The sequence below is a fragment of the Parabacteroides sp. PF5-9 genome (genome assembly GCF_029893105.1).
Lineage (GTDB): Bacteria > Bacteroidota > Bacteroidia > Bacteroidales > Tannerellaceae > JARXWG01.
The window spans coordinates 1-115,343 of sequence record NZ_JARXWG010000007.1; the positions used below are offsets into that span (position 1 = coordinate 1).

Here is a 115,343-nt window from a genome sequence, read left to right on the forward strand (position 1 = left end):
CTCAAAATGACAACCTTGTTAGGGATGAGTTTTGGTTGTGTCAACTTTTATAGTAAACAGTGACGAAATGTGACAACCAATTTTAGGATAAGTCAAATTTGGTGAAGATAAATTCGTTTGACAACTATCGAATGATTGTTTCACAATTGTGTAATGATCGTTTGATAATTATAGAATGATCATTTCACGATTGTCAAACGATTCTGTGTTCAGCATGAAATGACTGGAAATCCCACGTAAATCCACAGACTACACCTTATGTTTAGATGATAGCAAATGTATGAAAACAGTGATCGAATTGTAAAAGTGTAATTTTAATTACATCCTTCATCAGGGCTATTCATTAATTTTGCTTTAAAATTAGACTGAATATCACTATTTATAACAGCAATTCACCGATATCATGAAGAAAATCTTAAGCCACATCCCATTGAATATGATTCTACCCTTCTTTATTGCGGGAGGGATACTGGCCGGATTAGGTATTTACGCCATTTATATGTCGCGGGCGCATTCTTATTTATCCGATGATCCGTCGGCCTGTGTCAACTGCCATATTATGGCTCCGTATTATCAATCGTGGAATCATAGTTCACATGCGCAATGGACCACTTGCAACGACTGCCATGTTCCTCAGGATAATGTGGTTGAAAAATATGCTTTCAAAGCGATCGACGGCTTATACCATGCGGCCGTATTCTCCATCAAAGGCGAACCACAGACGATCCGTCCCAGAGACGCCAGCAATGAAGTGATTATGAACAATTGTATTCGTTGCCATACCCAACTGAATACCGAATTTGTAAAGACCGGCATGATCAGTTATACCCAGGCTAAACATGGTGAAGGTAAAGCCTGTTGGGATTGTCATACCCAGGTACCCCATACCACTATCAGTAATCTGGCCTCATCGCCCCATGCGATTGTGCCGCTACCGGCATCTCCTGTTCCCGCATGGCTCAAAAAAATAATGATTAATGATTAATAATTCACAACTCATAATTAACAATTAAATATATGTTTATCAAATTAGCAGAAGCGATTAAACGTAAACCCATCATCGGTTGGGGTATTTTCGGTATAGTCATGGTTGCCGTATTCGTCTTAGGGATACTGGCTGCTTCGGTCACCGAACGAAGGGCGGAAATAGCCACACTGTTCAACAACAAAAAAGTGGAACTCAAAGAGATCGAGTCCCGAAATGAGTTATGGGGCGAAAACTATCCCCGGGAATACAGTACCTGGAAAAAAACAGCCGATATGGATTTCCGGAGCAAACACCTCGGCAATATGCCCGAAGATGTATTGGAAAGCCGTCCGGAAATGGTGGTTCTGTGGGCCGGTTATGCGTTTGCACAAGATTATTCGGCTCCGCGAGGACATATGTATGCCATAGAAGATGTGCGCAAAACCCTACGCACCGGTACGCCACAAACAGAGACCGACGGGCCTCAGCCGGCCACTTGCTGGTCATGCAAAAGTCCGGATGTCCCCCGTATGATGCATGAGATGGGTATTGAAAATTTCTACAAAGATAAATGGGGAGCGATGGGCAGTGAGATAGTCAATCCGATCGGTTGTGCCGACTGTCATGATCCGCATACGATGAACCTGACCATCACCCGTCCGGCATTAGTCGAAGCATTCGAACGTCAGGGCAAAGAGATCTCCGAGGCTACGCCACAAGAAATGCGTAACTTGGTATGCGCACAATGCCATGTGGAATACTACTTCAAAGGAGACGGCAAATACCTGACATTCCCTTGGGACGGAGGTATGACCGTTGAAGATATGGAAGCGTATTATGATGAAGTGGCATTCTCCGACTGGACTCATGCGATCAGTAAAGCGCCTATGCTAAAAGCCCAACATCCGGATTATGAATTGTTCCTGCTCGGCCCGCATGCCCAACGTGGATTAGGGTGTGCCGATTGCCACATGCCTTATATCTCGGAAGGCGGGATTAAATACTCCAATCATCAGATCGTAAGTCCGTTGAAAAACATCTCAAACACCTGCCAGACCTGCCATCGCGACAGTGAAGAGAACCTGCGTAAATATGTGTATGAGTATCAGGATAAAGCCCTGGAAATTCGTGACCGTATCGAACAGGAGTTATCGAAAGCCCATATCATGGCTAAAACAGCGTGGGACAACGGCGCATCAGACAGCCAGATGACAGCCTCCTTAAAACTACTTCGTCAGGCACAATGGCGTTGGGATTTTGCTGTTGCTTCACATGGCGGTTCATTCCACGCACCGGTAGAGACACAACGTATTCTGGCACACAGCTTGGATAAAACCATGCAAGCCCAACTCGAACTGCAAAAAGTGTTGTTCGCACATGGCATTACCGACATCACAATGCCCGATATTTCAACAAAAGCAAAAGCACAGGAATATATCGGTCTGGATATGCATAAACTTAAAAACAACAAAGAGAACTGGATAGAGACAGAGATTCCTAAATGGGTTGAGAAAGCACAGAAAGAGGGTAAATTAGCCATGCGATAAACGCGTAAATAAATCTTGAAAATGAAAAATGAGAGACGATAAAACGATGAATTGCAAATTATCACTTACTTTTGAGTGCTTTATATTCATTTTTCATTTTTAATTAAACAACGTGAACGATAAACGAAACATGTGGCAATTCCCTTGGCGGTATGCAGAAAGCATTGCTTTTGTATTAGGTATACTGATCGTCGGTTTTGTCTTACAGGCGATGTTGGGGCCTTTCGATTTTGCACGACTCAGATGGCCGGTGAATGGCCTGTTGGGAGGGAGTATCCTCTTCCTATCCATCCTTTTGGCCTTCAAACGAAAAAACCCGGTCGTCCAATGGTTCTCAGGCATTCCATTGTCGGTGACATTGATTTCTGCCCTTTTATTATTGGGTATCCTGATGGGATTAACCCCACAGATGACCCATCTTCATCCGGGAGACAGGAGCCCCGCTGCCATTTTCGGACTCAGACAAATGACCACCTCATGGCCTTTTGTCTTTGTCTACTTCCTACTCCTTTTATCATTGGGTACATTGATTGTGCGTCGCCTTTTTACTTTCCGTCGAGGCGACTACGCTTTTTATCTCAACCATCTTGGGTTATGGCTTTTCCTTTTTGCTTCAGGCTGGGGAGCTGCCGATATGAAACGGTATGTGATGCATGTACGCGAAACGGAAACAGAATGGCGTGTATATAATAACCGGAATGAAGTATTGGACCTGCCCGTCGCTATCCGATTGAATGATTTCCGGATGGAAGAATACCCTCCTCAACTGGTGGTGATCGACAGGCAGACCGGAACGGTTCAACCGGAGAATAATCCCCAATACCTCCAACTGGAAGAACACCCAATCACCGGACAACTGGACGAATGGGAGATCACCGTCAAGGAGTATATCCATGAAGCGGTACGAAACAGCGACAGTACCTACCAAAAAGCACCAATGCCCGGTGCTTCACCCGCCGTAAAGGTACAGGCTCGAAACCGCATAAACGATACGGTCGCAGAAGGGTGGGTCTGTGTCGGCAATAGCGCTCAACTCTATATGGTATTGCCTTTAAACGAACAATACTGTGTGGCAATGACCCAACCCGAACCCAAACGTTTCGTCTCAGATATCAATGTCTTTACCGAAGACGGCAAACAAACACATACATTACTTGAAGTCAACAAACCGCATAAGGTCGGTCATTGGATGATCTACCAATACGGTTATGATCAGGAGGCCGGAAAACTCTCCTCCTACAGTAGTATGGAGTTGGTATACGATCCGTGGATCGTTCCCGTATATATCGGGATTATCCTGATGGCTGCCGGTGGTGTTTGTATGTTATGGATAGGAAACAAAAGAAAGGAGGCGACAGATGACGTGGAATGAATTCGGATGGTTTGCCGTTCCGGCCATGTTGTTATGGATAACAGCAGGCGTATTGGTCTATACACCGATCAACAGAAAAATAATCAACCTGTTGATGGTGGCAGGTATCCTCGTTTTAGCCACATTTATCGGTGGCTTGTGGATTGGTCTTGAAAGACCTCCGTTGCGCACGATGGGTGAAACCCGTCTCTGGTACTCTTTTTTCCTCTCCACGATCGGTTATCTGACTTTCCGCCATTGGAAATATAAATGGCTCCTCTCGTTCAGTGGACTTATGGCCTGTGTGTTTGTATGTATCAACCTATTCAAACCGGAGATCCATTCCAAAAACCTGATGCCGGCCTTACAAAGTATCTGGTTCGTACCACACGTCACCTCTTATATCCTTTCGTATGCCATGCTCGGAGCAGCTACCATCGCCTCTTTTATTCAAATACATAAATTGAATAAAAACATTGCCGATCAACAACTTTATCGGTTTATGGATAATCTGGTGTATGTCGGCTTTGGATTCCTGATGCTCGGACTATTGATGGGATGCGTCTGGGCCAAAGAAGCGTGGGGACATTACTGGTCGTGGGATCCGAAAGAGACCTGGGCGTTTATCACCTCGGCCGCTTATCTGGTCTACATCCATATGCGCTTGCAAAAAGCGTATCCCAAACTGACCGTCTGGGTATTGCCCATCGCATTTATCCTGTTGATGATCACCTGGATCGGTGTCAATTATCTGCCATCGGCACAAGGGAGTATACATACCTATTCGTAAATCACCTCTCGCCTAAGAGAGAGAATTCTAAAGAACATCTTATCTTTGAATAGGTTACAAGTTGTAAGTACATCAAATCATTTTCTGATTTTTGATCCCCCTCAGAATGTTCGTTTAGTATTAAAATAACCATTTTATTAAATCAAATGCCTCTTTTGTTAACCTGTAATTGCTCTACTCCAACTATTTTTACAGCGTCTTTCGGGAGAAAGATTCGGATTTATCGATCACTTTTTGAGTGAAAGATCAAATCATCAAAAGGAAAAAAAGCAAAAAAATAAACCGTTTTTAACAGGATTGAGCGATGTATGACCAAAACCTATGTGGTAGCCGTCAAGCTATACGCTTGCGGGTATCATCCATTTTATCAGCTATATGGCTGATCACTTCATGCGCAAGTGAAGATGTACATGTAATTGTGCCCCCTCCCTCCGCCCCCGGCGAAGAGATCAACACCCGTTTTCATCTGGATGTGCAGCCGATCGCGTCATCAACAACACGTAGTCTGACGTTCCATACGGACGGCACGGTTGAATCGGATACGCTAACGACAACACCATATACCGAAAACGAAGATTCCCGCGACAGTGTATCGATAGCCACCCGTTCCTCCAAATCGCTTTCCGAAAGGGAAGAGCGGAAGATCCAGCAGCTATGGGTCGGCCAATATACGGCACAAGGAGCCAGATTGGCCAGTGTGTACATCCCACAGGTCGCGTTGGAATATGTCGATGTCAAACTCAAAGCCTCCCTTCAGCCATGTACGGTCTATCTGATCGCCAATGGAGGAGATCTGACCACAACAGCAACCACGGAAGAGTTGTTGTTGAAAATCGTTCATCCGTATAATACGTCGGGCGATTTCTCCAGTCAGCTTTACCCTTTCCTGATGCAAGGGAAGTGGCAAGGCGTTCTTGAAGGTACAATAGACGAAATGGCCCCTTTCGAACAAAAAATCGAAATGACCCGGGCAACAGCCAAACTTCGTTTCACCTACACCGTTGCGGGCAGTAACTTTCAGTTTACCCCCTCCTCCTTGAAAGTAGGCAATATCCCCCAGGGCGTCAAACTCATTGAGTCTGAGACCAGACCCTCCGGTCTCTCCTTCACCGAACTGACTGAAGCGACCCACTCCTCCGGTTCACCCGTTTTCTGGTACCTGCCCGAAAACATAGCCGGAGAAGCCACCGGCGCCAATGTTGTCGACTCCGAAAAGAAGAAAACCGGACAGGGCGTCACCAACGCCACCTATATCGAACTCACAGGTGATGCCGTACAGAACGGGCATCTGTATCAAAATGTCGTCATCCGGCTCTATCCCGGGCTCAACCGCAACGACTACAACATCCGGCGGAACCATTTCTATACGATCGAGATCCGTCTGCAAGGGATCGACTTCTCCGACCAGCGGATCACTGTCGGACAATCGCCCGAGCCCACCCAGCCGGGAGAGTTATTGGCCGAAGAAGGATCGGAAACCTCCTTCCTTCTGAAAACACAGCCGGGGAAACCGTGGAGTTTCCAACTACCCGACTGGCTGTCGGCATTGGTCAACGGAACATCGTTCCCGGTAAATAGCTTAGTAAGTGGAAAAGGGCTAACAACTGTAGATCTGAAAGCAGCTACGGCCAACCCCAGCGCCACAGCCCGTCATCTCGTTTTTTCCATCGACGGCAAGGAGGTGACACTCTCGCAACGGGGATCATTACTGAATAAAGGTGGAGACATCCAACTCGGAGCAACAAAGGGGGCGACAGCCACAGCGACATTTTCCGCCACCAAAGGACTGTCCTGGGCGGCAACACTAAGTAATACCCTCTCCTGGCAAGCCGGTGCGGTGACATCCGGAAAAGCAACAGGAGTAGGCACGACACAGAACCTGTTGGTACAGGCTGCAAACAGTAATCCGACAGCACAGAACAGGATCGGAACCATTACGCTGAAAGGTGGAGACGGTATCGGGACGTTGACCCAACAAGTCACCGTCAACCAGGCCGCTTCGACCCTCACAGGATCAACCGTCAATTCCATCCCCGCAGCAGGAGGAAGTGAATCGATCGGTACCTTTACCGCTATCGCCGAACTGCCCTGGATAGCTTCGGTAGCGACAGGCAGTGACTGGCTGGCATTGATCGACCAGTCGGGCACAACCACCGGACAGACACAGAGTGTACGTTTCCGAACAACCACCAGCAACCCCTCCTCCTCGCAGCGACAGGCAACCGTTTCGGTAAGAGCCGGAAATACTACTGCGCCATTGGGGCCGGTGGGGAATATTACCGTCAACCAACTAGGTGCAACACTGACGGTCGGCAATAACGCAACGGTCGGCCCTACGGCTTCCAGTAACAATACCGTTAGTTTTACTTCCACCCAAGGCCTTTCATGGAATGCAAGCAAAAACGTGGACTGGATCACACTGACCGGAACAACAAGCGGTACGGCCAATACAACAGGAGCGGCACAGACAGTAGGATATACAGTGCCTGTCAACCCGAAAGAGGCCGCACGAAGTGGAAATATCACCATCAAATCGGGGAACGGCGTGACAGGAACAGATGCCAACCTGACTAAAAATATACAAGTGACACAAAATGCATCTTCTTTAACCGTATCGGGCAATCCGACCACATTAGGACCAACAATAAATGCTGCAGGGACATTGACACTGAACGGTACTTCCGGGTTAGGATACAGTTCATCGGTGACAGGAGGATTCCTGACACTCAGCGGAGCCACATCGGGTACGACCAATGGGGCGAATCAGAGTTTTACCTACCAGACCGCTTCGATCAACCCGAACTCCACCGCACGAACCGGAGCAATTACGGTGCAGACAACAGGAGGAGATATTTCGAAAACGGTGAATATTACACAAAATGGATCGACACTGACGGTCTCTCCAACTTCAGCCAATGCGGCTCATACGGCTTCATCGGGTAGTTTTACAGTGAATGGAACGAATGGATTGCCGCTTACCTACTCCTCCAACCAAAGCTGGTTGACATTAGGCACCCAACCGACACCAGCCAATGGAGGAAATCAGACAGCGACCTATAATGTGGCTGAAAATACGGGAGATGCACGAAGTGGAGTGATTACCGTCCAAGCAACAGGTGGAAATTTATCCAGGACATTGACTGTTAATCAGGCGGCGATGCCAATTATTACACTTCATGTAAGTCCAACATCTTTAACTTTAAAGAAAAAAGAAGGTCTTCCTTCCACCGAGACAGGTTATGTCACAATTACGACTGATGGTTCCTGGGAAATTCGTGATAACCAAAAATATGTAAGAGTTAGTCCAGATTCTGGTACGGGAAATTCAATACTAACTGTTCGTGTTAGCAGGGTCCAAGCAACTACTTATTCTTTCAAAGTGGCTTTAACCGAATACCCTTACACAGAAGTGGTGGTAAACATAACAGTAATCCAATAAAGGTTCAAAAAATGATAATAATCAAATCGTCACAATCACTATATCTCAAGCCTTACACCCTACTTCTCCCTTTGAAAACAGACCGGAACACAGCCATAAAGTGTTCCGGTCTTTTTTGTTGATATACCTGCACCATTACGATCCAAAGAGAGAGGGTGATACTTCGCAGCAATAAAGCGTTCATTCTCTTTCAAAAAAAGCGACAGGGGCGTTATGGTTTTAATACAAATAGCCATAAGAGATGAGAATTATCAAAATGTCAATTCACCTCCTTTGTCAGTCCCTTATTTGTGGTCAGGGTAAGGCGTGTTCATAAATATCGCCTTCTGACGGAGTTTAAGAAAAACAGAACGTCTTTTTTTATCGAAAAACGACTACCTGATGAACCATTCATTGTAAATCATATAGATGATTTTCGCAGAGTTGTCACATCATAGCCCGTTAGCGTAACAAATGGTTATTCTGTTTTGTATCAGATTTTTGAAGCAATGAGAAGTGAATAAATGTAAAAACAGCAGATTTTTTATCCCTTTTTTTCCACTTCCGAAAATCATCAGCATGATTCGAAAGAGTCTTCTGGGGAATTTATAAAATGATCACAATGATTGATGAACATCATCACAATAAAATGAAAATGTGATGCAGAAAAAAAGAGAAAAAGTAGCTGTTTGGTTCCGAAAAAGGCAGGAATAATCGTGTTTTTGACCTTAGATTTGTGAAAATGAGGATTTGTTTGTTTTCTTAAAGTGTTTAAAGCGTAACAAAGTGTTCTAATATTGTTGGTTTTTATGACTAAATGATATTTTGATTTAGACCCTTAATATTCCAATGGCTATTAAAATAATGTGAGTTCAATATTAAGAAAAATATTCAATCTGAAGAAAAGGAGAAGATGCAAAATATAGTGACCAGTGCTATCTTGGCTCCTCTCCTGGCCCTACTCTTTATACACATCTTTGATCATATCAAGTAGACATTCTCTGCTCCTCGCCTGGTCAGGCGAGGGGGACCGCCGCTTGCGGTGGTGGAGTGGTTGTATAGCGGTAGATAATAAAAATATCCTAATTAACATCTATTGCAAAACAATCTATCTGTCTGATATTCAGACTAATCCACACAAGACGACCACTCCACCGCTGCGGGGCAGCGGTCCCCCTCGCCTGACCAGGCGAGGAGCAGAGAATGTCCACTTGCTTATTTTGAAATATTCAATTCTTACCCCCATTGATTATTCATTATAACTCACATCAACTGGTACATTATTCTCTTTAAAACCGTCCTCTTTTCAGTTTCACCGACCGGGTAAACTCCGACGGATCAATACCGGTAGCAGAGATGGTGAACGAAGAGCCGTCGTATTCCAGTACCGTCGCTTTATCTTTCACGATTTTAAAGACTTTCGAGGTATACGATTTTTTGGCCGTATCGGTGATCTTCACTTTATAATTGCCGACAGGGATCTCGTATCCAAACTGATAACCTGCTTCGAGTTCATCGTCGTCGGTATCCAATAAATTACCGTCTTCATCGTAAAAAACAAACGAGAGGATACTGCGACTATCACTCAGATTCTGAATAACCAATAAACCGACGCTATCGTCGTCGTCTCCCGGATCCTCCTCTTCTGCATTGGAACGTGTAAAGGTGAGATTACTCGCCGCTTCGAGACCCAAGATGCCAATAGAGAGTGAATTGACAAAGGTCAGGGAGAGTTTGTTGTTGATCACTCCGCCCATCGCCAGGATCTCTTCCTGCTCATTGATTAAGATAAGGCGGCCATCGTCGCCCACTTCCCATCTACCGATATCATACATCCCCCCTTTGCCCGGTTGAGTGATTCGCAAATCGTAAGCTGATTTTGTGATTTTCAACGTCAGATCATATTTTCCGGAGGAGGCGATCCATGTTCCGGTAATGTCGTTTTTTCCTTCCACCGGATCCGTCTCTTTATCATTATCCGAACAGCCGGAGAAAAGAAGTCCCATGGTCACACAAAGTAGTGTCATTACTGATGTCAATGTTGTCTTGAATTGCATACGTTATTTTTTTAGGTTAGACATTCAACTGATTCGCTGTGACAAAACTACTTATTGCAAATGGTATCCCATACCCCCAGAAGTGGGTGTTTTTACACACAAACCCAAAAGGCGAAAAATGATTGACACTTTATTTCGAAAAACAGATAAAATGCTATACATTTGCTTTTCATATACCTAATCTATTTTACGAAAGAATGTCTCACGACTGGAGAAAGTTACAGGAGAAGTTTATCGCTTTGATGAAGGGTAAGAGTGCCGGGAATTTAGCCCAGACCATTGCTGAGTTATTACCCTTGGAAAAGGAAGCTATTTACAGACGTCTGCGGGCAGATGTTCCTTTCAGTTTTTCCGAATATGTCACACTCTCCTCTCAACTGGGGATTTCGTTAGACAGCCTGACCGATTTCACCTCTCCTTATCGCTCGCAATCCTTTCAGTTGCATATCCGCGATTACAGTCAATTTACACCGGTAGACTTATACATGAGCGAAAGCTATATCAAAGTCATTCATCGGGCTGCCGACAATCCATACTCCGAATTCGGCATTGCCGCCAATACGCTGCCGTTGCATATCAGCCTTTTGCATCTGCCCCTTTACCGGGTGTATATACTTAAATGGAGGTATCAGTTTGATATGAATAGCGAGCAACCGTTGCATTATTTAAATATCAAAGTCCCACCCGAAGAGGAAGCGACCTATGCCGGTTACCTGGAGGGTATCCAAAGAATTAAATACACTTATTTTATCTGGGATTCCAATTTCCTGATGTCGCTGATTAACGACATCAACTATTTTTATGAGATACAGTTGATCGACAAGGAGAGTATGTATCTATTGAAACAAGAGATGGAACGTTTGTTGAATACCTTGGAATATTATGCCGACCGTGATATATACAATACGGAGAATAAGGTAGAGATGTATATTTCGCTCTTGAACTTCGACACGACATACAATTACCTCAGTAGTGGTGATATACATGTCAGTATGAGCACCGTATACGGATTAGGGGCATATACTTCGTTGGAGAAAGAGGCGTGTGACAGCATGAAAAAATGGATACAAGGGTTGAAAAAAACCTCGACACTGATATCGGGCATCTCGCAGCTCGATCGAATCAGATTCTTCAAACAGCAAAGAGAACTTCTCGAACAACATTTCAAGATCGATTAATCCGAAGAAAAAATCCAACAGATAACCACCTTTTTCTTTATAAGTTCACTCGCTCACACATGGTTTCCTGCAAAAAAACATCTACATTTGCTGAAAATTTGCAACACATGGAGAGAAGTTTAGTTATAAGGTCTGTTCAATTCGCTTATAAAAAAGAACGAACATTTAAATTTCCGGATATTACATGTAAAAAAGGGGAGCATTATCTGATTACCGGCTCTTCGGGGTGCGGAAAAACAACCTTGTTACACCTGATTGCCGGTTTGATAAAACCTGAAACAGGTGAAATAGCCGTAAGCGGCAAAGATATTACCCAGTTAGGAAACAAAGAGTTGGATCAGTACAGAGGAAAAGAAATAGGTATTGTTTTTCAGAAACCTCATTTTATAAAATCCCTGACGGCACAGGAAAATCTTGAAATGGCAGCTTTCCTGAATCATTTGCCCCTGGATCGGCTTCATCTCGAATATCTGTTTGACAGCCTGCATATTGCCGGTTGCAGAAACAGTAAAACGAATCAAATGAGCCAGGGCGAACTTCAACGTCTGTCCATTGCCAGGGCTGTTGTCAACAAACCTTCGCTCATCCTGGCCGATGAGCCGACGTCGAGTCTCGACGATAAAAACTGTGAAGAATCACTGAGATTGCTCCAGCAGCAAGCCGAAGCACTCAAGGCCAGTCTGATTATTGTGACGCATGATAACCGGCTCATTTCTAAATTTTCCAATATCGTTCGTTTGGAATCTTAAAAATTATCTACAATGAATAGTATACGCTTCAATATCCGTCAGATTAAATCCCGTCCATTATCTTCTTTACTCAATATCCTTCTTTTTGCTACCGGAGTGACGATTATCTCTTTAATATTTGTACTGAGAGATAGCTTTGAAAACCAAATGGAGAAAAATGCAGGCAGTATCGATCTCGTTGTGGGAGCAAAAGGTAGTCCGCTGCAATTAATTCTCTCCGGGGTCTATCAGGTGGATTATCCCACAGGGAATATCGATTATCAGGAAGCGATGGCGTTATCCAAAAATCCCCTGATCAAACAAGCCATCCCTTTAGCGCTGGGTGATAACTATGCCGGATTCCGTATCGTCGGAACAAACGAACATTATCTGGATATTTACCCGGCAGAACTCAAAGAGGGTGTATTGTGGCAGAATGATCTTGAAGTGACTATCGGAGCGAAAGTGGCTTCACAAACCGGACTGACTATCGGTAGCCAGTTCAGTGGCGAACATGGTTTTCTGGATGGTACGGGACATACCCATGGGGATAATCCGTATACAGTAAAAGGGATCTTTAAAGCGTCGGGAACAGTGCTCGACCAGTTGATTCTGACCAATATAGGCAGTGTGTGGAAAATCCATGAATCACATGAGGGACATGATGATCATGACGACCACGCAGATCACGATCACGACCACGCGGATCACAACCATGGTGAAGCAGAAACCCATGAACACCATGACCATGATCACCATGACCATGATCACGACCATGCAGATCACGATCACGCGGATCACGATCATGAAGCCGGTCAGCCATGCAACCACGAGGAGCATCTGGAAACAGAGGGTAAGGAGATCACCTCCCTGCTCATTCAATATCAAAACCCAATGGGTGTAATAACACTTCCACGGCTTATTAATCAGTCGACCAATATGCAAGCGGCATCACCGGCTATTGAAATAAATCGTTTATATTCTTTATTAGGCATTGGCATACAAGCACTCACTTTTATAAGCGGGTTGATCATCCTGATCTCGGCTTTGAGTATTTTTATTTCGTTGCTCAACTCTTTGAAAGAACGGAAATATGAATTGGCATTGATCAGGGTGATGGGCGGTAGTCGCTTCCGGTTGTTCTCCATTTTATTACTGGAAGGGATCAGCTTTGCACTGATCGGTTATCTGATCGGATTTATGATCAGCCGGATCGCTATGATAGCTTTATCTGCCTATACAGAGAATAATTTTCATTATACGTTACAGGAATGGGTAGCGCCAACCGATCTGTGGCTGCTCCTGCTCTCGCTTGCCATAGGAGCAGTTGCGTCTATTATTCCTGCGATTAAAGCCATGCATACAGACATATCAAAAACATTGAGTGAATGAAAAAAATAGTATTTATCTTTTGCCTGATTCTGGGAGGCTTACAAACCATAAATGGTCAAAGACCCATCAACTGGGAGGCTTTGGCGAATGTGCAGTGGAAAAACGCGTATGTCAAAGTGTTAGACGGTTATTATGCCGTTCCCTCCTTCAGTTCCGGTATCGAATCAATCAATGATCATGAGATCTCGATCAGAGGGTATTACGTTCCTATTAATATGGAAACAAATATGTTTGCCTTATCCAAAACACCTTCCAATATGTGTTTCTTTTGCGGAACAGGTGGCATGGAAACAGTTATGGAAATCGTCGTCAAAGCAGGACACAATGACCTGAAACGCATGCAAACAGATAAATTTTTAGAACTGAAAGGTACTTTCGTCATCAACCGGGACGATCCCTATCATCTGATGTATCAGTTGGTCGATGCGGAACTGGTAAAAGTCGTCAGGTAGCCATTGCCACCTGACGAAATGGAGAGGGGTATCTTCAAAGGGTTTCTTTTATTTAAAGACTTAAATGTAAATCGGATACTCCTTGCCTGTTGCATCTTTTCCCGAACGGCCGATTACCTTAAATTCAAGCCGTTTCATTAATCGTACAGAAAAACAGTCTGAATCATGTTTTTATATCCATTGGATGATATAGAAAACAACCTGTGAAGTTTTCAGAAAACCCGATAAGAGTATATTGTATGTTATTGAAGAAATAGTTATGCGTATTTAACGCAGATAATTCGTATTTTGGGCACGAAAGTTTTTAGAAAAACAAAAATAGATAATCATTGAAAACAATAACATTAAAAAACGCATTTAAGCACCTGTCTTTTATACTATTATCTCCTTTTATATTACTCTTTCAGTCTTGTAGATTGGGGCCGGTTGTCGATTCGGGAAAATCAAATAACTATTATTATTCAAGAGATAAAAAGTCCGTTATCTGGAGTCCTGATGGAAACTGGTTTGAGTTGGGTTATCATAAATTAGAGGGCGTCGATGCGAAATCGTTCTCGGTCTTATCAGCACATTGGAGTAAAGACAAGAACAATGTATACCATCATTATACGGCTTTTCCCTTAGTGGATATCAATACTTTTCAGGTAATCTCCGAAGATAAGGGATATGATGCAAATCATGTTTATTTAGTCCGTGAGTATCCTTCTCCAAGCACTATTCAAATAATCGAAGGAGCCGACCCTGAGACGTATGAAATAATGTCATCGTTACAGTTTGCTGATATGCTTTGGGGCGATAGCAACAGGGCGTGGGCAAAAGATAAAGACCATGTTTTTCTTCGCGATGTGATTTATACACCGGCCGATGCGGTTACTTTTGAGGTTCTTACCGATGAATTCAGCCGGGATAAAACGAATCTTTATATTTTGTTGGATACCGAAATGCATCATGATGTGGCTGTTATTCCTGTAAATACTTCCGAATTGAGGCTTTTGCCCGAAAATAAAAGCTATATCCGTACCGAAAGCAGTATTTTTATGCGTAAATACTCTTTCTCTGAAAAGAAATACAAAGTTTCGCAAATCTCTATGAATCCTGCTGATACGATTGAATATATAGGAGGATCGTTTCTGCGAATCAACGATGTCATTTACGAATATGGAGAGCCTATCACTTATTTGGAAAAGCCTATCGATGGACTAACGTTCAGACCTTTAGATGGTGACAATGGCAATCTTCTGTTTTTTGCCGATAAGAATCAAGTCTATTTTTACGACAAGCAGCTGGCAGTTTTACCCGGTGCTAATCCGGAAACGATTAAACAGATCGGCTCACAATATTATACAGACGGCAACCGTGTTTACTGGGGCAGCCAAATTGTTGAAGGTGCCGATCCCCAAACATTTTATTTCGACGAAAAACAGTTTAGGGGCGTTGATGGCGATGAACTGTTTGTTAGAGAGAAATCATTGAAAGAGTGGGAATTTGAAGGAGGAGAATGGAAAAGAATTACTAAAAATAATCCATGAGTCGGCGAAGCTACTCATAATTTAATCAATAAAAATGGAAAAAGTATCTTACAATGACGGTAAACCGTCTGCACTTAATGACAACACATACAAAACACTGACTGAGGTTATTGCTCCCGAAGTGGCAGATGAAGAGTACAAAATCAGCAGCGTAGTGCATTATCCTTTTGTGGATATGGCAGAAGAGGATGAAACTCAGGATACGCGTATCGTAAAAGGCAATTTGCATGTATCGGGCATCGAATCGACGAATTTACAAGATTGGAATCTGTACAACCTTATTATCGACGGCGATTTGATTATCGATGGCGATCTCGATTGGGCTGAATCGGGAAACGGTTCGTTTATCCTTGTCACCGGAAATTTGAAAGCGCGTAATGTGATTATTTGGGGAAATGCCGAGTTGGTTGTCATGGGCGATGTGGATGTGGAAAACACCATTTTCTGCTTCGAAGGCGACGATGGCGGTTTCTTGACGGTAAAAGGCAATGTGCGTGCAGGTTTTATCATTTGCACGACTTATTTCAACGTAAATCTCGCAAACCAACCTCAGGGTATTCTTATTGCCGATGATGATGAAGATATTATCGGTTATGAAGCGGACTACGTTTATCTTGAAGATGAAGACGATGAAGATGACCCGCGGCATTATAACAACATATTTATCGAATATTATTTAGAGGACGGTTTGATCAACGAACGGGCATTGCGTGAAGCATTGATTGCCGGTAAACCATTCACAAAAAAGAAGACCGAATAAAAATTTAAAACCTGAAATCAACAGCGATGGAGAAACAACCCAAAGAAAAAAACAAAGCGACCATCCTACAGTCATTATGTTATGTAAACGATGATATGTTTGTATTGGCTACTTGTGGTGGGAAATACCACCTTATTCATTTCAACCACGATAAGGTGATTGCTGTTTATCCCGCTGCATCGGGAATGTGGCTGGCTACGGCATTTCTGAATCCGGAAGGGAAGCCGACTGTTGCGCTTGCTGCACAGAGAGGAAATACCCAGATTATCTCGCCCGGAGTTAAACCAAAGAAAATAGTAATAGAAACTGCAGGTACAGGCCCCGGAAAGCTTGGTTATCTGTCGAATGCTTTTACATACGAAAACGAAGCTTATCTTTCGGGGTCGAACCATCAGTTATATGTTTATCGTGATGGAGTATGGCAAGATGTAAGACCAAACCTGATTAAAGCTATCGAAGAAAACAGCTATGCTGAGATAAGATTCCGCTCCACACATGATATGACCTTACGTAACGGGAAAGTACTGTTGTTAGCCAATGAAAATATTTTCGAGGGAGATGGTAATACTTGGACAAAATTCTTTGGGAATAATCATTTCAACGATCGGAAGTATAAAAGCATCGCATATTTGCCTTCAGAAGAGAGTGTCTATTTATCGGCAGACTACAAATCATTAACCAAAATCAACTCAAAGGGAGAATCTACCGACATTACGATAATAAACCGTGGCACAACAGAAATATGGTATATGCAACCCATCGGCGACAAACTATACCTCGAAATGTCGGCACCGGTGGTAGGCGGAGCGAAAGCTATGCTGCTTGAGAATGACACCCTTGTCGACGGCTCTCCGATTGGTATTGCTCAAAACCGGCGTATTCACAATGTAAACGGTCAGTTTTACTTTATGGGTGGCAAAACCGGATTGTTCCATTATGAAAATAATGAATGGATCTCGATCCCGTTGCCGGAATTGTAAATCTGCCCGACATGAGATTTACTCATGGAAACGAATAGGTTACGTAAACAATAAAAAAACGATACAAATATGGAGAAAATAATATTGAACGAGCAAACGATGGTTGAACACACCACCCTCATCATTCCCCAAGAGGCTGAAGACTCCTATAACCTAACGAAATATATCTCCTACCCTTTTATGGATTTTATTGATGGCTCGGAAAACGAGTATGAGGATGAGACGCAAGAAATTCGCCTACATAGAGGTAATCTGCATGTGGCATCGGTTAGTTCGTCAGAGAGCAGAGATTGGAATCCGTACTGTTTAATTGTTGACGGCAACCTAACCGTTGATGGCGATTTTTGTTGGGGCGAAAGCGGCAACGGTTGCTTTGTTTATATTACAGGAAATCTCACAGCCCGTAATGTTTTGCTAGAGGGTAATCCTGAGATTGTTGTGCTTGGCAACCTCAATGCGGAGAACTGTATAGTTGGTGCCTACGGCGATGATGGTGGTGTGCTTCACGTACAAAAAGATACAACAGCAAAGCTAGTGTTGGCATACTTCTACTTTAATATGTATATCGGCGATCGCCCCAATGCAATTACAATTGGCGATGAAGTTGATATGCCCGAAGCCGATTATGAGTTTAGAAGCACAGCCAAAGAGATTCTTCTGCCCGAATTTTGGGACGAAGAAGAGGGCTATGTAAATGGCAGCGCTGTGAGAAAAGCCGCTCGTGAAGGCAGACAAATACTAATCAATGAAAACCTGAAAGTAAGCGGTATCAGACCGGCAGCAAAACCCAAAGAAGACGATCGTCTGTTCCATGCCGTTTGCAATAACGATATTGAAGCGGTAAAGAACCTGATTGCAGAAGGTGTTGATCTCAACCAAATGAATCATAAATGCTTAAATCGTTCACCCCTTATTCAAGCTTGCTTATCTTGCCACGAAGATATAGCCTTGCTACTTATTGATGCGGGTGCCGACATTTTGTTAAAAGGACATGATAAATACCCAATACAGCTGGCTGCCGAATTCGGCGCTATTGCAATAACGAAACGTTTGTTGGCTATGGGCAGCCCCGTAAATATTCAACACGATGGAACATCTACGATAGAGCGGGTTGCAATGCATGGGCATTTAGAAATAGTGAAGCTGCTTATTGATGCCGGCGCTGACCCTATACTTAACCGGAGAGATCGTGCTTTAGCCTATGCAAAAAAGAATAGAAACGAAGATATGGCAAATCTTTTGGCTGCGTGGAAATAAACCATTTCTCTAATAAATAATCACATTAAACTTATATAGTTATGACAAACATTATTACCGTAAATGAGGTATTGAACGAAGATAACATCAGTCAATACACCGAAATTATTGATGCTACCATAGCAGATGAAAACTATGCAATCTCCGAAAAAGTGGATTTCCCATTTACCGGCTTTGCCAAAAACAAAATACTCGTATTGTGAAGGGTAACTTGCATATAAAGGGCATAAGCATAAGTAAACAGGATTGGTGTCCTTTCAACCTAATTGTTGACGGTGATTTAACAGTTGACGGCGATATTGATTGGAATGAATGGGGAAGAGGTTCTTTCCTTTTCGTAACAGGTAGCCTGACAGTTAAAAATTTGTTTATTGCCGGATGCCCCGAGTTTATTGTGTTGGGCGATCTTATTGCCGAAAACGGCATTGTGGGATCGCAGGGCGATAATGGCGGCCGCTTGATTGTAGAAGGCGATACTAATGCTGTCATTATTTACAGTACAACCTACTTTAATATGGAATTTCCGAGCCGCCCGAAAGGTAAATTGATTGCTGATAGTCGCGATTTTGACTTTGACACCGATTTAGACGAATCTGATTACAACGCAGTGGCAAAAATCATTAATCCCGTTTGTTTTACCGAAGAAGAAGGCTCTATTGATGTTGATGTATTCAAGGACTTGTTGAGAGAAGGAAAAAGCGTTTTTGCATAAAACACCACAGGTTAAGGAGAATCAAACAAACCAGTATAAAACAAAAAATCCCCCTGAACTTAATCAGGAGGATTTTAACCTTGTGCGGCTGAAGGGACTCGAACCCCCACGCCGTGAAGCACCAGATCCTAAGTCTGGCGTGGCTACCAATTACACCACAGCCGCATGGTTTGCGGGGACAAAAGTAAGTATTTTTTGTGAAATGACAAGTTTTTGATTGTTTTTTTATCGGATAAGAGTCGTAAAACTGTCTTATCCCTGGCAAATGTTATTCGTCAAACAGTTTCATCTGACCTGTAATTTCATCAATAATATCCGTATTGCTGCTTGGAGAATCTGCCTCCAACTCATCATCTGCTACGACCTGTGGATCTTCCGACTCTTGTGGAGGCGGCGGAGTACGAGTCGGCTCAAGTTCATTGATTGTTTCCACATCATAGGTCGAGAGACGTTTACCTTTGGCTTTGAAACTTTTCACTCCCACAAATTCATCCGCTTCGAGCACCAACGGTTCACGGAAGTTATCATGTCCTCCAAATACGACCTCGATACGTGGATATACCTCATCCGTAAGTAGATGAAGTCTATTCTTCGGATTTTCCCCGATGAAATTTTGTTTCTTAAGGGTGGCTTCCATTTTAAAGCGTTTCAAATAACGATATTCCTGATCGGCATCATACAGAGCGACAGTCCATATTTTGTCGGGATCATATTTCTCGATCGTCAGAATATTATCTTCATAATGATTGCTTGGATCGAAGTTAGTGGTATAGAAATCACCGTTCCGAAGGACAACCAAGATTTGATCCTGGCTCTGGAATTCACCCAATAGATCACCACGTCCATCATAATTCAACCGGAATACATCCCAGTCAAACCAGACCTGGCGTCCGCCCAACGTTGAGGAACCTTTCTGTTTAAGTATGATTTTATGTATTTCGGCCTTGGTCAGGATATTACCCATCGAGTTCCGTCCTTTTATAGCGATCTCACTAAAGTCTTTTTCAAAGACAAGCAAACGCTGCCTTGGTTTGGGTTTCAGAACCACTTTAATGGTTTCTGCTTCCCCGTTGGGATTCACAGAGAAATATTGAATACGCGAACCGGCAATTCCTTTGGTCATATCGTATTCCTTATCGCGCGTAATTCCCGTCACCGCAAAACGTTTGATATAACTGTTTCCTGCTTTTCCGTCCCGGTATACCACATTGTAAATTGTCCGGGTATCATTGCGTTTAAAGACATTGACATATACCACATCTTTTCCGACAAACATTTTGTCCGGAACTCGAACAATCTTGTATGCTCCCGTGCGATAGATCAGAATAATATCATCCATATCGGAACAGTTACAAACAAACTCGTCCTTCTTCAAACTCATTCCGATAAATCCTTCCGTTCGATTGATATACAGTTTTTCATTTGCCTCAACCACTTTAGCTGCTTCAATCGTATCGAAATTGCGGATCTCTGTCATTCGCGGATAATCCTTTCCATACTTCTCTTTCAACATCTTAAACCAGTCGATCGTATAGTCTACGATATGAGCCAAATGATTATCAATCTGCTTGATATGTTCAAGGATAGCCGCAATATTTTCTTCGTTCTTTTTGGCATTAAAACGCAGGATACGCGCCATCTTTATCTCCATCAGGCGCAAGATATCATCCCGTGTAACTTCCCGGATCAATTTGGGTTTAAATGGAGTCAGACGTTCATCCACATGTGCAATCGCCTTGTCCATGTTTGCGGCATTTTCAAATGCTGCATCCTTATAGATTCTTTCTTCGATAAAGATCTGTTCGAGCGAGGCAAAGAAGAGTGTCTCTTCCTGCTCCTGTTTCTCTATCTCGAGTTCTGTCCGTAATAAATGAAGGGTGTTATCTGCCGAATTACGCAATACATCGCTGACAGTCAGGAAGTGAGGTTTATTCTCCTGAATAACACAGCAGTTCGGTGAGATACTGATCTCACAATCCGTAAAGGCGTATAATGCATCGATTGTTTTATCCGAAGAGACTCCCGGAGCCAGATGTACAAGTATCTCCACATTCAGCGCCGTATTATCATCGACCTTCTTTATTTTAATCTTGTTCTTTTCATTGGCTTTCAGGATAGAGTCGATCACGGAAGTTGTCGTTCTCCCGTAAGGGATTTCGGAAATCACCAACGTTTTATTATCCAGTTTGTTGATTTTTGCCCGTACTTTGACCGAGCCACCTCGTTCTCCGTCGTTGTATTTGCCCACATCCACATATCCTCCTGTCTGGAAATCGGGATATAATGTAAACTCCTCTTCACGCAGATAAGCGATAGAAGCATCCAATAGTTCATTGAAATTATGGGGCAGAATCTTGGATGAAAGTCCGACAGCAATACCTTCGACTCCTTGTGCCAACAACAAAGGGAATTTTACAGGCAGAGTGATCGGCTCTTTATTACGACCGTCGTATGAACTTTGCCAGGTTGTCGTTTTCGGATTAAACACCGTTTCCAAAGCAAATTTAGAAAGTCTGGCCTCGATATAACGTGGCGCAGCCGCCCCGTCACCCGTCAGGATATTTCCCCAGTTCCCTTGACAATCGATCAACAGATCTTTTTGTCCCAGTTGCACCAGGGCATCACCGATAGATGCGTCTCCATGGGGATGAAATTGCATGGTATGTCCTACAATATTGGCAACCTTATTATAACGCCCGTCATCCAAGCGTTTCATAGAATGTAGGATACGTCGCTGAACCGGTTTCAGTCCGTCACCGATATGCGGAACAGCACGTTCCAGAATAACGTATGAAGCATAATCAAGAAACCAGTTTTGATACATCCCCGAAAGGTGATGCGTCACCCTTGAAGGTGATTTTTCCGCTATCTTCTGGTCGGCAGGTATGATTTCTTCCGAAGAAAGTGTTTCTTCCTCCTCTGAATGGTTCTTTCCTGTGTTGTTTTCTTCTTCCTGATTTTTATTCTCCTCTAAATCTTCCGGTCTCATATCTATCCTTTACTTTCTACGATCAATGGATTGTACGGCAAATGCTAATCCGCTGTAAATATAACAAATTCTGATGAAAATCCGGTATGGTCGGCATCGGGCAAAAAAGAGGTGTTGTTCAAAAGAAGTTAATAGTCAGTAATTTATTTGTATCCGACAAGTGAAATTATATCGTCTAAAATTATGTCGGATATAAAAAACTCCTTTATTAATGCACTCCAATTGCAACCACACAAAATACACATTTATAGAATAAATCAAAGTAGACAATATACAGGCAGCAAACAGGCTTAAAATTATAGATTAACATTTACGATATACCAACTAAGTCTTCACTTTTTTACTCTTTTTCGCTATTATCGCTTTGCTTAATAAAAAAAATCGCCCTATATTTGTAACCAATGTATAATGTTATATAATTGGGTTATGAGCGAATATTTATCACTCTCAGAGACAGCGAAATTACTTGGAAAAAATAAAGAGACACTCCGCAGATGGGATCGAGAAGGTAAGTTAACCGCAGTTCGTGAGCCTATAAGCAATTATCGCGTCTATCGCAAATCTGACGTGGAAAATTTATTTGCTAACTTTTTTCAAAAAGATGGTATAGAAGAAGATACGACTAATTTTGTTGAGCCTCAAAAAGACTATCATGTTTTAGAATTATTTGCCGGAGCCGGAGGATTAGCAGTCGGATTAGAGAAAGCAGGCTTAAAATGTGTGGCGTTGAATGAGATAGACAAATTTGCCTGCCAAACACTCCGAAAAAACAGACCCCATTGGACTGTTTTAGAGGGAGATATTAAAGACTTTGACTTCACAACATATCAAAATAAAGTTGACATTGTCACAGGAGGCTTCCCTTGTCAAGCATTTAGCTATGCGGGAAAAAAACTTGGACTTTCAGATGCTAGAGGAACACTTTTCTATGAATTTGCGCGAGTAGTAAAAGAGGTTAATCCTCCTATTTGTATTGGGGAAAATGTAAGAGGTTTACTTAGTCATGATAATGGAAAGACCTTGCAAGGCATGATTTCCATCCTTGATGAAATTGGTTACAACGTCATCCCTGTACAAGTCCTTAGAGCTATTGATTACAAAGTACCTCAAAAACGAGAGCGCTTAATTTTGGTTGGTATTCGAAAAGAGATTACAGCAGTTAAATATGAGTATCCAAAACCATACAAGAGAATATACAACTTAAGTGACGCTCTTAAAAAAGGAGATTTATATGATTGCGATGTTCCCAAGTCTGACGGTGCAAAATATCCCAAACATAAAAAAGAGGTTTTAGATTTAGTACCACCCAAAGGATATTGGCGTGATCTGCCACCGGATATTCAAAAAGCGTTTTTAGGAGGTAGTTACTATCTGGGAGGAGGAAAAACAGGAATGGCACGCCGAATAGGCTGGGATGAGCCTTGCCTCACATTGACTTGTAGCCCAGCACAAAAACAGACCGAACGATGTCATCCGGATGAAACTCGTCCATTTACAGTTCGGGAATACGCCAGAATACAAACGTTTCCTGATGACTGGTTTTTTGCTGGTTCTATGGCTCAACAATATAAACAGATCGGAAATGCTGTTCCCGTTAATTTAGGAAAGGAACTTGGGTATTCGATTATAAAGTTTTTAAATGAATACTACAATTTTTCAAAATCCCAATAATAGCAATAATTCTCAAACGTAATTTGATCAAGTATAGTCCGTTTGGTTTTGTTTGTTTCAGTCGTAATTTCTTCCAAGGCTGAATTTTCTTTTTCAATTTGCTTGGATTTCGTAGATTTCATGTAATCTGCAATGGCATTAGGTAATGCTTTGTACAGTTGAAAAAAAGCATTTTCCTGCCCTGACAATAATGAATAAAATTGATCCCCTGATATTTTATAAACCCGACTATGGCTATATTCTTTCCCGTTAATTTCACCTCGCCAAAGTTCATTAAAACTCCCTTTTGCTAATATTTGAACCCAATAACATTTTGCTTTTTTATAGTCATCGGCATATCTTGCCAATTTTTGAAACAAGGCTTCTGCAGAACTGCTATTCATGGTATTGTGCTTATTTTTTATATCCGCAAAAAGCGTATTATCGACAGCTTTAATGTCAAAACCGCTTAAATTGCCTATCTCAAATCCGCTTATCCCCCCTAAAACTTGTTCGTGAAACGTACCAATAGAGTTATTGATAGACTTATCTATCTGTCGCAAAATTTCTGACTGAATCAACGCCTCTTCTGATATTCCATTAAACATGGCATCGAAAGTGAGTTTAATCGTATCAATTTTATTTTTATAGAACGTCTTTTTTGAAATATTATTTTTAGCTTTCAAATAAGATGTGTGAAGATTTTCGATACAATTTAATAGATGTTCATCTGTGACGAAATTTACATATTTATGATCCATACCACTTCTGTTTTTTAGCACAATACAAACCGTATTTATTTCATTATCAAACAAATATCATCATTTAAAACAAATAGAATTTTACGTTTTTAAGATTGTAATGCTTATTCCCTCCAAAAAGATTTTTCTCCAAAAATAGGAAATATTTGCAAACCAGCCACATTCACAGTTCAATACACCTGTTTTCATCTATTTTATCAGTCTAAATTTCCACATATTCAACACCTTCGGCGTTGAGTCGATAAGATACGTTCTGTATCCCCCTGTGGCTCATTTTTTCTTAAAAACTCACATTATTTTAATAGCCATTGGAATATTAAAGACTCAAGTCAAAATATCATTTAGTCATAAAAATCAACAATAATAGAACATTTTGTCGCACTTTAGTCGCTTTAAGAAAACAAACAAATCCTCATTTTCACAAATCTAAGACTAAAAACACGATTATTCCTGCCTTTTTTGGAACCAAACAGCCACTTTTTCTCTTTTTTTCTGCATCACATTTTCATTTTATTGTGATGATGTTCATCAATCATTGTGATCATTTTATAAATTCCCCAGAAGACTCTTTCGAATCATGCTGATGATTTTCGGAAGTGGAAAAAAAGGGATAGAAAGTCTGCTGTTTTTACATTTATTCACTTCTCATTGCTTCAAAAATCCGGCACAAAACAGAATAACCATTTGTTACGCTAACGGGCTATGATGTGACAACTCTGCGAAAATCATCTATATGATTTACAATGAATGGTTCATCAGGTAATCGTTTTTCGATAAAAAAAGACGTTCTGTTTTTATTAAACGTCGTCAGAAGGCGATATTTGCGAACACGCCCCACCCCAACCACAAATAAGGCTCTGACAAAGGAGTTTAATTGACATTTTGATAGTTTACTCAAAATGTCAATTCACCCCCTGCACCCCTCTATTTAGGCATATAAGTCGCCTTTACATCCGTCAGCATATCCCGGTTATCCATCGCCTCTGCAAATAACTCTGTTGTAACAGGTATGGACTCTTGTTTTTCTGCACCTACTTTTACTGATCCGCTAAAAACAACCCTGTTGGGGCCAAACAATGTCGCTTCCACGAAAAATCTGTAGTTCCCATTCGAAACGACCTCGCCATTATTGTTCGTTCCATCCCAGGTGTAAGTTTGCAATCCACTGACAGGGGTTGCTCCCGTAAAAGCATCCAACTGGCTTTCTGTCAATTGGGCAGGGCTCGCCTTTTTCACCCATGTCGGCACCACCGGACGGGTAGCATGCCCGCCTTTTCCCGTAAAATTAGTCACATACACATTTTTCACCACATTGCCCTGCGCATCTTCAATCCATATAGCATATTGATTGGAGCCTTTTCCGTCATTCCTCGCATAATTGAACGAGATAGATAACGTTCCCGGAGCATTCGCCATATCTGCGCTCCGTTCATTTTCATTCACTTCAGCTGTAACCGATACCATCGGGATACCGGCAAAAAGGAGAAAAATCACACTAAATAACTTGATATTCATAACCTCATTTTTTAATTAGACTCAATTTTCATTTATTTCAGAAACAAATTTGACTTTTAATCGTTTACTTTCGGTCGTTTTTAGCATCAAAGCGAAAAATCCGATCATGATTGTGAAAAACAGCGCCATGAACGCTTTTCCTTTTTTCTAAATAATCAACAGATCTGAAGTATATTTGCCTAAAAGAAAAAAGATGAAACGATTCGATCAACTGGAGTCCAGTAAAAACCTGATCCTGATGAGTATGATATTGGGGTTGTTTATTGTCTACCCGAATATCAACAATACGTATCGCAACCTGACTTCTGAAACTCCGAATGCAGCACCTGTCGCTTTCCTGCTTTTTCAACTATTCAGATACCTGTTCTTCTGTATATTGACTTTTATTTTACTCAAAGTTAATATACAGAAAATTAAAACGACAAAACTGTCCGAACGTTTCCTGTACACATTACTGATCCCCATTATTGCATATGGGGTCTATCTGGGAGTATCTTTTGTCTTACAATCGCAAAGCGACTGTTTTACCGGCATCCTCTTGTTTCAGTTTGTGGTCACATGGTTGATCTGCTGTTTTATCGGGCATACGGTGGCACTATACTCCGAACGAAGAGCATACGAAAAGAAAATCGAGTCGCTAAAAATGGAAAGCTTACAAAGCCGTTGCGATGCACTAACCAACCAGATTAACCCCCACTTCTTTTTTAACTCTTTGAGTGGCTTAACTTCACTTATCCGGAAAGATCTAAAAGAAGACTCGTTGCATTATATCGACAAATTATCTGAGGTTTTCCGCTATATCCTGTTGAGTGATAAAAAGGGGTTGGTCACCTTAGAAGAAGAACTTCAGTTTCTCCAATCATTCGGCTACATGCTGGAAGTTCGCTTTGCCGACAAACTACTATTCAACATAGAAATCGAGCAGTCGACCTTGAGTCTGAAATTACCGGTATTATCTTTACTCCCTATTATAGAAAATGTGGTGGTTCACAACGCGATCGATAGTGATAGCCAAATGGAAATAACGATTACGACTAACGACAAACAGGAGTTGAAGATCTCAAACCCTGTTTATCCCAAACTGGATGAACCTGAGACCAACGGCACAGGACTCGCCAATATCAATAAACGATTCCAACTGATGCTCGAAAAAGAGATTCGAATTGAAAATGATGGTCATTCTTTTACCGTTATTTTGCCGTTAAAATAAAACAGAGTAAGATGAAAATACTGATCGTCGAAGATGAAACAGCTACTTATGATGCGATTGTTGATATTCTGAAAAATATCGATCGTTCGATTAAAGTCGTAGGAAATACCGAAAGTGTAAAACAGACGGTCAACTGGCTGATGAATAACCCTAATCCCGACCTTATTCTGATGGATATTCACCTTTCCGACGGGTCGGCATTCAATATCTTTCACGCCATAACCGTTGATACCCCCATCGTTTTTATAACCGCATACGATCAATATGCCATCGACGCTTTCAAAGTCAACAGTATCGACTATATATTGAAACCGGTTAACCACGCCAAAATGTTGTTTGCCATAGAGAAATTCCAAAAACTGAATCAACCCGACCGAACAACTTATATTTCACAAGTATCACAGCTTGTCCCGTCCGGAAAGTATATAGAGAGAGTTCTTTTGCCTATCAACGACAGACTAATCCCGATATCACTCGCTGATATATCATTTTTCTATACCACCGGAAGAAACACACAATTGTTTCTGAAAGAGGGCAAACAATATCCTTATAGCAAAACATTGGATGCTATTATCCAGACAGTTGATCCTACTAAATTTTTCAGAGCAAACAAACAGTTCGTTATTGCCAAAGAAAGCATTACGAATATTACGATATGGTTCGACAACCGCCTGTTAATCACAATGGATATCGATACTCCCGAGCGAATCTATATCAGCAAAAAGAAAGCGGCCGAATTTAAACAGTGGATGGTCTCCTGAAATCAAGCCATTTTGAGGGTTAAGAGTTCCTTTTATTGTAACACAAATAACAAATCATCACATAACGAGCCACTAAAATTACAATTCAAAACAAACAGTCTGCAAAAAACATCGTTTTATATTTTGTATATTCAAAAAAGGATGTATCTTTGCAACGTCATAAAGATAAAAAGATGAAATTAAATAGCACAAACAGCATTATTATTCTTATTTCTATTATTCTACTCTGGGAACGGGATAGGAAGTGAGAAGACTGTGTGCTTATGAAAGCAAAAAATAAAGTAGAAGCCTCTCTCACTTCCGGTGAGAGAGGCTTTTTTCATTATAGACCTCTCCCCCAGCCCCTCTCCACAAGAGAGGGAGAAAGACAAAAGACAAGGAGAGAGAGATGTAATTAATAATTAATCACTAATAATTAACCATTAAAAAGATGGACAGATTATTTATTTTCGACACCACATTACGCGATGGTGAACAGGTTCCGGGATGCCAGTTGAATACAGTGGAAAAAATTCAGGTAGCCAAAGCGTTAGAAATGTTAGGCGTAGATGTGATCGAAGCTGGTTTTCCGGTATCCAGTCCGGGAGACTTTCATAGTGTAGTTGAAATATCAAAAGCAGTCACATGGCCAACCATTTGTGCCCTCACCCGCGCTGTAGAAAAAGACATTGAAGTGGCGGCCGATGCACTCAAATACGCTAAAAAAGGACGTATACATACCGGAATAGGCACTTCGGATTATCATATTCGTCACAAATTCAATTCCAACCAGGATGAAATTCTGGAACGTGCTATTGCTGCGACGAAATATGCCAAAAAGTATGTGGAAGATGTCGAATTCTATTGCGAGGACGCCGGACGAACCGACAATGCTTACCTGGCACGAGTCGTTGAGTCTGTGATCAAAGCCGGAGCAACCGTGGTGAATATTCCGGATACGACTGGTTACTGCCTTCCCGACGAATACGGTGCAAAAATAAAATACCTGATGGAACATGTCGACGGTATTCACAAAGCAATTATCTCCACACATTGCCATAATGATCTGGGCATGGCAACTGCCAATACTGTACAAGGCGTATTGAACGGAGCGCGCCAGGTAGAAGTCACCATCAACGGGATCGGCGAACGAGCCGGAAATACGTCGTTGGAAGAGATCGCCATGATCTTTAAGAGCCATAAAGAAAGAAGTATCGCGACAAATATCAATACAACAAAAATCTATGGAACCAGTCGTCTGGTATCCAGCCTGATGAATATGCCGATACAACCCAATAAAGCCATTGTCGGTCGCAATGCTTTTGCACACTCTTCAGGTATTCATCAGGACGGTGTATTGAAAAATCGTGAAAGCTATGAAATCATAGACCCTAAAGATGTCGGAATAGACGAAAGTGCAATCCTATTGACCGCACGTAGCGGACGGGCTGCATTGAAACATCGCTTATGTGTTTTGGGCGTCGACCTCGATCAGGATAAATTAGACAAAGTTTATCAGGAATTTCTGAAATTGGCCGACCGTAAAAAAGACATCAACGACGATGATGTATTAATGTTGGTCGGTAAAGATCGGACGGAAACACATCGGATCAAACTCGAACATCTTCAGGTGACAAGTGGAGTCGGTGTTCAGTCGGTAGCTAGTGTTTGCCTGAATCTTTCCGGAGTTAAACGCTTTGAAGCGGCTGCCGGAAACGGTCCGGTTGATGCCGGAATCAAAGCGGTAAAAAAAGCGATCAACAACGACGATATGACTATTCAGGAGTTCTTGATCCAAGCGATAAACAAGGGGAGCGATGATACTGGTAAAGTGCATATGCAAGTTGCGTATCAAGGGAATATGTATTACGGTTTCTCGGCCAACACCGATATCATAGCCGCTTCCGTCGAAGCGTTTATTGATGCGATCAACAAATTCATTATCTAATGATTAATCATCTCAGTTATCACTGATAATTTAAGCAGAGATAATGACGTTTAATAATTTATAATTAACAATCTATAATTCATAATTAAATATGAAGACTTTATTCGAAAAAATATGGGACAATCATGTTGTAGACACGCTATCAGACGGAACAATACAGTTGTATATCGACCGTTTGTATTGCCACGAGGTAACGAGTCCACAGGCTTTTGCAGGACTACGTGAACGTGGTTTAACTCCTTTCCGCCCACAGCAGGTAACCTGTATTCCCGATCATAATATCCCGACCCTCAATCAGGATCAACCTATCGAAGACCCTGTTTCTAAAAATCAGGTAGATACACTGGAAAAAAACGCTAAAGACTTTGGTCTGGCTTATTATGGGTTACAACATCCGAAAAACGGTATTATCCATGTTGTAGGACCCGAAACCGGACTGACTCAACCGGGAATGACCATTGTTTGTGGTGACTCGCACACCTCTACGCACGGTGCAATGGGAGCCATCGCTTTCGGTATCGGAACCAGTGAAGTCGAAATGACGCTGGCAACCCAATGCATTATGCAACGGAAGCCCAAAACCATGCGCATCACCATAGATGGCCAACTAAAAAAAGGGGTTACCGCTAAAGATGTTGCACTATATATCATCAGCCAGATGACAACCGGCGGAGCTACGGGTTATTTCGTTGAATATGCCGGTGAAGTTATTCGTAATGCAACAATGGAGGAGCGTCTGACAATCTGCAACCTCTCCATAGAGATGGGAGCTCGCGGAGGGATGATTGCTCCTGATCAAACCACATTCGATTATCTGAAAGATCGTGAATTTGCACCAAAAGGAGAGCTATGGGAAAAGAAATTAACCGAATGGCGTACACTTTACTCTGATCCAGGTGCCAAATTCGACAAAGAGATCCGATTTAACGCTGAAAATATTGAACCGATGATCACTTACGGAACAAACCCCGGCATGGGCATGGGCATCAACGAAGCTATCCCTGCATTGGAACAAATGGATGAAATTGGGCAAATCTCTTATCAGAAGTCATTAGACTACATGGGATTCACTGCGGGTGAACCGATTAGAGGAAAACAGATCGATTATGTTTTTCTGGGTAGTTGCACGAATGGTCGAATCGAAGACTTCCGCGCCTTTGCCTCACTTGTAAAAGGAAAGAAAAAAGCTGCTCATGTCACAGCTTGGTTAGTTCCCGGAAGCTGGTTGGTAGAAAAACAGATTAAAGCCGAAGGTATCGACAAAATACTCATTGAAGCGGGCTTCGAACTTCGTCAACCTGGTTGTTCTGCCTGCCTGGCGATGAACGAGGACAAAATACCTGCCGGAAAATATGCTGTATCCACTTCGAACCGCAACTTTGAAGGACGTCAGGGACCTGGAGCTCGTACCATACTGGCTGGTCCATTAGTCGCTGCTGCTGCTGCTGTTACCGGAAAAATAACAGACCCAAGGGAGTTTATGTAAACTCGAATTGAAAATAAAAACAATATAAGACGACATATATAATGAAAGAAAAAATAACAGTCATTACCTCCACATTTGTACCTATTCCGTTGGAAAATGTGGATACCGATCAGATCATCCCGGCTCGTTTCCTGAAAGCGACAACAAAAGAAGGTTTCGGAGATAACCTCTTCTACGACTGGCGTTACGACAAAGAAGGAAAACCTATTCCTGATTTTGTTCTTAACCAGGGAATCTTTAAAGGTACTATCCTGGTTGCCGGAAAAAATTTTGGTAGCGGAAGTAGTCGTGAACACGCTGCTTGGGCGATCGGTGGATATGGGTTCAGAGTCGTAGTCAGCAGTTTCTTTGCCGATATCTTTAAAAATAATGCCATGAACAACGGTATACTCCCGGTTGTGGTCAGTCCTGAATTTCTGGAGGGTATAATCGAGTCATGCATAACTCCTCAGGCATCATTAACTGTCGATCTTCCCAATCAAACGATTACCAATAATAGGACAAGACAAAGCGAACATTTCGAGATCAATGCCTATAAAAAAGAGTGTCTGATCAACGGTCTCGATGACATCGACTATCTACTGGCCAACAAAGCCAAAATCGAAGCCTACGAGCAAAATATAAACTCTACTCGAATGGCCAATTGTCCATTTAAACGATAGTTTATGATAGAAATAATGGATACCACCCTACGCGACGGGGAACAAACAACAGGAGTAGCCTTTTCTGCCCATGAAAAGCTAAGTATTGTTCAGATGCTCATTGCCGAGTTAAACGTCAACCGCCTCGAGATCGCATCTGCCCGGGTATCGGATGGTGAGCTGGAAGCTGTCAGAAAAATTGCCGAATGGGCTAAACGTACCGGTAATCTCGACAAACTCGAAGTACTTGGGTTTGTCGATGGCGAACAGTCACTCAACTGGATCGAATCGACAGGTTGCAGAGTGATTAATTTACTCTGCAAAGGCTCATACAAACATGTGACCGAACAATTAAGGCGAACACCCGAACAACATATTGAAGATATTCGCCAAGTGGTTACTATAGCCACTCAAAAAGGGATCGACGTCAACCTCTATCTCGAAGATTGGTCAAACGGAATGAAAAACTCACCCGAATACGTCTTTCAGTTTATCAACGGCCTGAAAGACCTTCCCGTGAAACGCTTCATGCTACCCGATACACTCGGTATACTCAACCCGGAAAGTACCTACGACTATTGCAGCAAAATGGTCAATCATTATCCCGATCTTTGGTTTGATTTCCATGCACATAACGACTATGACCTGGCCGTAGGAAACATTTATGGTGCTGTTCGTGCCGGAGTCAAAGGAATACACACCACCGTGAACGGTTTGGGCGAACGTGCCGGGAATGCACCTCTAAGTAGTGTGCTGGCCGTTATAAAAGACCAACTCGGCAAAGAAACAACATTAAAAGAAGAGAAGATCAATAAAATAAGCCGGTTGGTGGAAACCTATTCTGCGATCCATATCGCTCCCAACAGGCCGATTGTGGGAGAATACGTATTCACTCAATGCGCCGGAGTACATGCCGACGGTGATAATAAAAACTGTCTCTATTATAACGACCTGCTTCCCGAACGCTTCGGACGTATCCGCGAATATGCTTTAGGCAAACTATCCGGAAAAGCAAATATCCGCAAAAACCTCGAAACACTCGGAATCGATATGGACGAAAAATCCATGAAGAAAGTCACCGAGCGCATCATCGAACTGGGTGATAAAAAAGAGATGGTCACACAAGAAGATCTTCCGTATATCATTAGCGACGTACTTAACCAGTCTACAATAGAAGATGAAAAGATCAGAATCCTCAATTATTCCTTATCTTTGGCTCAAGGTTTAAAACCGGTAGCAACGTTAAAGATAGAGATCAATGGCCAGGCATACGAACAATCAGCTTCAGGTGATGGTCAATACGATGCTTTTGTACGTGCCGTGCGAAAAATATATACCGACCTGGGACGCCCGTTCCCTATGTTGACAAACTACTCGGTATCTATTCCTCCGGGCGGACGAACAGATGCCTTTGTACAAACCATCATCAGCTGGAACTATGCAGGCGTCGATTTTAAAACCCGCGGTCTCGATGTTGACCAGACAGAGTCAGCCATCAAAGCAACACTTAAAATGCTTAACAAAATAGAACAATAAGTATGAAACAATTAAAAATTGCGCTTGTAGCGCACGATAAACGTAAAGTTGATATGGTAGAATGGGCCATACATAATGCCGATTTTCTATCATCACAACACCTGGTTTGTACCGGAACGACAGGAGGACTGATTTATGATGCATTTATGGAAAAAGGAATTGATGTCGATATGACACGCATGCATTCAGGGCCGTTAGGTGGTGATGCCGAAATCGCAGCCATGGTCGTCCGCAAGGAGATCGATCTCGCTATATTCCTGATTGACGACCTCAACCCGCAGCCCCACGAAGCCGACATCCAGATGTTGCTCCGCCAGTGCCGGGTGCATAACGTCCCTATTGCCTGCAACCGCTACAGTGCCGATCTGATGATCACCAGTTCATTATGGGACGACTCCTCCTATGTCCCTATGGAACCTAAATACGTCCATTATAATAGAAATAATGATTAATTATTAAACATTCATAAACGTGAAGCTAAATATCGCAGTCCTCGCCGGTGATGGTATCGGTCCTGAAATAGTCGAACAAGGCATGAAAGCCGTCAAAGCTGTATGCCACAAGTTCGGACATGAGTTAAATTACCAGGAAGCCCTCGTTGGAGCCACCGCTATCGACGCCACAGGCAACCCCTATCCGGATGAGACCCACGCCCTCTGCATGCAGAGCGACGCCGTTTACTTCGGAGCGATCGGATCGCCCAAATACGACAACGATCCTTCGGCCAAAGTACGTCCCGAACAAGGCCTCCTCGCCATGCGTAAGAAACTCGGACTATATGCTAATATTCGTCCTGTCACGACCTTCCCTTCATTGATCCATAAATCGCCCCTCCGAGCCGACCTGGTAGAAGGAGCCGATTTTATGTGTATCCGTGAACTAACAGGCGGAATGTATTTCGGACGCCCTCAGGGCAGAAGCGAAGACGGAGACACCGCCTATGACACCTGTATCTACACCCGCGAAGAGATCGAACGAATCGTGCGTCTCTCCTATCAATATGCACAGAAAAGACGCAAGAAACTCACCGTTGTCGATAAAGCAAATGTATTAGCGACATCTCGTTTATGGCGTCAGGTCACACAAGAAATTGAAAAAGAGTACCCGGAGGTAGAAACCGAATACATGTTTGTCGACAACGCCGCCATGCGCATCATACAATGGCCTAAAAGTTTCGACGTAATGGTCACCGAAAATATGTTTGGTGATATCCTTACCGATGAAGCCTCAGTCATCACCGGTTCTTTAGGCATGCTCCCTTCGGCATCTATCGGAATCCATACCTCCGTATTCGAACCCATCCATGGTTCCTATCCGCAAGCTGCAGGGAAAAATATCGCCAACCCGCTGGCGACCATTCTAAGTGCAGCTTTAATGTTCGAATATGCTTTCAATCTTATGGAAGAGGGAGCACTTATTCGCAAAGCCGTAGACGCTTCGATGGAAGCACTTATCGTCACCGAAGACATCGCACAAGGAGGAAAAGCCTATAATACCAGTGACGTAGGCGACTGGATTGCTCAATATATCGAAAGGAATTAATAATACAATTCGAAGTTAATCGTTCTTTCGATCGAATAAAATTCTGCAAATGGAAGAAAATGGGGAGATTCCCCTCCCCGCTTTCTGTCAAAAATAAAACGTTTCTTATCATTATTGAAACGCGACCAAAAACTTACCTCTCTATTTTTGTATGGTTAATTCTCAAGTTGTGCCAATAATTATTAATGCCTCAAAAACATGAAGAAGCTATCCACATTGCTTATTTCGTCAATGGTCTCTATTATCGCCATCATGACCATTTTTACATCTTGTGTTGATTCGCAAAATCAGACAATCAGCAACCTAACAGTTACTGCACTCGGCTCCCCCCTCGCTGTCGATATTCAGAAACCCGACTTCGCCTGGCAAATGCAGTCTCAGATTATCGGTATTAAACAAACAAGTTATCGGCTACTAGTCGCTACCGATGATAAATTCAATAATATTGTATGGGATAGCGGACAGCAAAACACCAGCCAATCCGTAGGTATCGTCTACGGCAATACCGGTAATGCCGCTCCGCTCCAAGCAGAAACCGACTACTACTGGAAAGTCGATATCACCGATAACAAAGGAGGCACCCACTCTGCCGCTTCCACCTTCTCGACAGGACTTATGAACCCCAAACTCGCCGCCTGGAACGGTGCAGAATGGATTGGGAACACCCAATGGAGCCTCGATGCCCCATCTGCCCAACTCTTCCATATCAACACCAAATTCCGTATCCTCGAAGGCAACAAAATATCTCTTATCTTCGGAGCCAACGACTTCCGCCTAAACGATAAATTCCAGAACGTCGGCAACGTCGAAGGCGAGAACTACATCCGTTGGGAACTCGACATCACCAATGTCGGTAAACGCGAAGGAGCCGTCATCAACCTTTACCGTGTCGGATATGCACAGGGAGATGATCCAAACGTACCATACAAAACAATCTCTCTCGCTACCAACCCCGAGACCAACATCAATAAACTGATCACAGCTGTCAATGCCCGTCAGGAGAACACCTTGGATATCATCGTTCAATCCAGTGAAATCAGTACGCGCATCAACGGCGAACAACTTATCCTTGCCAGCGGACGCCAAGGAGGAATTGCTGTCGTTTCCCCCTTAAACCGTAGTGGAAACAATTTTAATACTTTCCCCAACCTCAACGCTATCGGATTCTATACCGGGCAAGGAGAAAAGGTAGAATTTACCGACTACAATCTTTGTAGTGTCGGACAAAGCGATCCCGCGATCCTCTTTGGTCCTACTCAAGGATCTACTTATTCCATCTTTAAAGACATTAAAGGCCTTAAAGTCCTCAACAACAAAATTACTGTTGATAGTGGAGCCTTCGGCTACGCCGACCCCAGCCACTACGAATCACTAGCTATGTTTCGCACCGAATTCGACACCGAAGGCAAAAACATTGCCAAAGCCAAAATATATATCACAGCGATGGGAGCCTATGAAATGTTTATCAATGGTAAACGTCTCGGCGACGATTGGTTTAACCCGGGCATGAGTCAATATCGTGAAACGCTTACATACCATGCCTACGATGTTACTTCTATGCTCAACAAAGGGAAAAATGCGATCGGAACCATACTTGGTCCTGGCTTCTATACCGGATATATGACATTTACTCCCAGCAATTATAACTTCTTTGGCGATCATGAAGCGCTTCTGGCCAAACTTGTTATTACCTATACCGACGGTTCTCAGAAATGTATCGTAACCGATCGTGAAAATTGGAAAACCTGGAATCAAGGGCCTATCGAAGCTGCAAGTATGTTCCAGGGACAACGTTATAATGCGAATAAAGAAGAGGCTATTGCCGGGTGGGATAAACCCGGATACAACGACACAACATGGAATACACCCGACAATGTTAGTCCACGCGAATGGATACACTTCGATATAACAGCACGTCGTGATAAACCGATCCGTGAAATCGAACGTCTTCAAGCCAACCGTGTACTCAAGACACATAGCGAACGTGGCAATACATATACTTACGATATTGGAGTAGCTATGGTTGGCGTTCCGTCTGTAACCATACCTGCCGGTTCACTCAAAGAAGGGGATACGGTTATCCTTCGTTTTGGAGAAGAGATCTACCCGGGTAATGAAGATTCACCCAACCAGGCAACTCCGGCAGGGGTGACCTACGTCTCATTATATGGCCCCAACGGTGCCTACCGCCCCGGAGTAGCCGGACGTGTCCTTCACGACACCTATCGTGCGGCACTGGCAACCGATTTTTACATCGCTTCCAAAGCCGATGAAAGCCGAGATGTACTCATCGAGCCACATTTTACCTACCGAGGATATCGCTACATACAGATTACTGTTCCAAGTCGCACATCACCATTGCCTTTGCAAAACGTTAAAAGCATAGTCCTCTCATCTGAACCCGTCACCGGAACCTATGAAGGAGAAACAACCGATATCACAGGCGCGCTGATCAATCAACTTTATAAAAACATTCAACGGAGCCAGCTCGGCAATTTCTTCTCCATACCAACCGATTGTCCGCAACGCAATGAACGTATGGGATGGACAGGAGATGCACAAGCCTACGCACGCACTTCGACTTACAACGGGGATGTACAAGCCTTCTTCCGTCAGTGGATGGTCGCCCTGCGTAACGATCAGGCCGTAGGAGGACGCGACGGAGCGCCTGCGGGAGGTATCGGAAGCACTGTGCCAACCTACTCGCGTAACCGTGAAGAGACTTTTGCCGACGGGACAACGTGGGCCGCAGCTGTTTGTATGGTGCCCTGGCAACTCTATCAGCAATACGGCGACCTTGAAGTCGTCCGTGAAAACTTCGCGACAATGAAACTATGGCTCGAAGGGATGAACCATTACACCGTTCCGGGATATGAAGGGTTGTCATCCCGAACGACCGGACTCGCCGATTGGCTTAGTGTAGACACTCGCACGACAAGTGACATTTGTAACAATGCGATCTATCTCCATATGATGGAAATCACCGCTATTATGGCCGAAGCGATTGGTGAAACGAATTATGCTAAGACATTGCAGAATCGGCATACTGTAGCTAAAGAATCATTTAATCGAGCATATGTCAATCCCGAGACAGGAATGACACGTTCCATCTCACTGACCGACGGTAAGGTGGTCGACCTGATTGATTCCCAGACATCATATGCTACACCACTAAACTTCAACGCGTTCAGTGAAACAATGACAATCACTGCAGGAGAAAACGCAGGGATGACTTACAAGGCGTATGCTGCCAAACGCCTCGCTGAACTTGCCGCCAATCCATCCAGAAGCGGAAATGAAGGGACAGTCATGTACGTTCGTCGCCCCGGATTCGGCATGATGCCTCCCGGAGGTATTTCTATGGCAACAAACCCTACTGAGAAATCGCTCGACAACACAATCACTACCGGATTCTCCGGCACACCCAATATCCTGCCTGCACTTACACGCACAGGTAATGTCGAAGCAGCCTACAAAATGTTTGCCTGCACCGACTACGCCTCATGGTTATATCCTGTTAAACTCGGATCAACCTCCATGTGGGAACGGTGGAACTCCTATGAATTGGCCTTCCAGATGAACGGCGAAAGTAGTATGAACTCATTCAACCACTTCGCACTTGGATCGGTCGGATCATGGATACATGAATACCACCTCGGAATCACTACCGACGGAACACCCGGCTATCAGAACTTCATCCTGCAGCCATTACCTGGAGGTACATATACCAGTGCATCCGGAAGTTACGCTTCCAACTATGGGGTGATAAAAAGCAGCTGGACAGCCGATAAAGGCAAACTACTTACATACGACTTTACCATCCCGGCCAACACAACTGCAACCCTCTATCTGCCTATCGACGAAAGGACAGCAAATAATTTCACTGCGATAGACGGTATACGATATATCGGTATGGAAACCCGTAACGGTATACAAACAGCCAAATTCACAGCTGAAGCAGGAGGATATCATATGACATTTGGTAATGGTACGACTACTGTTAGCCTCCAAGAAGGGTATAAGGCTAACTAAAAAAATAGGCATTAGTTTTTTCATTAAATATGTTTCCCTTGTGAGTATTCTATTGGAAGATAGATCTCACAAGGGAATTTTCTTATATTAAAGTAACAAGCTCCTCCTTACTTATAAATTCCAATTAGTCCTCCTGAGGTAACCGTTTCTGCATTAATACTAAAATCGCTTTTACTTCGGCTATTGTTATAAAACGTTACCCTTGCAATACCGTTCGTATCCGGAATCACCATAGGGTTCCAATAGAGGGTACGGCGGTAGTCAGATTGCAACGGCAACACCAAATAGTCAGGGGTATAAAATTCCTTCACCGCACTATATCCTTCCAGCTGCGTTTTCCTAATTCCCTTAGCCGGATCAACAGGAATCTCTTCTCCTTCCGGATAAGTCTCAATAAATACAACACAGCTATACGTATTGACTACATTAAACAAACTCATCTCAACAGGTGCGTATTGCATCCTCACAGGTAACTCTTCATTAATATAAACAGATTTAATCGCTTGAAGCCTTATCAGTCTATGAGGTTGAATATCTTTATCGTTATTACTTTGGCGTTCATGGTTAATGACAAAAAGCGGTTCCTTTCCCTTGTACAACAAATATTCTCCTCCGCTCGTGCTATTCGTATCATTATTATCTTCTGCAGGCTCGGTAGCATAAATTGTAAGCGGAGCATTCACACTCTGTGTGATAGTGTTATGCAGATTGATTTCAAACCCTTTATTCATATTGATCAACATTTGATTGATATCATTCCCAATAAATAGCCCTCTGTCATAAATATCATCCAGTTCAGAATGTACATCATAATAAGCTACCGATGTCGAACGATTGCGGAAAATCTGTCGTTCTCTTACTCGTTTGGCAATAATCGTGACTTCGGGTAAATCATGTATTTCTTCTGTGATACCTATTACTTTATCCAATGGGTCAGGAGCAGCTGCAATAGCCGGTTCCGAAAGTTCATAGGAATGGTCGAAACTCTTTTCATTATTCAATATCCCGTTATCCGCTTCGCCAACCGTTACCTGCATATCCGCATACCGATATCTTTGTGGTTCGGGTCTGAAAAGACGATTCAGAAAAATCTGATGATCCTTCGCTTTCCCTTTTTCAGTCACACCCAATATCATATCCCACTTACCAGATGTATTCATTGTAAAAGAAAAACCTCCCAAACTATCTGTTGTAAAAAACTCTGTTACAGTAATATCATCCTTATTATCTTCTCCTTTCTTACGCAATAATAAGGAAATGTCCACGTTTGGTTGAGGTTTCTGTTTAACAAATGAAACCACCTTTCCATTGACTTCTATCCCCTGTTCCGGAAAATATTTTGGCAGAAAAGAATCGATTCCAGCCATTTGTTGCCACGAATAACGTCTCCAGCCCTGGACCATCAGTAGCAGATCAAGTGCAGCACTCCGTATATCATCTTGTCTTTCAAAATACCAGGAAGGATTGCGCACATACCCCTTAATCTCCGACATCAATAAAAGGTCTGTCAAAATAGTATGCCTTCCTTCAACTTCATCCATACCATCTCTAACCGACAAAGAAAAGGTCTGGATCCTCGGATTGTTTTCACTATCTGTTATCGTAAACTCCATATCAACCAATTCGTTAGGAGAGTACATCTCTTTACTTATTTTTGTCCTAATATTCAACTCCTCTTGAGTATTGGCAAATATCAAACGCTCAGCTAAGATCTCTCCGACATTATTAAAAAGTACGATCTGTGAAACACCCGAAGGCAATCGGGTTTTATCCATTTTGAAACACTCCTCCCCACCATCCTCTATAGAAACCAACAAATAATCCTGCAGTTTGCCGCCATTTAAAAGAACGACACCCAAAAGTCCTGTAACAGTACTGCTATTTTTCCGCAATATGATTCCAATACTGTCAGGTGAGGAAAGATTGTCTACTTCCATAACTACCCCCTGTGGTAAATATAAGGGTAGTTCAAACCTGTATTTTCTTCCGGAATAGTCGACCACGACCTCCTGTATCGTGGAATCGGGAATATATGTAAAAATACCTTTCCCTTCATGCTGAGTCACAAATCTGGTCAATACATCTCCTTTTCTGTCGACCACAGCACCGCTGACATCAATCGGATTACCAGCCTCATCCGATACTTCAAAAGCCACTCGTGACAAGATACCCTCAACAAGATTTCCTCCTTCAGGAAAAAAACGCATATTTACCACCTTCCCTCGCTCAGGCTTTGCCCTTTTTACAGGATAGCTGCCCTTACCATAGACCAGCATTTCTTTCTCTTTGTAATTGCCCTCCGCTTTCGGTTTATCGAAAACCGGTAACAACCTCGAAAAGATAATATCTTCACCAAAATTGAGCATATATTTCGTATAAGCCCGAACTTCATAAAAACCCGAATAGAACGGAAGCTGATTAAGCGTAAACTCACCATGACATTCCCCATTCTCAATCTCCAATATCCGGGTATTAACGATTTCTCCGCCAGGATTCAATAGTTCCACATAAAGAGTCTTACTCAGTGAACTCAATTGATGCTGTCCGGAAGTAACATAACATTTAAACCAGATATCATCTCCCTGATAATAACTCGTATTGTCAAAGTGTAAATACACCTTCTCCTGCGGAATATATCTCGAATAATTACTAAGAGCCTGAATAAATGACGCCAGTTCCCTTTTTTCAGCACTCAGACTCTGCCCCTGGACCTGTAATCCACATATCAGGAAAAATAAGACAAACAGATAAGTCGTGGTCTTCATACGGCAAACTGCTTTTTATGTTAATGGCTTAGTACAATGGTAAAAATAAAACTATTTATCTTACGCTTTACATTATTCCGCCAAATAATCAGCATATATTAATCAACCACGCCAAATTTTATTGTTTTTACTAAAAACCCTCAACCCAAAACCGCATTCCGCATATCCCCCGTCTCTAACAACGCCTTATGAAAAGCAAAAGCATTATACAAATTCACTGGGGTCTGTCCTGCTGCCCCGCTTGCCAGATACTGGTATAAAAGAGAACGATAATCCGGATGCGCACAATTCTCAATAATACACTCTGCCCGCTCCCGGGGCGATTTACCTCGCAGGTCAGCAACCCCATACTCCGAGACTATCACCTTCACTGAATGTTCATTATGATCCACGTGCGAAACCATCGGTACAAAAGCACTAATCTGACCACCTTTAGCCGTTGAGGGAGTTAGAAAAATAGAAATAAAAGCATTACGTGTAAAATCTCCCGATCCCCCAATCCCATTCATAATCTTACTGCCTGTTATATGGGTCGAATTAATATTGCCGAAAATATCCGCCTCAATAGCCGTATTCATTGAAATAATACCCAAACGGCGGATCACCTCCGGATGATTAGAAATTTCAGACGTACGCAACACAATCCGTTCTTTAAAAAAAGCCAGATTCTTATAAATCCGTTCAATATATGGATTACTCACCGTTAATGTCCCTCCACTCGCAAACGAGACACGCCCCTTTTCCAATAAATCCACAACACCATCCTGAATAACTTCTGTATAAACCTCAAAATCGGGAATAGACTCATGATCACCCATTGCTGCCAAAACAGCATTAGCAATATTGCCAACCCCCGACTGAATCGGTAGAAACGACTCAGGAATAACCCCTTTTCTCATCTCATCTACAAGAAAATCAGCCGTATGAACCCCAATTCTGGAAGTAATCTCATCCACAGGCGTAAAGCCACCCCCATCATTCGAAACAAACGTCTCTACCACTACAATCCGTTCTGGATCAACCGCTATATAATCCTTTCCAATACGATCTTTCACCGAATAAACAGGAATCTCGCGACGATAAGGAGGATCCTGTAAATCCGTCAGATCATGAATTCCCCGTAACTCCTTTGGATGCCATCCGTTCAACTCTACAATAACCACTTTGGCCAGTTTAGCAATAGTAGGCGTCATACCGACTCCACACGTCGGAACAATTCTGCCATCATCGGTCACGTCTGAAGCTTCAATAATCGCCACATCCAATTCACCATAAAATCCATACCGTAAATCCTGCGATAAAGTCGACAAATGCAAGTCAAAATAACTCGTCCCTCCCTTATTAATGGCATTCCTTAAATCAGTATTCGTCTGATAAGGCGTACGAAACTTAATCGCATCAGCCCTTGAAAGTGCTCCGTCAATTGCATCACCTGTTGATGCTCCGGTAAACACCCCTATCTGAAAAATATTCCCCTTGGCATGTTCATCCGCTGCACGTTGAGCCAAAGCCAAAGGAACAACCTTTGGACAACCCGCATGTGTAAAACCACTAAACCCCACATGATCATTATGCTTGATAAGCAGTGCTGCTTCCTCCGCTGAAATTCTTTTAATACCCATAACTATTCATCAATTAAATGTGGTACAAAGTTAAGGTCATCCAATCATGTCTCAAATGACAACAACACGTCCAAAACAGCCAAGCGAAAATAAAATCATTACCTTTGTAAACAAACTCCCCATTCAACGATGAACAATACAATCAAACACATCGCCTTCCTTGTAATTCCCCAAGCCACCCTTTTAGATATAACAGGCCCCTTCGAAGTCTTCTCGCAAGCCATCGAAAACCTTCAGACACAAAAGAATACCCCAGCTTTTACCTATCAACTCCATACCCTCTCAATCGATAAAAAGAAAAACGTCCCTACAGCATCCGGACTAACCATCCAATGCTCCGAAAACATCCATACAACCGACTATCCCATTGATACCCTCTTTATCCCGGGAGTTCCCAATACACAAGCCGAACAATATAAACTCCCTCTCTCTGTCCTTAAATGGATCAGCCAACAATCCTTCGAAGTGCGTCGCATCTGTTCCGTATGCACAGGCACTTTCTTTCTGGCCGAAGCCGGAGTACTCACTGGAAAAAAAGCAACAACACACTGGGGGAAAAGCGTTCTGTTAAGTCAAAACTACCCAGAAATACAAGTCGATAGTAACTCGATATTCATCAAAGACGGCAACACTTACACCTCCGCAGGAATATCCAGCGGAATGGACCTCGCACTCGCACTTATAGAAGAAGACCTTGGAAAAACATTCGCATTACACGTGGCACAGCAAATGGTACTCTACCTCAAACGTCCCGGAAGCCAATCGCAGTACAGTACCATCCTTGCACACCAACATACCGATTATCAACCCATCCAAACCATTACCAGCTGGATAAGCGAACACCTTCATCAAATCATTACCATCGAAACCCTTGCCGAACAAATCGCCATGAGTCCCCGCAACTTCGCACGTGTCTTCCTTCGTGAAACAGGAATCACCCCTGCCAAATACATCGACAAACTCCGCATCGAAACCGCCTGTCGATACCTCGTCGACACCCGCCTGACACTCAAAGAAATCGCCACCCTAACCGGCTTAACCTCTCCCGATAATATGCGGAAAACATTCCTCAAACATCTTAAAACTACCCCTGCGGAATACCGTAAAATGTTTACTTCGACGCTTTGATTAGCGATTTTCTCCTATTGCTCCACCTGTTTTCCTCCATTGATTGGTTTTCGGAAAGTCTGCATCCATTTTTCTACCTCATCCCATAGAAATAAAAACATCATTTCGACTGTTTTTTTGCAACACGTAGGTCTGTTTTCTGTTAGAGGTACGTCTAAATGAATTTAGAGGTAGGTGTAAATCAGTTTAGAGGTACGTCTAAAACAATTTAGACGTACCTCTAACAAAAAAGTATTATAAAAGGAACAAATAAACTGATGGGAGGTTTCTGTTTTTTGCTTTGATTAACGTGAGTTCGATATAAGTTTCAGATTGAAGAATATGTGAAGATAGTGAAGGCGAACGCCACAGGCGTTAAATGTGCATAACCCCGGGTGAAGAGGAGTGTAGCGGATCGACCCGGGGTGAATAGATACTACTCTCCAATCAACGCCGATAGGTGTTGAACTGCAGATGATTGAACACCTTCGGCGTTCGTTTGTTACACTCATTATATACCCCGGGTCGATCCGCTACGCTCCTCTTCACCCGGGGTTATTGGCTAAGGCCGATCTTCGATTCACATTAAATCCCTGTGGGATTTGGTCTTCGGAAAACCTTCAAATTTTACAAAATCTGAAGATAAATCTTTATATCGAACTCACGTTTGATTATTTCAAGGTAAGTACTGAGATCTTATTATTTACCCGATCAAATCGACTTGTTTCAAAAGCTGTATATTGGTTTTACCTTTAAATCATTTATTCCGCCTTCAAATAATTCACCGGATTTGACATCGCCACCGGTACCGACCGTGCCACCACACAAAACTGCGTCACCATAAAAATCGCCAGTCCACTCAACAAAAACAGTGTAAAATGCAATGGGATCTTCAATACAAAATGCTGCAACCATTCCGACCCTACAGCAAAAGAGATCAGTAAGCCGATCACTATCGCCGGCAATACGATAAACGAAATACCTTTGGCAAACAACTGTAAGACATCAAGTACCACAGCTCCGTTCACTTTCCGTATGGCGATCTCTTTCGTCCGGCGGGTAATCTCATCTTCCACAAAACCAAACAATCCCAGAATAGAAATAATCAACATAATCATCGACGCCACTATCACCGAATCGCGGAACAACCGCGCATCCCGGTAATAATTAGTATACTCCTCTTTAAATGAAAGAAACAGACTCTCCTCATTGTTGGAATAACGTTTGAGTTCGGTAGAGAGCGATGCGATCACTTCCTTTGTCGGTACAGTAGTCAGCCTCACCACAATATCAGGCTCCCAGTCATAGGTATCCAATGGCAATACCACTACAGGAAATATAGCGTTGTAGACCGTACCCGACTGATAATCTTTCATCACCCCACAGATTGTCCAGGTACGATCCAGGTAATCAATTTGTTTCCCCACCGGATCATCCAAACCGGCCATCCGGACCAATGTTTCATTCACAAAAACCTCTCTCACATTTCCACTTGCCGATTCCCGGAAACTCCTCCCCGCAACAAAAGGGATATTAAAAGCCTTCGCAAAATCGGCATCGGCAAGCAGATAATGACCGATAAAAAGACTTTCTTTCGTTAGTGTATTCACCACAGGACTTCTACCAAGACGATTCAACGGCGTTTGAGTGGTAAGCGTTACCGACTCGACATTCGGAAAGCGCAACAGTTCAGCTTTTGCCCGCTCCTTTTGTTCTATACTCATATCTCCTAAAGAACTACTTTTCAGCACCTCTGCCGTATCATAGCCCATATTCTTGTTCAAGATCATATGATACTGCATCATAATAATCACCAGAAGCGAAAGCATAAAAGAGATACCTACAAACTGTACAAACAACAATCCGTTTTTCCATTTCCTTTTACTATCTGCATACGAACGGAAAACCTGAGTCACCGGAATAGAAGAAAATACACGCGAAGGAAGTACGCCGGTCGTAAAAAACAACAAAAGCAATACAACACCCGATGCCCAAAGGTTAGCCGGAGCAAATACCGCCGACAAATCGGCCTTGATAAGTACCCCTATATATCCCCGGAAAGCAAAAATAATCAACACAGCCAATAATAGCGAAATAAATACAAGTACTGCCGTTTCAGTCATAAACATACTGAATATACTCTTGTCTGAAGCCCCGTTGCATTTATAAACGCCTATTGATTTCGCCCGTTTAGGAAGACTCGAAACAGACAGTAACACATAATTCATCGCCGAAGCAAACAAAAGAGCAAAGGCAAGCAGACTAAGGATCAGAGCCGTCCTTCTCACCTCCGGATCCTTGGTATGAATATCCACTACAGGACGGAGAAAAAGCTGACGCGAGATCCCCTCCCTAAGTTCCGCGTCTACATCATAATGACGCCGCATCATATCAGGTATCTTGGCCTCAACAACCTTCGGATCAATCCCTTCCCGCAACTTTACATACCCATTAAAACTACCCATGCCTCTCCAGTTATCCCGGCTCATCCCCCGCTCATACATCGTATTAAAGCTGATGACCAGATCCAGTTCCAAATGAGAATTTTTCGGGATATCCTTAAACACACCCGCTACGGTAGCCACATGCTCACCTTCAACCAACCGTTTCCCCAACGGATTATCGTCACCAAAAGCACGTCGCGCGAAAGTCTCCGAAACAAACACATGAAACGGTTTTCCCATATCTGTCACATTGCCGGCGACTATAGGAAGACCAAAAGTCTGAAAAAACAAAGAATCGGCAATCAACTGTTTCCCGGCTATTTTCTTTCCATCAAATACATATTCCACATCACCCGCTCCATTCGTCATCACAGTACCTGATTCAACTTCAGGAAACTCCTGAACCATGGTCGGAGTAAAAGGAGCATTTATGGTACGCGCCTCATCAAGGTCTCGCCCATCGACATTCCATTTAATCGTCACACTATATATCCGATCTTTATCCGGATAAAAATTATCATACGACATATCAAAAGCCACCTGCGAAAAAAGCACAAGCCCCACCACTAAACCCAGGGTAAGGGAGATCACTTTTATAAAATTACTTCCTTTATTTTTCCATAAATACCGGATACCATATAACAGCTGTTTCATACGTTATATTATATAAAGATTCGACTTCTATAAAACAAAGCAAATAACATGCCAGAAACAGTATACGCCTAATATTTAAATAATTACAAAAATAGATCAAACCGGAGAGTGTCTAATAATTTACTTTTTTGTAAAAAAATTAGACAATAGAATAATTATATCTCACTCAATAATGTTGAACGTCCGAACTGATTTTATGTATATCCTAATTTTCAGACGGAATAAGGAGCAAGAGAACAGAAACACCTTACACAGCTTATGTAAAACTTACTAAAATCGTTGAATAATCATAGAAAAAAGTATAAACAAAAAAACAGCCACTTTGAAAGCAACTGTTTGATAATGATGAGAGCCGAAAGCCGGACTCGAACCGGCGACCTATTCATTACGAATGAATTGCTCTACCAACTGAGCTATTTCGGCCTGATGCGGCTTTTGAAGCCTTTTTGTGTCTAATCTTTCGACTGGTTTTAAGTCTTGGTTTAAACAAATGCACTGAATGAATTTGCGGTGCAAATATACAAATATTTTATCACGTGATCATTTCCTACAGGTCATTCTGCAGGGATGGTTTCAAAAAAATGATAAGGATTGAGATTCGGGTTATCTCTTCTTTGATTGTGGCTTTGAAGCTGATTTGGGTCTGTTGACTGCAACCTTTTGTTTACCTATTCGCGGACCACTTGGACTCTTCCCTCTATTCTTTTGAGGTTTAGGTTTCTCTTCCGATACCGGTTTGCCTTTACTCGGTTTTGATTTAGCCGGTTGACTTTTATCCTGATATTTGGTAGCGATACCACTTTTACGATAGTTGGTTTTAATATCAAACTCTTCCAGAGCCTTATTAAAAGCCTTATTGCTTTTTGGTTTCTTTTTTACAGCCGTCTTCTCCGAGTTCTCCAGCATATCAAACAAACCTTCCAATTCCGGCACGGTCAGGTCCCGCCAATTCCCCTGCCCCAACGTACCCAGTTTAATATTCATTATCTGTATACGTTCGAGTTTGAGTACGTCATAGTTGAAATATTCACACATCCGACGAATCTGTCTGTTCAGTCCTTGAATAAGAGAAATTTTGAACGTATAGGGATTGATCTGTTCCAGTTCACATCTTCGGGTGACCCGGTCAAGGATAGGTACCCCTTGTGCCATTTTAGTAAGAAACTCTTTTGTGATCGGCTTATTAACAGTAACGATATACTCTTTCTTATGATTATTCCCTGCCCTTAAGATTTTATTCACGATATCTCCGTCATTCGTCAACAGGATAAGTCCTTGTGAATCCTTATCCAAGCGCCCTATTGGAAAGATACGCTGTTCATGACTAATAAAATTGACAATATTATGCTTTTCTGCAGGATCGGTAGTACTTACAATTCCTACCGGTTTATTCAATGCGATATAGACAGGTTCTATTTTATTGACGATCAATTCACCATTCACCTTCACCTTTTGCCCGGGGTACACACGCATACCAATCGTTGCACGCTTACCGTTGATCGTGACATTTCCGCTTTCAATAAATCGGTCGGCTTCTCTCCGGGAGCAATAACCAGAATTACTGATATACTTATTTAATCGGTACTCCATCGTTACAAATCCGACAGTAAATCATCCAGAAACTTATCCAGATCAGCATCCAGATCTTTCAGTAACGGATCATCCAACCGTAACATTTCGTCATCCAGGAAAAGTAATTCTTCAATCACCACAAAACTCTCATCAGTCAGGCTGACGGACAATGGTTTCATAAAACGGGGAATATCAAACACTTCTTTCGTAGAAAGGATGGTTAAAACAGCTTTTATGGATGCACCGGCCTGTTTGTAGAATGCACCTTCTTTTTCAGGACTGTTAATCCAGTCATAAATAATTACTTTTTCGATCAACTGCTCTTCTTCATCATAAATCTGCAACTCACCGCTTTCAGCATCAATCTGTACATAGAGGTCGCTGATCAGGTTGCCCGAATTTTCCCGAGATAATTTCTCGATAGCCGAAACAAATGCCGACTCAATGACGGACTGTACCTTCGCAATATTTGCATTCATAATAATCTCCCTTCAGTTTTATTCGTCACCAAAAGTAATAAAAAAATAGAAAAAAACGTTATTCTTCACCAAATTGCAGGTCTAACTTTTTATCATCTCGTTGCCGTTCAAGCAAAACAACAGCATAAGCCTCGACTAACTGCCGTTGCCGATTCTCTTCCGGCACATACTGTCGGTACAGTGCCTTCGCCTTTTCAACCCATTCATAAGCCTCTTTGAATTGATTCTGCATTTCCAGACAGAGTGCAACATTCGATGCCGATTGAGCTTGACCTTTCCAACCGGAAGAAACCTCATGTATCATTTTCCAGCGTTCGCCAGCCTCTTCCCATTTCTGCTTAGTCGTATACGCCAACGCTTCTTTCCAGCGTGAATTGGAATGGGTAAAATAAAAACGTGTCTCATTCCGCCAATGGGGAACAAAATGTCTATAAAGTTGCTCTCCGATATAGTCTCCAGCTATCCGAAGTGCATCATCCGGCTGAGGCAGGAAAAGATTCAACACATCCGGGCGACTGGCATATTCTTCCCAAAACAAACTGTCCGACACCATTACCGTGACCATGGGACTCTGCCTACCAGGCAAATAAGCACGCACAACTCCTTTTATCTCTACCCGTATCTTCCCCACAACTCCTTCGGCTGCCAAATCGATTATCTCCTTTTGAGTATCAAACAACAGACGGTCAAAAGAGATAATCGCATCAGTAGCATTTTCGTCGCATAACACCTGTACACGTTCAGGTGTCAGCTTTACATCCGAATAAAAACTGTTGTCTATACGAGTGGGATAATGATAAAGAAGTACGTCTTTGAAATAATTCGCATCAACAATAGCCTTTCCCAAGGCCCGGCACGCATCAAACAAAGCACTGTCGGCCGACGCCTGGGCAGAATCCTGTACTGCCCCCAGTAATTTATAGACATAACCTGACTCCGGATGTTGAGGCACGGCGTTGTTAACCACCAATAACTCTTCAACCTCCGTAGGAAATGTAATAACCGCCGGATTATAGGTCTCGATTCCCACATATCGTATCGAATTACAGGAAACAAGTAAACAGACGAATAAGACCAAAAACGTACTTCTCACCGTATTTTATTTATGTCAATCAAGGCATATCACTCACCGCCTTAAAATAGCCGATCGATTCGGCGATACCCAAGAACGGATCTTTCATGTCCTTTTCATATTCCAGACTACACATTCCGGTATAATTCACCTCACGAAGCATTCTGACAAAAGCCGGGATATCAATCTTTCCACGTCCCATTTCAATCGCCACACCTGCTTTCGACGAATCGGTAACATCTTTAATATGAATATCAAATACACGGGTATGATATTTCTTCAGGTCGGCCACCGGATCACACCCATTACGCAGATCATGACCGATATCCAGACACATACCGATACGTGGATCCAGGTCTTTCGTGTTTTTCCACACATCCGTAGCGTCGGGATAGAGTTCTATATCCGGTCCATGTAAGTGGATGGCATAATGAAAATCGTATTCTTTTACTTTTTTGTCTACAAGAGGCAGCAATTCAAGGTTCGGAACTCCAACCACCAATTTAACGCCAACTCTTTTAGCATATTCAAACGCATTGTTGACTTCCGCTTCACTACGCATATAGATCGGCCCTACGGCATAACCAGTTACCCCATGCGCTGCACATTTTTCATGAAAAGCTTTGATCTGCTCCGCATTACTGTTTAGCGGTAAATGAAAATCTTTAATGCAAAGATAATGCACATCTAACCGTTGCAACGTTTTCAATGTCGTATCCAGGTCGAAGTTAGTAAAAGTCCACCCCGCCATTCCCAGACGGAAAGGGTTGACAGCTTTGGGCGCTTTGGGTTTTACAGGATCGGGCATACCGGCTTTCAGAACAGAACCTGTTCCTAATAATAAGGCGCCAGCCAATCCTTGTTTAAAAAATCTGCGTCTTGAATGTTTCATGATTAATAGGATTTAAAATTATATATTGTTTTCAGGTTTTAACCTGGGGATAGAGACATAAAAGACAGACCCTTTTCCGATAGTGGATGTAGCCCATATCTTCCCTCCCATCTTAGTGACCAAACCTTTACTGATAGCCAGTCCCAAACCGACTCCTTTCTTCGTATGTTCCAACTGGACAAACCGATCAAATATTCTTTCCAACCGATCCGCCTGAATACCTTCTCCGGTATCTTCTACAAAAAACAAAATATCATCATTCTTCACCTCATACCCGAAACGGACATGTCCGTCAGCGGTGTGTTTAATGGCATTGGTCAATAAATTCGTCAGAATCTGTACCAACCGGTTCTTATCAGCCTCCAGGATCAACGGTTCGCACGGTTCTAAGATCAATTGGATCGTATCAGGTATTCGCAAATGAATAATATTATAAATCTCATGCATCATCATCGGCATATCCTGCCTGGTATAAATCAACGACAATGAATTTGATTCTATTTTGGAAATATCCAATACATCTGAGATCAACCGCTGTAGAAGTTCATTATTACTTTGAATAATCTCCACAAACTGCTTACGCGATTCACTATCTTGTTCATCGATCAAAACCTCTGAAAATCCGACAATCGCGTTTAAGGGTGTTCTGATTTCATGATTCATATTCGCCAGAAATGCCGATTTCATCTGATCGGCCTCTTCAGCTTTCTCCTTTGCTTCTCTCAACTCTTTCTGTTTACGGTTAATGATCCGAATCAGATAAGTTAAAATCAGTACGACAACGACCAATAAAATACATCCTATACTCCAGATGGTCAATTGCGTTTTCGTTTGCTGCGCCTTCTCTTCCATCCGTTCTTTCTCAAGTTCCAGTTTCTCGACATCATGTTGCGTGCGTATATCGGCCAGTTTATTATTAAAGTCTATTTGGAAAAGAGAATCTTTCAGACTGACCATCTCTTTATAAACCGGTACAATTTCCGCTGATCTGTGAAGTCCTTCCAATATCGATACTTTTTTGGATAACACCGAGTAAAGGTCATGGATCAGATTTCGTTCACGTACATACGACTCAATCACGGTGTTCTGCTCTAACGCCTTATCATAGTTCTTTATGGCCAGATAATATTGGCTATATAAACTCGCCAACTCATACTGTGTCCGGGACATACGATATTTCTCTGTCGTAAGCCGTGTTTTTTCCATAAATTCATACGCCTTCTCATAATCACCTGAAGCCAGATACTCATACGCAAAATTACGATCCACAATATATTCTATCGAATAGAGCGGAGTTTCTGCATTTAATTCGGTGATCCCATCTTTCTTACATTGTTCCAGATAATCATGCGTCTGCTGTAAATACTTGAGTCGTTTTTCCGTCTCTGGCAAGTTATTAAAAAGTTGACGTAAAATATTTATCCGTTTAATCAGAGGGGCTTCTCGCTTTTCCATCTGACCGAGAACATCGAGATATAAGGCTTCGCCTTCCCGGTACAGATCATTCGAAAAATAGAAATCGGCCTGAGCCTGATCCGCAATTTCCAATCCTTCAGAAAAAGACAATTCATGACACAGTCTGCGTAACTCTTCTATGGCATCCAACACCTCTGTTTTTCGCCCTTCCCGATTCAACAGATAAATATTCCATGCCTTCATCCGGCAGATATCTTCATACCGTTCCAACCGGATAAAAAGAGGTTCTGCTTCCTGTAACCAATACCGCATACTGTCGGTATTGGTAGAATAGAAATGTCTGACAAAGGTATAGATCGCATTGGCACGATAGAAATCATTCTGTTGCAGATCGGCTTCTTGCAATAATAACCGGGCATAGATAAGACGAGACATATTGACCGTATTCTCATTGATCTGACCCTCCAGGTATGCAAGTCGCTCTTGCGCAGATAGTTTCTGCATCACCTGCCGTACACTATCGACAGATATACTATCAGTTCCTACAGCTTGATGAACGAACAGGAATAAAGAAAAGATCAGTGTACAACAAATTCTCATATCGGTTCTATTTAACAAAACTATTATTTTTTTAATGCGGCAATACTCTCTTCCAACGATTTGATTTTGCTCTCCGCATCAGCTTGTTTTTTGCGTTCCATCTCGATGACCTTAGCAGGTGCTTTACCAACAAAACTCTCATTACTCAACTTTTTGATCACCGACTGACGGAAACCCTGGTAATAAGCCAGTTCCTCATTCAATTTCGCCAATTCTTCCTCCACATTAATCAGTGTTCCCAACGGTACACTATATTCTGTTGTACGCACCAAAAACGAAGAAGCACCAGCCACTTTTTCTTGCATCAGACTGATTGATGAGAGGTTACACATTTTTAAGATGACCGGATTAAACGACGCATTATGGTCACCTAAAACCTGCAACTCAAGTGTTTCCTTATTGGGGATATTCTTTTGTAAACGAATTGTACGAACACCTCCTACAATCTCTTTCGCAATATCAAAATAGTTCAGGTATTCCTGATCAAATCCATTCGACTCCGGCATCCGGGCGATCGTGATGCTCTCCCCCTCTTTACGTGGAGAAAGCGCCTGCCACAACTCTTCGGTAATAAACGGCATAAACGGATGTAACAAGCGCAGTAAAGAGTCAAAGAAATTCAGTGTCGCTTCGTAAGTTGCCTTATCGATCGGTTGTTCATATCCCGGTTTAATCATCTCGAGATACCACGATGAGAATTCATCCCAAAACAGTTTATAGACCGACATAATGGCTTCATTCAGACGGTATTTACTGAACGACTCTTCCATCTCCGTAATCGTTTTATCCAATTGCATTTTAAACCATTGAATCGCAATCGTAGAGGCCTCAGGTTGTTCGATCGTATCATCGACCTGCCAGCCTTTCACCAAACGGAAGGCATTCCATATCTTATTATTAAAATTACGCCCTTGCTCACACAACGCTTCATCAAACGGAATATCATTACCGGCAGGTGCTGCCAACATCAAGCCCATACGAACACCATCAGCCCCATAAGCGTTGATCAAACCTAGCGGATCAGGCGAATTGCCTAACGATTTCGACATCTTACGCCCTTGTTTATCCCGTACCAATCCGGTAAAATAAACGTTTTTAAACGGCATCTCCTGCTCATATTCATAACCCGACATAATCATACGAGCCACCCAGAAAAAGATAATATCAGGCCCTGTAACCAGATCGCTGGTCGGGTAATAATAGTTGATCTCTTCATTGCCCGGATTGTTAATACCGTCAAAAAGAGAAATCGGCCATAACCAGGAAGAGAACCAGGTATCCAGACAATCTTCATCCTGACGAAGATCTTCTATCCGTAACTGTTCATTTCCGGTATGTATTTTGGCCAATGGCAGAGCCTCTTCTACTGTTGCTGCAACCACAAAACCACCTTCCGGCAGATAATAAACAGGGATACGATGTCCCCACCACAACTGGCGACTGATACACCAATCTTTGATATTCTCCATCCAGTGGCGATAGGTATTTTTGAACTTTGTCGGATAAAATTTCAATTCATCATCCATAACCGCATCCAAAGCCGGCTTGGCAAGCCGATCCATTTTCAGGAACCATTGCATCGAGAGTTTCGGTTCGATGGGCACATGGGTACGTTCGGAATAGCCGACCTTGTTCTCGTAGTCTTCCACTTTTTCCATTAAACCGGCCTGTTCCAGATCTGCGGCGATCTTCCGGCGTAACTCAAAGCGATCCATACCTACATACGATTTCGCTTCGGCTGTGATCTGATCGTTATCGATATACGAATCGTTGATCGTTCCGTTATCGTTGAAAATATCAATAGTTGGTAAATTATATTTTTCGCCTAATACGTAGTCGTTCACATCATGAGCCGGAGTCACTTTAAGTCCTCCCGTACCAAACTCCATATCCACATAGTCATCCTGAATAACAGGTATGACACGGTTGACTAACGGAACGATCACCTTCTTCCCCTTCAGGAAAGCATAACGCGGATCATTCGGGTTGACACACACGGCGGTATCTCCCAAAATGGTTTCCGGACGGGTAGTCGCAATAATAATCTCTTTATCTTCTTCTCCTGCAACCTTATAACGTAAATAATAGAGTTTACTATGTTCTTCTTTATAAATAACTTCTTCGTCGGATACAGCCGTCAATGCCTGAGGATCCCAATTCACCATCCGAACCCCACGATAGATCAGCCCTTTTTCATACAGATCCACAAAGACCTTGATGACACTTTTAGAACGAACCTCGTCCATCGTAAAGGCGGTACGATCCCAGTCGCAGGAAGCACCCAGCTGGCGCAACTGCTGAAGGATAATTCCCCCATGTTCTTCTTTCCATTCCCAGGCGTATTCAAGAAATTTCTCACGGGTCAGATCACTCTTTTTAATCCCTTGTTTGGCCAGACGATCCACCACCTTGGCTTCTGTGGCAATAGAGGCATGATCGGTTCCGGGAACCCAACAGGCATTCTTTCCCATCATACGCGCCCGGCGGATCAATATATCTTGAATGGTATTGTTAAGCATGTGCCCCATATGCAGTACGCCCGTTACGTTCGGAGGAGGTATGACGATTGTATATGGCTCACGATTATCCGGCACCGATTTAAAAAAGCCGTTATCCAACCAATACTGATACCATTTACCCTCTACTTCTGCGGGATCAAACTTACTTGCAATTTCCATAATGAATCTTGTACTTATTTTTTCTTTAATTGTCTATTTCATAAGGCCGAACCGACCCGTTACGCTACGAAATGGCAAAGTTATAAAAAACTCTTGTTTCGCGGGGGTATGTAGTTGAATTATTTAGGGTCAGCTGAATTTTAAGTGCTTATTTTTGTTTTCCCAATGATTCTGAAACAAAATCAACGTTTTATTGCACTTTTTTTTCGATGAAAAAATCGTCGGTACCTATTTGAATAATCATCGCACCTCCTTCGAAAGAGGCATTTTCTTTTTGAGATAAGTCAGATACACTTGGAGGCAACACTCTTTCGCCTTCAGCCTGATTTCCGTTGGTCAATGCCCCTAACATAGCAACACCTATTTCATTGGTATGCTGTCGAGAAAAAGTGATTGAGTAGTTTCCCATTTCAATCGTTTCTTCCGGTTTTTTGGAATAGATGTAAACGCCTCTCATTTTGTCGGAATTGAGATGTCCGGCAATAAAATCGGAAATTCTATTTATCAATGAATAGGCATCTCCTAAGAGTTTCACGCTTTTGCTTTGCATGACAGATTCGCTGTAATCAATCCCAAAAGGTGAAAACCCTATCGCATCCCATTCGCCGATAAGATAAAAAGGTCTGACTGCCGAAATATTACTTTCCGGGATTAGGATCGGATTATTCTTATACGAAAAGGCTTCACATATCTCATCCAGGTTTTGGGGATACGCATTGGGAGTCAGAATGTCCAAAGAAGGAGCTACTGCTTTATAGATATCATAAAAATCCGGGATTGAACAACCATTACCCAAACTACGTCCTCTTGAATTTACACTACCTGTCGCATTTGTAAATGTGGGCAATGGAAGAATTTTTTTTCCGGCAGTTGACAGTTCTTCCAGATAATTCGCAAAAGCAAACGCGGTGAACAAATGTTCTGTTAAATGTAAAATGGGCTTCGTTCCATTGTCTTTTGTCAAACTTTTCCCAAATATTGTTTCCCAGTCTCCTTTTGTTTGATATCCATTGTTCTTCCAGGCAGCTTCAATATCTGGCTGCATAGTACCCTTATTTTTAACAAGATAGTCTATAACTTTATGAGGAACATCGGAATTCCATGCTTTGTTGGCTGAAGCGGAGCAATCACGTGTGGGAGTCTTAAGACCAGGCTCATTACCCACCTGAATCATGATCACCGTACCCGCTTTATCAACGTCTTTAATATGTTTTAATAAAGCCAGATACGCTTTTTTATCTGCTTCAATGATATTCGAATCATACAACGTAGGCAACTCCAATTCTTTTCCTGAAGGATCTTTAGCACGGGGAAAACGACTCGGATTCTTTTTAACCCAGTTCGGAGCATAAGTCATAAAAGGGTTTTTAAACGAGCCAAACCAAATTAATGCCACTTTGAGTTTATGCTCCCTCGCTCCTTTAATAATCGCATCGACATGAGAGAAATCAAAAACCCCTTCTTGGGGTTCTACCAATTCCCATGAAGCTGTAGCAATAACACTATTCAAATTCATTTTTACCAGATTATCCCATACATTATCCAAATAATCCACATTTGAACAGGTCGAATTATGTAATTCTCCGGATAACATAAAAAAAGGTTTTCCATCCACTTTGAGAATCGTGTTTTTCCCAGAACGATCCAGTTGTGACATTTGAGCAGAAACACTCATCACTGTCACTAATAACAAAACAAACAGCACATATTTTTTCATGAGTAAATCATTGTTTTTAAAAATTTATTCGTCTAACAGATCAATCCAACGTATAAACGCCGGCTTTCTTAAATGTCTTAAGCGGTTTACGATCTGTTTTCTTTCCGATATGTAAAATACAACCCTCCGGAATTTCTATCTCATTGGAGCCTGACTTAGAAAAGTGATAACGAATCATCCCCTCTTTTAATGGAATTGTACCCTTCATCCAGTCGAGATGCAATAAATCAGGGTCAAGGTAATATTCATTGATCTTTTTATCCGATTGATCAAAACCAAGCATACCATTCAATATGGCTACAACAGGGGGTACTCCATTCGCTCCATGGCAAAGACTTAATCCATAAGGACGACGATAAAAGACTAATTGTTCAGTACGGGATGCTTTGGGAGAAAAGTTTTCTGGGAACCGGGTATGTCCCTGTTCCAGCCAATCACCCCATACCATATTTAATAGTTGCAACATATCCTTTATTCGCCCGGCTTTGATATAAGCCAAAAATTCGTATCCTTTTTCATAACTGATATCTTCCTTATAATAAGGAATTTCAGGAATAATGTTATTAAAAAGATGATCATAATCTGTGGCAGGATAAAGGTCTGTCAATACAGCCCAGTATTGAGCATGGTGTGAAATACGGGTATCCTTCTCTCCTTCGTCAGTATATCCGTTAATAAATGCTTTTCGCTGATCATCCCAGAAATGAGTTAAAATACTCTTTTTAAGATTTTCTGCATATTGCCTGTATGTCCGGGCTAACGAACGGTCTTTCCACAAATCAGCAAAATAACTTCCAATTTGAAAATTATGATATAACATGATCTGCCCGTAAGTGGCTATACCCTTTCCCGAAGGTCCGTTTTTTGTCGCCCAACCCGGTATAAATCCGGAAGTCGAGTGAGTCGAAGATATAAACCCGTTCTCATCTTGCATAGTCATATACAATGACAACATCTGTACAATCCGGTCTTTATACATCAACAATGTTTCAAGATTGCCATAACGCAGATAAAAATGTTTGAAGCCCACTAAAGCATGGAGTGGATAATCGACAATTCCAAGGTCTGAAGTTTGCGGATTTGGAGGCATCAATGCGATAGAAAGACCGTTCCTGGAAACTTGTTCATCACCGAAAAGATAGTCTCCGGCAAACATACTGGCTATAGCATCCATCGACCAGGGAAGATAATCTCTTTTTACGCCATCCAGATAAAACTGATGCATACTGGTATGTAGAGATGCTCCCCCGGCTCTGAATAACCGATTCAAGGAGTCATCATTTGACTCAAACTCCATTTGGTAAGTAACCGGCCATAAAATAGCATCAAATACAATTGAGGTAATCTGACATCCGGCCTCACTTTCTATGGCAAGATATCTCAATGCTCTTTCCGGCAAAACAAATTCCTGAGTCTCTCCTGTTAGATGCACATCTGGAATAGGGTACTGCTCATACAATTTTTCATCTGTATTCAGCGCTTCTTCAGGAGTCTCTCCGACCCTGAATGAAAGACGACCTTCCCCTGTCACATTCAACCGCACGGTTCCCACCTCCAGGTGCCGGAAATCAAATAAAGCATATCCTCTTCTGTTTATCTTGTAAGAGCCGGCTACGGCCATTGAATTCCTGACAGGAATAAACTCATAAGGATTGATGCGAACTGTCATTTCCTGCTTGTCATCAGGGAAGACATCCGGTTTATTATACATCGAATAGGTTTCAGGCAAATTCCACGAACGGCCGTCTAAACTAACCTCCCACCCTTTAATATCTGATAATCCTTTTCCATCTACAATCAGGGATGGCAAGCGATCCGTTGTATTAATTTCAAACTGTAAAATATACACACCCGGAGATAAAGAAAATTCACGTATATCTTCATTTTGTCTTTCTCCATTTATCGTACAGACAATAACCCCTGCTCCATTCCACTTCAATAACGTATGCTCTTTGACATTCACCTTTCGTTTAAAAAATGTCTGATAACTATCTTTATTGAATTTCCCGGGATAACCGACATTGACACAACGCTCTTCCGATATTTTTTTTAACTGCTTCTGCATATGGGCAGCCAGCTGTCCCGGATACCACATATATGTACTTTGCCAGACTTCTTGAGACTGGTTAGAAATAACCTGACAAGTTGAATCTAATAGAGGATCAAATTGGTCTGTTTGCGCCCGCAAAACATTTCCATGGAAAAACAAACTGAATAAAAGGATAAAAAAACTGATTATTCTTTTCATACGGCATTATTTATTTTTTATATTTAGGTCGGAACTCACACGAATGTTATTGCCTTTCACTTAAAACGGCGCTTTAGCGAAACAGTTTTAATGGCTCGTTGCATAAAACTTGTGCTTCTATTTATTGCTACAAAAGAATATTTTTTTCAGGAATAAAACGTTTTCTTTTTGATATTTACCTTTTCTTATATGACAGCACAAAAAAAGGGTGTCAAAAGTGCAATTGCACTTTGAACACCCCTTTATTAAACAACACGGAGGCTTTCACTCCCTTCCTATTGTCGAATAGTATATTTAATTGTTTTCCGGACGAAGTTTACGTACTACTGCACCAGCTTGCCACATTTCGCTTTCACGCAATGCTTTCAACTCTTTCTCCAGCCCTTCGCGATAATCCGGTTTACTGTTTGTATCGATCGAGCGTTGTGCTTCGTTTCCACAGGCTACTTCTTTATACAGTTTTTCAAATACCGGTTTGGAAGCATCATGGAACGGTCCCATCCAATCTAAAGCGCCACGTTGTGCGGTAGTTGAACAGTTGGCGTACATCCAGTCCATACCGTTTTCTGCAAATAAAGGCATCAGGGATTGAGTTAACTCTTCAACCGTTTCATTGAACGCTTCTGATGGAGTATGTCCATTCGCACGTAAGACTTCATATTGAGCCAACAACAGGCCTTGTATAGCTCCCATCAATGTACCGCGTTCACCGGTCAGGTCTGAATAAACTTCTCTCTGGAAAGTTGTTTCAAACAGATAACCCGAACCAACACCAATACCCAATGCAACCACACGCTCCCAGGCTTTACCTGTCGCATCCTGGAAAATAGCAAAACTGGAATTCAATCCACGTCCTTCAAGGAACATACGACGCAGAGAAGTTCCGGAACCTTTCGGTGCTACCAGAATGACATCAATATCTGCCGGTGGAACGATATTTGTACGTTCTTTATAAGTAATCCCGAAGCCGTGAGAAAAATACAATGCTTTACCCGGAGTCAGGTATTTTTTAATACGTGGCCATACCTCTATCTGAGCGGCATCTGAAAGCAGATACTGGATGATTGTTGCCCGTTCGCACGCTTCTTCGATATCAAAAAGCGTTTCTCCCGGAACCCATCCGTCAGCGACAGCTTTTTCCCACGTTTGTCCTCCTTTGCGTTGCCCAACGATCACATTGAATCCATTATCGCGCAAGTTCAGACTTTGTCCAGGTCCTTGTACGCCATAACCGATCACAGCGATTATCTCATCTTTTAATACTTCTCTAGCTTTCTCTAATGGAAACTCTTCGCGGGTAACAACATTCTCTTCCACTCCGCCAAAATTCATTACTGCCATTTTTTATCAATTTATTATATTAGTAATACTCTTAATAGTCTTATCTCTTTATATCAACCTTTCGCTTCCGTCCAGGTTGCAGCCGCACGACAGATCGCTTTACCGTCATGACAAATCGCCATATTATATCTATTTTGCACAGCTTCTTCTTTATGTAACGTCAGCGGCATACCATATTTACCTTCAGACATATAGGCGATCTCGAAACGTTGCACTTCTCTTGCTTTAAACATCTCCAAATCAAATAGATCTAACAGATGTTCCATATATTTAATGCTGTTCAGATGTCCGTTCACATCCAGATCGCTGTATTTAATCTGATAAGGAACGCCGGGAGTATTGCTCTCCACAGGGGATATTTTGCCGGGACGTTCGATCGGACAAGAACGATCGGAAAGATAAACACTTAACCCCTCTATATCCAACGAAGTAGGCCGACGTGTCTCCATGTCGATCGCCGCCCAGATCGAACGGGCAAAAGCCATACTTTTTCCCGTATCATCGGTCAATTCAAAACAACGACTCGTAAACAAACGTCCCACCTCATCAATCCAAGTATATACTTTGATCGGTTGAGACATACTCGGATATTCCTGAATTTCGATCGCCAGGCGCGAAAGCACCCAGGCGGTATGCTTTTCACTCATGTCATTAAACCCAAAACCACGCGTGGATGCATGATTAGAAGCAGCATGCATCAAATAATTCCCGATCATCGGAATCGTTACCCGCCCTCTGAAATCGAGAAGATACTCTTCCGTTACAAAATGAAATTCACCAACCTTTTCCACGTATCTTAATTATTAATCATTCACCATTATTCTCCTCTCCTACCTTCTCTTTCATCGAAGCCAGCATATCACTCAACCGCTCTACTTTGCTCTTTGTGATAGCAATACGCCCCGAACGAATAAATTGCAACACACCGATTGTCTGACTCAACTCATTGAAAAGCGCTTGTGTTTCGGCATAATGTCCGCTTTTCTCAAGCACCACCATATCTTCATTGATTTCAAGCACATGGGCATTGTATTTACGAATCAACTCTTCCGCTCCATTCATCTTAATAAACAAGTCCGTACTCAGTTTATACAAGGCGATCTCTTGATGTACAAGATCTTCATCGGTATTATAATAAGCTTTCAGGATATCCACTCGTTTGTCGATCTGTTTGACCACCTTATCCATCATGTCTTCCGTCGCAAAGGTAGTAATTGTAAATTTATGTACCCCTTTTATAGCCGACGGAGAAACCGATAAGGTCTCAATATTCAACTGCCGACGAGTAAATACAATCGTTATCTGGTTTAATAAACCTACTGTATTCTCCGAAAATATAATAACCGTATATAATTTCTTTTCCATATTCTTTAACTGAAGTTTGAAGTTAGAAGTATCCTTTCTAATTGTCAATTATCCATTGTCTATCCGAATATCATTTTGGGAAAATGATATTTGTCAGGCATGCCCCTGCCGGAATCATCGGATAAACCATTCCATTCGGTTCTACATTGGCAACCAATAGATAAGGACCGTCATAATTTAGCATCTCCTCAATCGCTTCGTCCAGTTCCTCCCGTTTTTCCACCAGGCGGCTGCCAATAGCATACGCTTTAGCTATGCCTACAAAATCAGGGTTTACCATAATCGTCCCTGAATAACGTTCCTGGAAGAACAACTCCTGCCATTGACGCACCATTCCCAGGAAGTTATTGTTTAATACAATCATTTTGAGATGGAGGTTTTCCTGCATAATCGTTCCAAACTCCTGTATGGTCATCTGCAATCCACCATCACCTAAAAAAAGACATACTGTACGATCCGGTGCTCCGAACTTCGCACCAATAGCTGCCGGTAAACCAAAGCCCATGGTACCCAGCCCGCCTGATGTCACCACACTTCGGGTCTGACTGTATTTAAAATAACGAATACCCATCATCTGGTTCTGACCAACATCCGTCACCAATATCGCTTTATTATCTGTAGCCTCCGATACTTTCCGGATGATTTCACCCATTTTCAAAGACCCTTCTGTTGGAAAAACCTCTTTTTGAATAACCTTACGGTTTTCTTCCTCTTCATCCGCATCAAAAGAGGTAATCCATGTTGTATGTTTAGCCGGCTTTATCAATTCTACAACAGCCGACAACGTTTCTTTCGCATCACCGCAAACATCGACATCTACCGGTACGTTTTTGCCAATTTCACTATTATCGATATCAAAATGGATGATCCGAGCCTGTTTGGCATAAGTTTCAAGATTACCGGTCACCCGATCATCAAAACGCATACCGATAGCAATAAGGAGATCGCATTCCATCGTCTTCCGGTTTGGCCCGACATTTCCATGCATGCCCAACAGCCCTTTATTCAAACGATAATCACTCGGGAGAGCTGATAAACCCAATGCTGTCATTCCGGCAGGGATATCTGCTTTTTCGAGAAAAGTCATCAACTCTTTTTCAGCATGACTAAGAATCACTCCTTGACCAATCAAAGCAAACGGTTTTCGGGCATTATTGATTAGTTCGGCTGCCGATCGGATCTGTTCCGGATCAATATCCGGTATGGGTTGATAACTACGGATGTAGTTGACTTTCTCATACACATAATCGATCAGTCCTACTTGTGCATCTTTGGCAAGGTCGATTACAACCGGCCCCGGTCTACCCGTTGAAGCGATATAAAAAGCACGGGATATCGCCCAAGCGATCTCTTCAGGTTTCCGTACCTGATAAGCCCATTTGGTAATCGGTTGAGTAATACCGATCACATCTATTTCCTGAAAAGCGTCTGTCCCCAATAAAGAAGAAGGTACTTGCCCGGTAATCACCACAATCGGCGTACTGTCCATCATCGCATCGGCTATACCGGTAATGGTATTGGTCGCACCGGGACCAGAAGTTACAATTGTCACTCCTACCTTTCCTGATACACGAGCATATCCCTGCGCCGCATGCGTAGCCCCCTGCTCGTGGCGTACCAATACTAATTTCAACTGGTCGGTATAATCATATAAACTATCGAATATAGGAATCGCTTGTCCGCCCGGATATCCGAAGATCGTATCTACGCCTTCTGCTATTAAGGTTTTTAACAAGGCCTCCGAGCCAGTTATTTTTTGTCCCATCATATGATTCTTTTTTACTTTAACACTTTGTATCTACAGTTCCCGCACTTGATGTGGGATCGCATTAAAACTGTCCGTATCTTTTTCTTTGAAGAGTGATACAACTCATTCTTTTGCAGCTCCGCATCAAGTGCGAGCACAGGTTAATCTTCAACAATGCGAACCCCACCTTTATCGGCCGACGATACCATTTTAGCATACGCCTTTAATGATCTGGATATAGTCCGTTCACGTAATGGAGGTGTATACGCTTTCGCCCCGCGTGCCTCTTCAACGGCACGGCGTGCAGCTATTTCTTCATTCGTCAACTGGACATTTATTGTTCTTTCAGGGATATTTATTTCAATGATATCACCATCTTTTATTAAAGCAATTGCTCCTCCTGATGCTGCTTCCGGAGAAACATGGCCAATAGAGAGTCCTGAAGTGCCTCCACTGAAACGCCCGTCGGTAATCAGTGCACAATCCTTACCCAGATGTTTACTTTTAATATACGAGGTAGGATACAACATTTCCTGCATACCCGGCCCCCCTTTAGGCCCTTCATAGGTAATCACCACAACATCTCCGGCTACGACCTGATCCTTCAATATACCTTCACAAGCTGCATCCTGTGAATCGAATACTTTGGCAGGCCCGGTAAACCGAAAGATACTTTCATCGACTCCGGCAGTTTTTACCACACATCCGGCTTCGGCTATATTTCCATATAAGACCGCCAACCCACCATCTTTGACATAGGCATGTTCCATATCCCGGATACATCCGGCTGTACGATCCGTATCCAACGACTTATAGTAGGTCTCTTGTGAGCCAAGTATCAAATTGAATTTGTGTGCCGGTGCACTTTTATAAAGCGCAACAGCTTCTTCCAGAAGATTAGGAGATGTAATGGCGTATCGATTTATCGCTTCCGAGAGAGTCAGTCCGTCAACGCGTTTAACAGAACCATCAATCAAACCGCCCTTTTCTAATTCAGCCAAAATACCGATAATACCTCCTGCTCGATTCACATCCTGTATATGGTAAGAGCAACTGGGTGCAACTTTGCATAACACCGGTGTTTTACGGGATAAATAATCGATATCCTTCATCGTGAACTCAACTTCTGCTTCATGTGCAACAGCGAGTAAATGAAGTACCGTATTGGTTGACCCACCCATCGCTATATCCAATGTCATCGCATTCAGAAAAGCCTCACGAGTAGCGATACGGCGTGGCAATACCGATTCGTCTCCATCCCGATAATATTTATAGGCATTTTCAACAATTAATTTAGCCGCTTTTTCAAACAGAACTGTTCGGTTTGCATGGGTAGCCACCACCGTACCGTTCCCTGGTAAGGCCAGTCCGATCGCTTCATTCAAACAATTCATGGAGTTTGCCGTGAACATTCCCGAACAGCTGCCACATGTCGGACAAGCCGCACGTTCTACTTTCTCCACCTGCTCGTCGCTGATCGAATCATCCGCCGCTTCAATCATCGCATCAATCAGATCCAGATAACGGCCGTCTAATTCTCCGGCTTCCATAGGGCCACCGGATACAAATATGGCAGGAATATTCAGACGCATAGCAGCCATTAACATTCCCGGAGTAATCTTATCACAATTACTGATGCATACCATCGCATCTGCCTTATGAGCATTGACCATATATTCGACACTATCAGCTATCAAATCGCGTGAAGGAAGCGAATACAGCATACCATCATGCCCCATGGCAATTCCATCGTCAATAGCGATTGTATTGAATTCGGCCGCAAAACAACCCAACTTTTCGATTTCCGCTTTGACTTGCTGCCCAATCTCATGCAAATGCACATGTCCCGGCACAAACTGTGTAAATGAATTGACAATCGCTATAATCGGCCGGCCAAACTGCTCTTCTTTCATGCCATTGGCACGCCAAAGTGCCCGTGCACCTGCCATTCGGCGACCTTCGGTACTATATGAACTGCGTAATTTATTTATCATATTTTTTATTTATTTGAAGTTTGAAGATAGAAGTTGGAAGTTACTCCTATCTTCAATATCATTTACAAAAAAAGCCTTTCCCGTATGGAGAAAGGCCCTATGTTTATCCTCTTGATTGAACAGTTACTACATACCTTTCTCCCTTACCTGCTAATGACTAGAAGGACGACCACGAGAATACTATGTAATACGTTCTTAAACATTTTTCTTGATCTGATGTCATGTTCGACGGTGCAAATGTAGAATAATAATCCTTTTCAGCAAAGGATTTAAAAGATTTTTCTTGATTTTTCTTTCAATTAGCAAGGAAACAAGACTTTCTTTCTACAATTTGGCAAATAGAAAACAGAATATCCATCCGCTCCAAATTCATTGGTTGGTTTTCGAAAAGACTACATATTCGGACTTAGCTATACTTTCTGAAAAAGACCTCTTTTTAACTTATCTCACACTGTCCTAACATCGGATAAAATAAACTGACCATCTCTTCACGCGTATAGATCGATTGAAACTCACTGACCAAACTTTCGAATACCGAAAAAGACCACTCTTCACGATTAGACGTAATCAGATGTTTCCATAATAAGATTTCTGCCTGTTTTTTTATCGGAAGAACTGCGTAACAGGAATGATATCCTCTATACAACAGTTTCAAGGTCTCAAAATAACGTTTATTCTCTGAGCGCTCCAACTCTCCACAATGAATAATCGCATAAGTCGACTTTTTAAGAGAACCACAATCGATATCTACCCACGGAGGTAATAAAATCATTTCGCCCTCTTGCAGCGGATAAAACCCATAATATTCGCCACTTAAATACATTTCACCCTGCAATAAAAAGAAAATACGATACGAATAACTTCGAGTAAATCTCCTCACATTATATGGAGAGAGTTCACGATAAATCACATTTTCAACAATCTTATTCAGCCGGTTATCTCGCCGCTCCAGCCCTAAGACATATGCATTTGTTTTACTGTTTGCTACTTCTAGTTCCATGTTTATCTAAAAAGGTTTTAACATTAGGTTTTGGAATCCATTCTCACATACTTAAAACCCAAACATCAACCTTTTTGTTTACAGAAACCCTCTTCTTTTTTTATTTTTTTGAATATGGAGGGAAAATGGGGGCAATAGATAAAAAAAGAGGATGTCTAAAAAGTACAGCTTATCTTTGAATAGGTTACAAGTCGTTAAAGTTACCCCGTGAGGGGTAAAATATGCATAACCCCGGGGAAAACCCGGGGCAGTTTAGACCACTACTATTCTAGAACCCCGAAGAGGGTTCAACCCTTGTCAGGGTTGATTGAAACACGTTTGACAACCTGACAATTTAAACTACATCAAATAATTTTCAGAGTTTATGGACAACCTTCCTTGTGACAATCCGATTTTGGTTGTCAACAATACGCACAAACATCGCTCCTTTATATTGCAGAGGTATCGATACTGTCGGCTGATCTGTTCTCTTTTCAACACTCAAACGCCCGACTGCATCATAAACATAAATCGAAGAAGGTGCAGTCATTCCCGACACCACAAGCCGATGATTGTCTATCATAACCTGAATAGCAAAATCCTCTACCGGTTGAATACCATCTATCTCCTGATCGGCAACGATCACCAGATCCGTACAATTTTCAGGAATAAGGTATTCCACCTCCCTGGTTGCAAACTCCCTGGTAAACGTCTGTCCTCCGACCGTCGCCGTAATACGCCAGCCTATCGTTTCCGGCTCTTCACCTTCCCATTTGATTTTAAGAGTTTCGCCGGTAAAATATTGCCCATTGAATGACGAATAAAATAATGGAACATCATTGATCGACACTATTCCTGAAGCCTTCAGCGCCTTAGGGATAGTTAATTTGACCGGAGTCAATCCTTTCAATCCGAAATGTTCCCGCAAATGTTCGTACATATAACTATTCCGGTCGAGGCACCACTTTTTCATCCGAGCCACCTCACTCTCCCAATAGTCCATATCTCTGAGTGGCCATCGTTGACGATGATAAGTCATTTCAGGGGCGATCAACTGTTGAATACTATCTATAACATGTGAAGTCGCATCATAATGGAGTATATCTCCCATATAAACCGCAAAAGCAGAGTAGAATTTTTTCTTAAACACATCTTGCGACAGAAGAGAGGTAAACAATATCTTAAAATATTTCATTTGTGTTGTATCCGTATTATATGCCAACGCATTATAATCAGGCGCTTGAGCATACCCCAGACCAAGATCCGTATCTTTTACGATAAACCGCCATTTCCCCTCATCAGTCTTTGGTCGCCATAAAACGACATTACCATGTGGGAAATCAGTATTGGCCACATAGATCTGCAAAATCATATAATTAATAAATTCATCCAAATCAACCATATCCATGATCTCGTCATAAGGAACCTGATCGGAAGGAAGCAATAATTTGGCGACCATATCATTTAGAGCCAGCCGGTCTCCAGCCTTTACCTCCGAAATGGCACCCGCCCAATTTTCAATCATATCAATATTCTCAAGTCCATCGTAATTGGCTATCACAAAATCATCATTCGAACGCTCACGTAAGTTCTGAATACCAAAATACTGTCCGTTGATAAAAAGAATAGCCGGCTGATAGGCCTGATAATCCAAATCTACTTTTTCACCCATAAACAACTGGATAGCCGCATCCCGGAAATGTGTATTATAAAAATCATTCCCGGAATTACGAATCATAAACGATTTGATTTCCTGATCGGGTTTATCTTTAAAGAGTGGATAATCGTATCTTTTTTGCCCAAAACGTTTGTTGGCATAAAGTATTAAACTCTTTTGCGGATACATCCGGGAATAACCACCAGATGTTCGCATCTCTTCTAACTGATTCAGCACACTGCCTTCGTCCTCCGAGGTAAAATATTCAAAATGTACCGGCCGCCGCCAGTCCTGACTATAATTCGGATTTTCCTTATCTTTTCCTTCCGTATAAATTCCGAGGTCGTCATCCCACAAAAACGTAGGATCCAAACTCAATGAAATAATTGGCAAGGTCAATTCCCTGTCAGTAATAATATACGATTGAACAGCCGAACGGTTTATCAGGTAACCGGGTGCAATAATCTTTGCACGTATGGATGTCGGTTCTGTAAGAGTTATTGAACCGGTATAAGGAATAGACTCCACCGTTGGTTCCGAGCCATCAGTTGTATAACGAATATCAGCTTCTGTAATTCCATCCGGAATATCTTCCGGCAATAATAAGCTAACACTTACTTCCTGTTTATAAACCCCACCTCTTAAACTAAATACCGGAGAAGGCAACAATACGTCAGCAATCGCACCTTTATTTTTGTGACCTGCTGTAGGAGTGACAAAATAAGCCCATTCCTCTATTCCGTCTTCTATTCTGCCTCGCGCAATATTGGGTGCCGGCTGTTTGGGGATATCAACCACCTCATCTTCAAGCTCCCCTTTTGCATTATACAGATAGATGACTCCATTCTTTCCACTCTCCAAACGAAAAGAAGTGTGCAACCCTGCCTCTACCTTGTCACAATAGATCATCAAATACCCTTGGGCAGGAATAATTGTAGACTCTTTGATCTCCCATCCGCTAGGGAAAATCGCTTGATCCGAAATATTCCACCCTTTAATATCAACAGGTTGGCTGCTATCATTATACAACTCTACCCAACTATCCGGAAACTCATTCAGGTCATCCACAAGATAGTCTATATTACTCTGCATAAACTCGTTAATCCACACTTTAGCCGAAGAAAAAGGCATTGAAAAACAGATGGATAAAAACAAAAAGAACAATTGTCGCTTCATAAATTTATTAGGTTATTGTTTAGGGTTCCCCCCCTAGCGAACAAAGAAAAAAACAAAAAAGCGAAAAAACAAATAATTTCAAAGCGCAATACGACGTATAGAACGACAAAAAACAGGCTATATATCCGAATGAATAGATCCAAAAGCACAACGAAGCCATGATCTCCTTCTCACAGGAATACACCAAATATCCCCTGAGTGTTTTTATTTTTATTATCCACCTTCTATGCCCTCCTACACATTCCGTTATTTACATGTATACAAAACAGCATAATCCTATAAACTATCTAACATATTTCATCAAGCACAATATATTTACTGCGATATATCGCTTCCTTGATATACCGTTAATATCATATACTTGAACATCTTTCTTTTATATATGCTTAATATGTACATTCTGATTATGCATTTTATACATCAAAATCTATGTTTCATATATATACATCCATATAGATACTACACAAAACATATATATAATATATCGACATATTACTATATCTAAACTATCATATTATATATATCCGATAATATATATAAATATTTTATATAATATATATATCCAATCTAAAATATCTATAACATCTAATATCATATTTACAATACATTTAAAGCATATGTATAACATCCACAATATCAGTTGCAGTCAGGTCATATTTCATTTTAACATTTAAACACACTACTCAAACAGATATGTATCCATTTATATATCTATACATCACACATTTTTACTAGAAATAGAACCTTTAAAATCTAAAATAATTCAACATAAATTAATATTATAAAACACTCTATAAGGATATTTTCAAATACAAAACAAAATTTTCAAAAAACCCATTCAAGAAAAAAGCCAAGATAGCTAAATAATACGAAAACGTAACCCGCGCAAATCCAGACCAAACAAACATAAAATTAGTCTGATTGCAGAATAGGGTGATTTAAACCCCTCCACCACTCGCCTATTTATGGACAAGAAATAAGGAAATACAAAAAAACGCAAGGATCTGAATCTTAATTATTCGTAATTCACTATCTATCAATCATCAATGTCGCATTTCAACAACTTTCAAAAAATAGCAATCCAGAAAGAACAGAGTCTGCAAACAGTTATATTCGACTCTGTTTCTATGCTGTCTGTCCCTTCGTGTGGTTTTTGAAAATCCACATATTATTCTCTTTACACCATCCTATAAAGATAAGAACATGATTATGACTGCTTTTCTGTAGTATGCAAACTATATTTTTGTTATACCTACCTCTATTTTCTGTTAGAGGTACGTCTAAAATCATTTAGAGGTACGTCTAAATCTGTTTAGAGGTACGTCTAAAATCATTTAGAGGTACCTCTAACAAAAAAGTGTTCATTATATTTCAAATAAACCGACAGCGAAGTGACGTTTTTTTATTTGATTCATTCACGGAGTAATACCGCAAAAGGGGAAGATATTGTTGCCTACTCTAATCTTTGGCGCAGTTTCTCCCTGCTTTTGACACATTTACCTCCCCAGACGCGAACAAAAAAGTGAAACTGTATATAATTTTTGTACCTTTGTACGCTTAATTTCGTAATTAATAGGTATACAAGATGATCACAGTCAACAATCTGGACGTACAATTCGGTAAAAGAATCCTGTTTCAGGATGTCAATTTAAAATTCACTCCTGGCAACTGCTACGGGATAATCGGTGCCAACGGTGCCGGCAAATCTACTTTATTAAAAATAATCAGCCAACAAATGGATCCTACCCGGGGTACTGTTGCGTTGGGGCCTGGAGAACGACTATCCGTTCTCAGCCAGGATCACTTTGCATTCGACGAATATACCGTACTGGATACTGTTTTAATGGGATATACCGAACTGTGGGAGGTGATGACCGAAAAAAACGCGCTGTATGAAAAACCGGACTTTAGCGATGCGGATGGTATCCGTGTTTCCGAATTGGAAGAAAAATTCGCTGAGATGGAAGGTTGGAATGCCGAAAGTGATGCTGCCAGCTTGTTAAGCGGCTTGGGCATCAGCGAAGAGTTGCATTACAACCTGATGAAAGATCTGAGTGGTAAACAAAAAGTACGTATCTTATTAGCACGTGCACTATTCGGACAACCGGATAACCTGTTGCTCGATGAGCCAACCAATGATCTGGACCTTGAAACAGTAATGTGGCTTGAGAATTATCTGTCTAATTTTGAAAATACAGTATTGGTTGTCAGTCATGACCGTCACTTTTTGGATTCGGTCTGCACACATACAGTCGATATCGACTTCGGTAAACTCCAGATGTTTGCCGGGAACTATAGCTTCTGGTACGAATCGAGCCAGTTAGCGTTGCGCCAACAACAACAGCAAAACAAAAAAGCAGAAGAGAAGAAGAAGGAGTTGGAAGAATTTATCCGTCGTTTTAGTGCGAATGTGGCTAAATCCAAACAGACCACCAGCCGCAAAAAAATGATTGAAAAATTGAATATCGAAGAGATTAAACCCTCTTCACGCCGCTATCCCGGAATCCTTTTCACACCCAATCGCGAACCGGGCAACCAGATATTGGAAGTGAAAGGACTCGCCAAAAGCGTTGACGGGAAAGTATTATTTCAGGACTTGAATTTCAATGTCGAGAAAGATGATAAAATCGTGTTCCTCAGCCGCGATCCACGTGCGATGACTGCGCTTTTTCAAATCATTAATGGCGAGGAAAAGGCCGACGCTGGTACTTTCCAATGGGGGCAAACCATTACAACCACTTATCTTCCAGTGGATAATTCCGATTATTTCAATTCCGATTACAACCTGATCGAATGGTTAACACAATTTTCTCCGGACACCAACGAAGTTTTCCTCAAAGGTTTCCTTGGACGTATGCTTTTCTCGGGTGAAGAGTTATTAAAAAAGGTCAGTGTATTGTCGGGAGGTGAGAAGATGCGTTGTATGATCTCACGGATGATGCTGACGGATGCCAATGTATTGATCCTGGATACACCAACCAATCACCTGGATCTCGAATCTATTCAGGCATTTAATAATACGTTGCGTACATTTAAAGGAAACATTCTGTTTTCAAGTCATGACCATGAGTTTATTCAAACCGTCTCCAACCGGATTATCGAACTGACTCCGAATGGTATTATCGACAAGATGATGGACTATGACGATTATATTACTGATCCGATTGTAGCTGATCTCCGACAAAAATTTTACCAATAAATGAAACAACGAATACTGTTCATATTAGCTGTATTCGTCGCATGGTTACCGGTATTTGTCATTCAGAAACCGGTATTCATGCTTTATCACCTTTCGCAGACCGCAGACGTTTCTTTGACAGAATGGATACTGGTGATCTGGAACGGATTAAAACTGGATTGTACGATTTCGGGTTACCTTACTGTCATTCCGCTATTAGCGACACTTGTTTCTATATGGCTCAACGGCTCTTGGCTACAGAAATTCATGAAAGGTTATTTCCTGGTTATGGCCATACTGGTAGCTATTATTTTTGCCGTCGATGTCGCGTTGTATGGTTTCTGGGGATTTCGCTTGGACGCAACAGTGCTTTTCTATCTACAGTCGCCTAAAGATGCGATGGCCAGTGTACCTGTCGGCACTTTTTTCTTGCAAATAGCTGTTTGTGCGATTTATGCATTTGCCATCTATTCGTTTTTTAAACGACTGATCATCCCATTGGTTCCAGTGACAAAAGCGCATCAACGCTTACTGGGAAGTCTGGCTGTTATTCTTCTGGGAGGCTTATTATTTCTACCTATCCGTGGTGGTGTTACCACCTCTACGGCCAATGTCGGAATGGTCTATTTCAGCAAGAATCAGTTTTTGAATCATGCGGCTATCAATCCGACTTTCAGTCTGATAGCTTCACTTTCCAAACAGCAAGATTTTGCGGCACAATTTGATTTTTTTCCGGAAGAGAAACGCGAAGAACTCTTTAATCAATTAGTTGCTTCCGGCAATTCTTCTCCGGATGAAAGTTCTACATTATTAAATACGACACGTCCAAATATCCTGATCATCTTACTGGAAAGCTTTTCGGCAAATGCCATCGAAGTGTTAGGCGGAGAAGCAGGAGTGACACCCAACCTGAACAGGCTTAGCCAAGAAGGTATCTTATTTACCAACCTATATGCGAACTCTTTTCGTACCGACAGAGGGATCGTTTCGGTCTTAAACGGTTATCTGGCTCAACCCACAACTTCAATCATGAAATATCCGGCAAAAAGCCAGACATTGCCGTCGATCGCCCGTACATTGGCGGATAATGGGTATGTCAATAATATGTTATACGGTGGTGATATAAATTTCACCAATATGCAGAGTTATTTTTTCAGTTCGGGATATAGTCATATTACGGCCGACAGGGATTTCCCCCTCTCTACCCGGTTAAATAAATGGGGAGCAAATGATAATGTCACCTTTTCATGGCTGTATGATTCGATGGTTGAAAAACAAAATTCCCCTACTCCATGGATGACTACCTTCCTCACACTGAGCAGTCACGAACCGTTTGAAGTACCGTTTCATCACCTGGAACATCCCTACCTCAACTCTGTTGCTTTTACCGATAGTTGCATAGGCAGTTTTATCGATCGATTAAAGACAGAGCCCATATGGAAAGATTTGTTGGTCGTAATGGTTTCCGACCATGGATTCAGATATCCTGATCATATGCCGGAATATGATCCGCGACGCTATCATATTCCTATGATATGGTTGGGCGGTGCTGTAAAAGAGCCTCAAATAATCGATACATATGGGGTACAAACCGACCTGTCGGCCACTTTATTGAATCAGCTAAACCTTCCTTGTAACGAATTCACGTTCAGTAAAGATTTACAGAATCCGGCAGATCCACATTATGTGTTCTATACATTCAACAACGGTTTTGGATTTATAGATGAAACAGGTCTCTCCGTTTTCGACAATGAAGGAGAAAAAACAGTACTAGAACAACCCACAACAGGAAGCACGCAACGTATTGAAAAAGGAAAAGCGTTATTGCAAACCCTTTATGATGATATGGGAGGAAGATAAAGGAGAGTTTTAAATAATTATCCTTCATCGTGTTTGATTCAAAAAACAAACACTATCTTTGCATAATTAGTGATATTGACAGATATATACCATTTTGAACTTCAACAACAAAGCAGACAGTGAACCGTATAAAACTATTTAGAGAGAGTAAATCCCTACTTACAATTATCCTGATTGTATTCTTTTGCAGTCATTTCAATTTATCGGCTACGACAAATAGTCCCACATCCGATTATATCCTTATTCTGAACCCTGACGCAGCAACCTGTGCCTGGGGAGAAATGATGATCGTTCCTGTGGCAAAAGAGTTGAGAGAAAAATATCCGGAATTGGATGTGCATATCGAATATATGTATGGCCTTGGAATGACCACAATGGAGGAAGTGGAGGGTTTTAAAACAAATTTATTTGAGAAATACAGTAAACCGCCTAAATATCTATTGCTCTTTGAAGCCGATATATATGGTTTCTTACATCAGGAGATTGCCGAACGCTGGAGTGATGTTCCGACCTTGCTGCTCGCACGCGAAGACTACATCGGACCACAACAGTATTACCTCGAACGCAAAGTTATTCCAGAGGCCGAACGTATCTCGCTGGGAAAAATGAGCCAAACAAACAAAAACCTGACAGCCATTATTAATCAGTTTGATGTTCCCGGTACGCTGGCGATCATGAAACAGATGCGTCCAAATATCGATAAGGTATTGTTTCTTACTGACGAACGTTATATCAGTGCCGTTCTGCGAAAAGAAGTGGAAGATGAATTGAAAACGAATTATCCGGAGTGGACTTTGGAGAATATGACACCGGACAAGCTAACGACTGATGAATTGATCAACATATTTCTTTCAACCCCGCAAGAGAGTGGTATCCTCTATTTTACCTGGTTTAATAATGAGTTGACTGGTGATAAAGATTTGATCTTACAAACCAATGCATACCGGATATTCAGCTTGTATGTCAATACGCCGATTATTGCCCTTAACGACGTGGGGATTAAAGAGAGTGGTATGCTTGGGGGGAGTTATACACGCTTTGAACAAGTTTTCGAGATAACTTTGCAAACAATAGATTGTATGATGGAAGGCCGAATCAAGGATCATATCATTTATGTTCCGACACCAATGCCGACATTCAACTATCTGGCAATGCTAAAGCATCATATTTCCTTGTCGCAAATTCCTTCAAACACCTATTTGTACAACCGCCCGCTCACTTTCCTGGAACGTAATAAAACGCTGATAATCTGGCTAACAATTATCATCATGTTGAGTTTCTTCCTTGCCCGTCTGCTTTTGTTTTTGCAAAAACGTAAAATGCAGGATAAAGAGATCAAATTATTGGAAAAATATGGGAACTTATTCAATAATATGCCGCTTGGATATCAGCAGTTGCAATTAATTTCGGACGAAAAAGGAGAACCTATCGATTTTCTGATCTCTGAAATTAACCCCAACCTAGACGAACTGTTGGAACCCTCGATACATTTAGTCAATAAAAAAGTCAGCGAGGTCTGTCCTCATCTGCAACCTAAATTTATCAATCTGTATAAAACCGTCAAGAGTTCTAAGGAACAAAAGGCGGATATCACTTATTATCATGAAAATACCGGACAGTATTTCAGCGTAATCATCTCTTTTTCAAGCGCCAACGACTGCTTGGATCTCTTTTTTGTGGATACAACCGAATTGTACAAAACGCAACAGGAATTGACAACAGCCAAAGACAGGGCGGAAGATGCCAACCGGTTAAAATCAGCTTTCTTGGCAAATATGAGTCACGAAATACGTACACCACTCAACGCGATCGTCGGATTCTCCAGCATACTCTCCACAGCTGAAGATGAAGAAGAAAAACAAAATTATATCAATATTATTGAAAGTAATAACCAACTACTTCTGCAACTGATAAACGACATCCTGGATTTATCGAAAATCGAAGCGGGAGTAATGGATTATAATTACACGAATATTAATCTGAATACACTATTAACAGAACTGAAAGATTCGACTCAAAACAGAGTGAAAAAGAATGTGGAAGTTCTGTTTGATGAGAAACTGCCTATCTGTTATATACATGCGGAGAAGACGCGCTTGACTCAAGTGATGAACAATCTATTAAGTAATGCGTCCAAATTTACCAAAGAAGGGTCTATTCGTATTGGATACAAAGTTAATAATGAAGATACTCTTTATTTCTATGTGGCTGATACGGGAAGTGGCATTTCGAAAGATCAGCTGGGAACTATTTTCGGACGGTTTGTCAAACTAAACAATTTTGTGCCTGGAACCGGATTAGGATTATCACTTTGTCAGACCATTGTGCATAGTATGGGTGGAGAGATCGGCGTAAATTCAGAAGAGGGTAAAGGTACGACATTCTGGTTTACAATCCCCTACCGTCCAGTTGAAACAGATACCCAATAAACACATCTTATGGAAAAAAAACACCAGTATCAGGGTTTGACTGGACAGGAAGTTGAAGAAAGTCGGAGACTTCATGGTGAAAACATACTAACCCCTCCCCCAAGAACCTCCTTATGGAAATTATTTCTTGAAAAATTCGATGATCCTATCATTCGGATTTTATTAGTCGCCTGGTTGCTTTCGATGATTATTGCAGCCGTGCATTGTTGGGGACCGGAACAGGAAGGCTTTAAAGCATTTCTGGAGCCTATTGGGATCTTTTTTGCTATTATATTAGCCAGTGGTGTCGGATTTCTTTTTGAGGTAAGAGCCAACAAAGCGTTCGATATTTTGAATACAGTCAACGACGACAACCTGGTGAAAGTCATCAGGGAAGGACATATCAAACAAATACCGAAAAAAGAAGTCGTAGTCAATGATATTGTTATTCTCGAAACAGGAGAAGAAGTGCCGGCAGATGGCCATCTATTGGAAGCGATCTCTCTACAAATCAACGAATCGACACTGACGGGCGAACCGGTTATCAGTAAGACGACCAATGAAGCCGACTTTAAATTGGACGCAACCTATCCATCAAATAGGGTTATGCGTGGAACAACGGTCATCGACGGCCATGGGATCTTCCTGGTAGACCAAGTGGGAGATGCTACCGGTTATGGAAGAGTTTACGAAGGTGCTCAAATCGATAACGGCATCGAAACCCCGCTACAGATACAGCTAAAACGTCTGGCCAGTCTGATTAGTAAAGCAGGATATACGATAGCCGGGGTTACTTTTATCGCCTTACTGGTGAAATTACTACTCGCTTCACCCGGCATGCCTTTGATAGATCTGATCAGTGATATACTGAATATATTCATGATAGCGGTAACTTTGATTGTTGTTTCTGTTCCGGAAGGCCTCCCAATGAGTGTGACCTTAAGTTTGGCTTTGAGTATGAATCGCATGCTCAAAACAAACAACCTCGTCCGAAAAATGCACGCTTGCGAAACAATGGGAGCAACGACAGTTATTTGTACGGATAAAACCGGAACACTGACTCAAAACCAAATGCAGGTCTACGAAACAAATTTCTATAACCTGAGCCAACAACAATTAAGAGATGATGAACTGAGTCTATTAATTAAAGAAGGAATATCTGTAAACTCTACCGCTTACCTCGATTTTTCGGAAGAAAAAATTAAGGCTTTGGGTAATCCGACAGAAGCGGCACTCCTTTTATGGCTCAATAGCAAAGGAATTAATTACCTGGATCTGCGTGAAAATACCGAAGTCATTGATCAGTTGACATTCTCTACCGAACGAAAATATATGGCTACCATTGTTCAATCGGAATTGCTTAATAAAAAGATCCTGTATGTAAAGGGTGCTCCTGAAATCGTTCTGGCTAAAAGTAAACGGGTAGCAATAGACGATAGCTGTAAATCTGTTGACGAATGTAAAGCGGGTATTGAGACTCAGCTATTAGCATATCAGAACCAGGCCATGCGTACATTAGGATTTGCTTATCAAATCATTGACGAAGAACAAGAAGATAACTTCTTCGAAAATGGACACCTCCAACATGCTGATCTCACGTATGTCGGTATTGTCGCAATTTCCGACCCTGTACGCGAAGATGTTCCTGAAGCTGTTCGAAGTTGTCTAAATGCAGGTATCGCGGTGAAAATCGTTACAGGAGATACGCCTGGAACAGCCAAAGAAATCGGTCGTCAAATCGGGATATGGACAGAGGATGATTCCGATAAAAACATCATTACAGGTCCGGAGTTTGAGGCGTTGAGCGACAATGAAGCACTTAACAGGGTTATGGATTTAAAAATCATGTGTCGTGCACGCCCTACTGACAAACAACGATTAGTCAGACTATTACAGAAAAAGGAAGCGGTAGTTGCTGTCACAGGAGATGGAACAAACGATGCACCGGCATTAAAAGCAGCCCAAGTCGGATTATCCATGGGAGACGGTACCTCAGTAGCTAAAGAAGCAAGTGATATAACAATTCTGGATAACTCCTTTAGTAGTATAACACGCGCTGTTATGTGGGGACGTTCACTTTATCGGAACATCCAAAAATTCTTGGTATTCCAACTCACTATTAATGTTGTGGCCTGTTTAATAGTATTGCTCGGCTCACTGTTGGGCACAGAGTCTCCACTAACCATTACCCAAATGTTGTGGGTAAACCTCATCATGGACACTTTCGCTGCCGCTGCATTAGCCTCCCTCCCTCCCAATGAGAGAGTGATGAAAGACAAACCTCGTCGGAGTGGAAAAAATGGAGATTTTATCATATCCCGCCCAATGCGTTATGATATATTCGGTGTAGGATTTGCCTTTGTTGTCATACTACTGGGTCTACTCTATTATTTTCAGCGTGAAAACGGATTAACCCCCTATAATCTATCCTGGTTCTTTACGTTCTTTGTTATGCTCCAATTCTGGAACATGTTTAATGCAAAAGCATTCAAAGAAGGAAAGTCAGCCTTTGCCAATTTAAATGAGAGTAAAACCTTTTTATTTGTTGCATGTATCATCTTAATCGGACAATACCTGATTGTCACATTCGGAGGAGAAATGTTTAACGTTGTTCCATTAACATGGAAAGATTGGGGCATCATTGTCGGTTCAACATCTATTGTCCTGTGGATCGGTGAAATAACTCGCCTATTCAGTAGTAAACAGTAAAAAAATAATCCCTTCTACCTCAAACAATATAAATAAAGATACGGAAATTTAATTCAAAATGTTGCATATTCAAAAAAACACCCTATCTTTGCACCCGTATTCAAAACCACGGTGCCATAGCTCAGTTGGTAGAGCAAAGGACTGAAAATCCTTGTGTCCCCGGTTCGATTCCTGGTGGCACCACGAATAAGAAAAGCAAAAAAGAGAAAATCCCTGAAAGTCAATCACTTTCAGGGATTTTTCTTTTCTCACGAAAGTGCAAAATAGGGCAAAAAATAACGTTCTTGGTGGCGTAATCGGTGACTTTTTCGAGACTATTAAAAATAGTCACCAATTCGATTTTAATTCGCTGGTATGCTGTATTTTGCATAAGTTTATTTAGGGCTTATTTCCGTAATTTTGAACCATTAAAATTGAAAGGAAATGAGAAGAAATTCATTTGGAGTTTTGTTCTTCTTAAAGAAGAACCAGTTACTTAAGAGTGGAGAAGCTCCCGTAAGCATGAGAATCACTGTCAATGGACAACGTGAGGAGATTCGTACGAAAAAAAGTATTAACCCTTCGCTTTGGAATCAAGCCAAAGAATGTTCCAGAGGTCGCAATAGAAAGTCCAGAGACCTTAACGACTACATTGAATCGGCACAGATAAAACTATCACAACTCTTCAATACTATGGAACAGGACGGTAAAACGATTACTGCCAAGATTCTTCGAAATAAATTCTTGGGGATGGATGAAGAAGACCGCAAAACCTTAGTCGCTTTTTTCAATGAGCATAACGAACAATGTCGCAAACTAATCGGAATAGACTATGTGGATATTACAATCAGGCGGTATGAATGTTGTGCCCGCTATCTGCAAGAGCTTATTCGTGAAAAATATGGTGAAGATGACCTGTTGTTGAGGGAGGTTAATAGTGAGTTTGTCCGCAGTTTTGAGTTCTTTATGAAAACGGAGAAGAGATGTGCACAGAATACGGTTATTCGTTATATGAAGTGTTTCAAAAAGGTGATTCACTTGGCAATTGCTAATGAATATATAGTTCGTAATCCGTTTGCTGGCATCAAATTCCACGAAGTTCCGGTCAATAAAGAGTTTCTAACAATGGACGAAATCAACCGGCTTGCCGAAAAAGAATTTAAAATTCACCGATTGGAGTTGGTCAGAGATGTCTTTTTATTTTGCACATACACCGGATTGGCATTCATTGATGTTTATAATCTGAGGAAAGAACATATTGTAATGGACAACAATGGTAATCCTTGGATTCGTAAAACCCGTGAAAAGACAAACAATATGTGTAACATCCCATTGTTAAGCATTCCTGTTAAAATTTTAGCGAAGTACGAAAATCATCCGATTTGTTTGGAAAAAGGCGTTTTGCTTCCGGTAATGTGTAATCAACGCATGAATTCATACTTGAAGGAAATTGCTGATTTATGCGAAATTAAGAAGCATCTGACTACGCACACCGCACGTCATACGGCGGCTTCGGTAATTTTTTTGGCAAACAATGTATCGTTGCCCAATGTGGCAAAAATGCTCGGTCATTCCAATACCCGTATGACGCAACATTATGCCAAAGTTTTGGATCAAAGTATTTTAAAAGACATGCAAGAGGTTGAGCTGAGAATAAACAGTTAGAATGTCTAATTCCAAATTTTCCTTCTCTTTAACCGATATACAAAGATATGCTCCGACCTAAAACACAAGACCAAGCTTCGTTTCCGATAAAAATCTTCCGAATCCTATGGATTAGTGTATTTTTATCGGAAAGTCTTGCTTATTTAGTTCTCCGCATAGAAGATGCATATCGGTTGAAAAGAAGAAAAAACATTAACCTAAAGTTTTTCGATACCCTTCGTCCAACATATGCTGAATATCCGACTCCCGATAGAGTATTTTTCCGCCCAACTTACAATAGGGCAACAGACCTTCGTCTCGATAATTCTGTAAAACACGACGGCTCAACTTTAAACGTTCTGATACTTCTCTGTCAGTCAGATAACGTTCTCCCTTCAGCATTGGACGATAATTTTTAGTCAGATTTTCCAAACCATCCAGCATATTTTCAAGGGATTTAAAGAACGATACGATTCGTTCGTCGCTATGCGTTATCAAATTATCATTATCCATTATTTATGCTCCTTTCTTTTATAGGTTAAGTCTTTCTGTTTTTGTATAATAAGCGGAGTAATCCGTTCTATATCATCAGGTTTGTAATACATCTTATGCCCGATTTGGGTATAAGGTAACGTGCCATTATCCCGATAGTTCTGTAGCGAGCGTTTGGAGATATTCAGAATCACACAAACGTCCTGATTGTCCAGCCATTTCTTCATGCTTTTGTCGCTATTCCGATTACATATAGCTTCTACCTTTTGAGTAAATGCTCCGAATCGCTCCATCATTTTCTCAAATACTGATTCTTCGATATTAATAATCTTCATGCTATCTATATTTTAGTTTATATTCTTTTTCTCGGCTCAAATATATAATAACATTTTCGCTTAACTATCACAAATTCAAGAGGTGGCAGCTTGTGGCGTCGGTATGTGGACAAAAAGAAGTCTTATCAATGAAAAACACTGCATATCACTGCATAAAAATCGGCAACGATCTGGTAATCAATTACTATTTGTTTCTTTGCTTCAAAACTGAATTCAAAACAGAGGTAAATACTATGTTCTGATTGGAACTCCTAATACAGGTCAGAATTGACATAGAAAATAGAATCTGTTATTAATTCAACAAAGAGGTAATTAATGATGTCGATATAAGCTTCAATAAGAAACTCTATTTCGACATAAATATCTAACACTAAAATAGAATAAGAAATGAAAGCAGGAAGAAAGAAAAAACAGATTTCAAAAGAGGATTACATTAAGGCGTATTGTCAAGAAAAACGGATAAGAGGACGATTTGCCGTATATATCAGCCCGGAAACACATGACAATTTAAAACGTATTGTGAGCTTATTCAAGTGGAAACATTACACTACAACATCTTCATTGGCGGATTCAATAATCTCCGACCATATCGAAGTCCATAAAGAGCTATTAAACAGTCTTCACAAAGAAGAAAAAATCCGGTTCAAAGTAGATTTCGACGAAGATATAAGGCGTAATAGGGAGAAAATGAGAAAACTCCTGGGTGATGATTATGTTGATGATGCAGAATCAGAATCTTCTCAACACAATGATTCCGACCAATAGAAATTGCCTTTTTACATTGAACGGCTAAATGATGTCCGCCAGCGGACAGATTTGAGAGCAAGAAACATTTATGTTTCGGCTCTCAGCAAGGTGTGTTTTGAGTTACTCATTTCATTTCACGTAACTCAAAACCTCCTTGCCCGCAAGGGGGAAAACGCACCTCCGAAGTCGGTGCTTTTAATGAAACCCATTGCATGGGTAACGATATAGAAACAGGAAATTATTTATCGGTGGAGACTTGCAGGCTCCACACAATTGATGATTTTATGAAAGAAGAAACAAATTCACGCTCAAAATGGAGCAAAGGAGGCCGTCCTATAAAAAATGACCCAGCCAAGAACTGCGTAATGGTTCGCTTTTCGGATCAAGAATATGCAAAGTTCTTATCCATGTACGAAGAATCCGGTGTTTATGCAAAGTCGATTTTTGTCAAAGCACGAGTATTTAATGAAAGTTTTCGGGTGATAAAAACTGATGAAGGAACACTAAAATATGTGGCAAAACTAACCCAGCTTCATGCGCAATTTCGAGCAGTTGGAGTCAATTATAATCAAGTTGTCAAACAACTTAAAAGTAATTTTTCGGAGCAGAAAGCACTCGCATTGCTTTATAAATTAGAAAAAATAACGCTTGAATTAGTCACCACTCAGCAGAAAATCATTGCGCTTTGTGAAGAGTTTAAGCAACGATTCTTTTAGGATTATTTAAAATGCGAAGATTTTATCGAAGTATCCCTTGAAATTTCCTATCTTTGGAGACGAAACAAATAAGTAATCCGATGAAAATGAATCGTATTAAGGAGGCTTTGCAAGAGAAAGGATTAACGCAGGTATGGTTGGCTGGAGAGCTTGATAAGAGTTTTAAGATGGTCAATGCTTATGCCTGTAACCGGAAGCAACCAAGCCTTGAAACGCTTTTTCGGATTGCGGAGTTGTTGAATGTAGATGTTAGAAAACTGATTGTAAGTAATAAGGAAAAATAAATACATGGCTAAAAACGCAAAAGAAAAACAAGAAAAACCTATTGAGGTAAGTCTGTGGGAGTCGGCAAACAAACTGCGTGGAAGTGTTGAGCCTTCGGAATACAAACATGTGGTACTGGGGTTGATATTCCTGAAATTTGTCAGCGATAAGTTTGAGGAACACCGAGCCAAGCTCATTGCCGACAGAAAAGAAAAATACGTGGAGATGCCCGAATTCTATAACATGAGTAATGTGTTTTTTCTCGAAGAAATATCACGTTGGAATTATATCAAAGAAAAAGCCAAGCAAGATGATCTGGCACTGATTATCGACACCGCTCTCCATACCATAGAGAAAAACAACAAAAGCCTGAAAGGGGCTTTACCCGATAATTATTTCTCTCGTTTAGGTTTGGAATCATCCAAACTAGCTTCGTTGATTGATGAAATCAGTGAGATAAACACCCTAAAAGATAAAGAACAGGATATTGTAGGACGTGTGTATGAATACTTCCTTTCGAAATTCGCTTTGGCAGAAGGTAAAGGGAAAGGAGAATTTTATACGCCAAAAAGCATTGTAAATCTGATTGCCGAAATGATTGAACCTTACAAGGGTATCATTTACGACCCCGCTTGTGGTTCTGGCGGTATGTTTGTGCAATCCATTAAGTTTATAGAAAGCCACCACGGCAACAAACGCGAGGTTTCCATTTACGGACAAGAATACACCAACACTACCTATAAACTGGCGAAAATGAACCTTGCCATTCGGGGTATTTCCGCCAATTTGGGGGCGAAAGCCGCCAATACTTTTTCCGACGACCAGCACAAAGACCTGAAAGCTGATTATATTATGGCAAATCCGCCATTCAACCAAAAAGACTGGCGAGCCGAAGATGAATTGATTGACGATCCGCGTTGGCGTGGTTACGATGTGCCACCAAAAAGCAATGCCAATTACGGTTGGATTCTCAATATGGCAAGCAAACTTTCCGAAAATGGAGTGGCTGGTTTTATCCTTGCCAACGGTGCATTGAGCGGTGGTGGCGAAGAGTATAAAATTCGCCGAAAACTGATTGAGAATGATTTGGTAGAAGCGATTTTGGTTTTGCCGCAAAATATGTTTTATACAACCAACATCAGTGTTACGCTTTGGATATTGAATAGGAACAAAACCAAACGAACAGTGCAAGTTGGACAAGAGGTTCGCAACTATCGCCACCGCAAAGGCGAAATCCTGTTTATGGATTTGCGCCAGATGGGAGAACCCTTTGAAAAGAAGTTTACTCAATTTTCTATTAATGACATTCAGCAAGTTACCACTACTTATCACGATTGGCAAACCTCTGAATTGACAAATATTGTAGAAGCTTTTAATCAAGCTGAATATTGTTATTCTGCCTCACACGAAGAAATAGAAGCAAAAGATTTTTCACTTGTGCCGAGCAAGTACATTGCTTTCAAGAATCGTGACGAGAATATCGACTTCGACGAAAAGATGAAAACTCTACAAGCCGAGTTTAAAGAATTGTTGCAAGCCGAAGAGGGGTCGAAAAAAGAATTGCTCAACGTATTTAAAAGTTTAGGCTATGAACTATAAACGGTTGGGTGATTATATTCGGGAAGTGGATGTGCGGAATGAAGACGATAGCATAACCAACTTGTTGGGTATTAATATTGATAAATATTACATGCCATCTGTTGCTAATGTTGTGGGAACGGATTTGTCGCGATACAAAGTTGTAGAAAAAGGTCAGTTTGCTTGTAATAGAATGCATGTAGGACGAGATAAACGATTGCCTGTTGCTTTATCAATAAAAGAGGATAGGTTTATTGTTTCTCCAGCTTATGATGTTTTTGAAATTATAGATAAAAAGGAATTACTACCCGAATATTTAATGATGTGGTTTTCTCGCAAAGAATTTGACAGAAACACTTGGTTTTATACCGATGCGGATGTGCGTGGAGGTTTGAATTGGAATACATTTTTAGACATGCAACTCCCCATTCCCTCTCCCGAAAAGCAACGCGAAATAGTCGCCGAGTACAACGCCGTGCAACGCCGCATTGACCTAAACAACCAACTGATACAAAAACTCGAAGAAACCGCACAGACGATTTATAAGCAATGGTTTGTCGAGGACCAAAACTGCGATTTCAAAACCGTTGAAATTGGCAACTTTGGCAATGTTGTTACAGGGAAAACCCCTTCGAGCGAATGCCCTGAAGATTTTGGGAACAATATACCTTTTATCACTCCTGGCGATTTTAAAAATTATAACAAATTCGCATTAGGTGCGGAAAGAAATTTATCTGAAATAGGATATATAAAATTAAAAAACAAGATACTTCCTAAAGGAAGTGTGATTGTTACATGTATAGGATCAGATATGGGAAAAGTTGCTATTGCCTTTGACGCTTGCATTACAAATCAACAAATGAATTCGATAATAGTAGACAAGTCATATTATTCTGATTTTTTGTATTATTATTTAATATCTATATCAAAGGAAATAAAAGGAATTGCTATGGGTGGTTCAACAATGCCGATGTTAAGTAAATCTGATTTTGAAAAAATTGAATTGCTTAAACCATTAGACGAAACTCTCATAGAGTTTGAAAAAGTGATGAGCCCTATAAATGAAATGAATATTTTGTATTCTAATGAAAACTACAAACTTTCTGAGATGAGCAATTTACTTCTTTCGAAGATGGTAACAATAGAAAATTAGTACTTTTATGAAACTTCAAAAAAAGAAACAGATTAGATTATTCCTTGTAAAAAAATTGACAAGATTAACTTTCTGGCTAAAAAACAAAGACAAAGAGCCGGATTCCTCTGTTATTTCTCTAGCTCCAAAAGTGTTAATAAAAGAAGAGGATATAAAAGTCATACAGCCATATTTAGATGAGTTGGAACGTTCATTAGCAGAAAAAGAATTGACAAATATTGCGATTACAGGAGCTTATGGTTCAGGGAAAAGCACTATAATAAAGACATTCAAACACTTACATGATGAATATGAATACTTAAATATTTCATTAGCTTCATTTAAGGATAATGATGAAAATGGTAAGAAAAAGTCTCCTGAAGAAAAAGAGCAAGGTGTTGATGAGAATGGGAAGAAAACACCTCTTGAACAGACAGTAGAAAAAGATGATGAGTCAAGAAAACAGGAAGTCTTCAATACTAGTTTAGAAAGAAGACTGGAGATAAGTATATTGCAGCAAATATTTTATCATGTCAGACCTTCAGAAATTCCAGATTCACGGTTTAAAAGAATCGTGAATAATAAGCGATGGAAATTATTTCTTATATCCTTCGGATTAATAGTATGGTTAATAAGCGTGTTCGTATTATTTAGATTTGATTATTTAGATAAACTCAATCCTTCAACATGGGATTTTTCATTAAAATTTGACTGGATTGCATTTACTTCTTTTTTCATTTTCTTCACAGGAGTCGGATTCTTCACTAAATACCTTGTCCGTCTATTTAGCAATTCAAAAATCAACAAATTCAGTATAAAAGGCGAATTAGAACTTGGAGACAATGTTGATAAATCCGTATTTAATGAACACCTTGAAGAAATTATTTACTTTTTTGAAAGAACTCCATACAATGTAGTTATTATTGAGGATTTAGATAGATTTGATACAACAGACATATTTACAAAGCTTCGAGAACTAAATATCCTTCTAAACACTTCAAAACTGATTAAACGAGAGATAAATTTTATTTATGCAATTAAAGATGAATTATTTACGGATAAGAACGAGAGAGTAAAATTCTTTGATTATATAATACCAATAATTCCATTTATCAATGCTTCTAATGCTGGAGTTAAGCTGGACGAACTCATTAAAACAAGACAATTAGAAAATGTTTTGACCTCAGATTTTATTCAAGATATTGTATCTTTTATTGACGACATTGATATGCGATTATTAATCAATATATTTCATGAATTTTGTATCTATAGAGAAAATATACCCGCAGAAAATCAAGATAACCTTTTCGCCATGATAGTTTACAAAAACATGTATCCTGATGATTTTGGCAAATTATCAAAGCATGATGGTCTTCTCTACAAATTTATTTCTGATAAAGATAAATATATAAGTGGGTTATTAAATCTCTATTCAGAAAAAATCAAGCAAATAGAATCTGAAATCATTAATGTTGATAAAGAAAAAATTACTTCTGTACAGGAATTGAGAACTATTTTTTTATTTAAACTACAGACTAAAATACCTGGAATAACAGAGATTTATATAGAAAATCAAAGAATTGCTATTGCTCAGTTTTTAGAAGATGAATATTTCGTAAAGCTTTTAGAAGATAAGGACTCGAACATTATATATTATCGCAATGGGAATGGTGTTTATAATAGCAGCATAACATTTTCAAGCATAATAGATGGTGTAAAACCAACCTCTTATGAACAAAGAGAAAACCTCATTTTGGCTAAAAACAATAATCACATTACCCAGTTGAAAGAAGAAATTACCAAATTAAAAAATAAGAAGAGAGAAATAGAATTAAAAAGTTTGCAAGAAATCTTTCAGGAAATAGAAATTGAACCATATTTAGGCATTTTTTCTAATAATCAAATGATGAGAACACTTTTAATTAATGGGTATCTTAACGAAGATTATGAAGACTATATATCACTATTCCATGAAGGAAATATTACTCGAGCCGACGAAACTTTTAAAAGAAAAATAAAAAGCGGCAAAAACTCCCCATTTGATTATCAACTGTCAGATAAAGTTGGTAATTTGATAAAAGAAATTCCAGATAAATATTTTAAGCGAGAAATAATTCTCAACTTTGATTTATTAGATTTCTTATCTACAAACTTTACTCAATACCAATCTAAGTACAACGATATTATTTCCATTCTAAGTAATGAAAATAACAATTCCGTTGAGTTTGTCGAGAAATACATTGAAAGAGGGAAAAACTTATCCTTATTTATTAAATCACTATGCAAATCTTGGAACAATTGGTGGTACTATATATATGAAGTTGAAAGTCCTTTCGCTTACGATGATAAAAAATTGAAGAAATACTTAAAATTAATTATAGAGCTTGCAGATGAAGAGATTGTTTTGCTTATGAATAAGGACAATAAATTATCGGAATTTATAAGTATTTTGCCTGATTTTATTTCCTTGATTGACAAATCTTATGAAACCAAAACTAAAAATCTATTAAAGAGACTTGATATTAAATTTAAGCAGTTAGATTCTCCTAATGACACAACAAGGTCATTGTTCGACTATATTTACGAGAATAATTTCTATGAAATCAATGATGAAAACATATCAATGATATTGCTCTTATTCAATAAAGATATTGACAAACGCACATTGATAGAATCAAACTACTCAACCATTTTAAATTCAGGATGTAAAGACCTTATTGATTATATTGAAGACAATATCTCGACTTATATAAATAACATATTATTGAAATTGGAAGACAATACAAAAGAAACTGAAGAAAATATTGTTAAACTAATTAATAATGACAACCTAAGCATTTCTGCAAAAACAAACATTGTTTTAAAGCAGGAAATTCTAATATCAGACATTTCAGAAATTCAAGATATTTCAATTCAGAAAATGTTAATTGATAAAAATAAAATCATTGCAACATGGAGTAATCTATATCTGTATTATGAGACATTAGAAGAGGGAAGTGATTTAGATGATGTTTTAATAAATTATTTAAATCAAAAAGATAATTCAAACTTGCTTTCTGAGCAAGCGATTAAAGACGAGTTGAAGGGACGGTCAGAAGAAACCATAAAAAGTTTTTCACTAAAAATCATAAACTGTAATGATTTACAATATGAAAACTATATTAGTATTCTTAAATCAACCCCATATGTATGGAATAGTTTGAATTTTGAAGATTTAGATGAAGAAAAAATAAAATGGATGGTAGATACCAGCTTTTTAACTCTTACGGTATACAATTTCAACAAACTGAAAGAACACTTCCCTAAAGAACACATAAAGCTAGTAGAGAAGCAACAAAGTAAATTATTGCCAATATTTGACGAATTAGGATTGAGTGGGGATGATATTTTATCATTATTGAAATCTGAAACGATCACAAATAGTAATAAAATAGGAATAATTGAGAAAATTGACGATAGTTTCGTGACAGAGAATAAAGATATTGCAAAATTAACATGCGATATACTGGCTTTATCCAACAATTCTGTTCCCTTAAACTTTGATATTATTAAGAGCTTACTTAATAGTTCTTCTTCAAAAGAAAATAAGATTCAACTCTTGAATAAGCAGGTTGAAGAATTAACGGATTCTCAACTACAAAGTCTAACAGAACAACTTGGATGGAATTATCAGAAGTTGTTTAAAAAGCAAAATAAACCAACATTTACTGACACAAAATATAATCGGTTATTATTTGATAACCTTATAAAGAGGGGATTGATAATAAGATATGAAGAACACAAAAAGGATGAGTTAAAAGTGTTTGCTAATTATTAAATTCTATTGTAATTCGAAATATGAAATTCACCGAATCCAAACTCGAACATGCATTTGCCGAACTTCTTTCACAAGAAGGTTATCCACATTGCTTGGGCAATACGCTTACCCGTCAGCCCGATGAGGTGCTGATAGAAGACGATTTGTATAATTTCCTTAAGAGACGTTATGCCAATCACGGCATTACCGATACGGAAATCAAATCTATTCTGCTGGAATTGAAATCGCTTCCCGTTTCTGATTTGTACGAGAGCAACAAGCGTTTTATGAAAATGTTGTCCGATGGATTTATTCTCAAACGTGAAGATCATACTCAAAAAGATATTTATATCCAGTTGATTGATTATTCGGGATTGGAGGAACAAACTTATACTGCCGAAGAACTAATTTCCGTTGTCGCTGAACCACAAGCCGAATATAAATCTGATGCAAATATCTATCGCTTTGTAACTCAACTCGAAATTCAAGGTTCGGAAAAACGTATTCCTGATGGTATATTATATATTAACGGATTGCCTTTGGTGGTTTTTGAGTTTAAGAGTGCCATTCGAGAAGATGCCACTATTCACGATGCTTACACGCAGCTGACCGTCCGTTACGAACGCGATATCCCCGAGCTGTTTAAATACAATGCTTTTTGTGTAATCAGCGACGGTATAAATAACAAAGCGGGTTCGTTTTTCGCCCCTTACGATTTTTTCTATGCATGGCGACGCATTGCCGGTATGAATAAAGATGTGGATGGCGTTGATTCTATGTACACCCTGGTTCAAGGTATGTTCCAGAAAAACAGATTGCGGGATATACTGCGAAACTTTGTTTACATTCCCGATTCGTCGAAAAAGAATGAGAAAATTGTTTGTCGTTATCCGCAGTATTACGCGGCTCGGGCACTGTATGATAACATAAAACAGGCTCAAAAGCCGTTTGGAAATGGAAAAGGCGGCACCTATTTTGGAGCCACCGGTTGCGGGAAAAGTTTCACGATGCTTTTTTTGACTCGCCTATTGATGAAAAGCGAACATTTCGGTAGTCCTACCATTGTATTGATTACCGACCGCACCGATTTGGACGACCAATTAGCCGGACAATTTACCAATGCCAAACAATATATTGGCGACAATAATGTGATTAGCGTGGATAGTCGTGAACATCTGCGAGAGTTATTGAAAGGACGTGAAAGCGGCGGTGTTTTTCTGACCACTATTCATAAGTTTACAGAAGATACCAAATTATTGACCGACCGTCAAAATGTAATTTGCATTTCAGACGAAGCGCATCGCAGTCAAACCAATCTCGACCAAAAAATAAAAGTAAGCGAGAAAGGCGTATCCAAAACCTTCGGATTTGCCAAATACCTGCACGATTCGTTGCCAAACGCAGTATATGTCGGTTTTACAGGTACACCCATAGATGCGACTCTCGATGTGTTTGGTAAAGTGGTGGATGCCTATACTATGACCGAATCGGTTCGTGACGAAATTACTGTTCGCATTGTGTATGAAGGACGTGCGGCCAAAGTAGTTTTGAATAACAGCGAACTACAAAAAATAGAACAGTATTATAACAATGTTGCCGAAGATGGAGCAAACGAATATCAGATTGAGAAAAGCAAACAAGAGTCTGCCCGATTACATGTTATTCTTGGCGATCCCGACCGCTTGCAGGCATTAGCCGAAGACTTTGTAACACACTACGAAAATCGTATTTCTGAAGGTTCTTCGGTAAAAGGTAAAGCCATGTTTGTGTGCAGCAATCGTACTATCGCCTACGATTTTTATAAAAAGGTACTGGCGCTTCGTCCTGAATGGGGAGAAGTCCGATTCGCGGAAGAGGGTGTTGAACTTACCGATAAAGACAAACGTGAGTTGAAACCGATGGAACGTATCAAACTTGTGATGACTCGCAATAAAGACGACGACAAAAAGTTATATGATTTATTGGGAACAAAGGAGTATCGTAAAGAACTCGACCGACAATTCAAGAATGAAAGGTCAAACTTCAAAATTGCCATTGTGGTCGATATGTGGCTCACAGGTTTCGACGTGCCGTTTCTCGATACCATTTATATTGATAAGCCGATACAGCAACACAATCTGATACAAACGATTTCGCGCGTAAATCGTAAGTTTGAAGGTAAAAACAAAGGTTTGGTTGTTGATTATATCGGAATCAAGAAACAAATGAACCTTGCTTTGGCTCACTATAACAAAGGCGACAAAGATAATTTTGAGGATATCGCCCAGTCACTTGTAGCAGTAAAAGACCATTTGGACCTGTTGGCAAAACTGTTTTACAAATTCGATAGCTCAGCTTATTTCTCAGGTGGTACATTGGAACAATTGAACTGTTTGAACAAAGCCGCTGAATATGTACAGTGCACCAAAGAGTTTGAAACTCGTTTTATGGACTTGGTAAAACGCCTGAAAGCAGCGTATGATATTTGCACCGGCAGCGAACAACTGACACAAGAAGAACGAGATTATACACACTTTTATTTGGCTGTTCGTTCTATCGTTTTCAAGTTAACCAAAGGCGACGCTCCCGATACGGCACAGATGAATGCCAAAGTGCAGGAAATGATCAAAGACGCTTTAATTAGCGATGGCGTAGAAGAACTCTTCAAAATAGGTTCGGAAGATGAAACAGAGCAAGATATTTTTGATGAAGATTATTTGGCGAAGATTGATAAAATAAAGCTGCCCAACACGAAAATAAAGTTGCTCCAAAAGCTGTTAGCGAAAGTAATTGGCGAACTGAAAAAGGTAAACCGTATGAAAGGGATCGACTTCAGCAAAAAAATGGAGAGCTTGGTGGAACGATACAATCAACGAGATGCCAACGATATTCTCAGAAGCGAAGTCTATGAAGAAATGGCAGAACAGCTAACCAACCTAATTTGGGAAGTACATAAAGAGTTCTCAGCTGGCGAAGAGATGGGTATTGACTTTGAAGAAAAGGCTTTTTACGACATACTCAAATCGCTTTGCATAAAATATGACTTCACTTACCCTGACGACAAGATGATTGAATTGGCTAAAAACGTAAAAATATTGGTTGATACGCAAGCCAAATATCCTGACTGGGACAAGCGAGACGATATTAAATCCGCGTTAAAAGTCGGTCTTATCCTATTGCTTGACGAACACGGCTATCCTCCGGTAGAGCGCGATGAAGTATATACCGAAATTTTTGAACAAGCGGAAAATTTCAAGAAAAATAAGTAATAAAAAGTTAACATATGATCACCCAACAAGAAATCCTCCAACTCCTCCACGATACCGAAAGCTATCGAGTAGAGCGAACGACATCTAAAACAAATACGGATAAATTCTGTCAAGCAATATGTGCGTTTGCCAATGACATTTCAGGCAATGGAAAGAATGGTTACCTGATGATTGGCGCACATGACAATGGTGAGTTGAGTGGTTTGAAAGTAGATGATGAACTTTTGTTGACTATTTCCAATATCCGCACAGATGGGAACGTCCTTCCCCAACCGGTAATGACTGTTGAAAAATTCAGTTTTGAAAAGGGCGATTTGCTTGTTGCAGAGGTGCAGCCATCTGAATTTCCTCCGGTTCGATACCGTGGGCGTATTTGGGTGCGGGTTGGTCCGCGAAAGAGTTTTGCGACAGAAGCAGAGGAGAAAATTTTAATGGAGAGGCGTCTATCCAATATTCATACATTTGACGAGATGCCTTGTATGGGAACAACGATGAATGACCTTGATATTGATGTGATAAAAAGGGAGTTCTTGCCTCAGGCAGTAGCGGAAGATATATTGGTAGAAGATAAACGTCCTGTTGAGGAACAACTTGCCTCATTAGGATATTATGATTTGCGGTATAATTGTCCAACCAACGGTGCGATTGTTCTTTTCGGTAAGAATCCGGAGCGTTATCTGCACGGTTCGTATGTGCAATATGTGCGTTTTAAAGGTAAAGACCGGGCGGGAGATATTATCAACGAGCAAGTTTTTAATGGAAATCTTTGTAAGGAGTTAGCAAGAATAGATACTTTCATTGAAACAAGTATTGCGCAAAAAAGACCGATTCCGGTCAGTGTATTACGAGAAGAAACGGTTTCTAAATATCCCTACTGGGCAACACGCGAACTTTTGATGAATGCCATCATGCATCGTGACTATCAGACGAATGCTCCGGTGCTGTTCTACGAATACGATGATCGTATTGAGGTACAAAATCCGGGTGGGCTGTATGGTAAAGTGAGCGAGGAAAATTTCCCGAATGTAAGCGACTATCGTAACCCATTCATAGCAAAAGCCATGAAGATATTGGGATATGTCAATCGTTTCAGTCGTGGTATCTATCGGGTACAAAAAGAACTGGTTGAGAATGGAAACGGCGAAGCGATATTTGATTTTGACCTGATAACCGCATTCCGAGCAACCGAGAATGTTTCACAACGGTATTTTGAGGAAGGTTTTGGGGCTGACACCCAAGAAAATGGGCAAGAAACACCCAAGAAACACCCAAGAAACATCCAAGAAACATCCAAGAAACATCCAAGAAACATCCAAGAAAATATATTAGAAGCGATTAAAGATAATCCATTTATCACTCGAAAGGAACTGGAAACTAAATTGGGATATTCTTTAGGGACAATAAAATATCATCTGTCGCAATTAGTTAAAAATGGAGTTGTAAAACATGAAGGTTCAACTAAAGCAGGCAAATGGGTTGTAATAGAATGAAATTTCGTATGTTTGTATTGGAAATAGCCTAAAAGCAAATATGTGCAGAACGCTGCAAGTTTTTGGTGACTTTTTAGAGATTATTCCTCTTTTTGAAAAATATATCAATCAGATTGATAGCCACTTAATTGAATCGTTCGATTCCTGGTGGCACCACTTTTAAAAGACTTTAAATTTGGTAAATCCCTGAAAATAAAACATTTCAGGGATTTTCTTTTTCCAAGAAATCCTCCATTTTTAGCAAAACTAAGCAGTTCCTTCGGGCTAAATCGTGGTCATTTTTTAAGCCACGAAAAATTGACCACGAATGACATCGTAAGTCGCTGATTGTCTTATCGTTTAAGGCTCTCTATTAAGCATGGTTCAAGTATCTTTAAACCATTAATTTTTAGAGTATGAAACAGACATTTAATGTGCTTTTCTTTGTGAGAAGAACAAAGTTGAAAAAGACAGGTGATACGCCAATCATGCTACGCATCACTATTGAAGGGCAATTAGTTGAAATGCAACTTAAACGTGATGTAAAACCCAATCTTTGGAATCAGGCGAAAGAACGCTGTACAGGCAAGGATTCCGCATCTTTAGAGATTAACCGTTATCTTGAATCAGTAAAACTCCGTTTGTTTGAAATCCACCGCAAGATGGAAGAAGAAGGCAAACTTATTAATCCAATGGACATTAAACGGAAGTTTCTCGGGCTGGACGAAGAGCACAAAATGTTCTTTCAAGTATTTCAGGAGCATAACGACAAGTGCAGGGAGTTGATTGGTAAAGATTATGCCAAAGTAACTATCTCCCGCTTTGATACTTGTTTGAAGTATTTTCGGGAAATGAGACAAGTCCAATATCAGCGGAAAGATATTCCATTAAAGGAAGTCACCAACGGTATGATTCATGATTACATCCACTTCCTGAAGGCCGAAAAGGGATTGCAAGAAAATACGGTTATCCGCTATATGAAGGTAGTAAAGAAAGTATTAAACATTGCGGTAAACTACGATTGGATACCGAAAAATCCGTTTGGCAATATCCGTTTCCACGAAAAAGAGGTACATAAAGAATTTCTGACCAAAGAGGAACTGGAAACGCTGCGAACAAAAGAATTTGATATTCCACGATTAGAACTGGTGCGGGATGTATTTTTAGTGCAGTGTTGGACTGGACTCGCCTTCATAGATGTATCCGAATTAAAAGAAGAACATATCATTGCTGATAATGACGGAAACCTATGGATACGAAAGGAAAGGCATAAAACCGGAATCATGTGTAACGTGCCATTGCTTGATGTTCCATTGGAGATCATTGAGAAGTATAAAGACCATCCACTTTGCCAGAAGAGAGGCATTTTACTTCCTGTATTGAGCAATCAAAAAATGAATAGTTATCTGAAAGAAATTGCCGATTGCTGTGGAATTAAGAAGAAGCTCTCCACGCACACCGGACGCCATACCTTCTGTTCGGTAGTAACTTTGGCGAACAATGTATCGTTGGAAAACATAGCAAAAATGGTTGGGCATACGAATACCCGAATGACACAACGTTACGCAAAAGTGTTAGACCAAAGTATTCTCCGGGATATGCAAGGAGTAAAAGAAAGTTTTGCGAAGTAGGTTGAATAAATGAAAAAACGGCTGACTCATTCTCGCGAATGTTCAGCCGTTCAGATAGCTCAAGAATAACACTTATAAAGAACCGTCATAAGCGGGACGAAACCGTTCTTCCAAAATCTTTCTAATATCAGATTCACGAAACAGAATTTTTCCCGGTAATTGAATAAATGGCAAAACTCCGTTATTCCGGTAATCCTGTAAAGTGCGTCGAGATATTTTAAGGATAGAACAGAGTTCCTCGCTTGTCAGATAACGTTCACCGTCAAATAACGGCTTATGCGTTTTCAGGACGTATTCGATATAAGGCAAGGCATTGTTTAACGCTTGCAATAGTTCCCGGCTATCTTGATTAGTATATAGTTGCATGGAAAAGTTATTTAGAATTGATTTTGCCTTGTTCCAACAGAGATTTCACTTCGGATATCCGGTAGTAGATTTTCTTCCCGATGGTAGAGAATGAAAGTGTGCCGCTTTCACGAAGATGCTGTAGTCGGCGAGGTGGCAGATTCAGAGAAGTAGCCAGCTCCTTTCCCTCTATCCATTCTTGTTCTATAAACAGAGTATTGTTAGATGGCTGTTTTGGAACTAATGAAGCTATCCGTTCCAGTTTCTTTTTGAAGGAATCAAAAGATTCTTTTTCTATTGCGATAATATCCATATTTATTCGGTTTATTACGTTATGCCGACAAATATAGATGAAGAAGCAAGCGTTTTTTGGAAATAGGTAGTAGTGGCTTTAAGTGGGAGTTTATGGCATTATACAAAAAACACCCTTTCGGGTGTCATATCGGAATGACAAGAAGAAACGATACCCGAAAAGGTACTGGTTTTTTAGATTTGAGTATTATAGAACATTCGTAAATGCCCTTTACTCTGATTTCTCTATTGGTAAATTTGCAAATTCTTCCTTATATTTATCGCCCCAGTTCCAAAGTAGTTCGATAATAGGAATCAGTTCTTTGCCTTTATCTGTTAGATAGTATTCAACCTTTAAAGGCAAAACCGGATAAATTTTCTTTTCCAATATCCCTTTCTTTTCGAGTTCCCCCAATTGTTTGGTCAAAACTCTCTTCGGTGCAATGCCTATACTACGATGTAAATCACAGGGTCTGACAACACCTTTATTAATTTCAGAAATTAACCAAACGTTCCAACTTGCTGATAAAATATCAAGTGAGATACGTATTGGGCATTCAGTGTAATCAACCGGATTCTTTATTACATACATAATATTTCGTTTTGTTTTTCTTCGTTGCTAAGCTAATCGGCTATTGCTCAAATAGTGATTAATTTATCACCCCCTGAAAGATTTATCGCTTATTGTTCAGGATATTATATTGCCATAACTTTGCTCAAAAATACGAAAAATCTGATGAATAAACAAGCAATTATTGTCCGAGGTGCAAGAGAAAATAACCTCAAAAATGTATCGTTAGAAATACCAAAGAAAAAGATTACAGTATTTACCGGAATTTCAGGCTCTGGCAAGTCTTCGTTGGTTTTTGATACGATAGCAGCAGAATCACAACGATTATTAAATGAGACATATGATAGTTTCATTCGCCATAGATTACAACAATATGGAAAGCCGGATGTAGATAATATGGAGAATTTATCGGTTTCCATTATTGTCAACCAAAAAAGAATAGAAGGCAACGCACGTTCAACAGTAGGAACCATTACTGATATATATTCGCTACTTAGACTATTGTTTTCTCGAATCGGAAAACCGTTTGTAGGTCATTCTACTGTTTTTTCGTTCAACAATCCACAAGGAATGTGTTCGTATTGCGAAGGACTTGGACATGTTAGTGCAGTTGATTTGAAGGAACTGATAGATAAGGATAAATCGTTAAATGAAGGAGCAATAAAATTTCCGAGTTTTGAAGTCGGTGGATGGCGTTGGACTCGATATGTGTATTCGGGATTATTTGACAATGACAAGAAGATTAAGGACTATACACCTGAAGAGTGGAACAATCTCATTTATTCGGACAATCTCAAATTACAGAATCCTGATCCGCAATACCCCAAAACAGCTATATACGAAGGAATACTCCCCCGTTTTGAACGTTCATTTTTCAAAAAAGAATCAAGTATGGTTACAGGAAAGAATGGAATCAGATATAACGAGGTAGTAAAACAAGGGATTTGCCCTGAATGTGGAGGCACACGTTTGAATCCAAAGGTTCTAGCATGTAAATATGGCGATAAAAACATTGCGGACTGCTGTAATATGCAGATTGATGAACTACTTGATTATATAAAAACAATACACGACGAATCAGTTACGCCTTTGTTGGATGCAATAAAAGAGAATCTGCAAAATTTGTTGGGAATCGGATTAGGCTATTTAACGCTAAGCAGAGAAACCTCTTCGCTTTCAGGTGGAGAATCCCAAAGAGTAAAACTTGTACGCCACTTAGGGAGTAGTTTAACCGATCTCACTTATATATTTGATGAACCAAGTATTGGTTTACATCCAAATGATGTTCAGAAACTCAATAATTTATTGATTGAACTTCGAAATAAAGGAAATACCGTTTTAATAGTAGAGCACGATCCGGATGTAATAGCTATTGCCGATTATGTTGTCGATATGGGAATTGGAGCCGGGAAGAACGGAGGAAATATCGTTTATAATGGCAGTTTTGCTGGTTTGTTAGAATCGGACACATTAACCGGAAAATACCTAAAACGAAAAAATCAATTAAAAACAGAATGCCGAAAAAGTACAAACTTTTTGTCATTAGATAATATATCATTTCACAACTTACGAAATATATCGGTACAAGTTCCTCAAAAAGTATTAACTGTTATTACGGGTGTTGCCGGTTCAGGTAAAAGTTCATTGGTATATTCGCTGATCAATAAAAATAGAAATATTACAATGATTGATCAGAGTGCTATACGTGGCAGCAAACGGTCAAGTATCGCAACTTACACAGGCATTTTAGATATAATCAGAGTTTTATTTTCCAAACAAAATAGAGTAAGACAATCTTTGTTCAGTAGCAATTCCGATGGTGCCTGCCCGGAATGCAAAGGTTTAGGAGCAATCTCTACCGACCTTGCTTTTCTGGATGCGGTCGAAGTTCGTTGCGAACATTGCAACGGGAGCGGCTTTAAGCCAGAAGTCTTGCAATATAAATTGCATGGCAAAAATATTATGGAAATCATGTCAATGACAATAAATGAGGCTCGTGCTTTTTTCAAAGAACCGGAAATTGTAAATCCTCTTGAACGACTTTTTGAGGTTGGATTAGACTACCTCACTATAGGGCAATCGTTAAAGACATTTTCGGGAGGAGAACGTCAACGGCTAAAGCTGGCTTTCGAATTAGGTAAGAAAGGAAATATTTACATTTTTGACGAGCCGACTACAGGATTACATGGCTCTGATATTTCCAGACTGATCAAGTTATTTGAGAGGTTGGTTGATGACAAAAACACCGTAATCATAATTGAGCACAATATGGATATTATGAGCCATGCTGATTGGATAATTGACATGGGATTAGGTGCAGGCAAAGATGGTGGTAAAATAATATTTGAAGGCTATCCAAAGGATATTATTAGCAACGAAGTATCACTTACCGGAAAGCATTTGAGAAGATATCTAAACGAGGTTAGATAAAATGGAGTAGCAATGAAAGAACAGATTTCAACTATATCAGAAAAGCTAATAAGCCTTTTTCATGAAAGAGGATTGGGTATCATTGATGTTATTCAAGATGTTCCTCCGATATTTTCAATTTTGGAGCAAGGTTATAGGGAACTGAAAGAAATAGTCTCCAGTTATAAGTTTCCGACACTTAAAGATGAAATCTGTTTTTTCAGAGAAATAAAGCCTCAGCTATTTAGTAAGCTTATCTTTTTACAGAAAATTTATCAACTCAAACTGAATCGTCCAGTCTCAAACGAGGCAACACTAAAGATCTATTTGGAACAGGAATATGAAAAAATCAACACTTTTTTCAGTTCAAACCTTGACTTTATCCAGTATTATCGTTCAGGAAAAACCTCACTTGATAAATATCATTTTTCGAGAGGTAACCATGAAATACTCTTATCTCTTGAAAGCATTTACCTTGAACGTGATTCAAAGTTTTCAACTTTGTCTGATTTTAAAGTTGCAAAACTTTTGGCGAATGAGATGTATGCAGCTTATTTGAATTGCGAATTAGCAAGAATAAACTGTGAAAATCTGGGTTTGGGAGCGATCATTGGGGTACAGTCTAATGAGAAGTGGACTGACTCAAAAGCAGCTTTAGCTGAAATTGTTTATGGAATTCACCTTTTGCATAGTGTAAACGGTGGAAATATAGACATTAAGGTATTGGCAACCATTTTTTCCAAGATGTTTAATGTCGATTTAAGCGATATTTACCATATTTTTCTGGAAATCAGGAACCGAAAAGGAGATAGAACCATCTATTTGGACCGAATGATTGAAGCTCTTAATAAACGAATGGACGAACTGGATAACAAATGACTCAAAATAAATCACTAACTTTGTATGCGTAAAATACAGAATGACAGAAGTATTTCAGATACTTCATAAGTATATAACATAACGTTCGCTGAACGTCTCTCAACACGAAAACTGGCACTTTTCAAGAAACAGACGAGACCAACAGTCGCAATGTTCATGCTATACGAAAGTATGGCGTGGACTTGCCTGTTTAGCATCATATCCAATTTTACAGCAATCAAAGAAGATACCGGAAGTCATTTTCTCTGGAAAGAGAGTCTGTTCATCATTTTCGGATAATTCTACGATAACCTTTAATGTATCTATATCAGTCGTAGTTAATCCTTTCAGCATCCACTCCTTTTCTTCCGGGTCAATCTCCCAATAATCCTGCCGGAGGATGCGACCTGTACGTTTTGTATAAGGAAGATATTTATTGATATACTCATTATACCCAGTCGTATCGTTTTTGAGCCAGTCAAGACATTTGCTAACAGCTTGATCAATCCATGAAATAAGTTGGAGATTGATGGATTCTGTAATATTCGATGCTTCCTTCTTTATATGCAGAGTAAGTTTACTGTCAATGAAAAGAAAACACTCTTCATTATAATGTTTTACAGAGAGAAGATACCATTTTACTAGATCAGGATATTCATCTTTCCATAACTTTTCGAAGTCATCTCTGTTTTCTACTATCCCATTTTCTAAATAATCATTGTAATCTCCGAAATCTTCTATAGAACCACGTTCTATGGTTAGCCAAAGTTCACGACATTCATCATTACCACAGATTGCAACACATTGAAGTTTCTCTATTATACTTAACAAAGCATCTTTCTCCTCCTGACTGAGTAAATCAGGATGGTATTGTGCCCTTTCAATGAGATTATCAAATACAGGAGCAGATAAAGTCGCTATGCCATTTACTTGTTGCATCCAACAAAAGTAGTCATATTTTAGCCGATATATCTCATAAAAACAAGAATTGACTAGATAATAGTGGGGGAATTTACTCAGCAAGTGAATGAGAAAAACCTCTTTTGTTTTGTGCGCAAAATAAAAAGGCCTCATTTTCGTCATGTCGATAGAACAGAAATGCTCTTAATTCATCTCAATACTTTTATTTTGTTTCCATAATGCGCTATTTTTGCTGCATAACAGAAACAAAAAAAGGGCTAATTGCTTTAATTGGGGGGGGGCAGGCAGGTTTAATATGATTCCATCCTTTGCAAAAATAATCACGCTAATAACGAGCAGAACGATGAAAGATAATCATCCTCACTCCCTCCTTTTTTTGTCCGAAAAAAGGCAGTAATTTCAGACAAAATTCAACTCCCCTCTTGTTTTGTCCGAAAAAAAGCAGTAATTTCGGACATAATTTAGTGAAACAAGAAATATGGCACATGTTTTATCCAAGGAAATTAAACACCGCATAATGCAAAACGGAGAGGGAAGACTTTATGTGATAAGTGATTTTGCTGATTTGAATAATGATGCGTTGGTTACTAGGGTCCTATCCCGACTTGAAAATGAAAAATTTCTGATACGTCTCTCGCAAGGCATCTATTTGTATCCAAGCCGTAATCGTTATGGGATACATAAGCCATCTATTGACACAATTGCAAAAACGATTGCCGAAAAAGACAAGGCACGTATTATCCCATCAGGGTTAACTGCGTTGAACGCCTTAGGTCTATCAACTCAAGTTCCAATGAATGCTGTATATTTAACAAATGGCACTCCAAGGTCAATTACAGTGGGTAATCGCAAAATCATTTTTAAGAAAAGCGTTCCCAGAAATTTTGCTTATCAAAGCGAGTTATTTTCTTTAGCTGTATCAGCAATGAAAGAAATCGGCGAAAATAATATTGATGACAATACAATACTAACAATAAAAGAAATACTTGCTAAGGAGCCAAATCAGGAAATGATTAGGCAGGATTTCCTTATAGCACCACAGTGGATTCGCAAGAAATTAAATATAATCTGATTATGGGAACGACGTTAAAACGGAACTGGATATATCTACCTTTAGAAGAAAAGCAAACCATCCTTGCAAATGTAGCAGAAGAAAAAGGTATTGATGATAATGCCGTAGAAAAAGATTTTTGGGTAAGTATGGTGTTGAAAGCCATTTTTGGATTGCCATGCTGTAAAGGAGTGGTTTTTAAGGGTGGAACGAGTCTTAGCAAAGGCTGGGATTTAATAGAGCGATTCTCGGAAGATTGCGATCTTGCCATAGATAGAGCTGCTCTCGGATTTGGAGAGAACCTAAGTAAGAAGGAACGTACTGAATTAAGAAAAGAATCAAAACGATTCGTAGACAACACACTTGTTCCAGAAATAGAAAAAGCATTGGACGCATTGGGGTTATCAGGACATTTTAAGTTGGTAAACCCTGAAACAACAGTATCGGATAAAGACCCTGTTGAGTTTTTCATCGAATATACCTCTATATTGCCTAATAAGAATCCATACATAGCCGAAAGAATTAAGGTTGAAATGAGTTGCCGTTCTCTAATCGAACCATTTGAACCTATTGAAATGCGATCTATGATTGAAGAAGCATACCCGGATGAGCCTTTTAGTGAATCACCGTTTGTTGTGCCAACAGTTTTTCCGGGAAAGACGTTTTTAGAGAAGGTTTTTCTTCTCCATGAAGAATTTAATCGAATAGGAGGCGGTAGAAATATCGATAGACTCACTAGGCATCTTTATGACATAGAGAAGATGATGGATGAAGAATTTGCCATAAAAGCGATGAATGATGAGTTCTTATACTCTCATATTGTTGAACATCGAAGCAAATTTACCGCATGGAGTGGATTTGATTACCAAAGCCACCATCCTTCAACGATTTCTTTCTTGCCGCCGGAACCCTTGGTTGAGACACTTAAGGATGATTATAAAAAGATGCAAGAAGGGTTCATTTATGGAAAGAAGCTATCTTATGATGAACTAATTAAGCGCATTACTATTTTACAAGAACGGTTCAGAAAACTGTCATGCAAAACTTCGTTCTTTAATCCTAAGTGAAAAAAATACAAGTATCAGGCATATATACTTTTTGAATAACCGATACGATATCACCCGCAATAATATACAGACTGTGTATATTATTGCGGATACATTGCTTATATGAAATTCTGTTGGGGCTCTCTTTCCCATTTTTATCCTATCTACAGAACGATAATTGCCATAGTCCATTAGTTTATTGTGTTGTGCTGTCATTAGTTTATTATGCAGAATCCAATGTCTTAGACTGTTAATCAATACATTATAGCACTATTTTAAGATAAGATTTCGAAAGAAGCCTTTATTGTTATAGATATTTTTCCTACCTTTACAACAGAAATCATGCAAATAGCGAGCAGAACGATGAAAAATAATCGTGTGCTAAATCGTGTGAGATTCCAAATTTAAGAAAACATAAAAGGTTGATTATCAATAGAGATATAATAATAGTTCTCTTTCTGGTGGCACCACTTAAGAAGAGTAGCAAAACGAAGCAAATCCCTGAAACATAGACAGTTTCAGGGATTTTTCTTTTTAGGGCAACCCTGTGAAAATGGCAAAAAATGGCCATTTATAGAACATTTCTCTTTGTTCATTCATATGCTTTTTATTTCGGCGAAAAAAAGCAAACGAAATAGCATCTAATGTGCTGATTTGCCGAATTTTGCTAAATCACCTATTAATTCCAGCCTTGCGAGCCTGTGAATGCTGTAATTTGCGATTAATTGTATAAAATCTCCCGTCTTTAATAAACTTGGATCCGGTTTGTTTGAACCAGAATGAGACCTGTTGCTCCATACATAAATTATGTAATTCCATAACCCAGTCGAAATTGCAGGGACGGGCATCGTATCCCGATTCTCCGCCAACCACAACTTGTTCCACCCACGAGCCTATATTATATTGACCAAGGGCTATTCGTTCCAAAAGTGGTTCGCAGATCAGAATTTTGTGTTTGATCGGAGCATCTTTATAAATTGGCAATCGATAGTCTGCACGCTCTTGGTTTTCAATCGTACAGCAGATTGTAATGTTGTCATAACCATCGCCCCAATCGACAGGTAAAGAGACCCGCAAACGATCAATACGTTTAGTTATCATCATAAATTGTAAATCACTTCGCACCCGCATCATCTCCCACGCATCAGCACGCCATTCGTCGGCTTCTTCAACAAAAAAATCGGAGGTAAAGCAGGTATAGACCATCGATCCCGAAGGAATTTTGTATTCACCGTTACGTTTCTTCTGGATGGGAAGATCAAAGTTCTTAGTTTTAGTAATAATAGTACTATCTATACCTCTACGTGAATCACCCCGGTAGACATAGCAATATTGACAACCAGCACTTAGCTTATGACAACCATGCCACAAGTTCCACATTTTCGATTTCGATTCGATAGCGTTTTTAGTCATACTACAAAAATACAGATTTAAAAGAGACTCTAAAAATATTCTCGTTAATAACCTATTATTCAACTAGGGATGTTTTGTTACTTTTGCATTTCATATGCATACAGGAAAAAGGAACATTCATAAAATAGCCTCTCGAGGTCGGGTGTTTACCATCACCGATTTTGTATTGGGTAGTTCATCGGAAAAGGATGAGGTCCAGGAAGGTGATATCTCCATTTATGGAGGTATGGCTATATGTACTTGTACAAAAGGTGCCTTTAGTTTTAGTATCAACGGTAAAAACTACGAACTTAGCCAAGGGCAGGTCTTCACTTTCCTGCCCCGGCAAACGATAAAAGTTATTTCGCGAAGTAGTGATTTCTTCGGTCAGATATTGGTCTTCCCGATTGATTTTATGCCCGATTATCTCTCGCCCATCAATTATGAGGTTGTTTTCCGGATGATTGAAAATCCGGTGTTATCGGTTTCTCCCGAGACGATGCACTCAATCCTCCAAATGCACTCCCTGATTGTAGAGAATTATACGAGTAAAGAAAAAGCGTATAAAGAGGAAATTGTAAAAGCCATGTTATTGGCGGTAGTATTAGAGGTTGGTTCAGAATACGCCAAACATCAGCAAACACGTTTGCCGGCAGTGAAAAACCGCAAGGAGGAATTGACCGAGGAGTTTATTACGCTTCTGCTTACACATTATAAAACAGGGCATCATGTGGCTTTCTATGCTGAGAAAATGTCTATAACGCCCAAATATCTATCGGCTGCCGTAAAAGAGGTGATTGGCCTTGGCGCTCTCGATTGTATCAACGAGGTCGTAATAGCCAAAGTCAAATCATCTCTTAGGAACAGTCAGCGTACCGTATTGCAAATCTCTGAAGAATTTAATTTCCCCAATCCTTCCTTTTTCGGACGCTATTTCAAACAACACACAGGAGTGACTCCGCTTCAATACCGCAGTCACAATCAATAAGGTGAAGAGTATAGAAAACTCACTTTAGAAGGAAAAATCGGACATATTTGTTACCGTAGCGGTCGGTATTATAATCGAAGATCGCAATACCTTTGCCGCTTATATTTTTTGTGGTAATGATGAAAATATTCCTATTATCTATCTTTAGTCTGTTGGCTATCTGTACACATTCTCAAACCGTTTTGACGTTGAAAGACTGTCTGGAGATCGGTATTGAGAACAATCTGTCGTTAGAAGGCCGTCGCAAAATGATACAAAAAAGCAGGTATGGCATATCCGAGAACCGGGCGCGACTATTGCCTCAGATCAACGGCTTTGCCAACTATAATAACAATTTTAATCCTCCGGTTTCGGTAACAGACGGTTCTTCGTATGGTACGCCCTACAATGTGACCCACACTTTGCAATATAATAGCAACGCGGGTCTGCAACTACAAATGCCTCTTTATAACCAGACGCTCTACACCTCGATTTCGATTGCAAAGACGATGGAAGAGATTAATCAGTTATCCTATGAAAAAGCCCGGGAAGACCTTATCGTGCAAATCAGCAAAATGTATTATCTGGGACAGGCTACGGTGGAACAGATTGTGTTGATAAAATCCAACATCGCCCGTTTGCAGGAACTAAAGGATATAGCTTTGGCTTTCTATGATAACGGGATGGCGATGGAGGTCGACATCAAGCGCGTCAATATCAACCTGGAGAACCTGCAGGTGCAATATGACAATTCGCAAGCTATCCTGGAGCAGCAACTCAATATGTTGAAATATATTATCGACTATCCGGCGGAAGAACAGATTACTTTATTACATGTAGATACGGACCATATAATGTCTGTGCCACTTGCCGGTTTACCGGAAAGCCTGTATGAAATCCAACTCCTGCGTTCGCAAAAGCAGTTAGCAGAACAACAAAAAAGTATTATAAATAGCAATTATCTCCCTTCGTTAAACTTGACGGGCAGTTGGATGTATTCAGCCTATACCGATAAGTTCAAAAACTGGTTCCATTCGGGGCCATCCAATCATTGGTATCGCTCCTACGGATTTGGATTGTCTTTGCGCATCCCTCTCTTCGACGGGTTGGAAAAGAAACAGAAAACAAGGCAAGCCCGGATGGATATTGAGAAAATCACTTTGGAGCAGGAAGAGCTACAGAAACACCTCAACACCCAATACCTGAATGCTCAAAACGATATGATGAACAACCTGCGCAACTTCAAACGGCAGAAAGACAACTACCGGGTAGCCGAAGATGTATACGCCGTTACAACGGAACTTTACCGCGAAGGCATCGCTTCGATGATTGAGGTATTGCAAGATGAAATGCAAATGGTGGAAGCACAAAACAACTATATCAATGCGCATTACAATTATCAGGTAGCCAACCTGAGCCTGTTGAAACTGACCGGGCAGATAAATACATTAGTCGAATAAAGAAAAGAAACAGATATGAAAGGTACAACACAAAAAAATACACACCCCGAGAAAGTAAAACGATTGAAGAAGCTACGACGTTGGCAAATCGTAGTTAGTCTGTTGGGCGTTGCGATTATTGCCTGGGGAGTGTTCCAGGTCATCAGCCTCTTCCTGAATTATAAACGCACTGAAACCAGCAATGACGCACAAATAGAGCAGTATATCTCGCCTATAAATCTACGGGCATCGGGTTATATCAAGAAGATCTATTTCACAGAACATCAGTCGGTACAGAAAGGAGATACGCTGCTCGTACTGGATGACAGCGAATACAAAATCCGCGTGATGGAAGCCGAAGCGGCACTGAAAGATGCCGAAGCCGGCGCTACGGTAGTAGGTGCCACTTTACAGACTACACAAAATACCGCTTCGGTCTACGACGCTTCTATCGCCGAGATAGAGATTCGTTTGTCTAAATTACAGAAAGACCTGCAACGCTATAAGAACCTGGTTGCCCGCAACGCTGCTACTCCTATTCAGTTGGAGCAGATAGAGACGGAATATGAAGCGACCCGCAAAAAGCTCGAAGTAGTGAACCGGCAGAAAAAGGCGGCGCTCTCGGGTGTAGACGAAGTGGCCTATCGCCGTAAGAATACCGAAGCGGCTATTCAGCGAGCTACAGCCGCCTTGGAAATGGCAAAACTCAACCTTTCCTATACGGTGGTATTGGCGCCAAGTGATGGAAAACTCGGCCGTCGGGCTTTGGAAGAGGGGCAGTTCATTACAGCCGGACAGACGATTACCTATATCCTGCCCGACGGACAGAAATGGGTCATTGCTAACTACAAAGAAACACAGATCGAAAACCTTGCTCTCGGACAGGAAGTGGAAATTACGGTCGATGCCATCAGCGACCGGACATTTACCGGCAAAATTACTGCCATATCGGGCGCGACCGGTTCCAAATTTTCCTTGGTGCCGACCGATAATTCAGCCGGTAATTTTGTGAAGATACAGCAGCGTATCCCTGTGCGCATCGACTTTACCGACCTGCCGGAAGAAGAGAACGACCGCCTGGCGGCAGGCATGATGGTGGTAGTGAAAGCAAAACTCTAAGAGAAGGTGGCATCTTACCCAAAGAACTATCCATTTTATAATTGGGTACCCAAACCGTTGGGTATCCTTATCTTGTTGTTTCTTTTCCTGCCTATACTCTCTATCGGAGGCGTTTACTCGGTAAATAGTGGTGAGATGATGAGCGGCTTGGGCATTGTGTCGGAACATATACAGTTTGCCAACTTCGTAACCGCTATTGGCATGGCCTCCTTTGCCCCGTTTTTCTATCAACTGGTTCGTATACGCCGGCAAAAGATGATGTGTATTTTCGGCTTCTCACTCATGTACATCTTCAGTTATATATGCGCGAAGACCGACAGCATCTTTCTCCTGGCGCTTTGCAGTCTGTTGATGGGTTTCCTGCGGATGGTATTGATGATGGTGAATCTCTTTACCCTGATTAAATACGCTTTTGGCATGGAGGCCACCCGCAATATCACGCCCGGTATGGAACCGAAAGACGCCGAAGGATGGGACAAGCTCGACACGGAGAAAAGCGCCAGCCAACCTATCATTTACCTTTTCTTTATGATATTCGGACAGCTTGGCACTTCGCTTACCGCCTGGCTCGCCTACGAATACGAATGGCAATATGTCTATTATTTCATGATGGGCTTATTGTTGTTCTCTATCCTGATTGTATTTATCACGATGCCTTATAGGAAATTCTTAGGGCGTTTCCCGATTAACTTTCGCAAGTTTGGCAATGTAGTAGCCTTCTGCATCACACTTATCTGCATCACCTACGTGTTGATTTACGGCAAGACGCTCGACTGGTACGACGACCCGACTATCCGTTGGGCAACAGCTATCGGCATTCTCTCCGCCGGTGTGTTCCTCTATTTAGACGGGCGCAGGCATTTTCCTTATTTCCTTTTGAGTGTTTTCCGGTTACGGACAATCCGCGTGGGCATTATGCTCTACCTGATGCTGATGATAGTAAACTCAAGTGCCATGTTTGTCAATGTATTTGCCAACGTGGGCATGAAAATCGATAACTACCAGAATGCCACTTTGGGTAATTGGAGCATTGCTGGTTACGTAATCGGTGCTATTATTTCTATTATACTTGGTTCAAAGAATGTACACTTTAAGTATCGGTTTGCACTCGGCTTCTTTATTATCGGGCTGTCGTCGGTCTTTATGTACTTCGAAGTGCAGAGCGCAGGCCTGTACGAGCGCATGAAGTATCCGGTCATCATACGTTCTGCCGGCATGATGATTCTCTACGCGCTGACGGCGGTTTATGCCAACCAGCGAATGCCTTTCCATTATCTTTCGACCTGGATTTGCATTATGCTCACCGTGCGTATGGTACTGGGTCCGGGTATCGGTACGGCTGTTTACACCAACCTCTTGCAAGAGCGTCAGCAGCACTACGTCACCCGCTACGCGCAAAATGTAGATATCATCAACCCCGACGCTTCCGCCTCTTATAGGCAGACATTGCAGGGAATGCGCTATCAGGGCAAAAGCGTTACGGAAGCCGAACATATGGCGGCACTCTCAACGAAAGGCCGCGTTCAGGTGCAGGCAACACTCTCGGCATTGAAAGAAATGTCGGGTTGGACAATCTATGCTTGTCTCTTTTGTATGGGGGTTGTATTATTTATGCCATATCCCAAGCGAAGATTGAAAACGTAGTTTTAACCGTTAACTCATCTGTTTTATCTGAATAACCTCCCTGTTTTTTCCAATAGGAGCAGTATTTTCTTTTCCTTTATTTAATCGTCTACCAGTTGGTAGACGATCGGGCAACAGTTGGTAGACGATAGTGACCCAATTGGTAGACGATAGTGCACCAACTGGTAGACGATTAATCTAAGAGAGAGAAATCACTCACCCATTGAGAAGAAATACTGAGATGAATCTATTAAAACAAATAGAGGGAGGTGTACTGCCTATAATCAAACGTGCGTTCGATATAAGAAAAAAGTATTTAATCCGAAGAAAAGGTGAAGATAAATCTTTATATTGAGTTCACATTCATCAAAATAAATAAGTTTTACTGTTCATTAATACTGCTCATCCTTGTTGGGGAAGGTCACTTGTTTGACATCTGAAATATAACTGCCTACTCCCTCAACGATTCGGGTATGCAGGTTTTCATACTTACGAAGGAATTTAGGATTAAATCCTTTGGTCATACCAAGCATATCCTGCACAACAAGAACCTGTCCATCCACTTCGCTACCTGCACCAATACCAATGATCGGAATACGAAGTTCACGACTGACCTCTGCGGCCAGTTGAGCAGGTATTTTTTCAAGAGTAATACCAAAACATCCGGCTTCTTCCAATAGACGCGCATCACTCAACAGTTTTTGAGCCTCTGCTTCGTCTTTACCGCGCACCCCGAAGGTTCCGAACTTATTGATCGATTGAGGGGTTAATCCTAAGTGTCCCATTACAGGAATTCCTGCTTCAATGATTTTCTTCACGCTATCAATGATTTCTACTCCTCCTTCCAGTTTCAATGCATCACAGCCACTCTCCTGCATAATGCGGATAGCATTTTTAACCCCTTCGGTCGGATTGACCTGATACGTGCCGAAAGGCATATCGCAAACAACCAGTGCCCGTTTGACCGCCCTTACCACCGAACTGGCGTGATAAATCATCCGATCGATTGTCATAGGTACAGTCGTTGTATATCCGGCCATCACGTTAGCTGCCGAATCACCGATCAGTATCGCATCTAAGCCTGCCTCGTCCAATATCCCCGCCATCGTATAATCATAAGCCGTCAGCATCGCGATTTTTTCACCTTTGTTTTTCATTTCCTGTAAACGCAACGTTGTCACTTTACGGCTATCTTCCACTAAATATCCTGCCATTTCTGTTTTTTTTGAATTAAGGAGGCAAAGCTAACCCGCCTATAGAACATAATTAATACTTTTCTAATGGGAATTAACTATCAGTTAATCGTTTTTACCTATCAACAAAGAGGATTCATTCAAAATATCCATACCTTTGGCATCAAATCGGGTAAACATGGATATCAGACAATTAAATTACTTTATCAAAGCAGCTGAGTTTCAAAATTTCACAAAAGCATCTAAAGCAGCATGTATTGCTGAGAGTTCACTATCGGTACAGATCAAACAACTGGAAACAGAATTAGGTGTAGAACTATTTATTCGGGAGAAAAAACGGGTCACCCTCTCTGAAGCCGGGAAAAAACTACTGCCTCATGCCCGAATGGTGATTGCAGATATCAAGGAGGCAGCAACAGCGGTACAAGATATAAACGAAATGCGAAGTGGCTCGTTGCGTATTGGAGGTATATTCAGTTTATGTTCCCTGTTGACAGATACGCTGGTTCCTTTTTCTATAAAATACCCTTCGATTCATGTAAAGATTGTGAGTAAATCCGGCAAACGTCTGTTTGAAATGCTCCATGCGAACGAGTTGGATTTTGTGTTGACTTTCGATTCACCTGTCAGAGACCCTCGTTTAGACCGAATAGAACTTTTTGAATCACCGCTGACCGTTATCGCACATAAAGATCATCCAATCGCCAAATACGATCAGATCTCATTAGATGCACTAACGGAGTATCCATTAGCTTTGCCCGAAAGCGGCATGCATGTCAGAGATATTTTAGAAGAAAGATTTCCGGAGATCATACAAACGCTGAACACACAATTAGAATTAAATGATGTCAATATCCTTTATCAGCTTGTGTGTACAAAACACTGGATTTCTATTATGCCTCGATCTATACAGAAAGATCATAACAGGATCAAAGCAATCAAATTATCCGAAAAAAACACCAATATGACCGCTGCTGTCTATTGGAAAAAAGGAGGATATCGAAAGAAAACAGTAGAAGTCTTTATGAAAATGTTTGAAGATCACTTAAACGATAGCGCTGTTCTCTACAGATACCGCAACGAAATTTTTGAATAAAAGAGCGGCTTTAACAAACGAACTTTTCCAACTATTGATTTACGTTATTTACAAAAAGAAGAATTCTACTTTTTGTAAAACTCTTTTTTTACTAAAAAAAACAGCAGATTTGTCTTATTTTTTTACGCACAAGACAAGAAATATAGACATGTGACATAACGTTGTCTTTTTTTTCTGAAAACAAAAAAAACACCCACTAAACGCGCAAAAGTTGTTTTTACACTAACCAATTGATTCTCTAATTTTGTATCGTGTTTCATTTCAGTACAATTCACAACAAACTTTGTAAAGAAGATAGTACAAAAAGAGAATACCGTTTTCATAAAAATTGAGGAGAAGTTACAAATAAAACTGCGCCTGTTCTTTAAAAGGACAGCATACGTTCGACAAAAAGAGTTCATGAAAAATTTATTACAGCAGATATACCGGGGATTATTATTACTCTTTTCATGCGCAAGTATTGTTTCTTGCACATCTGAAGAGATACCTATCAAAGAATCAAACGATAAGGAAGTTCTCTTGGAACTCCCTATGACTCGTTCCGGAGACGAAAACGAAAATCGCATCGCAAATGCCCGTTTGATCATTTTCAAAACATCCGGCAACAACAGACTGGTTCTCAACCGATATAAAAGTGGATCAGACATCACCTTCTCCGAATTAGTACCAGTCGGAAATCTGGATATATTCATTGTCACGAATGAAAAAGCCGCATGGGCGCTGGATAATATCAGTTCAGCTTACGAACTCAAACAAAAAGTCATTGATTATTCGGCATACCCGGCTGTAGATTCCCAGACACCGATTCCGATGTTTGCTGCATATCAAAATGTATATGTCAATCCATCCGGTGACATCTATAAAGATGGCAACTCTTTATTTATAGATAATGTAATGGGACGAGTTTCGCGGCTTTATTCAAAGGTGACTATTCATATGGCCTGTGTCTTTGAAAATGCAATTGATATCGCCAATCCATTTGAAGTGAAAAGCGTTTCGATCAAACACCTGCCTAAAAAATCGTATTTATCGCCCGCTCCTTATACAGGGACAGAGACTACCGATTTTTTTAATGGAGCCAACGCCCCGCAGAGTGATTATACTCCGATCCTGAATGGCGCTGTTCAGACAGGTTTCAGCGGT

82 protein-coding genes and 3 tRNA genes (1 of these 85 running past the window's edge) are annotated in these 115,343 nt (G+C 40.8%); 51 read left to right on the forward strand and 34 right to left on the reverse strand.

The features are described 5' to 3' along the window. Positions 1–403 precede the first annotated feature (403 nt). From nrfH to M2135_RS05610, 5 genes are all read left to right on the forward strand, one after another. Entirely contained in the window at positions 404–985 is a 582-nt protein-coding gene (gene nrfH, locus M2135_RS05590; protein WP_280747623.1) for a cytochrome c nitrite reductase small subunit, read from the forward strand. Between the two features lie 32 nt (positions 986–1,017). After that, on the forward strand, positions 1,018–2,514 hold the full coding sequence (gene nrfA / locus M2135_RS05595; RefSeq protein ID WP_280747624.1) for an ammonia-forming cytochrome c nitrite reductase: 1,497 nt from the start codon (positions 1,018–1,020) through the stop codon (positions 2,512–2,514). Positions 2,515–2,626: 112 nt separating this feature from the next. Beyond that, on the forward strand, positions 2,627–3,886 hold the full coding sequence (locus M2135_RS05600) for a cytochrome c biogenesis protein ResB (protein ID WP_280747625.1): 1,260 nt from the start codon (positions 2,627–2,629) through the stop codon (positions 3,884–3,886). Then, positions 3,873–4,655: a cytochrome c biogenesis protein CcsA gene (gene ccsA / locus M2135_RS05605; RefSeq protein WP_280747626.1), complete on the forward strand. Its 783-nt coding sequence runs from the start codon at positions 3,873–3,875 to the stop codon at positions 4,653–4,655. Before M2135_RS05600 ends, ccsA begins: the two co-directional genes overlap by 14 nt. A gap of 304 nt (positions 4,656–4,959) precedes the next feature. Further along, on the forward strand, positions 4,960–8,094 hold the full coding sequence (locus tag M2135_RS05610; RefSeq protein ID WP_280747627.1) for a BACON domain-containing carbohydrate-binding protein: 3,135 nt from the start codon (positions 4,960–4,962) through the stop codon (positions 8,092–8,094). Between the two features lie 59 nt (positions 8,095–8,153). Here M2135_RS05610 and M2135_RS05615 read toward each other — a convergent pair whose 3' ends face one another. From M2135_RS05615 to M2135_RS05625, 3 genes are all read right to left on the reverse strand, one after another. After that, positions 8,154–8,330, reverse strand: a complete 177-nt coding sequence (locus tag M2135_RS05615) for a hypothetical protein (RefSeq protein ID WP_280747628.1) — start codon at positions 8,328–8,330, stop codon at positions 8,154–8,156. A gap of 866 nt (positions 8,331–9,196) precedes the next feature. Further along, complete coding sequence (locus M2135_RS05620) at positions 9,197–9,319, reverse strand: hypothetical protein (RefSeq protein WP_280747629.1); 123 nt, start codon at positions 9,317–9,319, stop codon at positions 9,197–9,199. Positions 9,320–9,362: 43 nt separating this feature from the next. Beyond that, a complete protein-coding gene (locus M2135_RS05625) occupies positions 9,363–10,130 on the reverse strand; it encodes a hypothetical protein (RefSeq protein ID WP_280747630.1) in 768 nt (255 codons plus the stop codon). 197 nt (positions 10,131–10,327) lie between these two features. Here M2135_RS05625 and M2135_RS05630 point away from each other — a divergent pair, with 197 nt between their 5' ends. The 10 genes from M2135_RS05630 (at position 10,328) to M2135_RS05675 (ending at position 19,118) form a co-directional block, all read left to right on the forward strand. Next, positions 10,328–11,308, forward strand: coding sequence for a hypothetical protein (locus M2135_RS05630; RefSeq protein ID WP_280747631.1), 981 nt, complete (start codon positions 10,328–10,330; stop codon positions 11,306–11,308). Between the two features lie 107 nt (positions 11,309–11,415). Continuing rightward, positions 11,416–12,057: an ATP-binding cassette domain-containing protein gene (locus tag M2135_RS05635; RefSeq protein WP_280747632.1), complete on the forward strand. Its 642-nt coding sequence runs from the start codon at positions 11,416–11,418 to the stop codon at positions 12,055–12,057. Positions 12,058–12,069: 12 nt separating this feature from the next. Then, entirely contained in the window at positions 12,070–13,428 is a 1,359-nt protein-coding gene (locus M2135_RS05640) for an ABC transporter permease (RefSeq protein ID WP_280747633.1), read from the forward strand. Further along, entirely contained in the window at positions 13,425–13,880 is a 456-nt protein-coding gene (locus tag M2135_RS05645) for a hypothetical protein (protein WP_280747634.1), read from the forward strand. Before M2135_RS05640 ends, M2135_RS05645 begins: the two co-directional genes overlap by 4 nt. A gap of 329 nt (positions 13,881–14,209) precedes the next feature. Continuing rightward, positions 14,210–15,409, forward strand: coding sequence for a DKNYY domain-containing protein (locus tag M2135_RS05650; protein ID WP_280747635.1), 1,200 nt, complete (start codon positions 14,210–14,212; stop codon positions 15,407–15,409). Positions 15,410–15,443: 34 nt separating this feature from the next. Then, positions 15,444–16,169 carry a polymer-forming cytoskeletal protein gene (locus M2135_RS05655; protein ID WP_280747636.1) on the forward strand — a complete coding sequence of 242 codons (726 nt, stop codon included), beginning with the start codon at positions 15,444–15,446 and terminating at the stop codon, positions 16,167–16,169. Between the two features lie 26 nt (positions 16,170–16,195). Next, positions 16,196–17,149 (forward strand): hypothetical protein, encoded by a 954-nt coding sequence (locus M2135_RS05660; protein WP_280747637.1) that lies wholly within the window; start codon positions 16,196–16,198, stop codon positions 17,147–17,149. A gap of 69 nt (positions 17,150–17,218) precedes the next feature. After that, entirely contained in the window at positions 17,219–18,406 is a 1,188-nt protein-coding gene (locus M2135_RS05665) for an ankyrin repeat domain-containing protein (protein WP_280747638.1), read from the forward strand. A gap of 41 nt (positions 18,407–18,447) precedes the next feature. Next, entirely contained in the window at positions 18,448–18,609 is a 162-nt protein-coding gene (locus tag M2135_RS05670) for a hypothetical protein (RefSeq protein WP_280747639.1), read from the forward strand. After that, positions 18,606–19,118 (forward strand): hypothetical protein, encoded by a 513-nt coding sequence (locus M2135_RS05675; protein WP_280747640.1) that lies wholly within the window; start codon positions 18,606–18,608, stop codon positions 19,116–19,118. The genes M2135_RS05670 and M2135_RS05675 overlap by 4 nt, the downstream gene beginning before the upstream one ends. Positions 19,119–19,201: 83 nt before the next feature. Here M2135_RS05675 and M2135_RS05680 read toward each other — a convergent pair. Then, positions 19,202–19,283: transfer RNA gene (locus M2135_RS05680), tRNA-Leu, on the reverse strand. A 103-nt stretch (positions 19,284–19,386) separates the two neighbouring features. Further along, positions 19,387–22,107, reverse strand: a complete 2,721-nt coding sequence (locus M2135_RS05685; RefSeq protein ID WP_280747641.1) for a DNA gyrase/topoisomerase IV subunit A — start codon at positions 22,105–22,107, stop codon at positions 19,387–19,389. A gap of 426 nt (positions 22,108–22,533) precedes the next feature. Here M2135_RS05685 and dcm point away from each other — a divergent pair, with 426 nt between their 5' ends. Beyond that, entirely contained in the window at positions 22,534–23,778 is a 1,245-nt protein-coding gene (gene dcm / locus M2135_RS05690; RefSeq protein WP_280747642.1) for a DNA (cytosine-5-)-methyltransferase, read from the forward strand. On the opposite strand, the gene M2135_RS05695 is transcribed toward dcm, so the two are convergent. Together M2135_RS05695 and M2135_RS05700 are read right to left on the reverse strand one after the other, a co-directional pair. Further along, complete coding sequence (locus tag M2135_RS05695; RefSeq protein WP_280747643.1) at positions 23,754–24,518, reverse strand: Eco47II family restriction endonuclease; 765 nt, start codon at positions 24,516–24,518, stop codon at positions 23,754–23,756. The two genes, dcm and M2135_RS05695, sit on opposite strands and share 25 nt — an antisense overlap. 924 nt (positions 24,519–25,442) lie before the next feature. Next, positions 25,443–26,033 carry a DUF2271 domain-containing protein gene (locus M2135_RS05700; RefSeq protein ID WP_280747644.1) on the reverse strand — a complete coding sequence of 197 codons (591 nt, stop codon included), beginning with the start codon at positions 26,031–26,033 and terminating at the stop codon, positions 25,443–25,445. 193 nt (positions 26,034–26,226) lie between these two features. Between M2135_RS05700 and M2135_RS05705 the strand changes: the two genes are divergently transcribed. The 9 genes from M2135_RS05705 to M2135_RS05745 all read left to right on the forward strand — a co-directional run bounded on the left by M2135_RS05705 (position 26,227) and on the right by M2135_RS05745 (position 39,168). Further along, complete coding sequence (locus M2135_RS05705) at positions 26,227–27,243, forward strand: histidine kinase (RefSeq protein WP_280747645.1); 1,017 nt, start codon at positions 26,227–26,229, stop codon at positions 27,241–27,243. 11 nt (positions 27,244–27,254) lie between these two features. Continuing rightward, on the forward strand, positions 27,255–28,004 hold the full coding sequence (locus M2135_RS05710; protein WP_280747646.1) for a LytTR family DNA-binding domain-containing protein: 750 nt from the start codon (positions 27,255–27,257) through the stop codon (positions 28,002–28,004). 430 nt (positions 28,005–28,434) lie between these two features. After that, positions 28,435–29,931 carry a 2-isopropylmalate synthase gene (locus tag M2135_RS05715; protein ID WP_280747647.1) on the forward strand — a complete coding sequence of 499 codons (1,497 nt, stop codon included), beginning with the start codon at positions 28,435–28,437 and terminating at the stop codon, positions 29,929–29,931. Positions 29,932–30,022: 91 nt separating this feature from the next. Beyond that, positions 30,023–31,417, forward strand: a complete 1,395-nt coding sequence (leuC, locus tag M2135_RS05720) for a 3-isopropylmalate dehydratase large subunit (protein ID WP_280747649.1) — start codon at positions 30,023–30,025, stop codon at positions 31,415–31,417. Between the two features lie 41 nt (positions 31,418–31,458). After that, entirely contained in the window at positions 31,459–32,079 is a 621-nt protein-coding gene (gene leuD, locus M2135_RS05725) for a 3-isopropylmalate dehydratase small subunit (protein WP_280747650.1), read from the forward strand. A gap of 3 nt (positions 32,080–32,082) precedes the next feature. Then, positions 32,083–33,594, forward strand: a complete 1,512-nt coding sequence (locus tag M2135_RS05730; protein WP_280747651.1) for an alpha-isopropylmalate synthase regulatory domain-containing protein — start codon at positions 32,083–32,085, stop codon at positions 33,592–33,594. 2 nt (positions 33,595–33,596) lie between these two features. Next, the gene (locus M2135_RS05735) at positions 33,597–34,046 is read left to right on the forward strand and encodes a methylglyoxal synthase (RefSeq protein WP_280747652.1); all 450 of its coding nucleotides are present in this window, start codon (positions 33,597–33,599) and stop codon (positions 34,044–34,046) included. Between the two features lie 19 nt (positions 34,047–34,065). After that, positions 34,066–35,136 (forward strand): 3-isopropylmalate dehydrogenase, encoded by a 1,071-nt coding sequence (leuB, locus tag M2135_RS05740; RefSeq protein ID WP_280747653.1) that lies wholly within the window; start codon positions 34,066–34,068, stop codon positions 35,134–35,136. Positions 35,137–35,334: 198 nt separating this feature from the next. Further along, positions 35,335–39,168: a family 78 glycoside hydrolase catalytic domain gene (locus tag M2135_RS05745; RefSeq protein WP_280747654.1), complete on the forward strand. Its 3,834-nt coding sequence runs from the start codon at positions 35,335–35,337 to the stop codon at positions 39,166–39,168. A 107-nt stretch (positions 39,169–39,275) separates the two neighbouring features. Here the strand turns inward: M2135_RS05745 and M2135_RS05750 are convergent, their stop codons facing one another. Further along, on the reverse strand, positions 39,276–41,933 hold the full coding sequence (locus M2135_RS05750; RefSeq protein WP_280747655.1) for a hypothetical protein: 2,658 nt from the start codon (positions 41,931–41,933) through the stop codon (positions 39,276–39,278). Between the two features lie 140 nt (positions 41,934–42,073). Further along, the gene (locus M2135_RS05755) at positions 42,074–43,555 is read right to left on the reverse strand and encodes a succinate CoA transferase (protein WP_280747656.1); all 1,482 of its coding nucleotides are present in this window, start codon (positions 43,553–43,555) and stop codon (positions 42,074–42,076) included. Positions 43,556–43,684: 129 nt separating this feature from the next. Here M2135_RS05755 and M2135_RS05760 point away from each other — a divergent pair, with 129 nt between their 5' ends. After that, positions 43,685–44,683: a helix-turn-helix domain-containing protein gene (locus tag M2135_RS05760; RefSeq protein ID WP_280747657.1), complete on the forward strand. Its 999-nt coding sequence runs from the start codon at positions 43,685–43,687 to the stop codon at positions 44,681–44,683. A gap of 740 nt (positions 44,684–45,423) precedes the next feature. Here M2135_RS05760 and M2135_RS05765 read toward each other — a convergent pair. From M2135_RS05765 to M2135_RS05845, 17 genes are all read right to left on the reverse strand, one after another. Beyond that, positions 45,424–47,760, reverse strand: coding sequence for an ABC transporter permease (locus M2135_RS05765; protein ID WP_280747658.1), 2,337 nt, complete (start codon positions 47,758–47,760; stop codon positions 45,424–45,426). A 350-nt stretch (positions 47,761–48,110) separates the two neighbouring features. Continuing rightward, positions 48,111–48,183, reverse strand: a tRNA-Thr gene (locus tag M2135_RS05770). A gap of 180 nt (positions 48,184–48,363) precedes the next feature. Further along, positions 48,364–49,350 carry a 23S rRNA pseudouridine(2604) synthase RluF gene (gene rluF, locus M2135_RS05775; RefSeq protein ID WP_280747659.1) on the reverse strand — a complete coding sequence of 329 codons (987 nt, stop codon included), beginning with the start codon at positions 49,348–49,350 and terminating at the stop codon, positions 48,364–48,366. Between the two features lie 2 nt (positions 49,351–49,352). After that, positions 49,353–49,811: a hypothetical protein gene (locus M2135_RS05780; protein ID WP_280747660.1), complete on the reverse strand. Its 459-nt coding sequence runs from the start codon at positions 49,809–49,811 to the stop codon at positions 49,353–49,355. A gap of 58 nt (positions 49,812–49,869) precedes the next feature. Further along, positions 49,870–50,904 (reverse strand): DUF6340 family protein, encoded by a 1,035-nt coding sequence (locus M2135_RS05785; protein ID WP_280747661.1) that lies wholly within the window; start codon positions 50,902–50,904, stop codon positions 49,870–49,872. Between the two features lie 19 nt (positions 50,905–50,923). Further along, positions 50,924–51,775: a sugar phosphate isomerase/epimerase gene (locus tag M2135_RS05790; RefSeq protein WP_280747662.1), complete on the reverse strand. Its 852-nt coding sequence runs from the start codon at positions 51,773–51,775 to the stop codon at positions 50,924–50,926. A gap of 18 nt (positions 51,776–51,793) precedes the next feature. Next, a complete protein-coding gene (locus tag M2135_RS05795; protein WP_280747663.1) occupies positions 51,794–53,791 on the reverse strand; it encodes a HAMP domain-containing sensor histidine kinase in 1,998 nt (665 codons plus the stop codon). Positions 53,792–53,814: 23 nt separating this feature from the next. Beyond that, entirely contained in the window at positions 53,815–56,469 is a 2,655-nt protein-coding gene (locus M2135_RS05800; RefSeq protein WP_280747664.1) for a valine--tRNA ligase, read from the reverse strand. A gap of 190 nt (positions 56,470–56,659) precedes the next feature. Then, entirely contained in the window at positions 56,660–58,186 is a 1,527-nt protein-coding gene (locus tag M2135_RS05805) for a DUF5597 domain-containing protein (protein ID WP_280747665.1), read from the reverse strand. Between the two features lie 40 nt (positions 58,187–58,226). Next, positions 58,227–60,434 carry a glycoside hydrolase gene (locus M2135_RS05810; protein ID WP_280747666.1) on the reverse strand — a complete coding sequence of 736 codons (2,208 nt, stop codon included), beginning with the start codon at positions 60,432–60,434 and terminating at the stop codon, positions 58,227–58,229. Positions 60,435–60,728: 294 nt separating this feature from the next. Further along, on the reverse strand, positions 60,729–61,775 hold the full coding sequence (ilvC, locus tag M2135_RS05815; RefSeq protein ID WP_280747667.1) for a ketol-acid reductoisomerase: 1,047 nt from the start codon (positions 61,773–61,775) through the stop codon (positions 60,729–60,731). Between the two features lie 53 nt (positions 61,776–61,828). Continuing rightward, a complete protein-coding gene (locus M2135_RS05820; RefSeq protein WP_280747668.1) occupies positions 61,829–62,566 on the reverse strand; it encodes an acyl-ACP thioesterase domain-containing protein in 738 nt (245 codons plus the stop codon). A 16-nt stretch (positions 62,567–62,582) separates the two neighbouring features. After that, positions 62,583–63,140: an acetolactate synthase small subunit gene (gene ilvN / locus M2135_RS05825; protein WP_280747669.1), complete on the reverse strand. Its 558-nt coding sequence runs from the start codon at positions 63,138–63,140 to the stop codon at positions 62,583–62,585. 70 nt (positions 63,141–63,210) lie between these two features. Further along, complete coding sequence (gene ilvB / locus M2135_RS05830) at positions 63,211–64,908, reverse strand: biosynthetic-type acetolactate synthase large subunit (protein ID WP_280747670.1); 1,698 nt, start codon at positions 64,906–64,908, stop codon at positions 63,211–63,213. A gap of 140 nt (positions 64,909–65,048) precedes the next feature. Beyond that, positions 65,049–66,881 (reverse strand): dihydroxy-acid dehydratase, encoded by a 1,833-nt coding sequence (gene ilvD, locus M2135_RS05835; protein ID WP_280747671.1) that lies wholly within the window; start codon positions 66,879–66,881, stop codon positions 65,049–65,051. A gap of 436 nt (positions 66,882–67,317) precedes the next feature. Continuing rightward, complete coding sequence (locus M2135_RS05840; protein ID WP_280747672.1) at positions 67,318–67,881, reverse strand: hypothetical protein; 564 nt, start codon at positions 67,879–67,881, stop codon at positions 67,318–67,320. A 355-nt stretch (positions 67,882–68,236) separates the two neighbouring features. Beyond that, positions 68,237–70,693, reverse strand: a complete 2,457-nt coding sequence (locus M2135_RS05845) for a CotH kinase family protein (RefSeq protein ID WP_280747673.1) — start codon at positions 70,691–70,693, stop codon at positions 68,237–68,239. 1,585 nt (positions 70,694–72,278) lie between these two features. On the opposite strand from M2135_RS05845, the gene M2135_RS05850 reads away from it, so the two are divergent. From M2135_RS05850 to M2135_RS05875, 6 genes are all read left to right on the forward strand, one after another. Beyond that, positions 72,279–73,892, forward strand: coding sequence for an ATP-binding cassette domain-containing protein (locus M2135_RS05850; RefSeq protein ID WP_280747674.1), 1,614 nt, complete (start codon positions 72,279–72,281; stop codon positions 73,890–73,892). Then, positions 73,893–75,731, forward strand: a complete 1,839-nt coding sequence (locus M2135_RS05855) for an alkaline phosphatase family protein (RefSeq protein WP_280747675.1) — start codon at positions 73,893–73,895, stop codon at positions 75,729–75,731. Between the two features lie 119 nt (positions 75,732–75,850). After that, on the forward strand, positions 75,851–78,160 hold the full coding sequence (locus tag M2135_RS05860; RefSeq protein WP_280747676.1) for an ATP-binding protein: 2,310 nt from the start codon (positions 75,851–75,853) through the stop codon (positions 78,158–78,160). A gap of 9 nt (positions 78,161–78,169) precedes the next feature. After that, on the forward strand, positions 78,170–80,848 hold the full coding sequence (locus M2135_RS05865; RefSeq protein WP_280747677.1) for a calcium-translocating P-type ATPase, PMCA-type: 2,679 nt from the start codon (positions 78,170–78,172) through the stop codon (positions 80,846–80,848). Positions 80,849–80,958: 110 nt separating this feature from the next. Continuing rightward, positions 80,959–81,031: transfer RNA gene (locus M2135_RS05870), tRNA-Phe, on the forward strand. A 240-nt stretch (positions 81,032–81,271) separates the two neighbouring features. After that, positions 81,272–82,492 (forward strand): site-specific integrase, encoded by a 1,221-nt coding sequence (locus M2135_RS05875; RefSeq protein WP_280747678.1) that lies wholly within the window; start codon positions 81,272–81,274, stop codon positions 82,490–82,492. A gap of 192 nt (positions 82,493–82,684) precedes the next feature. Here M2135_RS05875 and M2135_RS05880 read toward each other — a convergent pair whose 3' ends face one another. Both M2135_RS05880 and M2135_RS05885 read right to left on the reverse strand, forming a co-directional pair. After that, on the reverse strand, positions 82,685–82,984 hold the full coding sequence (locus M2135_RS05880) for a helix-turn-helix domain-containing protein (RefSeq protein WP_280747679.1): 300 nt from the start codon (positions 82,982–82,984) through the stop codon (positions 82,685–82,687). Continuing rightward, on the reverse strand, positions 82,984–83,298 hold the full coding sequence (locus M2135_RS05885) for a helix-turn-helix domain-containing protein (protein WP_163357233.1): 315 nt from the start codon (positions 83,296–83,298) through the stop codon (positions 82,984–82,986). The genes M2135_RS05880 and M2135_RS05885 overlap by 1 nt, the downstream gene beginning before the upstream one ends. Before the next feature lie 387 nt (positions 83,299–83,685). On the opposite strand from M2135_RS05885, the gene M2135_RS05890 reads away from it, so the two are divergent. The 9 genes from M2135_RS05890 (at position 83,686) to M2135_RS05930 (ending at position 97,879) form a co-directional block, all read left to right on the forward strand. Then, on the forward strand, positions 83,686–84,063 hold the full coding sequence (locus M2135_RS05890; protein WP_280747681.1) for a DUF3408 domain-containing protein: 378 nt from the start codon (positions 83,686–83,688) through the stop codon (positions 84,061–84,063). A 266-nt stretch (positions 84,064–84,329) separates the two neighbouring features. Continuing rightward, on the forward strand, positions 84,330–84,761 hold the full coding sequence (gene mobA / locus M2135_RS05895) for a conjugal transfer protein MobA (protein ID WP_280747682.1): 432 nt from the start codon (positions 84,330–84,332) through the stop codon (positions 84,759–84,761). An 80-nt stretch (positions 84,762–84,841) separates the two neighbouring features. Beyond that, positions 84,842–85,045 (forward strand): helix-turn-helix transcriptional regulator, encoded by a 204-nt coding sequence (locus M2135_RS05900; protein WP_280747683.1) that lies wholly within the window; start codon positions 84,842–84,844, stop codon positions 85,043–85,045. A gap of 4 nt (positions 85,046–85,049) precedes the next feature. Beyond that, positions 85,050–86,624 carry a class I SAM-dependent DNA methyltransferase gene (locus M2135_RS05905; protein ID WP_280747684.1) on the forward strand — a complete coding sequence of 525 codons (1,575 nt, stop codon included), beginning with the start codon at positions 85,050–85,052 and terminating at the stop codon, positions 86,622–86,624. Next, positions 86,614–87,756, forward strand: coding sequence for a restriction endonuclease subunit S (locus tag M2135_RS05910; protein ID WP_280747685.1), 1,143 nt, complete (start codon positions 86,614–86,616; stop codon positions 87,754–87,756). The genes M2135_RS05905 and M2135_RS05910 overlap by 11 nt, the downstream gene beginning before the upstream one ends. A 7-nt stretch (positions 87,757–87,763) precedes the next feature. Further along, on the forward strand, positions 87,764–91,552 hold the full coding sequence (locus tag M2135_RS05915; protein WP_280747686.1) for a hypothetical protein: 3,789 nt from the start codon (positions 87,764–87,766) through the stop codon (positions 91,550–91,552). A gap of 20 nt (positions 91,553–91,572) precedes the next feature. After that, positions 91,573–94,779, forward strand: coding sequence for an HsdR family type I site-specific deoxyribonuclease (locus M2135_RS05920; protein ID WP_280747687.1), 3,207 nt, complete (start codon positions 91,573–91,575; stop codon positions 94,777–94,779). A 14-nt stretch (positions 94,780–94,793) separates the two neighbouring features. Next, positions 94,794–96,269 carry an RNA-binding domain-containing protein gene (locus tag M2135_RS05925; RefSeq protein ID WP_280747688.1) on the forward strand — a complete coding sequence of 492 codons (1,476 nt, stop codon included), beginning with the start codon at positions 94,794–94,796 and terminating at the stop codon, positions 96,267–96,269. A 395-nt stretch (positions 96,270–96,664) separates the two neighbouring features. After that, positions 96,665–97,879, forward strand: a complete 1,215-nt coding sequence (locus M2135_RS05930; RefSeq protein WP_280747689.1) for a site-specific integrase — start codon at positions 96,665–96,667, stop codon at positions 97,877–97,879. Between the two features lie 72 nt (positions 97,880–97,951). Here the strand turns inward: M2135_RS05930 and M2135_RS05935 are convergent, their stop codons facing one another. The 3 genes from M2135_RS05935 to M2135_RS05945 form a co-directional block, all read right to left on the reverse strand. Next, entirely contained in the window at positions 97,952–98,245 is a 294-nt protein-coding gene (locus tag M2135_RS05935) for a helix-turn-helix domain-containing protein (RefSeq protein WP_280747690.1), read from the reverse strand. A gap of 7 nt (positions 98,246–98,252) precedes the next feature. Next, positions 98,253–98,537 carry a DNA-binding protein gene (locus M2135_RS05940; RefSeq protein ID WP_280747691.1) on the reverse strand — a complete coding sequence of 95 codons (285 nt, stop codon included), beginning with the start codon at positions 98,535–98,537 and terminating at the stop codon, positions 98,253–98,255. A 210-nt stretch (positions 98,538–98,747) separates the two neighbouring features. Further along, positions 98,748–99,107, reverse strand: coding sequence for a helix-turn-helix domain-containing protein (locus M2135_RS05945; protein ID WP_280747692.1), 360 nt, complete (start codon positions 99,105–99,107; stop codon positions 98,748–98,750). Between the two features lie 144 nt (positions 99,108–99,251). Here M2135_RS05945 and M2135_RS05950 point away from each other — a divergent pair, with 144 nt between their 5' ends. Further along, positions 99,252–101,516, forward strand: coding sequence for an excinuclease ABC subunit UvrA (locus M2135_RS05950; protein ID WP_280747693.1), 2,265 nt, complete (start codon positions 99,252–99,254; stop codon positions 101,514–101,516). Positions 101,517–101,528: 12 nt separating this feature from the next. After that, positions 101,529–102,374, forward strand: a complete 846-nt coding sequence (locus M2135_RS05955; RefSeq protein WP_280747694.1) for an RteC domain-containing protein — start codon at positions 101,529–101,531, stop codon at positions 102,372–102,374. Between the two features lie 159 nt (positions 102,375–102,533). On the opposite strand, the gene M2135_RS05960 is transcribed toward M2135_RS05955, so the two are convergent. After that, positions 102,534–103,292, reverse strand: coding sequence for a hypothetical protein (locus M2135_RS05960; RefSeq protein ID WP_280747695.1), 759 nt, complete (start codon positions 103,290–103,292; stop codon positions 102,534–102,536). 460 nt (positions 103,293–103,752) lie between these two features. On the opposite strand from M2135_RS05960, the gene M2135_RS05965 reads away from it, so the two are divergent. Both M2135_RS05965 and M2135_RS05970 read left to right on the forward strand, forming a co-directional pair. Continuing rightward, positions 103,753–104,346 carry a DUF6088 family protein gene (locus M2135_RS05965; RefSeq protein WP_280747696.1) on the forward strand — a complete coding sequence of 198 codons (594 nt, stop codon included), beginning with the start codon at positions 103,753–103,755 and terminating at the stop codon, positions 104,344–104,346. Between the two features lie 2 nt (positions 104,347–104,348). Then, complete coding sequence (locus tag M2135_RS05970) at positions 104,349–105,392, forward strand: nucleotidyl transferase AbiEii/AbiGii toxin family protein (RefSeq protein WP_280747697.1); 1,044 nt, start codon at positions 104,349–104,351, stop codon at positions 105,390–105,392. A gap of 651 nt (positions 105,393–106,043) precedes the next feature. Here the strand turns inward: M2135_RS05970 and M2135_RS05975 are convergent. Continuing rightward, positions 106,044–106,784: a DUF5131 family protein gene (locus M2135_RS05975; protein ID WP_280747698.1), complete on the reverse strand. Its 741-nt coding sequence runs from the start codon at positions 106,782–106,784 to the stop codon at positions 106,044–106,046. 94 nt (positions 106,785–106,878) lie between these two features. On the opposite strand from M2135_RS05975, the gene M2135_RS05980 reads away from it, so the two are divergent. From M2135_RS05980 to M2135_RS05995, 4 genes are all read left to right on the forward strand, one after another. Then, entirely contained in the window at positions 106,879–107,751 is an 873-nt protein-coding gene (locus M2135_RS05980) for a helix-turn-helix transcriptional regulator (RefSeq protein ID WP_280747699.1), read from the forward strand. 116 nt (positions 107,752–107,867) lie between these two features. Further along, positions 107,868–109,190, forward strand: coding sequence for a TolC family protein (locus tag M2135_RS05985; RefSeq protein WP_280747700.1), 1,323 nt, complete (start codon positions 107,868–107,870; stop codon positions 109,188–109,190). A 15-nt stretch (positions 109,191–109,205) separates the two neighbouring features. Next, positions 109,206–110,288 (forward strand): HlyD family secretion protein, encoded by a 1,083-nt coding sequence (locus M2135_RS05990; RefSeq protein WP_280747701.1) that lies wholly within the window; start codon positions 109,206–109,208, stop codon positions 110,286–110,288. A 6-nt stretch (positions 110,289–110,294) separates the two neighbouring features. Beyond that, complete coding sequence (locus M2135_RS05995; RefSeq protein ID WP_280747702.1) at positions 110,295–111,932, forward strand: MFS transporter; 1,638 nt, start codon at positions 110,295–110,297, stop codon at positions 111,930–111,932. 371 nt (positions 111,933–112,303) lie between these two features. Here the strand turns inward: M2135_RS05995 and panB are convergent, their stop codons facing one another. Beyond that, positions 112,304–113,125 (reverse strand): 3-methyl-2-oxobutanoate hydroxymethyltransferase, encoded by an 822-nt coding sequence (gene panB, locus M2135_RS06000; RefSeq protein ID WP_280747703.1) that lies wholly within the window; start codon positions 113,123–113,125, stop codon positions 112,304–112,306. A 157-nt stretch (positions 113,126–113,282) separates the two neighbouring features. On the opposite strand from panB, the gene M2135_RS06005 reads away from it, so the two are divergent. Both M2135_RS06005 and M2135_RS06010 read left to right on the forward strand, forming a co-directional pair. After that, positions 113,283–114,200 carry a LysR family transcriptional regulator gene (locus M2135_RS06005; protein WP_280747704.1) on the forward strand — a complete coding sequence of 306 codons (918 nt, stop codon included), beginning with the start codon at positions 113,283–113,285 and terminating at the stop codon, positions 114,198–114,200. 399 nt (positions 114,201–114,599) lie between these two features. Then, positions 114,600–115,343, forward strand: partial view of a hypothetical protein gene (locus M2135_RS06010; RefSeq protein WP_280747705.1) — the 5' portion only. It continues 597 nt past the right edge of the window; the window shows 744 of its 1,341 coding nt (coding positions 1–744); it begins with the start codon at positions 114,600–114,602; its stop codon lies beyond the right edge, outside the window.

Bases quoted from the DNA above. Each gene is read 5' to 3' on its own strand.
- M2135_RS05620 (WP_280747629.1), bottom strand. From the start codon at position 9,319: ATGGGGGTAAGAATTGAATATTTCAAAATAAGCAAGTGGACATTCTCT.
- dcm (WP_280747642.1), top strand. From the start codon at position 22,534: ATGAGCGAATATTTATCACTCTCAGAGACAGCGAAATTACTTGGAAAA.
- M2135_RS05940 (WP_280747691.1), bottom strand. From the start codon at position 98,537: ATGGATATTATCGCAATAGAAAAAGAATCTTTTGATTCCTTCAAAAAG.
- M2135_RS05905 (WP_280747684.1), top strand. From the start codon at position 85,050: ATGGCTAAAAACGCAAAAGAAAAACAAGAAAAACCTATTGAGGTAAGT.
- M2135_RS05730 (WP_280747651.1), top strand. From the start codon at position 32,083: ATGATAGAAATAATGGATACCACCCTACGCGACGGGGAACAAACAACA.
- M2135_RS05615 (WP_280747628.1), bottom strand. From the start codon at position 8,330: ATGGCTATTTGTATTAAAACCATAACGCCCCTGTCGCTTTTTTTGAAA.
- M2135_RS05930 (WP_280747689.1), top strand. From the start codon at position 96,665: ATGAAACAGACATTTAATGTGCTTTTCTTTGTGAGAAGAACAAAGTTG.
- M2135_RS05845 (WP_280747673.1), bottom strand. From the start codon at position 70,693: ATGAAGCGACAATTGTTCTTTTTGTTTTTATCCATCTGTTTTTCAATG.
- rluF (WP_280747659.1), bottom strand. From the start codon at position 49,350: ATGGAGTACCGATTAAATAAGTATATCAGTAATTCTGGTTATTGCTCC.
- M2135_RS05890 (WP_280747681.1), top strand. From the start codon at position 83,686: ATGAAAGCAGGAAGAAAGAAAAAACAGATTTCAAAAGAGGATTACATT.
- M2135_RS05760 (WP_280747657.1), top strand. From the start codon at position 43,685: ATGAACAATACAATCAAACACATCGCCTTCCTTGTAATTCCCCAAGCC.
- M2135_RS05765 (WP_280747658.1), bottom strand. From the start codon at position 47,760: ATGAAACAGCTGTTATATGGTATCCGGTATTTATGGAAAAATAAAGGA.
- M2135_RS05705 (WP_280747645.1), top strand. From the start codon at position 26,227: ATGAAACGATTCGATCAACTGGAGTCCAGTAAAAACCTGATCCTGATG.
- M2135_RS05970 (WP_280747697.1), top strand. From the start codon at position 104,349: ATGGGAACGACGTTAAAACGGAACTGGATATATCTACCTTTAGAAGAA.
- M2135_RS05990 (WP_280747701.1), top strand. From the start codon at position 109,206: ATGAAAGGTACAACACAAAAAAATACACACCCCGAGAAAGTAAAACGA.
- M2135_RS05800 (WP_280747664.1), bottom strand. From the start codon at position 56,469: ATGGAAATTGCAAGTAAGTTTGATCCCGCAGAAGTAGAGGGTAAATGG.
- M2135_RS05795 (WP_280747663.1), bottom strand. From the start codon at position 53,791: ATGAGAATTTGTTGTACACTGATCTTTTCTTTATTCCTGTTCGTTCAT.
- leuD (WP_280747650.1), top strand. From the start codon at position 31,459: ATGAAAGAAAAAATAACAGTCATTACCTCCACATTTGTACCTATTCCG.
- M2135_RS05790 (WP_280747662.1), bottom strand. From the start codon at position 51,775: ATGAAACATTCAAGACGCAGATTTTTTAAACAAGGATTGGCTGGCGCC.
- M2135_RS05625 (WP_280747630.1), bottom strand. From the start codon at position 10,130: ATGCAATTCAAGACAACATTGACATCAGTAATGACACTACTTTGTGTG.
- nrfH (WP_280747623.1), top strand. From the start codon at position 404: ATGAAGAAAATCTTAAGCCACATCCCATTGAATATGATTCTACCCTTC.
- M2135_RS05915 (WP_280747686.1), top strand. From the start codon at position 87,764: ATGAAACTTCAAAAAAAGAAACAGATTAGATTATTCCTTGTAAAAAAA.
- M2135_RS05910 (WP_280747685.1), top strand. From the start codon at position 86,614: ATGAACTATAAACGGTTGGGTGATTATATTCGGGAAGTGGATGTGCGG.
- M2135_RS05980 (WP_280747699.1), top strand. From the start codon at position 106,879: ATGCATACAGGAAAAAGGAACATTCATAAAATAGCCTCTCGAGGTCGG.
- M2135_RS06005 (WP_280747704.1), top strand. From the start codon at position 113,283: ATGGATATCAGACAATTAAATTACTTTATCAAAGCAGCTGAGTTTCAA.
- M2135_RS05880 (WP_280747679.1), bottom strand. From the start codon at position 82,984: ATGGATAATGATAATTTGATAACGCATAGCGACGAACGAATCGTATCG.
- M2135_RS05660 (WP_280747637.1), top strand. From the start codon at position 16,196: ATGGAGAAACAACCCAAAGAAAAAAACAAAGCGACCATCCTACAGTCA.
- M2135_RS05710 (WP_280747646.1), top strand. From the start codon at position 27,255: ATGAAAATACTGATCGTCGAAGATGAAACAGCTACTTATGATGCGATT.
- M2135_RS05685 (WP_280747641.1), bottom strand. From the start codon at position 22,107: ATGAGACCGGAAGATTTAGAGGAGAATAAAAATCAGGAAGAAGAAAAC.
- M2135_RS05810 (WP_280747666.1), bottom strand. From the start codon at position 60,434: ATGAAAAGAATAATCAGTTTTTTTATCCTTTTATTCAGTTTGTTTTTC.
- M2135_RS05695 (WP_280747643.1), bottom strand. From the start codon at position 24,518: ATGGATCATAAATATGTAAATTTCGTCACAGATGAACATCTATTAAAT.
- M2135_RS05850 (WP_280747674.1), top strand. From the start codon at position 72,279: ATGATCACAGTCAACAATCTGGACGTACAATTCGGTAAAAGAATCCTG.
- M2135_RS05950 (WP_280747693.1), top strand. From the start codon at position 99,252: ATGAATAAACAAGCAATTATTGTCCGAGGTGCAAGAGAAAATAACCTC.
- M2135_RS05655 (WP_280747636.1), top strand. From the start codon at position 15,444: ATGGAAAAAGTATCTTACAATGACGGTAAACCGTCTGCACTTAATGAC.
- M2135_RS05610 (WP_280747627.1), top strand. From the start codon at position 4,960: ATGTATGACCAAAACCTATGTGGTAGCCGTCAAGCTATACGCTTGCGG.
- panB (WP_280747703.1), bottom strand. From the start codon at position 113,125: ATGGCAGGATATTTAGTGGAAGATAGCCGTAAAGTGACAACGTTGCGT.
- M2135_RS05920 (WP_280747687.1), top strand. From the start codon at position 91,573: ATGAAATTCACCGAATCCAAACTCGAACATGCATTTGCCGAACTTCTT.
- M2135_RS05855 (WP_280747675.1), top strand. From the start codon at position 73,893: ATGAAACAACGAATACTGTTCATATTAGCTGTATTCGTCGCATGGTTA.
- M2135_RS05900 (WP_280747683.1), top strand. From the start codon at position 84,842: ATGAAAATGAATCGTATTAAGGAGGCTTTGCAAGAGAAAGGATTAACG.
- M2135_RS05885 (WP_163357233.1), bottom strand. From the start codon at position 83,298: ATGAAGATTATTAATATCGAAGAATCAGTATTTGAGAAAATGATGGAG.
- M2135_RS05700 (WP_280747644.1), bottom strand. From the start codon at position 26,033: ATGAATATCAAGTTATTTAGTGTGATTTTTCTCCTTTTTGCCGGTATC.
- leuC (WP_280747649.1), top strand. From the start codon at position 30,023: ATGAAGACTTTATTCGAAAAAATATGGGACAATCATGTTGTAGACACG.
- M2135_RS05925 (WP_280747688.1), top strand. From the start codon at position 94,794: ATGATCACCCAACAAGAAATCCTCCAACTCCTCCACGATACCGAAAGC.
- M2135_RS05935 (WP_280747690.1), bottom strand. From the start codon at position 98,245: ATGCAACTATATACTAATCAAGATAGCCGGGAACTATTGCAAGCGTTA.
- ilvD (WP_280747671.1), bottom strand. From the start codon at position 66,881: ATGATAAATAAATTACGCAGTTCATATAGTACCGAAGGTCGCCGAATG.
- M2135_RS05945 (WP_280747692.1), bottom strand. From the start codon at position 99,107: ATGTATGTAATAAAGAATCCGGTTGATTACACTGAATGCCCAATACGT.
- M2135_RS05840 (WP_280747672.1), bottom strand. From the start codon at position 67,881: ATGGAACTAGAAGTAGCAAACAGTAAAACAAATGCATATGTCTTAGGG.
- M2135_RS05960 (WP_280747695.1), bottom strand. From the start codon at position 103,292: ATGCAACAAGTAAATGGCATAGCGACTTTATCTGCTCCTGTATTTGAT.
- M2135_RS05745 (WP_280747654.1), top strand. From the start codon at position 35,335: ATGAAGAAGCTATCCACATTGCTTATTTCGTCAATGGTCTCTATTATC.
- M2135_RS05640 (WP_280747633.1), top strand. From the start codon at position 12,070: ATGAATAGTATACGCTTCAATATCCGTCAGATTAAATCCCGTCCATTA.
- ccsA (WP_280747626.1), top strand. From the start codon at position 3,873: ATGACGTGGAATGAATTCGGATGGTTTGCCGTTCCGGCCATGTTGTTA.
- nrfA (WP_280747624.1), top strand. From the start codon at position 1,018: ATGTTTATCAAATTAGCAGAAGCGATTAAACGTAAACCCATCATCGGT.
- M2135_RS05985 (WP_280747700.1), top strand. From the start codon at position 107,868: ATGATGAAAATATTCCTATTATCTATCTTTAGTCTGTTGGCTATCTGT.
- M2135_RS05715 (WP_280747647.1), top strand. From the start codon at position 28,435: ATGGACAGATTATTTATTTTCGACACCACATTACGCGATGGTGAACAG.
- ilvB (WP_280747670.1), bottom strand. From the start codon at position 64,908: ATGATGGGACAAAAAATAACTGGCTCGGAGGCCTTGTTAAAAACCTTA.
- M2135_RS05975 (WP_280747698.1), bottom strand. From the start codon at position 106,784: ATGACTAAAAACGCTATCGAATCGAAATCGAAAATGTGGAACTTGTGG.
- M2135_RS05965 (WP_280747696.1), top strand. From the start codon at position 103,753: ATGGCACATGTTTTATCCAAGGAAATTAAACACCGCATAATGCAAAAC.
- M2135_RS05635 (WP_280747632.1), top strand. From the start codon at position 11,416: ATGGAGAGAAGTTTAGTTATAAGGTCTGTTCAATTCGCTTATAAAAAA.
- M2135_RS05670 (WP_280747639.1), top strand. From the start codon at position 18,448: ATGACAAACATTATTACCGTAAATGAGGTATTGAACGAAGATAACATC.
- M2135_RS05735 (WP_280747652.1), top strand. From the start codon at position 33,597: ATGAAACAATTAAAAATTGCGCTTGTAGCGCACGATAAACGTAAAGTT.
- ilvC (WP_280747667.1), bottom strand. From the start codon at position 61,775: ATGGCAGTAATGAATTTTGGCGGAGTGGAAGAGAATGTTGTTACCCGC.
- M2135_RS05955 (WP_280747694.1), top strand. From the start codon at position 101,529: ATGAAAGAACAGATTTCAACTATATCAGAAAAGCTAATAAGCCTTTTT.
- M2135_RS05750 (WP_280747655.1), bottom strand. From the start codon at position 41,933: ATGAAGACCACGACTTATCTGTTTGTCTTATTTTTCCTGATATGTGGA.
- M2135_RS05780 (WP_280747660.1), bottom strand. From the start codon at position 49,811: ATGAATGCAAATATTGCGAAGGTACAGTCCGTCATTGAGTCGGCATTT.
- ilvN (WP_280747669.1), bottom strand. From the start codon at position 63,140: ATGGAAAAGAAATTATATACGGTTATTATATTTTCGGAGAATACAGTA.
- mobA (WP_280747682.1), top strand. From the start codon at position 84,330: ATGAAAGAAGAAACAAATTCACGCTCAAAATGGAGCAAAGGAGGCCGT.
- M2135_RS05665 (WP_280747638.1), top strand. From the start codon at position 17,219: ATGGAGAAAATAATATTGAACGAGCAAACGATGGTTGAACACACCACC.
- M2135_RS05875 (WP_280747678.1), top strand. From the start codon at position 81,272: ATGAGAAGAAATTCATTTGGAGTTTTGTTCTTCTTAAAGAAGAACCAG.
- M2135_RS05805 (WP_280747665.1), bottom strand. From the start codon at position 58,186: ATGAAAAAATATGTGCTGTTTGTTTTGTTATTAGTGACAGTGATGAGT.
- M2135_RS05630 (WP_280747631.1), top strand. From the start codon at position 10,328: ATGTCTCACGACTGGAGAAAGTTACAGGAGAAGTTTATCGCTTTGATG.
- M2135_RS05755 (WP_280747656.1), bottom strand. From the start codon at position 43,555: ATGGGTATTAAAAGAATTTCAGCGGAGGAAGCAGCACTGCTTATCAAG.
- M2135_RS05865 (WP_280747677.1), top strand. From the start codon at position 78,170: ATGGAAAAAAAACACCAGTATCAGGGTTTGACTGGACAGGAAGTTGAA.
- M2135_RS05645 (WP_280747634.1), top strand. From the start codon at position 13,425: ATGAAAAAAATAGTATTTATCTTTTGCCTGATTCTGGGAGGCTTACAA.